Origin of the sequence: Streptomyces sp. CB03238 (assembly GCF_002099185.1) — a bacterium.
Classification (GTDB): Bacteria; Actinomycetota; Actinomycetes; order Streptomycetales; family Streptomycetaceae; genus Streptomyces.
Map to the genome: position 1 here is coordinate 112,570 of NZ_NBCN01000008.1, position 110,672 is coordinate 223,241.

Sequence of the window (110,672 nt, forward strand, 5' to 3'; positions counted from 1 at the left end):
CGCCTCGGCGGCCGCGCCCTCGTCGGCGTACCCGAGGACGGCGAGGGCGCGGGCGGGCGGCGACTCGACGAGCCGTACGGTCGCCTCGGTGAGCACGGCCAGGGTGCCCTCGCTGCCGCAGAAGGCGCGGGCGAGGTCGGTGCCGCGCTCGGGGAGGAGGGCGTCGAGGGCGTAACCGGAGATGCGGCGGGGAAGGCCCGGCGGGAAGCCGGTGCGGAGGGCGGCCAGGTGGTCGCGGACGAGGTCCGCCAACCCGTCCGGCGCGCCCTGCCCGCCGCGCCCGAGGTGCAGCTCGGTGCCGCCGTACGTCACGACCGACAGCCGGTCGACGTTGTCGGCGGTCGTGCCCCACGCCACGGAGTGCGACCCGCACGCGTTGTTGCCGATCATGCCGCCCAGCGTGCAGCGGCTGTGGGTGGACGGGTCGGGCCCGAAGGTCAGCCCGTACGCACGTGCCGCCCCGCGCAGCCGGTCCAGGACCACGCCGGGCTGGACGACGGCCGTGCGCGCCTCGGGGTCCACCGAGACGATGTCCCGCATGTGCCGGGTGAAGTCGAGCACGACGCCGGTGCCGGTCGCCTGCCCGGCGATCGACGTGCCCGCGCCGCGCGGCACGACCGGCACGCCGTGCTCGCGGCACACCGCCAGCGCGGCGGCCACGTCGGCCGCGTCGCGCGGGGCGACGACGCCGACGGGGACGCGCCGGTAGTTGGACGCGTCCATGGTGTGCAGGGCCCGGGCCGCCGCCCCGAAGTCCACCTCGCCGCGCACGGCGTGCCGAAGGGCCCGCGCGATGTCCGCCGTCTCCCGCCGCTGATCACCCATGCGGCCAGGATGCCCCCCGACCGGCCCGGTGGCCTCCCGTCCCTCACTCCTCGCCAAGCCAATCGAAAGAATGCGCACAAGAACTGCCCAAACTGATCGTCAATTCTCTTATAGTGACCCGGAATTGTTCGGGAATTGACGGCTCCAGATGCCCCCACGCCCAGAGGACTGACGATTTGCGCCCCTCCCTCCGGCCGGCCGCGCCGACCCTGCTGATCTCGGCGGCCGTCACCGGCCTCCTGTGCGCGGGAGCGGTGGCCCTCGCTCCCGGCTCCGTGCGGGCCCCGCTGGCGTGGGGCTCGGCCACGGCCGCCGTCCTGCTGACCGCCGCGGTCACCACCGCCGCGTACGCCCTCGACACCGCCCGCCGTCTGCGCGACCGGGCCGCCGCGCTCACCACCGAGGCCGCGCGCCGCGCCGCCGACACCGCCCGGACGGTCGCCGAGGCCCGCGCGGAAGCGGCCCGCGCCAGGACGGAGGCGGACCGCGCCGTCGCCGAAGCCCGCGCGGAAGCCGACCGCGCCGTCGCCGAAGCCCGCGCACAGGCCGACCGCACCGCCGCCGAAGCCCGCGCCGACGCCGAACGGGCCCGCGCGGAGGCCACGCGCAGCGAGACCGACCGGGCCGCCGCCGTGGCCGCCTGCGCCAACGCGGCCGGCCGCATGCAGGCCCTCGCCACCAGCATGCTCGCCGACCTCCGCGAGATGGAACACCGGCACACCGACGAGGACGTCCTCACCGACCTCCTCCACCTCGACCACCGCACCGCCCAGGCCGGCCGCCTCGCCGACTCCATCGCCGTCCTCACCGGCGCCCGCTCCGGCCGCCGCTGGGCCAAGCCGATCGTGATGGAGTCCATCCTGCGCGGCGCGATGGGCCGCATCGGCGGCTACCAGCGCGTACGGCTCCACACCACCAGCGACGCCGCGATCGCCGGGCACGCCGCCGAGGGCGTCATGCACGCGCTCGCCGAACTCCTCGACAACGCCGCGAACTTCTCGCCGCCCACCGCCGAGGTCCATGTGTACGTCGAGGAGGTCCCGGCCGGGCTCGTGGTCACCGTGGAGGACAGCGGCCTGGTCATGAGCGACGTCCAGCTGCGCCGCGCCGAACGTGCCGTCACCGCCGAACGGACCGACCTGACCGGCCTGTCCGGCACCCGCCTGGGTCTGGCCGTCGTCGGCCGCCTGGCCCACAAGCACGGGCTGACCGTGTCCTTCCGCCCCTCGGCCCGCGGCGGCACCGGCGCGCTGGTGATGATCCCGCACGAGCTGATCACCCGCCCCCGCGACACGGCCGCCCCCCACGCCCCCGGCACGACCCCCGCGCCCGGCGCGCCCCGCGACATCCCCGCGCCCCGCGACACCCACGCGCCCCACGACCGCCCGTCGCCCGCCTTCACCGACTCCCCCTCCCCCGCCACCACCCCCGGCGGCCTCCCCAAGCGCCGCCGGGGCCAGACCCTGGCCGCCGCCCACCCCGAAGGCACCCCCGGCGGCACTCCCGAAGGAACTCCCCGCACCACCCCCTCCACCCCCGACCCCGCCTCCCGCACCCGGTCGGCGGCCCGTTTCAGCAGCTTCCGCCACGCGGTACGCACCACCACGGAAGGCACCCCCCGATGACGATCGGCACCACCACCGACGAGAAGCTCAACTGGCTGCTGGAGAACCTGCTCCAGCGCACGCCCGGCGCCCGCCACGCACTCGTGCTGTCCCGGGACGGCCTCAAGCTGTGCCGTACGCCCGAGCTGTCCGTCGACCAGGCCGACCAGCTGGCCGCCATAGCGGCGGGCATCCAGAGCCTGTCGCACGGGGCGTCCATGGAGTTCGGCGACGGGACCGGCGGCGTACGGTCAGCGATGGCCGAGTTCTACGGCGGCATCCTGCTCATCGTCGAGGCCGGCGAGGGCGCCCACCTCGCGGTCGTCGCCGCCGAGGACTCCGACGTCGGCCTGGTCGGGCACAACATGAGCGAGCTCGTCGAGCAGCTCGGCGAGCACCTGCACGCCGAGCCCCGCACACCGTGAGCCCGACAGGCCGGTCCGGGAGCCACCGGGACGAGTCCCCGGACCGGCTGTACACCCTCACCGGTGGCCGCACCCGCTCCGCCCCGGACGCGCCGTTCGACCTGGTGACCCTGGTGGTCGCCGAGTCCGAGCCGGGGCCCGGCATGCAGTCCGAGCACGCCGCGATCCTCCGGATGTGCCGGCGCCCCACCGCGGTCGTCGAGGTGGCGGCCGAACTCGCCCTGCCGGTCGGCATCGTGCGCATCCTGCTCTCCGACCTGCTCGGTACGGGCCGGATCAGCGCCCGCCACCCGCGCGCATCCGCGCACAGCCTTCCCGACCCCGACATTCTGGAGCAGGTGCTCGTTGGACTCCGCAACCTCTGAACGGACACCCCTCACCAGCACCGCCGACAACGGTCTCAAGATCGTCATCGTCGGCGGTTTCGGTGTCGGCAAGACCACCCTCGTACGCTCGGTCAGCGAGATCCGTCCCCTCAACACCGAGGAGACGATGACCCGCGCGGGCGAGGCCGTCGACGACGTCGGCCAGATCCACGCCAAGACGTCCACCACCGTCGCCTTCGACTTCGGCCGCATCACGCTCGACGCGCACAACGTCCTGTACCTCTTCGGCGCCCCCGGCCAGGAACGCTTCTGGTTCCTGTGGGACCGCCTCTTCTCCGGCACCCTCGGCGCGGTCGTCCTCGTCGACACGCGCCGCCTCGCCGACTCCTGGTACGCGATCGACCGCCTGGAGCACCACGGCATGCCGTTCATCGTCGCCTGCAACGACTTCGGCGGCCCGGCCCACACCGAGCGCGAGATCCGCGAGGCGCTCGACCTGGCCGACGACGTACCGCTGGTCGAGTGCGACGCCCGCGACCGCTCGTCGAGCAAGTACGTACTGATCACGCTCGTCACCCACCTCCAACACCTGCACGCCCTCCGGGAGACCAGAACATGACCGCCCCGTTGCCCCTGTCCGGGCCCCGGTTCCAGGCCGAACCCGCCCAGCTGTACCGGGAGCTGAGGCGCGAGCACGGAGCCGTCGCGCCGGTCGTGCTCGACGGGGACGTCCCGGCCTGGCTGGTGCTCGACTACCGGGAGCTGCACCAGGTCACCAGCGACCCGGTGCTCTTCAGCCGCGACTCCGACCTGTGGAACCAGTGGGACCGCATCCCCGACGACTGGCCGCTGCTGCCCATGATCGGCCGCAAGCAGCCGTCGATCCTCTACACGGTCGGCGAACGCCACCGGCAGCGCGCCGGGATGATCGCGACCGCCCTCGAATCGGTCGACCCCTTCAGCCTGCGCCGGTACGCCGAGGAGTACGCGGACGGGCTGATCGACACGTTCTGCGGCACGGGCGAGGCGGAGCTGATCGCCCAGTACGCCATGCTGCTGCCCGTCCGCGTCCTGGTGAAGATCTACGGCGTACCCGACGCGCAAGGCCCTGGGCTCGTCACCGCGCTCAACGACATGATCGACGGCCGGGAGCGGGCGCTGGCCGGCCAGCAGCACCTGGCCGAGTCGATGTTCGGCCTCCTCGCCGCCAAACGGGCCGAGCCGGGCGAGGACGTGGCCTCCCGCATGCTGGCCGACCCGTCCGGGTTCACCGTCGAGGAGATCGCCCAGGACCTGATGGTCATGATGGCGGCCGGGCACCAGCCGACGGCCGACTGGATCGGCAACTCGCTGCGCCTGATGCTGACCGACGACCGGTTCGCGGCCTCCCTGTCCGGCGGCCGGCACAGCGTCGCCGAGGCGATGAACGAGGTGCTGTGGGCCGACACCCCGTCGCAGAACGTGGCCGGGCGGTGGGCGTCGCGCGACACGCACCTGGGCGGGCGGCACATCAAGGCGGGCGACCTGCTCCTGCTGGGCCTGGCCGCCGCCAACGCCGACCCGCAGGTCCACATCGACAACTCCGCCCTCACCGGCGGCAACAGCGCCCACTTCTCCTTCGGGCACGGCGAGCACCGCTGCCCGTTCCCCGCCCAGGAGATCGCCGAGGTCATCGCCCGTACCGGGATCGAGGTGCTGCTGGACCGGCTGCCCGACCTCGACCTCGCCGTACCGGCCGGCTCCCTCACCCGGCGGCCGTCGCCCTGGCTGCGCGGCCTGACCGACCTGCCCGTGACCTTCACCCCGACCCCCGCCCTCGGAGGCACCCCATGACCACTGAGCCCATACATCTGGACCCCTTCGTCACCGACCTCGACGGCGAGAGCGCCCGCCTGCGCGCCGCCGGGCCGCTCGCCCGGGTCGTCCTGCCGGGCGGGGTGCCGGTGTGGGCGGTCACGCACCACGCGGAGGCGCGCGAGCTGCTCACCGACAAGCGGCTCGTGAAGGACATCAACGTGTGGGGCGCCTGGCAGCGCGGCGAGATACCGCCGGACTGGCCGCTGATCGGCCTGGCCAACCCCGGCCGGTCCATGCTGACCGTGGACGGCGAGGACCACCGCCGGATGCGGGCGCTGGTCGCGCAGGCGCTCACCCCGCGCCGGGTGGAGCTGATGCGGGCGCGGATCACCGAGCTGACGGAGGGCCTGCTGGACGGCCTGGCCGCGCACGGGCCGGGCGGGACGGTGGACCTGAAGGCCGCCTTCGCCTATCCCCTGCCCATGTACGTGATCAGCGACCTGATGGGCATCGACCCGGCGGACCACCCGCGCCTGAAGGTGCTGTTCGACAAGTTCTTCTCCACCCAGACGCCGCCGGAGGAGGTCGTGGCGACCCTCGGGGAGCTGGCGGAGATGATGGCGAAGGTGGTGGCCGCCCGCCGCGCCGAGCCGGGCGACGACCTCACCAGCGCGCTGATCGCCGCCTCCGAGAACGGCGACCACCTCACCGACGAGGAGATCGTCTCCACCCTCCAGCTGATGGTGGCGGCGGGCCACGAGACGACGATCTCGCTGATCGTCAACGCCGTCGTCAACCTGTCCGCCCATCCCGAGCAGCTGGCCCTCGTCCGTTCCGGCGAGGCCGGCTGGGACGCGGTGGTGGAGGAGACGCTCCGCTTCTCCACGCCCACCTCGCACGTCCTGATCCGGTTCGCGACCGAGGACGTCCGGGTGGGCGACCGTACCCTCCCGAAGGGGGACGCGCTGATCGTGTCGTACGGGGCGATCGGCCGCGACGAGAAGCAGCACGGCCCGAGCGCGGGCGTCTTCGACATCACCCGCTCGCCCAACCGGCACATCTCCTTCGGCCACGGCCCGCACGTCTGCCCGGGCGCCGCACTGTCCCGCCTGGAGGCGGGCGTCGCCCTGCCCGCGCTGTACGCGCGCTTCCCGGACCTCACGCTCGCCGTGCCCGCCTCCGAGCTCCGCAACAAGCCGGTCGTCACCCAGAACGATCTGTTCGAGCTGCCCGTCCGGCTGCACTGAGCCGCGCTGACGTCTCATTTCCACGTCTCACCCGACGGACACGGCCGTCCGCCGTGTCCGTCAGGGACTAGGCTCCGATCCGTGGCTGAGATCCAGATTCCCGCTGACATCAAGCCCGCCGACGGCCGTTTCGGCGCGGGCCCCTCCAAGGTGCGTACGGAGGCGCTGGACGCCCTGGCCGCCACCGGCACCTCCCTCCTCGGTACGTCCCACCGCCAGGCCCCGGTCAAGAACCTGGTCGGCGAGGTCCGCGCGGGCGTACGCGACCTGTTCTCCCTCCCCGAGGGCTACGAGGTGATCCTCGGCAACGGCGGCTCCACCGCCTTCTGGGACATCGCGACCCACGGGCTGATCGAGAACAAGTCGCAGCACCTGTCCTTCGGCGAGTTCTCCTCCAAGTTCGCCAAGGCGTCGAAGCTGGCCCCGTGGCTGGCCGAGCCGACCGTGATCTCCTCCGACCCGGGCACGCACCCCGAGCCGCGGGCGGAGGCGGGCGTCGACGTGTACGCGTTCACGCACAACGAGACCTCCACCGGTGTCGCCGCGCCCGTCAAGCGCGTCGAGGGCGCCGACGAGGGCGCGCTGGTCCTCGTCGACGCGACCTCCGGCGCGGGCGGCCTGCCGGTCGACATCACCGAGTCGGACGTCTACTACTTCGCCCCGCAGAAGTCGTTCGCCTCCGAGGGCGGCCTGTGGATCGGCGTGTTCTCCCCGGCGGCGCTGGAGCGGGCCGCCCGGATCCACGCCTCGGGCCGTCACGTCCCGGAGTTCTTCTCGCTGCCGACGGCGATCGACAACTCGCTGAAGAACCAGACGTACAACACCCCGGCCCTGTCCACGCTGTTCCTGCTCAACGAGCAGTTGAAGTGGATCAACGGCCAGGGCGGTCTGGACTGGTCGGTGCGCCGCACCGCGACGTCCGCGCGCACCCTGTACGGCTGGGCGGAGGAGTCCAAGTACGCCACGCCGTTCGTCCCGGACCCGGCGAAGCGCTCGCAGGTCATCGGCACGATCGACTTCTCGGACGAGATCGACGCGGCGGCGGTCGCCAAGGTGCTGCGCGCCAACGGCATCGTGGACACCGAGCCGTACCGCAAGCTGGGCCGCAACCAGCTGCGGATCGCGATGTTCCCGGCGATCGACCCGGCGGACGTCGAGGCGCTGACGGCGTGTGTCGACTACGTGATCGAGAAGCTGTAAGCGGCCGGGCTACATAGGTGAAGGGCCCCGACCCGAGAGGTCGGGGCCCTTCCGTATGCGGCCGATAACCGCTCTATCGGGCGCCGTCGCCGGTCCCTACCATCCGAAGCACTCCGGCACACCAGCACCACGGAGCCGGAGGATTGACATGCTCACGACATTTACGGTTGGACCCTCCACTTCGACCGGCAACCGATCGGAGCCCCATGTCCAGAAGACCCCGAGCGCTGCTCACCGGCGCGGCCCTCACCACAGCGGTCGCGTCGACCGTCCTCACGCCGGCCCCCGCCTCGGCGGGCATCGTCGCCCCGCCCGACAAGATCGTGATCGAGATCGCAACCGTCAACGGCTCGGGCTGCCCCCTGGGCACGGCCGCCGTCGCCGTCGCCCCGGACAACACCGCCTTCACCGTGACGTACAGCGACTACCTCGCCCAGGTGGGCGTCGGCGCGGAGCCGACCGACTTCCGCAAGAACTGCCAGCTCAACCTGATCGTGCACGTCCCGCACGGCTTCACCTACGCCGTCGCCAGCGCCGACTACCGCGGGTACGCCAAGCTGGAGGCCGGCGCCACCGCCGTACAGAAGGCGTCCTACTACTTCCAGGGCTCGCCCGACACCGCATCCAGGTCGCACCCGTACCAGGGCCCGTACGACAACAACTGGCAGGCGACCGACCAGACCGACTGGGGCCAGCTCGTCTGGGCGCCCTGCGGCGTGAAGCGGAACTTCAACATCAATACCGAGCTGCGGGTCAGCGCGGGTACCTCCGACCCGACCAAGACCAACAGCTTCATCGCCATGGACTCCACGGACGCCGACATCAAAACGATCTACCGGCTGGCCTGGAAGGAGTGCCCGAAGTAGGCATTTCCCGGTGACCGGGTGGGCCCGCGCCCCCTCCGCGGGCCCACCCTCCTCGTCGTGCGGGCGGCGCCACGGGCCTGGAGCGGAACCTTCCGTGACGCGCGTGCCGGACGAGGTCCGCCGGAAGCTCAACACCCCGCGGGCCGAGCGGGAACACCCGGCGTCCCGGTCGGCCGACACCCTGACCGCACGGGCAATCGATCGCGTCACTGGCTGATCGGTACGGCCCGTCCCGTGACACGCGTGCGATCGTCCCCCGGAGAGACATCGATCAGCAGATCGCTGGGGCGGCCCATGTCCTCGCCCTGCCGGATCGCGATCGTCGTGGGGCCGGTGATCAGGCCCAGCGTGCGGAGGTAGCCGCCGAGCGCCGCAGCCGCCGCTCCGGTGGCCGGGTCCTCCACGACACCGCCCACCGGGAAGGGGTTGCGGGCGTGGAAGCGCGCCGGGGACTCGCGCCACACCAGGTTCACGGTCGTCCAGCCGTGCTGCCGCATCACCGCGGCCAGGGCGTCGAAGTCGTAGTCCAGGTCGGCCAGGCGCTCCCGCGAGGCGGCCGCCAGGACCAGGTGGTCGTTGCCGCCGAAGGCCACGTGCGGGGGCAGGGCGGGATCGAGGTCGGCGGCCGTCCACCCCAAGGACCGCAGCGTCCCGTCCAGTTCGGCGCCGACGGCGGGCCGGCTGCGGGTGGGGACGCTGGTGAGCGTGGCCAGGACCGCGCCCGAGTCGTCGAGACCGGTGGCCACGGGGATCTCGCCCACGGGGGTGTCGAGCAGCAGGTCGCCGGCGCCCAGCCGCTCGGCGAGCGCGACGGACAGGGCGATGGTGGCGTGTCCGCAGAAGGCCACCTCCGCCAGCGGACTGAAGTAGCGGACCTGGAACCGTCGCGCCGCTTCGTCGCGGCGCGTGACGAACGCGGTCTCCGAGTACACGAGGCCGGCGGCGATGGCGAGCATCGCCGCCTCGTCGAGCCCGGAGGCCCCGAGCACGACACCGGCGGGGTTCCCGCCCTCCGGGTCGTCGGTGAAAGCCGAGTAACGGAGGGTCTCGGTCAGCGGGCCGTGGGCTTCGGTGGTGGTCATGGCCCTATGCTGGCGCGCGTCGGACCATCGCGTCCAACGATTGATTCCGATGGTACCGATGCGCACATTGCATATTCTTGGTCGGTGGACACCCGGCTTCTTCACACCTTCACGACCCTCGCCCGGAGCGGCAGCTTCACCTCCGCCGCGGCGGAGCTGCACCTGGCGCAGTCCACGGTCACCGTGCACATCCGCACCCTGGAGCGGGAACTCGGAACCCGGCTCTTCGACCGCCTTCCCACGGGCGCTCTGCTCACCGACTCCGGGCGGCGGCTGCTGGCGGAGGCCGAGACCGTCCTCGACGCCGTGGCGCGCCTGCGGGCCGGCGGCGACGACGGTGACGGGGCCGTACGGGGGCAGGTGACCGTGGGCACTCCCGAGTCGCTGTGCGCCACCCGGCTCCCGGGCGTCATGGTCTCCCTGCGCACCCGCCATCCCGAGGTCGACGTACGCCTCCACGCCGCCGGCACGACGGAGTGCGTCGAGGGCCTGCGGTCCGGACGCCTCGATGTGGCCCTGCTGCTGGAGGAGGAGGCCGGCTTCCCCGATGTGACGGCCGAGCCGGTCGCCCGCGAACCGCTCGCCCTTGTCTGCGCCCCCACGCACCCGTTCGCCGCACGTACGCGAGCCGCCTCCTGGGAAGACCTCGCGGCGGAGAGCTTCTTCCTGCTGGAACAGGGCTGCTCCTACAGCGACGCGCTGGAGCGGCGGCTGCTCACCGTGGCCGGGGCCCGGCCACGGCTGACCCGGTTCGGGAGCGTGGACGCGGCGCGCGGCTGCGTGGCCTCGGGACTCGGCCTCGCCCTGCTGCCCCTGACGACGGTGGAGGAGCACCTGCGCCAGGGACGGCTGGCGCGGGTTCCGGGGCCGGGCTTCGCCGACGTACCCCTCCTCCTGGCCCGGCACAGCAGGCGGTGGGTCTCACCGGCGGCGCAGGCGTTCACACGGGAAGTGGTGCGACACCTCTCCGGCGACGACGGCTGACGACAGCCCGGTGGGACTCCCTTGGCCGGGCATCCGCATCACCATGCCCGGGTCAGCCCCTGGGGCGTCGCGAGCGCCGCCACACCAGTACGAGCACGGCGGCACCGGCCACCACCACGGCGCCCACGGTGGCGTTGCCGCCGCCGTCACCCCCGCCGGCGCCCGGATCCACCGGCGACACCCCGCCCTTGCCGCCCGAACCGGGGGAACCGCTCTTGTCCGGGGCGGGCCGCGACTCCAGAGCTACGCGCACCACCTCGCTGTCCGCCCCCTCGGAACCGAACATCAGCGCCGACCCGTCCACCGTGTACGTCACCGACTCCGCCTGCCGCTGGATCGGCGCGCTCAACCGCCGCTCCCCGCCCGGCCGCCCGTCCTTCCAGGGGTACGCACGGGCGCTGAAGTAGCCGCGCAACACCAGCTCCCCGCCGTCCGGCGAGAACGCCCCGTCCGTGACCCACGGCACCTCGGCGATCCGCCGGAAGACGTTCGGGCCGTCGGCGCTCAGCCGGGCGGGACCTTCGTACAGTCCGCCCCCGTCCTCGTTCTTCGACGCGATGTAGACCCGCCCGGTCTTCGGATGCACCATCAACGCCTCGGCGTTACGCGGCCCGTCGGCGTACGTCACCGTGTACTGGGTGGCCTCCACGGTCCGGTCACGCAGCTGCTCCGGCTCGGGGAAGCGGTAGATCCAGACGTGCTGCCAGGAGCCGTCGAGGTTGTCCCCGATGTCACCCACGTACACATGGCCGTCCGCCCCGACCGAGACCGCCTCCATGTCACGCGGCGTGCCGACCCCGCGCAGGGTGACGGTGGCCACCGTCCTGCCGGTCCGGCCGTCCACGGCGAACACCCGTGGCTCGTCCTGGTCGTTGTGCGTCCAGTAGACGCCCGGGTGGGCGCGGCTCGCCGCGAGGCCGCTCGACTCGGTGATCCGGGGGTCCCCGATCGTGAACCCGCCGTCTTCCGCCATGGCGGGGGCGGCGGCCAGCACCACCACGGCCGAGGCCAGACCCACCGTCGTACGCAACGAAACCATGCCCCCAGTGTCCATGGTCACATCGCACACCAGCGCCCCGGTCCGCGATGATGACCCCCATGCGTTTCATGTTCGTCGGCGACTCCATGACCATCGGACGCGCCGGCGACTACACCTGGCGCTACCGGATGTGGCAGCACCTCGACGCGACCTCCGACGGCCGCCCGTACGAGATCGTCGGCCCCCGCACCGAGCTGTACGACCCGGCCGCCGACGCCCCCGTCTCGCACCAGTACGCCGACCCCGCCTTCCCCGCCGACGCCCGCAGGCACCTCTCCGGCTGGGGCGAGGGCTGGCTGCACATGGCGCCGGTGATCGGTGAGACGGTCGCCGCGACGAAGGCGGACGTGCTGCTGGTGTCCCTGGGGCTGATAGACCTGGGCTTCTACACGGACAGCACGCAGACGACGGGGAACGTACGGGCGTTCATCGCCGGGGCCCGTGGAGGGAACCCGCACATCCGGGCCGTCCTGCTGCCGGTGATCCCGAACATACGCGCCCGCCACGACGCCCCCTTCGCCGCCGAGTGCGCCCGCTTCAACGAGCTGCTGGCCAAGTCCGTCGCCGACCTCGACCAGCCCGGCTCCCCGCTCCTCCTGGCCTCGCCCCCGGAGTCGTACGACATCGACACCGACACCTACGACGGCACCCACCCCGGCCCGTCGGGCGAACACAAACTGGCAGCCGCCTTCGCCACGGCCATGCACCAGGCCTGGGCCCTGGGCGGCCCGTACACGTAGGGCCACCGGTGCGGGCGTCCCGGTAGTGCTGCCGCACGGGCCACCGCCCCGGGGGTGGGCCTGCTGGTCATGCCGGCCGTGGGGGGCCGCCCTCTCTCCGAGTGTGGCCCACACGCCCACCATGACCAGCACGCCCACCCCGAGAGCCTTACCGGGGCGGCACGTTGAGCGCGTGGCCCACCATTTCGTGAAGCAAGTCGGGTTCCACGAAGGGGACCTCCTCGGTGGGGTGGGAGCGCCAGTCCAGTGGCCAGGTCAGCCCGTCGAGCGCGGGGATGCCGACGAACGCGGCGCTGCGCCCGGCTCGGCTCAGGGCCCGCGTACCCGCCGGCCACGCGTGAGCCGCCGCCGTCTGGGGCGGCAGGAGGAAGTACAGGTTCCGCTCACCGGTCAGCTCCCGGACGATAGGCCCGGCCTGGAAGTCGGTGAACTCCATGAGCCGGTAGGCCACTTCCTCTCCGAGGAGTCCCCCGATGCGCACGGCATCAAAGTGGATGCCTGCATGCCGCAGGGCATGCCCGGACGCGGGAATCCAGGACGGAACCCTGTCAAGTGAAATGCGCGGATTCATGCGGCCAGCTTTGCGGTCCCGCTCTACTGTGACCAGCGCCACAAGGCGTTTGTGCAGGACTGTGTACGTGGGGAGGGCGGGCGTGAACATCGGAAACAACGGCAGCCCAGGCGCCGCGAAGGCGTTCGGCAGGCTGCTGCGGTTCTACCGCGAGCGGGCCAAGGTCTCTCAGGAGGCACTGGGCCGGGAGACTGGATACTCCAAGTCCCAAGTAGCCATGATCGAGCGCGGCGAACGCCGCCCGAGGGGCAACTTCGTGAACGTGGCCGATGAGCGGTTGGGTGCACAAGGTGCACTGGTGGAGGTGGCGGAGGAGGTGAAGGCGAGCGGGGTGGCGGCGTGGTTCGAGGACTACTTGGAGGAGGAGGCGCGGGCGGCGGGCCTTCACACGTACGCGAACCATCTGATCCCTGGACTGCTCCAGACCGAACGCTACGTGCGGGCCGTGTACGCGTGCGCCTGCCCGCCATGGGACCCGGACGAGTTGGAGGCGTCGATCGCAGCGCGGCTTGACCGGCAGAAGCTGTTCCACCGGAAGCCCATGCCGCTCATCAGCTTCGTCCTGGAGAAGCCCGCGCTGACCCGGCCCCTTGGAGGTGCAGCGGTCCTCAAGGAGAACCTGCTGCACATCCTCGACATCTCCCGGTTGCTGAACGTAGAGATCCAGGTCGTGCCGGAAGACCGACCCACCCATGCTGGACTCAACGGCCCGTTCACTCTCATCGAGACAGCCAAGCGGCGACAACAACTGGTCTACGTGGAAGGGCAGAGCGGCCGGTACTTCGTCAGCGAGCAGCCTGAACTGGGTGACGTGTTCGCCCGCTATGGCATTCTGCGAGCACAGGCCCTTAGCCCGGACGATTCCGCCAAGTACATTGAAGAGGTGGCACGAAACCTATGAGCACCGGCCTCGATTGGTTCAAGAGCAGCTACAGCGGCGACCAGCAGGGCGACTGCGTCGAGGTCGCCCTCTCCCCCCGCACCGTCCACGTCCGTGACTCCAAGGACACCGCCCGCCCCGGCCTCGCCCTCTCCCCTGCCGCCTGGTCAGCGTTCCTCGTGGAAGACCACCTCCGGGTGCTCGGCGGAGGGGCCGTCCAGTAGAGGCCGCTCCACGCCCTTCAGGTGCAGGTCGAAGAATGCCGTCACGTACGCGCGGGTGATCTCCTGCGACCGTTTGCCCGACAGGGGCTCGTCCGGGGGCAGGAGGCCCAACTGGTCGGCGAGAACGGGCGTGTCGGTGAAGGTGAAGTGGCCCGAGCCGGTGACGTTGATCCAGCGCTTCCAGCCGTCGAGGAGCGGCCAGTCGCGTGCCCAGGTCGTGTCGTCGTCGCCCGTACCGAGCAGCATGAAGGGCCGTCCGCCGAGACCGTCGGTGGGCACCGGGTCGAAGAGCGAGCCGTCCAGGTTGGCCCCGGCGCGTACCCGCTGGTCGCCCGCCATGGTGGAGGCGGCGGAGGCACCGCCGATGGAGTGGCCGGCCATGCCGATCCGCGCGTGGTCGATCAGGCGGGCGTGCCGCCAGGCGGGGTGCCGGTCGGAGAGCAGCCGGTCGAGCAGGAAGGACACGTCCTGGGCGCGCACCTTCGCGACCGCGTTCATGTCCCTCTTCTCGCAGGCGACGCAGGTGAGGAGACGGCCGCCGGGGAACGCCGTGCCCACCGACTCGTAGGCGTGGTCGACGGCGGCGACGACGTACCCCTGGCTGGCGAGTTCCTCGGCGAGCACGGTCAGCGTGGAGCGGTTGACGGTGAACCCGGGCGACAGCACCACGAGCGGGAACGTCCCGCGTACGGGCGTCGCGCCGGGGCGGGAGTTGGTGTGGGTGCCGCTGAGGGTCCCGGCGGAGACCGCGTCGGTGAGTTTCCGGTCCTCGATGAAGGCGCGGGCCTCACCCTCGGTCATGTACGGGGCGGTCCGGCCGCCACCGGGCCGGGCCGGGTAGTACAGGGACACCATCAGCTCGCGTGCCCCGGCCTCCGGGACCCAGGGGTCGGGGCGGTCGGTGTCCACGAGGTGCAGGGTGTCGCGGCCGACGGCGTACGCCCCGGTGGGCGGCGGCAGTTCGAGTCGTACGCGGGCGGTCTCGGCGGCCGGGGAAGCGGCCGTGGCGGGGGGTGCGGCCTGGGCGACGCCCGTGCCGAGCAGGGCGAGGGACAGGCCGAGTAAAGCGGCTGCTGTGCCGCGAGGCAGTGGATGCATACCGGTGAGGCTAGGCAGCGGCCCCTTCCCGGGTCGTCCCCCCACGGCCTGAACGGTGTGGGCCTCTGGACGTACGCCGGTCTCCGCCCGTGGAGGGACCTGTCCCGTAAGGGAGTTGACCCGAAGCGCGGTTGAGGTCCTACGGTCGTCCGCATGACGACGACAACAACTGCACCCGCCCCCGCCGACCCCGCCGCCACCGACGTCGACCTCGCCTCTCAGCCCATCGGTTACTGGAGCGGCGTCGTCCACAAGGCCGTCATCAACCACATCCGCGACGCCATGGCCCGCGCGGACGTCACCCAGCCCCAGTGGTGGACGCTCAACCGGGTCGACGTCGGCGACCACGTCACCCGTGAGGTCATCGCCGCCAGGCTCGCCGACGTCGCGGACACCCCGCACGACGCCTCCCGCGCGGTCGACCACCTGCTCCACCGGGGCTGGCTGCGCCTGGACGACGACCAGCACCTGCACCTCACCGACGAGGGCCGCGCCGCCAAAGCCCGTATCAAGGAGTTGGTGACCGGCCTCCGGGCGGAGATCCATGAGGGCATCAGCGACGACGAGTACGTCACCGCGCTCAAGGTCCTGCGCCGGATGATCACCAACATCGAGGCCGCGAGCGCCAATGAAAGGCCGACACCCGAACTGACGGCCTAGAGTGGTCAGTTCCAACTGATCACCATCCGCACGGGGGAAACGATGGCGTTCGACAGCGAGTGGAAAGAACTGGTGTCATCGGCGAGAGACCAGCAGTCGGCCGGGACCAGGATCAACACGGCCGCCCCCGGCGGTGAGGGGTCGCATGCGCATCGCGACCTGGTGGTGACCCAAGACGATCTCGGTGCCGTGGGTCACGAGGCGTTCATACTGCACGGGCTGCTGCACAAGCATGCCGACATCGCGGGCGCCGGCAGCGACAAGAACGGTTCGGGTTCGACGGCACAGGCGGCCCAGGAACTGTCCTCCCACCATATGGCCATGGGCGGCGAGCTGTTGACAGCGCTGTCGGTGTGGACCTCACAGGTCAAGACCGTGCTTCAGATGTGCGCCCACATATCCAACCACCTGGACTATTCGAAGAAGTCCTACAGGGAGAACGACGTCCAGATCGAGGCTTCCTTCCGCCGCCGTGACGGCTCGGCGGTGCCGGTCTCCGAGATAGCCAAGCTCGTACGCTAGCGAGGGATGAGCAGCAGTGGCGACACTGACGTACACAGACTTGATGACCATGGACCTCGGCAAGCTGAGCACGGCGGTCGGCGACTGGAAAATCATGGCCGGGGAACTGGCGAAGCTGGAGACCGCGGCCAGGGACGGGCTGCTGAAGAAGTCCGAATCAGCGCGGTGGCAGGGTGTCAACGCCACGGTCACCAAGGACTTCGTCCGTAGCACCACGAAGGAGTTCGCGGACCTGCAGGCCGAGGCGGCGAGCATTCACAGCGTCCTCGTCGATGCGCACGCGGAATTGGTGAACCTCCAGAAGCGGGCCAAGGCCCTCACGGAGGAAGCCGCGAGGGGAAGCGAGAAGGATGCCGGCCTTCTGGTGACTGACGCGGGCGACGGCACCGTACGCGTGATGGAAATGATGTGCGCTCCCGAGGGCACCACACAGCGCACCAAGGACCTGATGCAGTGGTACGCCGACACGATCACGGGTGTCATCGCCCACGCCGCGGAGGTGGACGCGGCCGCGACCCGGGCCCTGAAGCGCAGCCACGGGGGTGACCCGCACAACGCCGGACACGCCACGTACACGTCCCTGGACGAGGACCAGCTTCCGCGCGCGATGAATCTGGCCTCGCTGGGCGGCGACGCCGACAGCAAGCAGCGAGCCGAGCTTCAGCGGCTGTGGAAGTCGCTGAGCCCGGACGCTCGGGCGGAGCTGTGGAAGGACCAGAAGGACAACCTCCTGGCGGCCGGACTGCTGACCCCGACGGTGAAGAGGATCGCACCGGATGCGGGGACGGGCAGGCACGGCTCCGCCTCTCCGGGGTTCGGGGACCACATGACCTACGAGAAAGCGGACATGCTCGTCGCGGGAGCCGACACGCTCGGTATGCCCGACGCGGCTCGCAACATGAAGCACTACCTGAACAACTCCGGATCCCCCATGGACCTGCCTGTCGACAAGATGATGTACGACGACCCCCAGTTCAGGACCCTCGTCGAGCAGAACATCGCTGATCACCGGCAGAGGTGGCGCACTCAGGCTCTGGAGGAGTTCGAAAAGTCCGGCGGAAAATCCGTGTCCATTCCTGTGGAGACGGGCAACTACGAGCACAGCTTCGATCCGAACGAACAGGACAACTGGTACTACGCGGTGGGTTCCACCCGCTCGAACGTCACCGGTGTCGTCACCGTGACACCGGGCGCCGACGGCAAGCCTCCCACGGTAGCCCTCGACTACCAGGTCAACGCATGGGACAGGTACAACTGGGACGAAGGCAAGGGCGTCAACATCGGTCCCTTTCAGATCCCGGACGGAGAAATGGGCAAGCTGCACACCAACGGCTTGGCTCAGGAATACGACATGCGCGGCAGTAGCTCGGTCAAGCACTACGAACTCGGGGACGAGGTGAGCGGCCCGCCGCCTGCCCCCGATGAGCCTGGTCGGGACGACGGACGGACCGATCCCGGGCGGGAGAGCATCCAGGGCCCGGGGGTGGGCCTCCGGTGAGCGGTACCGCAGGACACGTGGCGCGGAGCCGGTGGTCGCCGCTGCGCCGGGCACTGGTCATCGCGGGGAGTGCGGTCGCTTCCGCCGTCGCTTTGGTGTTGGTGTTCGCATTGCTCATGGACAAGTGGCTGTCCGACTACGAGGCGGAGAGCTCCCAGTGGAGGGACGGCGCGACGCCGGCCTGGCTCAGTGGCGAAATGGGGGTGCGCATACCCGCGGAAGCATCCGACCGGCGAGCCGGTTATCGCACCAGCTCCCGCTACGACACCGGGATTCTGGCCTTCACCCTGCCGACCGCCGACGCGAACGCATATCTCGACCGCCTGGTGCCGTCGGACGTGACCTTGAACAAGAACCTCCACCCGGAGCCCCAGGGGTACGCCCCAATGGCGGGGTTCGCGCACCTCGGGCTGCCTGAGCCGGAGACCCTCACTACGGGGCTGCGGCGGACCAGTTTCTGTCCGGAGAACGCCCCTACGACCGAGGGCCGCTACCTCGCCTACTGCGTCGCCCTGTTCGCCCACGAGTACAAGTCCGGCAGCACCCGCATCTACATCAGGTCGACCATCGAGCCCGGCCTCTCGCCACCACCCACTACGCCCGCGTGAGCCGGTTCGCGAAGGTCGACATGGTGTAGGTGCCGATGCCCATGACGACCTCCAGGGCGTTGCGTTCCGTGTAGCCGTGGGCGAGGAGGTCGGCGAGGTCCTCGTCCGGCACCTCGCCGGTCGTGGCGTAGACGGCGTTCACGAACCGGCGTACGGCTTCCAGGCGTTCGTCGGGCAGCGCGGTGCCGGCGCGGAGGGCGGCGATGACCTCCGCGCCGGCGCCCAGGGCGCGGAGCTTGCGGACGTGGAGGTCCACGCAGACCTCGCAGCCATTGCGGGTGGCGACCGTCATGATGACCGTTTCGCGGGCGATGGGGTCCAGGGTGGTGCGGTCGAACATGGCCGTGAGGGTCATGAAGCCCTCCAGCAGCTCCGGCGAGGTCGCCATGCGGGCGACGGCGGCCGGGAGCCGGCCGCCCATCCGCCGCGAGACGGCTTCCATCACGGGGTGGGCGGCCGGCGGGGCGGACTCCAGGGTGTGGTCGACGAACACGTGCCACTCCTAAGATGGACAACATGGTTGACGATAAAAAGGTAAACCAGGTTGTCGAACACGGCAAGGGTCATGAGCTGCCCCTGCTCCTCTTCGCCGGGTTCCGCACCCTCATCGACCGCCTCCACGCCGAACTCGCCCGCCAGGGCCACCCGGACGTACGGCCCGCGTACGGCTTCGCCATGCAGGCCGTCGGGACCGGCGGCGCGACCGCCAGCGAGGTGGGGCGGCGGCTCGGCGTGTCCAAGCAGGCGGCCGGCAAGACCGTCGACCGGCTCGTCGCCCTCGGGTACGCCGAGCGCGCCGACGACCCCGCCGACGCCCGCCGCAAGCTCGTCCGCCTCACCCCGCACGGCCTGGACGCGCTCGCCCGCTCGGCCGCGATCTTCGACGAGCTGCACCGCGAATGGGCCCGGGCCCTCGGGTCCGAGCGCCTCGACGACATGGAGGCCGCGCTGCGGACCGTCGTCCCGGCGGAGGCGTTCCGGCTCGACGCGGCGGGGTGGCTGGGCGGGGCGTGACCTCTCACTGAATGGCGAGTTGTCGCCACCGGCATGTCGACCCTTGCCTGCGTATCGTTGATATGCGCGGCTGCATGCGATCACGCGGCAGCGGGGAGGAGCGCCACGATGACCGTCGTAGACGACGACAGGATCCACATGGCCGAGAGCAACGACGAGCGAATTCTGGACGAGATGTTCGAGTCGCTCGAGCGGGGGCCCTTCTCCGAGGGATACCGGATCGATGTCATCGGGGGGGTCGCCTACATGTCGCCGCAGCGCACGGTGCACTGGCGGATCATTCGCAGAATCGTTCGAGCGCTGGAGGACACGTTCGGCATGGATGCCGAAGTGACCTCGGACGTCCGCATCGACTTCCCCGGCCGCCTGAACGGCTTTTGCCCCGATGTCGCGAAGATGCGCGACGGCGCGGTACTGGACAGCCAAGGCCGGTGGCGCTACCAGGACGTCGAGTTCATCGCCGAGGTGATCTCCAAGGAAACCGCCGCGAACGACTACGGCCCCAAGAAGGCCGTCTACGCCGCCGCAGAGGTGCCCGTCTACCTGATCGCTGACCCCTATCAGGGCAGGTGCCACCTCTACACCCAGCCCAAGGGCGACGACTACCTCACGGAGACGACCGTCGCCTTCGGCGTGGACATCGACCTCACCCGCACCCCCCTCGGCCTCACCCTCACCACCGCCGACTTCCCCCGCGACTGACCCGCCCCGCCCGGCGCCCCCTTGCTTCGAGGGCGCTCGAAGGCGTTGGCTGTACGTCCATGAAGTACACGCAGCTCGGACGCACCGGACTCAAGGTCAGCCGACTCGTCCTCGGCACGATGAACTTCGGACCCCAGACCGACGAGCCCGGCAGTCACGCCATCATGAACGCCGCGATCGACGCGGGCATCAACTTCTTCGACACCGCCAACGTGTACGGCTGGGGCGAGAACAAGGGCCGTACGGAGGAGATCATCGGCTCCTGGTTCGCCCGGGGCGGCGACCGGGACAAGGTCGTGCTCGCCACCAAGGTATACGGGAACATGGCGGCCGACGGGAACGTCTGGCCCAACCACGACCGGCTCTCCGCCGTGAACATCCGGCGGGCCGTCGAAGGCAGCCTCAAGCGGCTCAACACCGACTACATCGACCTCTACCAGTTCCACCACATCGACCGGCGCACGCCGTTCGAGGAGATCTGGCAGGCCATCGACGTACTGATCCAGCAGGGGAAGATCCTCTACGCGGGATCGTCGAACTTCCCCGGCTACAAGATCGCCCAGGCGAACGAGATCGCCGGCCGGCGCGGCATGGTCGGGCTCGTCAGCGAGCAGTGCCTCTACAACCTGGCCGAGCGCCGCGCCGAGATGGAGGTCATCCCGGCCGCGCAGGACTACGGCGTCGGCGTCATCCCCTGGTCCCCGCTGCACGGCGGGCTGCTCGGCGGGGTGATCAAGAAGGAGACCGAGGGGGCGCGCCGCACGAGCGGCCGGTCGGCGGACGCCCTCGCCAACACCGACGTACGCCTCCAGATCCAGGCGTACGAGGACCTCCTGGACAAGCACGGGCTCAAGCCCGGCGAGGTGGCCCTGGCCTGGCTGCTGTCCCGGCCGGGGGTGACGGGGCCGATCGTCGGGCCGCGTACCGCCGAGCAGCTCGACTCCGCGCTGCGCGCGGTGGAGCTGGAGCTGTCGGACGAGGTCCTGACGGAGCTGGACGCGATCTTCCCGGGACCGGGGCCGTCCCCGGAGGCTTTCGCCTGGTGAGGCGCCGACAGGCCGGAGCGGCCGCGGCTCGGTCAGCCGACCGCGGCCGCCACGGCGATGATCACGAACATCAGCACGAGTACACCGGCCATGATCCGGTTACGGGTTTTCGGGTCCACCCTTCGAGGTTAACCGGCCCGCCCGAGCGGCCAGGACCCGACCGTCTCGTAACGCGGGCCCCGACCCGCGCCACCGCCGCCGGGGAGGTTGCTGCGTACGAGGGCGAGCTCGGCCACCTCCCAGCGCGTGCCCTCGAAGTCGTGGAGCCGCTCGACGAACGGGCGCAGGTCGGTGGCGTCCGTGCGGCCGCGGGCCACCGTCAGGTGGGCGTGGTAGCGGCGGTGCTCGTCCATCGGGATGCCGGAGCGCCGGGCGGCCGCGTCCGCGCGTTCGGCGAGCAGCCGCATCTCGTCCAGCCCGCCCGCCGCGCCCGCCCACAGGACGCGCCGCCCGAACCGCCCGCCCCCGTGCAGGCGCAGCGGGAACGGCTCGGTGCGGTGCGCGGCGCGGGCGAGCCGGGTACGCAGTTCCGGCACCAGCCCGTCGTCCACCTCGCCCATGAACGCGAGCGTGAAGTGCCAGCCGTCGCGCCCCGTCCAGCGCAGGTCGCCGGCGCCGGGGAGGGCCCTCAACCGGTCGACGACGACGCCGAGTTCGTCGACGGCCACGCGGCTCGGCAGCACGGCAGCGAAAAGCCTCATGACCTGAGTCTGGCATGATCCACGCACCTTGTTCCCGCCTTATTCTCGCCCGATGGAGCGTGTGAGGATCAGGAAGGGCGGGGCGGACGACATCCCCGCGATACTCGGGATGCTGGACAGCGCGGTCGTCTGGCTGAACGCGCGCGGCATCACCGCCCAGTGGGGCACCGAGCCGTGGTCGTCCAAGCCCCGGGCGGTGCGGCGCGTGCACGAGACCGTCACCGAGGGCTCGCCGTGGATCGCCGAGATCGGCGGCGTACCGGCCGGAACGCTGACGCTGACGCCGTACCCGGGGCCTGATGTCGCCCCCGCCGACGAGCCGGAGCTGTACGTGCGGTTCCTGGCCACCGACATCCGGTTCCACGGGCGGGGCGTGGGCGGGGCGCTGTTGGCGCACGCGGTCGAGGAGGCCCGGCGGCGGGGCGTCTCGCTGCTGCGGGTGGACTGCTTCGCCGGCGGCGAGGGGCGGCTCGTGGACTACTACGTACGCCATGGATTCACGCCCACGGATGCCTTCACGGTCGGCGAGTGGCCGGGGCAGGTGCTGGAGCGGCGGGTGTGACGGAAGGGGCCCACCGCTTGCGAGGTGGGCCCCTTCCCGGCCGTTACGCCGCCGTGGCCAGCTGCTCGCGCGGGACGAACCGCACGTGCGGGTGGCCCGGGCGCAGGTCGACCTTCAGGCGCAGCCCGCCCACCCGGGCCAGCACCAGGCCGATCACCACGGCGGCGACCAGCGAGACGGCACCGCCCGTGGCGAAGCCGACGCGGGCGCCGTAGGTGTCGGTGATCCAGCCCAGCAGGGGCGCGCCGACCGGCGTACCGCCGACGAACACCATCATGTAGAGGCTCATCACCCGGCCCCGCATCACCGGGTCGGTGGCGAGCTGGACCGACGAGTTGGCGGTGACGTTGACCGTCAGGCCGAACATGCCGATCGGCACCAGCAGCAGCGCGAACAGCCAGAAGGACGGGGAGAACGCGGCGGCGATCTCCAGGACGCCGAAGGCGACCGCCCCGCCGACCAGGAGCCGCAGCCGGGAGGTGCCGCGCCGGGCGGCGAGCAGGGCGCCGGCGAGGGAGCCGACGGCCATCAGGGTGTTGAGGAAGCCGTACGTACCCGCTCCGGCGTGGAAGACGTCGTCGGAGAACGCGGTCAGCCAGATGGGGAAGTTGAAGCCGAACGTGCCGACGAAGCCGACGAGCGCGATCGGCCAGATCAGCTCGGGGCGGCCGGCGACGTACCGCAGCCCTTCGCGCAGCTGTCCCTTGCCGCGCGGCGCCCGCTCCACCTGGTGCAGCTCGCTGCTGCGCATGAGGAGGAGGGAGGCGAGCGGGGCGAGGAAGGACAGGCCGTTGACCAGGAAGGCGTAGCCGCTGCCGACGGACGCGATCAGGGCGCCCGCGACGGCGGGGCCGATGAGGCGGGCCGACTGGAAGTTGGCCGAGTTCAGGCTGACGGCGTTGCGGACGTGGGCGGGGCCGACCAGTTCGGAGTAGAAGGACTGGCGGGCCGGGTTGTCGACGACCGTGACCATGCCGAGCAGGAACGCGATCAGGTAGACGTGCCAGACCTGGACGTGGCCGGAGAGGGTGAGGACGGCGAGCGCGAGACCGCACAGACCGAGGGCACCCTGGCTGAGCATCAGCAGGTTGCGCTTGGGGTAGCGGTCGGCGATGACACCGCCGTACAGGCCGAAGAGCAGCATCGGCAGGAACTGCAGCGCCGTCGTGATGCCGACGGCGGCGGCGGAGCCCGTGAGGCTGAGGACCAGCCAGTCCTGGGTGATACGGGCCATCCAGGTACCGGTGTTGGAGACGATGGCCCCGGTGAAGAAGAGCCGGTAGTTGCGGACCTTGAGCGAGGAGAAGGTCCGGTTGCCGGTCGTGTCGTGGTGGTTGGGGTTGTGTGCGGGTGCGGAGTCTGCTGCTCCGGGTCCCGTACTCAAAAGGGTCGCCTCCTTGGTGCGTCGTACGTCTTACAGGTGTGCGAGCTTCTCCAGCACGGGTGCGGCAGCACGCAGCTTTGCCCACTCGTCCTCGTCCAAACCTTCGGCGAGGGATGCCAGCCAGGCGTTCCGCTTGCGGCGGGACTCCTCGAGCATGGCCTCGGCCGTCTCGGTCTGGCTGACGACCTTCTGCCGGCGGTCGTCGGGGTGCGGCTCCAGCCGGACCAGGCCCTTGGCTTCGAGCAGCGCCACGATGCGCGTCATCGACGGCGGCTGGACGTGCTCCTTGCGGGCCAGCTCACCGGGGGTGGCGGAACCGCAGCGGGCGAGGGTGCCGAGCACCGACATCTCGGTGGGGCTCAGCGATTCGTCGACGCGCTGGTGCTTGAGGCGTCGGCCCAGCCGCATGACGGCGGAGCGCAAGGCGTTCACGGCGGCTGCGTCAGCGGGGTCGCCGTGGGAGAGGTCAGGCATGTATTTAGCGTAACTCATTACCCAGGCTAAATACCACCCGGTAGGCGGGGAGTGGTACGGGTCACCCGAATGAGTGAGAGGGCGCCGGAAAGTGACGCGGGGGCGGGGTGGGGCGGCGACCCTGGGCGGCATGAGATCGACAGTGCTCAGCCTGCGGATAGACGGAGAGCTGCTCGACCGGGTCCGGCGCCATGCCGCCCGAAGCGGAATGAGCGTCCAGGACTACGTGGTCCGGACGCTGGTCCGCGACGACTTCGACGAACGCTTCGAGGCGGCGGTGGACGAGACGGACCGGTTCTACGGCGCGTAGCCCCGCGCGGGGCGGCCGGGCGGGCTGCCCGGCCCCCTGCCCGGTTTGGCTGTGGCCCCGGCTTCCCGGTGTGGCTGACCGGCCCGGTTGCCCGGTTTGGCTGCGGTCCGGCTGCCCGGTCCGGTTGCCCGGTTTGGTGGCTCGGGCGGTTGCGGCGGCTTGGCGGGCCCGGCGGGCGCACGTTCCTGGTTCGCTTCGGGGCGCGGTGCGGGGCGGCGCCTGCCGGTGGGTGGGGGCGTGGCCCCTCCGGGCTCGTCTCCTCGAGGCCGGCGGCCTTGGGTTACGTCGGATAGGGAGCCCAACGGTCGCCGCCAACCTCTGCGGGGACGACCCTGCACGGCCCCACCCCGGCCGGTGGCCGTCGAACGGTACGTTTCGCTCCCCTGGAAGCGGCCGCGTGGCTCGGGAGGCACGGGGCGGGCCCCGGCGGGCGCGTACGGCCCAGCGCCGGGGCGTGGGCCGCGCCGTCAGGGAATGCGGGGCCCTCACGGGGTGCGGGCCCCGCGCCGTTGGACGGCGCGGGGTGAAGCCGGCGTTACGTGAGGCCCAGCGCCGGCATGGCGTAGTAGAAGGCGAAGACCGCCGAGACGACGTACATCGCCACCGGGACCTCACGGCCGCGACCGGCCGCGAGGCGGAGCACGCTGAAGGCGATGAAGCCGATGCCGATGCCGTTGGTGATCGAGTACGTGAACGGCATCATCACCATCGCCAGGAACGCGGGCACCGCGATGGTGAAGTCGCTCCAGTCGATGTCCTTGACGGACCCCGCCAGGATCAGGAAGCCCACCGCCAGCAGCGCGGGGGTGGCCGCCTGGGAGGGGACCATCGTGGCGATCGGGGTGAGGAAGAGCGCCACCGAGAAGAGCGCGCCCGTGACGACGGACGCCAGGCCCGTACGCGCGCCCTCGCCGACGCCCGCCGTGGACTCCACGAAGCAGGTGGTGGCCGAGGAGGAGCTGGCGCCGCCGGAGGCGACGGCGAGGCCGTCGACCAGGAGCACCTTGTTGATGCCGGGGAAGTTGCCGTCCTTGTCCATCAGCTTGGCCTCGTCGCCGACGCCGAGGATCGTGCCCATCGCGTCGAAGAAGCAGGAGAGGAGAACCGTGAAGACGAACAACGAGCCGGTCAGCAGGCCGACCTTCTCGAAGCCGCCGAAGAGGCTGACCTGCCCGATGAGCCCGAAGTCGGGCGTGGCGACGGGGTTGCCGGGCCACTTCGGGGTGGTCAGGCCCCAGGACGGGATGGTCGCGACCGCGTTGATGACCATCGCGACGATCGTCATGACGACGATCGAGATGAGGATCGCGCCCGGCACCTTGCGGATGATCAGCGCGAGGGTGAGCAGCGCGCCGAGGACGAAGACCAGGACCGGCCAGCCGGTGAGGTGCCCGGTGGCGCCGAGCTGGAGCGGGACGGTGGTGTGGGCGGCGTCCGGGATGCGGGAGACGAAACCGGAGTCGACCAGGCCGATCAGCATGATGAACAGGCCGATGCCGATGGCGATGCCCTTGCGCAGGCCGATGGGTACGGCGTTCATCACCCGCTCGCGCAGGCCCGTCGCCACGAGCAGCATCACCACGAAGCCGGCCAGCACGACCATGCCCATGGCGTCCGCCCACGACATCCGGGGCGCGAGCTGGAGGGCGACGACCGTGTTGACGCCGAGACCGGCCGCCAGGGCGATCGGTACGTTGCCGATGACGCCCATCAGGAGTGTCGAGAAGGCGGCGGTCAGCACGGTGGCGGTGACCAGCTGACCGCTGTCGAGCTGGTGCCCGTACATGTCCTTGGCGCTGCCGAGGATGATCGGGTTCAGCACGATGATGTAGGCCATCGCGAAGAAGGTCGCGAATCCGCCGCGTACCTCTCGGGCGACCGTGGAGCCACGCTCCGAGATCTTGAAGAAGCGGTCCAGGCCGCTGGTCGGCTGCTGGGGGGACGGCGGCTGGGCGCCGGCGTCCATCAGCGCGGTGGCCGAGGAGGGCATGCGAAACCTCATGGTGCGGGTGGGGGCGAGGGCGGTCATGACCGATCACATTTGGCCATTCACACAAAAGGAACGGTCAGACACAAGACGTTTCAGTATGAACGCATCATGCGAAGATCGGTATCTCCGCGCGTAGAACCCCGCCCCGCAAGGGTCCCCGGGGGCCTCCGAGCCCCCCGCCTACACTGTGCGCATGGCGAAGTGGACCCCCAAGCACGAGGCACCCGAACCCCTGGAGGGGCCGGTCGTCGCCACGATCACCGGCGGCACGATCCTCTGGTTCGCCCTCTTCCTGGTGCAGGTCCCCTTCTACGGCTGGTTCGCCGACCGCGACCTCACGTGGTGGGTGTGGACCTGCCTCGCCGGCGGCGGGCTCGGCCTGATCGGTATCTGGTACGTCCGCAGGCGTGACGCCGCGCTCAAGCGGGCGCAGGCGCGGACGCGGACGCGGACGCGGCCCAACGAGCCGCATGAGCCCCCGGACGCCACCCGCCCCTGAGGGTCCCCGCGCTGATCTGATCAGGTAATGAATGGCCGCGCGCTGCGTGTCGGCCCGCCTGCGCCGCACCGCATGCGGCCGATCATGCACCCATGATCATCACCATCGCGGTGGCCTGTGCCGCGCTCATCGTGGGACTCGTGGCCCACTGGTTCACGCGCGGCCGGATCGAGGCCACCGGAACCGAGCCGTTGACAGTGCGGGATTTCATCGCACCCCTCCAGACCCTGACGATCTTCGTCCTCGCGTTCGTGCTCGTCACGGCGTCCACCTCCAACGGCAATGCGGACGAGGCGGTACGCCAAGAGGCCGGTGTGGTGGACCACATGTTCGAGGCGGCCGACTTCGCCCCGCCCGCCCAGCGGCAGCGGCTGCAAGCCGATGTCGTCTGCTACCTGCGCGCCGTACGGTCCGAGGAGTGGCCCGCGATGGCCGACGGCCGGAGCTCGACGGCGCCGAGCGCCTGGAGCACCGACTTCCGTGTCGCGCTCCAGGGCATGAGCGACGCCCCCGCGCTCGGCATGCTGGTATCCGCCGACAAGGACCGCTCGCAGGCTCGTCAGACCCGGCTCGCCGAAGCCACCCCGGCGATTCCCAACCCCGTGTACTACCTGATGCTCGCCGCCCTCGCGATCCTGATCGTCACCCTGGCCCTGTGCCTGCCCCGCAGGAACACGGTCCTGATCTCGGCCGGGCTGGTGGTCCTGACCGGCCTGCTCACCGGGGTGATGCTGGTCATCCGGGACGTCGAACGGCCCTTCAGCGGCGTCATCCAGATCCAGCCAAGCGCCATCACGGCCGTCGAGCACGATGTGACCGAGGACTTCATCGCGGCGTACGGCAAGAACCGCCTCCCCTGCGACGAACAGGGCCGTCCGAAGCGGATCGCCGCCTAGCCGCGCCGCTTGGGGGCCGGTCCTCCGGAGCATGGCCCGCGGTCGCGTTGCACACCGAGCGCCGCGACGGGGGCACCGCCACCCGGGCACGGCACGGGACCGGCCCGTACGGCCACGGGACCATCTGCGTCCTACCGGAGTCGGATCTTTGCGGCGCTCGGCGGGTGAGCCCAGACTTCCGGTCGTACCGTCGAGAACATGACGCAGCGGGCGAAGATCGAGACCGACGGCCCCGACGGCCCCGACGGCGCCGGTCACGGCGGGCCCATCATCGACGCCGGGGCCGAGCTCGACCCCGTCCACCCCGTACCGCCGCCCGTCCGGCACCGGCCCGCCGGGCTGACGGCCGCCGAGGTGGCCGAGCGGGTCGCGCGGGGCGAGGTCAACGACGTACCTGTACGCAGCTCCCGCTCCACCACCGACATCATCCGCGGCAACGTCTTCACCCGCTTCAACGCGATCATCGGCGTCCTGTGGGTGATCATGCTGATCGTCGCGCCGATCCAGGACAGCCTGTTCGGGTTCGTGATCATCGCCAACACCGGCATCGGCATCATCCAGGAGCTGCGCGCCAAGAAGACCCTCGACGGGCTCGCCCTCATCGGCGAGGTCAAGCCCACCGTCCGGCGGGACGGGGTCGCGGCCGAGGTGTCGACGTCGGAGATCGTCCTCGGTGACTGCATCGAACTCGGGCCGGGCGACAAGGCCGTCGTCGACGGGGAGGTCGCCGAGGCCGACAACCTGGAGATCGACGAGTCGCTCCTCACCGGCGAGGCCGACCCGGTCCTGAAGAAGCGCGGCGACCAGATCATGTCCGGCAGCTTCGTCGTCGCGGGCGGCGGGGCGTTCACCGCCACCAAGGTGGGGCGCGAGGCGTACGCGGCGCAGCTCGCCGAAGAGGCGTCCCGCTTCACCCTCGTCAACTCCGAGCTGCGCAACGGCATCTCCACGATCCTCAAGTACGTGACGTGGATGATGGTCCCGACCGCGATCGGGCTCATCATCAGCCAGCTCGTCGTCAAGGAGGTCGACTTCAAGGACTCCGTGGCGCGGACCGTGGGCGGCATCGTGCCGATGATCCCCGAGGGCCTGGTCCTCCTCACCTCCGTCGCCTTCGCCATCGGCGTCATCCGGCTGGGCCGCAAGCAGTGCCTGGTGCAGGAGCTGCCCGCCATCGAAGGGCTCGCCCGCGTCGACGTCGTGTGCCTCGACAAGACCGGCACGCTGACCGAAGGCGGCATGGACGTCACCGAACTGCGGGCCCTGAACGGCTCCGACGAGGCGTACGTACGCACCGTCCTCGGCGCGCTCGGGGAGTCCGACCCGCGCCCCAACGCCTCCCTCCGGGCGATCATCGACGCCTACCCGGACAACGAGCGGTGGCGGTGCACGCAGGCGCTGCCGTTCTCCTCCGCACGCAAGTACAGCGGCGCCACCTTCAACGAGGGCGACGGGCAGACCAGCACCTGGCTGCTGGGCGCCCCCGACGTCCTCCTCCCCGACGGCGACCCCGTCCTCGACGAGATCGAGGACCTCAACCAGCAGGGGCTGCGGGTCCTGCTCCTCGCGAGCGTCACCGGCGAGCTGGACGACCACGAGGTCGCCGCGACCGCCCGCGCCACAGCCCTCGTCGTCCTGGAGCAGCGGCTGCGCCCGGACGCCGCCGACACCCTCGCCTACTTCGCCGACCAGAACGTCGCCGCCAAGGTCATCTCCGGCGACAACGCCGTCTCGGTCGGCGCCGTCGCCGGCAAGCTGGGCCTGCCCGGCGCCGAGCACACCGTCGACGCCCGCCGGCTGCCCGCCGAGCGGGCCGAGATGTCCAAGGCGCTCGACGAGGGCGCCGTCTTCGGGCGCGTCACCCCGCAGCAGAAGCGGAACATGGTCGGCGCGCTCCAGTCCGGTGGGCACACGGTCGCGATGACGGGCGACGGCGTCAATGACGTCCTCGCCCTGAAGGACGCGGACATCGGGGTCAGCATGGGCTCGGGCTCGGAGGCCACGAAGGCTGTGGCGCAGATCGTCCTGCTCAACAACAGCTTCGCCACCCTCCCCTCCGTCGTCGCCGAGGGCCGCCGGGTCATCGGCAACATCACGCGCGTCGCGACCCTCTTCCTCACCAAGACGGTCTACTCCGTGCTGCTGGCGATCCTGGTGGTGTGCAGCGGCATCGAATACCCCTTCCTGCCCCGCCACCTCACCCTGCTGTCCACCCTCACCATCGGCGCGCCCGCCTTCTTCCTGGCCCTCGCGCCCAACAAGGAGCGGGCGAAGCCGAACTTCGTACGGCGGGTGATGCGGTACGCGATCCCGGGCGGGATCGTCGCGGCCGCGGCGACCTTCACCACGTACCTGCTGGCCCGCACCCACTACAGCGGGCCGGACGCGCTGAGCGCCGAGACGAGCGCGGCGACGCTCACGCTGTTCCTGGTGTCGATGTGGGTGCTGGCGATCGTCGCCCGGCCCTACACGTGGTGGCGGATCGCGCTGGTCGCGGTCATGGGCGCGGCGTTCCTGCTCGTACTCGTCGTGCCCTGGCTCCAGGACTTCTTCGCGCTGCGGCTGGTGGGCACGACGATGCCGTGGGCGGCCGTGGCGATCGCGGCGGTGGGTGCGGCGCTCGTGGAGCTGGCGTGGCGGGTGGTGAACCGCAGGTTCCCGGCGTAGGCAAGCCCTGGCGAGCCCCCAGGGCTGAACGGCTGAACCGGTCAGCACATCCGCTCGCGTCACCCCTGCCCGTTCGATTTGTCCCGTACATTCCGGCACGGCAGTGACACGTCGAACTAGGACATAAGGTGTGTGCGCATGACGACGGTGCTCGGCTACCGGAGCGACACGATCGTCGACCTGATGCGGGTCGACGACACCGACTGCGGAGAGGAGTGGCTCAAGAACGCCCTCCAGATGGCGATGCTGGTCGAGCTGGCCACCATCCCCCCGTACTCCTGCGGACTGTGGTCCATCAAGGACCCGCAGAAGGACAAGGACGTCCACCACGCCATCCGCGAGATCATCTTCGACGAGATGTCCCACCTCGGGCTGGTCGGCAACATCCTCAGCGCCATCGGCGGCACGCCCGTCCTCGCCGACCCCGCCACCGTCCCCACCTATCCGGGCGCCCTGCCCGGCGGGGTACGCCCCGAGCTGAAGGTGTACCTCAGCGGGCTGAACAAGGACGCCGCCGACCTGTACTCGCAGATCGAGAAGCCGGACCGCCCGCTCGCCGCCTACGCCGACAAGGAGACGTACACCTCGATCGGCGCCTTCTACGACAAGGTCCGCACGGCCCTGAAAACCAACAAGGCCCTCTTCGACACCGGCCGCGGCGGGCCCCAGATGGAGTTCGACCTGTCGAAGAAGCACGGCGAGGGCAACGCCATCAAACCCATCCGCACCTGGCAGGACGCCGACACCGCGATCGGCATCATCATGGCGCAGGGCGAGGGCACCCACGCCTCACCCGACAATCCCTTCCCCGGCAAGCCCGGCGAGCTGGCCCACTACTACGTCTTCCGCGAGCTGTACCACGGGCGCAAGCTCATCAAGGTCCACGACGGCTCCAAGCCCACCTGGGACTTCAAGGGCCCCGAGATCCCCCTGCCCGCCTCCCACCCCATGGGCCGCGTCCCGGCCGGCGGCTGGGCCGCCGACCAGCAGAACGCCCCCGCCCACGGCGTCGAGGTCATGCTCGACGAGTTCAACGCCCACTACAGCTCGATGCTCCGCTCCCTCCAGGCGACCTGGCGGACGCCGGACAAGCAGCAGCAGACCACCCTCGTCGCCAACGCCATCAAGTCCATGGGCAACATGCGCACCCTGGCGCGCGTCCTCGTCAGGATCCCGCTGCCCGACGGCAAGGGCAGCACCTATGGCCCCGAATACCGCTACGTCCAGCGGGAACCGTAAACGCTCCTCAGTCGAACCAGCGGTCGCGGGCCAGCTCCGCCGTACGGGACGGGTCCTCCAACAGCGCCGCCACCTCGAAACGGCGCGGCCACTGCCCGGCCGCCCACGCCAGCCCCGCCGCCACACCCTCCAGGGTGGCCGCGTGGACGGTGCCGTCCGGGGTGCGGCGCCAGTCCAGTTCGACGCCCCCCGCGCGCAGCTCCTCGTGCTCGACGTACGTCGCGGGCGTACCCGGCCCGAGGAGGGCGTGCACCGACTCCGGTACGTCGTGCTCCTCGCCGTCCGACGTGACCTCCGCCTCGACCTCCTCGCTCAGCCGCCGCACCTGGAGCAGCTCCGCCAGGTCTGCCGCCCGCGCCGGGGCCACCGGCAGCAGCGGCCGTCCCTCGGTGAGGGGCAGCAGGTCGGGCGCGTCCGCGACCAGCGCGTCCGCCGCGTCCACCACCCGCACCTCGCCGTCGACGACCGCGCGCAGCTCGTCGGGGAGGGTGACCTGCTCGGGGTCGAGGTCCGCGAGGGCCGTGTACAGGCCGTGCAGCTGGGCGCCGGTCACCTCCCGCTCCGGGTCGGCGAGGCGGCCCAGCAGCTCGGCGGCACCGCCCGGCTCGTCCAGCAACGCGGCGACGGAGGTGCGTACGCCCAGGGCGCGCAGCACCTGCGCGTCGGCGAAGCCGGTCGTGTCGGCCGGGTCGTACAGGCCCTCCAGCAGCGGGTCCGCCCCGGCGGCGCGCAGCCCGGCCGGGCGGCGGCCGTCCAGCACCGGGTGGTCGCGCAGCCACCAGGCGGTGTACGAGCGGACCGTCTCGGTCGTGCCGTCCGGCAGCAGGACGCGCACCGGCTGGGTCAGCGCGTCGCGCAGCGGCGGCCGGGCGAGCAGCGCCAGCGCCCGGGGCCAGGCGTCGTCGTCGACCAGGTCCAGGTCCCGCACGGCGACGATCTCGGTCGCGACCGGCGGCACCGGCGTCTCGGGCAGCCGGTCCAAAACGTCCTCGCACCACACGTCCACGGCGTCCAGCAGCCCGACGTCGTCCGGCTCGGGGAAGTCTCCGTCGCGGGGCTCCAGTTCGTCCGGGTCCAGGACGACGTCCGTGGCGCGTACGAGGGCGAAGTTCGCGAGCACGCCGCACGCGGCGAGCGGCTGCTCGCCCCAGCGCTCGGCCAACTCGGCGTCTACCAGCGCCAGTTCGTCCTCACCCATGACGGCGGCGAAGTCGCTGCCCGGCAGCACCAGTTCACCGGCCGGGGCAAGCTCCCCGTCCTCGTCGGGCAGCGCGAGCGCACCCAGCCACGGCTCGTCACCCGGCTCCAGACCGGCGTCGCGTACGAGGGTGAGGACGGTGTCCGCCAGCTCGTCGGCGTCCAGCGCGTCCTCGTCCCACATATCACCGGCGTCCAGCGATGCGGCGACGGCGGCCCGCACCTGCGGCGTGGTGAGCACGGCGCGCGGGGTGGCCGGCAGGGCGCCGAGCTTCTCCAGGAGCGGGTGAGCGGCGTCCGGGTGGGCGACCTTCAGGCCCAGCCTCGTCAGGTCGGCCGGCGTGTCCGGCAGCGGCAGCAGGACGTGCCGGGGGCCGGTCGCGGTACGGCCACCGACGAGCGGCACGGGCAGGCCGGTCAGCCGGTCGGGGTCGACGCCCGCCAGCGACTCGTACAGCCGGTGCCACCACTCGGGGGTGCGTTCAGTGCCCGCCAGCCGGTCGATCGCGTCGCCGAGGGGCAGGCGGGCCACACCCAGGGCGCGCAGCTCGGTACGGCGCTCCAGACCGGCGGGCAGCAGCGTCGGCAGGACCTCCGCCAGGACGCGTACGGTGTCGGCGCCCGCGCCCTCGACGACCTCCGCCTCGAACGGGCGCAGCGCCGTCAGCTCCTCCGTGGCCGCCGCCGGCGCCAGGAACGCCACGCGCGGCAGCAGCTCCAGCACGGCGCCCCGGATCTCCCCGTCGAGGACGCCCTTGCCGAGCGGCCCCGGCACCAGGTCGATCGTCCCCGTCGACACGGGTCGCCACTCGGCCAGCAGCTCGGCGTACGCGTCGGCCGCCCGCCGCACCAGGAAGTCGGTGAGCGGACCGGGCGCCGGGTGGCGGCGCGTGGTGTCGAGCGGGAACGTCGCGATGAGCAGCGCCGGGATGCCCAGCGGCTCGTCGGTGGGCGTCGGCGCGTGCACGACCGGTGCGGTACGGGGGTGGACGGGCGCGCCCTCGTCGTCCACGGGCACGGCCCAGGTCACCGCCCAGTGGGGCCGCAGCCGCTCCTCGACGGGCCGGTCCTTGAGCAGCTCGGCGTCGATGCCGCCCTGGTGGGTGACGGTCCGCCACCGCCGCGTCCCACTGTCGCTGTCCTCGATGTGTACGTACGCGTCCTGCTGCGTACGCGTCAGCACGCGCTGCCCACCCGGCGTCTCGACGACGACCTCGGTGAGCCCCGGCAGCGTCAGCAGCAGCGCGTCGTCGATCCCGGCGAGCAGCCGCTCGACCAGGTCCACGGCGGCGGCGTCCCGCAGCGGCAGGATCACCACCGTGTCGTACCCCTCCGGCGCGGTGCCCTCGGCGGGCAGCGGCAACCGCAGCAGCGGTACGTGGCCGTCCCGGCGGCGCAGCTCGTCGCCCAGGCCGAGGCTGGCCTGCGCGGCCTCGGCGGCCATTTCGCGGGCCTCGCGCAGCGACCACCGCACGCCCCCGTGCCGGCCCACGATCGCCGGCTCGTCGCTCACCGCCAGCACCGCGGCGAACCCGACACCGAACCGGCCGACCGCGCCCTCGTGGCCCTCCCGCTTGGCGGACGCGCGCAGCGTGCTCAGCGACTCGACGCCGGTCGCGTCCAGGGGCGCGCCGGTGTTGGCCGCGGCGAGTACGGCGGGGCCGTCGGCGTCGGCGGCGTGCAACGTGAGCCTCAGCCGCCCCGGGACACCCGCGCGGGCAGCGGCGTCGGCGGCGTTCTGGGCCAGCTCGACCACCAGGCGGTCTCGGTACCCGCCAAGCGCCAGGTCCTCCTCGGCGTTGGCGTCCTCCCTGAACCGGGCGGGCCCGGCGCCCCACGCGTCGAGCACCCCACGCCGCAGCCGCGCGGTCCCGAACGGGTCGGCCCCATCGGTCGCCGTCGCCCTCACGCTCACGTCGTGCTCCGCTCTCTTGGACTTGTGCTTGTAGCTACGGGGCCCGAAGGTACCGCGTGACCGAGGCCGACGGTTTTCCCCCACCCCTCCCCCTACGGCCTGGCGGGCGTGGGGGGACCCCCACTCCCCGCAACCGGTGGCTCCGCCCCCGGACCCCAGGGTTGCTGCTGCGGGGGCTGACGCCCCCGCACCCCGGGGTGCGGCAGCTTCGCGCCGCGCAGGTGCGCGGGGCTCGGCTCGGCCGCGAAGGGGGACGCGCAGTGGGTCGTGTTCTGGGCGTAAAACGACTGAGCTTGCGAAGGAGAGCCCAGGACACGACCCACGGAGCGGACCCCAACGGCACGCCCCCGCGCACGGGCAACCCCGCAGGGCGCGGCCCACCGGAGCCGGGCGGAGCCGCCCGTGAGGGCGCCACCGACCGGGGGGAGGGCTAGCTGTGGCCCAGGTCCTCGGAGGCGGCGTCCGGGGACACCGGGGGCACCGAGCCGCTGTCGCGGGCGGGGCGCAGCGGGAACTCGTCGGCGCCCATCGAGTCCAGGACCGGCGGGGCCGGGCGCGGCGGCTTGGGCATGACGGCCGCCTCGGAGTGCCCGCCGCAGCCGTACGTCAACGACACCACGTGCCCGTCCGCCGGCGAGAACTCGTTGGCGCACACGCCGAACGCCTGCTTCAGCGAGCCGCCCAGCGGCATCAGGAACCCGCACGTCACGCACGACGCCGGGGCGGCCTGGGCCATCGGGGTCTTCGCCCCGTAGGACTCCTCCCACCGGTCGGCCGCGACATGCAGCCCGTACCGCGAAAGGACCCGCGCCCGCCGCAGCCCGAGCTCCTCCGCGACGGCCGCGATGGTGCCGCGCGAGGGCGTACGGGTGACGAGGTCGGCGTCCTCGGAGTCGACGAGCTCGGCCATCTCCTCCGAGACGGGGGAGTTCGGCGGCGGCGCGTCCTCGCCGGTGTACCCGGGCTCCAGGCGGAGGTCGTCCTGCTCCGTGGGCAGCAGGTCGCCGGGCCCGAGGTCACCGGGCCGCAGCCGCTCGCTCCACGGCACCCACTCGGGGGCGAGCAGAGCGTCGGGCCCCGGCAACATCACCGTCTCGTCGAGCGTGACGGCCTTCGCGCGGGACGCGCGGGCCACGGTCACCGCCCAGCGCCACCCCCGGTACCCGGGCTCCTGGCACTCGAAGAAGTGCGTGACGACCCGGTCGCCCTCCGCCACGACACCCGTGTGCTCGCCCACCACCCCGGGCGCCGCGGCCTCCTCGGCCGCCTCCCGGGCGAGGTCCACCGCCTCGGCGCACAGGCGGTCGGGGGCGGGGGTACGCGCAGTACGGCTTCGCGTCGTCGCAGCACTCACAGGTCTCGCTCATCTCCTACGCCGTCTCACAGGTGCGCCGGCCGATTCGCGATGTACGGGCGGCGGGCGGAGCGGACCAACGGGCCGCATCGACGTCCGCGCCCGACGTGTCTCGGGCACACCTATCGTCATCCATTCTGCGGGATGCCGAAGAGGCGCGCGGCCGGGAACTTCCGCCGGTGGCGCGCTACGCACGCTACCCCCTCCGCAGCCCGCCGCCCACCTGCCCGCCCCAAGTAGCTCTCATCACGGTTCGCGGAAGGGGCTGCTGGGGCACTATGACGAGGTGGCAGCCGTGAGGTCGTCCGACGATGCCGGGCCGCTCCAGAGGGCGGGCCGGCGGGTGGGCCGTGCTCTGCACCTGCCGTTCACCGGCACGGCGCGCGGTATCCGAAAAGCGACGCACGCCCACGGCGCGGGCGAATCGGGCCTCGGCAAACTGATCGAGCTGCACGCCGTGAACGGCGCCGGCGACGTCATGATCACCGTCGCCCTCGCCTCCACGGTCTTCTTCTCCGTACCGACCGACGAGGCCCGCGGCCGGGTGGCGCTGTACCTCGCCATCACCATGGCCCCGTTCACCCTCCTCGCGCCCGTGATCGGCCCGCTCCTGGACCGCATCCCGCACGGCCGGCGCGCGGCGATGGCGGCCGCGATGGGCACCCGCGTGGTGCTCGCCATCGCCCTGTCGGGCGCGGTCGCCACCGGCGACCTGGAGCTGTATCCGGCGGCGCTCGGCGTACTGGTCGCGTCGAAGGCGTACGGGGTGGTGCGCAGCGCCGTCGTTCCCCGTCTCCTCCCCCACGGCTTCTCCCTGGTGAAGGCGAACTCCCGGGTCACCCTCGCCGGCCTGCTGGCGACGGGCATCGCCGCACCCGCCGGGGTCGGGTTGCAGCAGATCGGGCCGCAGTGGCCGCTGTACGGGGCGTGTGTGCTGTTCGCCGGAGGAACGTTCCTGGCGCTGTCGATGCCGCACAAGGTGGACTCGGCGAAGGGCGAGCGCAAGGCGCACATGCTGACGCACGGCGAGCAGAAGCCGAGCCTCCGCACGGTCGGCCCGTCCGTCCTGCACGGCCTCCAGGCGAACGCCGCGCACCGGGTGCTGTCCGGCTTCCTGATCTTCTTCCTCGCCTTCCTGCTGCGCGAGCATCCGCTGTCGGGGCAGAGCGCGGCGGTGTCGCTGGGCATCGTCGGCGTGGCGGCGGGTGTCGGCAACGCGTGCGGTACGGCGCTGGGCGCACTGCTCAGGTCCCGGGCGCCGGAGCTGATCGTCGCCGCGATGGTGACGCTCGCGATGACGGCGGCGATCGTGGCGGCGGTGTTCTTCGGCGGGGTGGCCGTGGCGGCCCTGGGGGCGGTGGCGGGGCTGTCGCAGGCCCTGTCGAAGCTGTCGCTGGACGCGATGATCCAGCGGGATGTGCCGGAGGTCGTCCGCACCTCCGCCTTCGCCCGCTCGGAGACGCTGCTGCAGATGTCGTGGGTGGTGGGTGGCGCGATCGGCATCGCCCTGCCGCTGAACGGCGCCCTCGGCATGTCGGTCGCGGCGGGGATCCTGGCGCTGGGCGTGGTGGTGACCGTACGGGGCCTGCTGGCGGCGGCGCGGCGCGGCACGCCGCACCCCCGCGTGGCGTGACCCGGGCCGACGTATAGCCTTCGCCCCATGACCGTTGCGTTCTTTTCCGGTAAGGCCCGCCGGGCCGGTGTCGCTCTGGGTGCCGTCTCCGCCGGACTCCTCGTACTCTCCGCATGTGGCACCAAGCCGACCCCGCTCGCGACCGTGACGGTCGGGTCCGACTCGGTCCACACCGAAGCGACCTGCTACAACGACGGCGAAGCGATCAAGGAGTCGCAGATCCAGGCCTGCCTGGAGAAGAAGGCGGAGAAGACCATCACCGTCTCCGCGGACGACCGGATCCGCTTCGGTGTCGACCCGGAGATCGCCGAGAACGGCTGGACGCTGTTCATCGGCGGCCAGCGGGCCGAGCAGGAGCCGTACAAGAAGACGTACCGGACGATCCCGGCCAACGCGTTCCTCTCCAGCCAGACCGGTGAGACGGCGAGCTCGGCGCAGATCAGCATCGTCGAGACGAGCGGCAAGAAGCTGACGGGCATCTGGCACTTCGAGCTGAAGAAGGAATCCTGACCCTGCGCGTCCTGGTCGTGACGGCGGTGGCGGCGGAGTCGGACTCCGTCACCGCCGGCCTCGACGGCTACGCGCCGTCCGCCCCGCGCGTCCTCCGGTCCGGCCACACCGTGACGCCCCTGACCGCGCCCGTGGGACGTCCGGTAGTGGACGTCGTCGCCGGGGGCGTCGGGCCCGCCGCCGCGGCCGTCGCGGCGACCAGCGCGCTCGCCGCGGCACCGTACGCGTACGACCTCGTCGTCTCGGCCGGCATCGGCGGCGGGTTCGACCCGCACGCGCCGCTCGGGACGGTCGTCGTGTCCGACGCGATCGTCGCCGCCGACCTGGGCGCCGACACGCCCGGCGGGTACCTCGCCGTCGAGGAGCTGGGCTTCGGCCGCTCCGTCCACACCCCACCCCCCGGGCTGACCGACCGGATCGCCAAGGCCCTGTACGAGGGCGGGCAGCCGCACGTCGTCGCGCCCGTCCTGACCGTGTCCACGGTCACCGGCACCGCCGCCCGTACCGCCGAGCTGATCGCCCGTCACCCGCGTGCCGGGGCGGAGGCGATGGAGGGGTTCGGGATCGCCGAGGCGGCCGCCGCCCACGGCGTACCCGTCGTCGAGATCCGCGCCGTCTCCAACACCGTCGGCCCGCGCGACCGCGCCGCCTGGCGGATCGGCCAGGCGCTGGACTCGCTGCGGTACGCCTTCCAGCTGCTGAGCACCACCGTCTTCCTGGAGGACCTGTGAGGCCCGTGAGGATCGCGTACTCGCCGTGCCCGAACGACACGTTCGTCTTCCACGCCTGGGCGCACGGCCTCGTGCCGGGCGCGCCGGAGCTGGATGTGACGTTCGCGGACATCGACGTCACGAACGGCATGGCCGAGCGTGGTGAGCTGGACGTCCTCAAGGTGTCGTACGCCGCGCTGCCGTGGGTCCTGGACGAGTACGCCCTCCTGCCGTGCGGCGGCGCGCTGGGCCGTGGCTGCGGCCCGCTGGTCCTGACCCGCGAGCCGGACCTGGACCTGGCGGGGAAGACGGTCGCGGTGCCGAGCGAGCGCTCCACGGCGTACCTGCTGTTCCGCCTCTGGGCGGCGGACGTCGTCCGGGGGGGCGTCGGCGAGGTCGTGGTGATGCCGTTCCACGAGATCATGCCGGCGGTACGGGACGGCAAGGTCGACGCGGGGCTCGTCATCCACGAGGCCCGCTTCACGTACCAGGCCTACGGGCTGCACCGCCTCGCCGACATGGGCGAGCACTGGGAGTCCACGACGGGCCTGCCGATCCCGCTGGGCGCGATCATCGCCAAGCGGTCGCTGGGCGCGGACACGCTGAAGCTGCTCGCCGAGTCGGCGCGCGCGTCGGTCCGCATGGCCTGGGACGACCCGGAGGCGTCACGCCCGTACGTACGCGAACACGCCCAGGAGATGGACCCGGCCGTGGCCGATCAGCACATCGGCCTGTACGTCAACGAATTCACGGCCGACCTCGGCGAGGACGGCTACGCCGCCGTAAGGGGCCTGCTGACGCGTGCGGCGGCCGAGGGGCTGGTGCCGCCCCTCGGCCGGGATGCGCTGTCGTTCCGTACGAGCTAGACGTCCAGCTGGTCCGCCACCGCCCGCAGCAGGCCGGCGATCTTCTTGCCGTGGACCTTGTCGGGGTAGCGGCCGCGCTCCAGCATCGGGGTGATGTTCTCCAGCAGCGTCGTCAGGTCCTGCACGATCGACGCCAGTTCGTCCGGCTTGCGGCGCTGCGCCGCCGCGACCGACGGCGTCGGGTCGAGGACCGTCACCGAAAGCGCCTGGTCACCGCGCTGGCCCGCGACCACGCCGAATTCGACGCGCTGGCCGGGCTTCAGGGCGTCGACTCCGGCAGGGAGCACCGACGAGTGCACGAAGACGTCGCCGCCGTCGTCGCGGGAGAGAAAGCCGAAGCCCTTCTCGCTGTTGAACCACTTGACCTTGCCGGTAGGCACGTCTGTCCTCGTCCTCGTACTCGATAAGAAAACTGGCTCTGGATAGCACTACAGCGGGCCGCGTGGCCCGCCAGGACCAAGGCTAATGGTCCAGGGGCTGGTGACAAGACGTCGCCGGTCTGTTCCTCCGGCCAGGGAACTACCCTGGCCGAATGCATAGTGAAACCCCCGCGAGCAGCGCCGCCCCCGGTGACGGTCTCGTCCGGGCCGGCGGGATCGTCTTCATCGTCGGTGCCGTGGCCACTCTTGTCACCGTGGCACCGCTGTTCCTGGGCACCGATCCGTTCCCGCCGATCGCGTACGCGGTGTGCATGCTCATGGGCGTCGGGTTCTTGATCGCCGGCGTCGGCGTGCTGCGCTCGATCGCCGCCCAGCGGCGTCAGGCCAAGTCGGCCGCCCGGCCCGCCCTGTAGGCGTCCCACCAGGCGGGAAAGGCCGTCAGGTCGGGCAGGACGACATCCGCGCCGGCCGCCCGCAGCTCGTCGGCGTCGCACGGTCCGGTGGGTATGGAGACGGCGAGCGCGCCTGCCGTGCGGGCGCCGCGTACGTCGCCGGTGTGGTCGCCGACGTACACACTCGCGCCGTGTTCGCGCAGCGCGTCCGCCTTGGCCTCGGCCCACAGCCAGCCGATCACCGCGTCGGGTTCGATGCCCAGGTGGGCGAGGTGGAGCTTGGCGTTCGGCTCGTGCTTGGCGGTGACGACGACGGCCCGGCCGCCCGCCGCGCGAACGGCTTGAATCGCATCCTTCGCGCCGGGCATCGCGAGGGTCGGCTCGATGGCGTACGTGGGGTAGATCTCGCGGTAGCGGTCGCCCATCTCCTGGATCCGGTCGGCCGGGAACCAGTGCGCGAGCTCCTGTTCGAGGGGTGGTCCGAGGCGGGTGACGGCGAGGTCGGCGTCGATCCACACGCCCGTTTCGGCGGACAGCGCCCGGTAGGCGGCGTGGATGCCGGGGCGGGAGTCGATCAGGGTCATGTCGAGGTCGAAGCCGACCGTCGGGGCAGAAGCGTGCGAGGCCATGGGGGCCATTGTGCCTGCCGGCCGGTTTCGGCCACCCGCGGTTCGGGCGACCGGGAGCGGGGCCGCGCTCGGAGGGGGACGCGCAGTGGGTCGTGTTCTGGGCGTAGAACGACCGAGCTTGCGAGGGAGAGCCCAGGACACGATCCCCGGAGCGGCCCCAACGGCACGCCCCCCGCGCCGGAACGCCCCCGAGGGTCCCCGCCCGGGCGCGGCAGAGGGGCGCCACGCCCGGGCGGCCACGGGCGTCAAGCGCGGCGGCCACGGGCGTCACGCGCGGCGGGCGCGCCAGAGGAGGTAGAGGGCGGAGGCGAGGGCGGCGGTGCGGAGGGTCCAGGGCCAGGTGCCGGCGAGCGCGGCGCTCATGGCGTCGCCGCCCGGTGGGATCGGGTCGCCCCAGCGGCCGTCGAGGCGGCCCCACAGCCACACCGCGGCGCCCGCGGCGACGGCGCCCGGCAGGCCGAACACCGCAAGCTTCGCCTCCGCGCGGCTGAGCCGGCCCGTGGCGTACGCGAGAAGCCAGCCGCCGCCGAGGGCGAGCCACGAGCCGAGGGCGACGCCGACCACCAGCAGTACGGCGGCGGCCACCAGCATCGGGTGGCCGAGCCGGAGCCGGGGCAGTGGCACCCGTCGGCGCGACGGCGCGGGGGCCGGGGGTGCCTCGGGGGCGTCCTGGGCGGGTTCGGCGGCGGGTTCGGTGGCGGGTTCGGCGGCGGTCTCGTCCGGTTTCGGTGGGGGTTTCAGCATGTCCGGGATCTCCACCCCGCCCCGGAACCCCGGCGGCAGGATGTCCCCGCCGAACGCCCCCGGCCCGCCGAACGCCCCCTCCTGGCCGAACGCGCCCTCCTCGACACGCCACCAGTCCGGCTGCTCCACCGACGCGCCGGCCTCGTCCATGCCCGCGAGGTGCGGGCTCCAGGACTCCGCCGCCGCGGGCGGGACGTCCGGGGCCTCGGGGCGGCGGCGGAACCGCGTACGGGGTGTGCGCTGCACCGGTACGGCGGGGCGCGCCGGACCGCCGCCGCCGGACGCCGCCGCGCCGACCACCTCGTCCGGCGTGCCGAGGGCGGTGAGAATGCCGCGTACCGCCGCCGGGCTGTCGTCCTTGGCGCGCCGGGTGTCGATCTCGGCGCGCAGCGACGACACGAGCCTCATCCGCGTCTGCGAGGGCAGTTGCCGTTGCTGGGCCAGGTCACCGACCCGGCTCAGATAGTCGAAGACCAGCTGGTCGCTCTCGATCCCCACCGTCACGACGTTAGCGCGTGCGCAGGGGCTAACGTGGTCCGGATGGGGACCGGTGAGCTCGATCGGGAGGCGCACGTGGCCGCAGGGACCGAAGGTACGGGCGGTACGGCGGCTCCGCGCACCCTCGCGGAGGCTCTGCGGGCGCGCGGCGACGAGGGCCTGGCCGCGCTGCTGCGTGCCCGCCCCGACCTGCTCGTCCCGGTGCCGAGCGACCTGACGCAGCTGGCGACCCGCGCGGGGACGCGCGCCTCCGTCGTACGGGCGCTGGAGCGGCTGGACCGGTTCACGCTCCAGACGGCCGAGGCGCTCGCGGTGGCGCCGGACCCGGCCCCGTATCCCGTGCTGCTCGGGCTGATGGCCGGCGACGAGGGCGACCCGGAGGTCGAGGCGGCGCTGCCGCGTGCGGTCGGAATCCTGCGCGAGCAGGCGCTGCTGTGGGGCGAGGACGACCGGCTGCGGCTGGTGCGGACGGCCCGCGAGCTGCTGGCCCCGTCGCCGCAGCACCCGTCCCCCACGGGGCTCGGACCGACGGTCGCGGAGGCGACGGCGGGCATGTCGCCGACCCGGCTCCAGGAGATCATCGCGGCGGCCGGGCTGCCGACGACACACGATCCGGTGTCGGCGGTGGCCGCGTTGACGGATCTGTTCACCGACCGGGAGCGGATGGGCGCGCTGCTGGACACGGCGCCGGTGGAGGCGCTGGGGGTGCTGGACCGGCTGGTGTGGGGGCCGCCGTACGGCGAGGTGTCGGCGAACCCGGCGCCACCGGTGCGCTGGCTGCGCGACCGGGGCCTGCTGCTGCCGGCGACGGCGCGCACGGTGGTGCTGCCGCGCGAGGCGGCGCTGCATCTGCGCGCCGGGCGCGCGCACCGGGCGCCCGAGCCGGTGCCGCCCGCCGTCACGCCCGCCCGCGAGTACCGTCCACAGGTTGTGGACAGTACGGCGGCGGGCCAGGCGTACACCGCGCTTGCGACCATCGAGGAGCTGGCCAAGGAGTGGAACGAGGGCGGGCCGGCCGTGCTGCGCGCGGGCGGCATGTCCGTACGGGACCTGAAGCGGACGGCGGCGGCGCTGGACGTGACGGAGCAGGTGGCGGCGTTCTGGCTGGAGGTGGCGTACGGGGCGGGGCTGATCGCGCCGGACGGCGAGGCCGACGAGCGGTACGCGCCGACGCCCGCGTTCGACGAGTGGCTCGGCCTGCCGGCCGCCGAGCGGTGGGCCCGGCTGGCCGGGGCGTGGCTGACCGCGACGCGTACGCCGGGCCTGGTGGGCGCCCAGGACGCCAAGGGGCGCACGCTCGCGGCGCTCGGGCCCGACCTCGACCGGGGCGCCGCGCCGGAGGTGCGCCGCCGGGTGCTGACGCTGCTGGCGGGGCTCCCGGCCGGGGCGTCGCCGGACCCGGACACGCTGCTGGCCCGGCTGCGGTGGGAGCGCCCGCTGCGGAACGGGCGGGGTGCCGTGCAGACGGCGGGCGGCGCGGACCTGCGGGCCCGGCTGGCGAGCTGGACGCTGACGGAGGCGGAGCTGCTGGGCGTGACGGGGCGCGGCGCCCTCGCGGCCCACGGCCGGGCCCTGCTGCCGGGCGCGCCGGCCCCGGGCACGAACCACCCGGTGGCGGACCACCCGGTGACGGGCCACGGCGCGGACCACGCGGTGACGGGCCACCACGTGGCGGGCCACCCGGTGACGGGCCACGGCGCGGACCACCCGGTGGACGGGCACGGTGCGGGCCGCCCGGACAGGGCCGCCGTGCCCGCTCCCGCCGCGCCCGACGCGGAGACGTTCAACGGCCGCCGCCCCGCCCACGCCGCCGTCGCCGCCCACGCGGGCGCCGCCGCGCTCCTCGCGCCGCTGCTGCCCGAGCCGGTCGACCACGTACTGCTCCAGGCGGACCTCACGGCGGTCGCCCCCGGCCCCCTGAAGCGGCCGCTCGCCGACATGCTGGCCGTGGTCGCGGACGTCGAGTCCAAGGGCGGCGCCACCGTGTACCGCTTCACGCCCGGCTCCGTACGCCGCGCCCTGGACGCCGGGCAGGCGGCGGCCGACCTGCACGCCTTCCTGGCGGCACACTCCCGCACGCCCGTTCCGCAGCCGCTCGCGTACCTGATCGACGACGTGGCCCGCCGACACGGCCACCTGCGGGTGGGCGCCGCCTCCGCCTACGTACGCTGCGACGACGACGCCGTGCTCGGCGAGATCCTCGCCGACAAGCGGTCGGCGTCCCTCCGTCTGCGGCGCCTCGCGCCGACCGTGCTGGCCGCCCAGGCCGACCCGGCCACGCTGCTGGAGGGGCTGCGCTCCATGGGGTTCGCCCCGGCGGCCGAGTCGGCGGAGGGCGACGTCCTGATCACCCGGGCGCACGCGTACCGCACCCCGGCGCGCACGGCGCCCGCGCCGGTGCCGGAGGGCCCACCGGAACCGGACGCCACGCTGCTGGGCGCCGCCGTGAAGGCGATCCGCGCCGGGGACCTCGCGTCGACGGTCGTACGCAAGGACGAGCCGGCCGGCGCCGCCACGAACGGCGCACCGCCCCGCACCTCCGCCGCCGAGACCCTCGCCACCGTCCAGGCCGCCGCGATGACCGGCTCGGCGGTCTGGATCGGCTACGTCAACGCCGAGGGCGCCGCCAGCCAGCGCGTCATCGCGCCGGTCCGGGTGGAGGGCGGCTTCGTCACGGCGTACGACCACACCGCCGACGAGGTCCGCACGTACCCGCTGCACCGGATCACGGGCGTCGCGGAACTGGCCGACGCCGACGACCCGACCTGACCCGGCCTGACCCGACCTGACGCGGATCATGCGCCCGAACGGCGGATTTACCGCCCGTGAGTGACCGATACCCCACTCCAGGGGGACGTTCCGCATTCCCCCGGCGCGGCGCGGGCAGCCACGGGGCGTCCCGAACACGCACCACCGGAAAGAGGTCGTCCATGCGTCGAGTCACCACCGTCCTGCTGACCACCGCCGCGTTCCTGTCCGCGTTCACCGCCCAGGCCGCCGCCGTCGGCATCGACCTCGCGAGCGGCATCACCCTCTGACCGCCCGCCCCGCGACGCGACCGGGCCCGCACCGCCACGGACGGTGCGGGCCCGGTCCGCTGCCCCGCAGACGCGAAAGGAACCCGACATGAACCGACGTATCGCCCTCGCCCTGGCAGGCACCGCTCTGCTGTTCACCACCCTCGCCACCCCGGCCACCGCCGCGACGCTTCCGCCGGTCGGTGGCCCGATCAGCGGCCCGCTGACCGACATCCAGATCGAGGGCCCGCTGCTCACAAGTCCGCTGATCTGAACCAGCCCGGCACCTCACCGGTCACGCACGGACGTGACCGGTGAGCAGCATCGCGAAGAAGACGACGCCCCCCATGGCCTCCAGCAGCGACAGGTACGCCGCGGTCAGCACACACCCCATCACCCCGAGCCGGACCCGCGCCTGACGCCCCCGCTGCCACCGGTCGATGAACCAGGTACGCCCCACCATCCCCAGCGGCAGCAGATATCCCGCCCACCACCAGGGCCACGCCCCCTCTTCGCGCAGCGGCGCCGAGAAGACGGCCAGCAGGACGAGCGCGAGCGCCGAGAACCCCAGCGGCGGCACCCACCACCGGTCGTCGTGCGGCGAGTACGGCAAGGGCGCCGGGGGACGGGGCGGCAGGAGGTGCGGCGGGAACGGGTTCGACCGGTTCCGCCTCGCCCGGCTTCGCATCACCCGGTTACGCATCGCGCTGTTTCGCATGCCCCCACCCCACCGCGCCCGCATTCCCGGCCCCAGTGTGCGGCTACTCATTCGCCGCAGCCCGGCTACTTACGCCGCCGATGCGTAACACTGGATGTTTGGCCACACACCGAGGCCGCCAGGAAAGGGTGAGGCGTGAACGGACCACTCATCGTCCAGAGCGACAAGACACTCCTGCTCGAAGTCGACCACGAGCAGGCCGACGCATGCCGGCGCGCCATAGCTCCCTTCGCGGAGCTGGAGCGTGCGCCCGAGCACATCCACACCTACCGGGTCACCCCGCTGGGCCTGTGGAACGCGCGGGCGGCCGGGCATGACGCCGAGCAGGTCGTCGACGCGCTCGTCGAGTTCTCCCGTTACCCCGTGCCGCACGCCCTGCTGGTGGACGTGGCCGAGACGATGGCCCGCTACGGGCGGCTGACGCTGTCCAAGCACCCCACGCACGGGCTGGTCCTGACCACCACCGACCGGCCGGTCCTGGAGGAGATCCTCCGCTCCAAGAAGGTCCAGCCGCTCGTCGGCACGCGCATCGACCCCGACACGGTCGTCGTGCACCCCTCCGAGCGCGGCCAGATCAAGCAGACGCTGCTCAAGCTGGGCTGGCCGGCCGAGGACCTCGCCGGGTACGTGGACGGCGAGGCGCACCGTATCGACCTGGCCGAGGACGGCTGGGCGCTGCGCCCGTACCAGAAGCAGGCCGTCGAGGGCTTCTGGCACGGCGGCTCCGGTGTCGTCGTGCTGCCCTGTGGTGCCGGAAAGACGCTGGTCGGCGCGGGCGCCATGGCGAAGGCCAAGGCGACGACGCTGATCCTGGTGACGAACACCGTCTCCGCCCGGCAGTGGAAGCACGAGCTGGTGAAGCGGACGTCGCTGACCGAGGACGAGATCGGCGAGTACAGCGGCACGAAGAAGGAGATCCGCCCGGTCACCATCGCCACCTACCAGGTGCTGACGACCAAGCGGAAGGGCGTCTACCCGCACCTGGAGCTGTTCGACTCCCGCGACTGGGGCCTGATCGTCTACGACGAGGTGCATCTGCTGCCCGCGCCCGTGTTCAAGTTCACCGCCGATCTTCAGGCGCGGCGGCGGCTGGGGCTGACGGCGACGCTCGTACGTGAGGACGGCCGCGAGTCGGACGTGTTCTCGCTGATCGGTCCGAAGCGGTTCGACGCGCCGTGGAAGGAGATCGAGGCACAGGGCTACATCGCGCCCGCCGACTGCGTCGAGGTCCGCGTCAACCTCACCGACGGCGAGCGGCTCGCGTACGCGACCGCCGAGACGGAGGAGAAGTACCGCTTCTGCGCGACGACCGCGACCAAGCAGAAGGTCGCGGAGGCGCTGGTACGGAGGTTCGCGGGCCAGCAGATCCTGGTGATCGGCCAGTACATCGACCAGCTCGACGAGCTGGGCGAGCACCTGGACGCGCCGGTGATCAAGGGCGAGACGCCCAACGCGCAGCGCGAGAGGCTCTTCGACGCGTTCCGGCAGGGCGAGATCAGCGTGCTGGTGGTGTCGAAGGTGGCGAACTTCTCGATCGACCTGCCGGAGGCGACCGTCGCCATTCAGGTGTCGGGCACCTTCGGGTCACGTCAGGAGGAGGCGCAGCGCCTGGGCCGGGTGCTGCGGCCGAAGGCGGACGGGCACCAGGCGCACTTCTACTCGGTGGTCGCGCGGGACACGATCGACCAGGACTTCGCGGCACACCGCCAGCGGTTCCTGGCCGAGCAGGGGTACGCGTACCGGATCGTCGACGCGGACGAGCTGCTCGCACAGGACGTCGATCCGGATCTCAGCGGCGCCTGACGCCGGCTTCCTCCGCGTACTCGCCGAGGACGACGACCCCGAACGCCGCTTCGGCGAACACCTTGATCGCGCGGAGGGCGTTGCCGAGGCGGTGGGCGGGGTGCCGGGTCGCGCCGAGGGCGGTGGCGCCGGGGGCGTCGTGGAGGGTGGCTGCGGTCATGTCTCCATGATGGTTTCCGTACGTGGGCGGTACATCGGTCCCCAGACCGAACCCTGGTGCCGCCCGCGTACGACTCCAGGCATACGGCATCCCCTACGGGTCGGATATTCGCTCGCCGCTCCCTCGGCGCGTGGCTACAATCGCCGGCCTTGCCCGCCTCCCTCTCGTGGAGCGCCGCCCTCCGGTCGGAAACCGGTCGGCCCCGCCATCACCCGCGTACGACCCCGGAGGCTTCGCCGTGCCCGATCCGCTCTCGTCCGAGCGCGCCCATCTCGCCGCCTCGCGCGCCGCCCTGCGCGCCATGCGGGAGGACGTCCAGGCCCTGGACATCAGGGACGTCACCGCGAACTGGGTCAACGCCGCCGTCCTGTCGGCGCAGATCGAGGAGCGGATCAAGGCGCTCGCCGATCTCTCCCACACGCCGCTGTTCTTCGGGCGGCTGGACTACCTGCACACCACGCAGGAGGGGCAAAGCTTCTACATCGGGCGGCGGCACGTCCATGACGCGGACGGCGACCCGATGGTCGTCGACTGGCGTGCGCCGGTGTCGCAGCCGTTCTACCGGGCCTCGAAGAAGGACCCGCAGGACGTCGCGCTGCGGCGCCGGTTCGGCTACACGGGCGGTGAGCTGACCGCGTACGAGGACGAGCACCTGTCCGACCCGGCGGAGGAGGAGCGGGCTTCCAAGCTGCTCCAGGCGGAGATCGAGCGGCCGCGCGTGGGCCCGATGCGGGACATCGTCGCGACGATCCAGCCGGAGCAGGACGAGATCGTCCGCAGCGGCCTGTCCGGCTCGGTCTGTGTGCAGGGCGGCCCGGGGACGGGCAAGACGGCGGTCGGCCTGCACCGGGTGGCGTACCTGCTGTACGCGCACCGGGAGCGGCTGGCCCGCACCGGCACGCTGGTCATCGGGCCGAACCGGTCCTTCCTCCACTACATCGAGCAAGTTCTTCCGGCGCTCGGCGAGTTGGAGGTCAGGCAGGCGACCGTCGACGACCTGGTCGCGCACGTCGAGGTGCGGGGCGCCGACGACCCGGCGGCGGCCGTGGTCAAGGGCGACGCCCGGATGGCCGAGGTGCTGCGGCGGGCCGTGCGGTCGCACGTCACGCTGCCGACGGAACCCCTGATGGTGGTGCGCGGTTCGCGGCGGTGGCGGGTGCCCGCGTACGAACTGGAGGAGATCGTCGCTGAGTTGCTCGACCGGGACATCCGGTACGGGGCGGCCCGGGACGCCCTTCCACAGCGGATCGCGCACACGGTGCTGGTGCGGATGGAGCAGGCGGGTGAGGCGCCGGACGACCGGGTGCAGGACGCGGTGGCGCGGAACGCGGCGGTGAAGGCGGTGGTCAAGGCGGTGTGGCCGGCCGTCGACCCGGCGAAGCTGGTGCTGCGGCTGCTGTCCGACGCGGAGTTCCTGGCGGAGCACGCGGACGGGCTGCTGGACGAGGAGGAGCGGAAGGCGATCCTGTGGGCGAAGCCGCCGCGCTCGGTGAAGTCCGCGACGTGGTCGGCGGCGGACGCGGTGCTGATCGACGAGGCGTCCGACCTGGTGGAGCGTACGCCGTCGCTGGGCCATGTGGTCCTGGACGAGGCGCAGGACCTGTCGCCGATGCAGTACCGGGCGGTGGGGCGGCGCTGCTCGACCGGCTCGGCGACGGTGCTGGGCGACCTGGCCCAGGGGACGACGCCGTGGGCGACGGCGAGCTGGGCGGAGGCGCTGGCGCACCTGGGCAAGCCGGACGCGGTGGTGGAGGAGCTGACGGCCGGTTTCCGCGTGCCGCGCGAGGTGATCGCGTACGCCTCGCGGCTGCTGCCGCACATGTCGCCGGGACTGGCGGAGGTGCGGTCGGTGCGGGAGTCGCCGGGCTCGCTGGAGGTGCGGCGGGCGGAGGACCTGGCGTCGTCGGTGGTGACGGCGTGCCGTGCGTCGCTCCGGCACGAGGGGTCGATCGGCCTGATCGCGGCGGACGCGCGGATTCCGGTGCTGGCGGAGGCGCTGCGGGAGGCCGGCCTGCCCTGGCTGTCGCCGGGCGAGGAGACGACGGCCGCGTCCCGGCTGACGCTGGTGCCCGCCTCGCTGGCGAAGGGCCTGGAGTACGACTACGTCGTCCTGGACGAGCCGGCGGCGATCGTCGACGGCGAACCGGACGAACGCACCGGCCTCCGGCGGCTGTACGTGGCCCTGACGAGGGCGGTCTCGGGCCTGACGGTCCTGCACGCGGCCCCGCTGCCGGCGCAGCTGGGCTGACGCCCGGCCCGGTTCGGTCCTTCGGGGTCGCCCGTGCGCGGGAGCGCACCGTTGGGGTCCGTTCCGTGGGGGGCCTGGGCTCTCCTTCGCAAGCTCAGTCGTTCTACGCCCAGAACACCCCCCACTGCGCGTCCCCCTTTCGCGGCGGGCCCAGGCCCCGGGAGGTCCCCCCACCGGAGACCCCGGCGCCCGGCACCGCACCACCGGCGTAAGCCCGGGGTCCCGGACTGCTACGCCGCCGGCTTGAAGCCGCGCAGCCGGAGGCTGTTGCCGACCACGAACACCGACGAGAACGCCATGGCCGCACCGGCGATCATCGGGTTGAGGAGCCCGGCGGCGGCGAGGGGCAGGGCGGCGACGTTGTAGGCGAAGGCCCAGAAGAGGTTGCCCTTGATGGTGGCCAGGGTGCGGCGGGAGAGGCGGATGGCGTCGGCGGCGGCGCGCAGGTCGCCGCGTACGAGCGTGAGGTCGCCGGCCTCGATGGCGGCGTCCGTGCCGGTGCCCATGGCCAGGCCCAGGTCGGCCTGGGCGAGCGCGGCCGCGTCGTTGACGCCGTCGCCGACCATGGCGACCGACCGGCCCTCGGCCTGGAGGCGCTTGACCACGTCGACCTTGTCCTCCGGCATGACCTCCGCGTACACCTCGTCGATGCCGACCTCGGCGGCGACGGCGTCGGCGACGGCGCGGTTGTCGCCGGTCAGGAGGATGGGGGTGAGGCCCAGGGCGCGCAGCCGGCGGATCGCCTCGGCGCTGGTGTCCTTGACCGCGTCCGCGACCTCCAGGACCGCGCGGGCCTCGCCGTCCCAGGCGACGGTGATGGCCGTACGGCCGGCGGCCTCGGCCTCGTGCCGGGCGCGCTGGAGTTCGGCGGGCAGTTCGATGGCCCACTCGGACAGCAGCTTCTTCCGGCCGACCAGCACCGCGTGGCCCTCGACGACGCCCTGGACGCCGAGGCCGGCGATGTTGGCGAAGTCCTCGGGGGTGGGGAGGGCGCCGACGCGTTCGGCCGCGCCGGCCGCCACGGCGCGGGCGATGGGGTGCTCGGAGGCGTGCTCCAGGGCGCCCGCCAGGCGCAGCACGTCGGCCTCGTCGGTGCCGTCGGCGGTGTGGACGCCGAGCAGGGTCATGCGGCCGGTGGTGACGGTGCCGGTCTTGTCGAGGACGATGGTGTCGACCTTGCGGGTGGTCTCCAGGACCTCGGGGCCCTTGATGAGGATGCCGAGCTGGGCGCCGCGCCCGGTGCCGACCATGAGGGCGGTCGGGGTGGCGAGGCCGAGGGCGCACGGGCAGGCGATGATCAGTACGGCGACGGCGGCGGTGAACGCGGCGGTCAGCCCGGAGCCGTTGCCGAGCCAGAAGCCGAGCGTGGCGAGCGCGAGGCCGATGACGCCGGGGACGAAGACGGCGGAGATCCGGTCGGCGAGGCGCTGTGCGGCCGCCTTGCCGTTCTGCGCGTCCTCGACGAGCTTGGCCATGCGGGCCAGTTGCGTGTCGGCGCCGACGCGGGTGGCTTCGACGACGAGCCGGCCGCCGGCGTTGAGGGTGGCGCCCGTGACGGGGTCGCCGACGCCGACCTCCACCGGCACGGACTCGCCCGTGAGCATGGAGGCGTCCACGGCGGAGGTGCCCTCGTCGACCGTGCCGTCGGTGGCGATCTTCTCGCCGGGCCGGACCAGGAACCGGTCGCCGACGCGCAGGTCTCCCACCGGGATGCGGGTTTCCCGGTCGCCGCGCAGGACGGTGACGTCCTTCGCGCCGAGTTCGAGGAGCGCCCTCAGCGCCGCGCCCGCCTTGCGCTTGGAGCGGGCCTCGAAGTAGCGGCCGGCCAGGATGAAGGCGGTGACCCCGGCGGCGGCCTCCAGGTAGATGTTCCCGGCGCCGTCGCTGCGGGCGATGGTCAGCTCGAAGGGGTGGGTCATGCCGGGCGTACCGGCCGTACCGAAGAACAGCGCCCACAGCGACCACAGGAACGCCGCCGACGTACCGACCGAGATGAGGGTGTCCATCGTCGCGGCGCCATGGCGCGCGTTGGTCCAGGCGGCGCGGTGGAAGGGCCAGGCGGCGTAGGTGACGACCGGTGCGGCGAGGGTCAGGGAGAGCCACTGCCAGTACTCGATCTGGAGGGCCGGGACCATGGCCATGGCGATGACGGGTACGGAGAGGACGACGGCCGTGATCAGGCGTTGCCGCAGCGGCCGCAGCTCGTCGGGCGGCTGCTCTTCGTGGGCCTCGGGTGCCGGGGGCGCGGGCTCCTCGGCGGTGTAGCCGGTCGCTTCGACGGTGGCGATGAGGTCGGCCACCTGGACGCCGTCGGCGAAGGACACCTTCGCCTTCTCGGTGGCGTAGTTGACGGTCGCGGTGACGCCGTCCATGCGGTTGAGCTTCTTCTCGATACGGGCCGCGCACGAGGCGCAGGTCATGCCGCCGATGGCGAGCTCGACCTCGGCGGCGGGGCCGGGTGTCGTCGTCGTGGGGGTGCTCATGAGTGCTGCTCCTCGAAAATCTATACCCCAACAGGGTATGCCGTCTCGATGGGTCCATGTATACCCCCTGGGGGTATGAACTGCAAGGACTCATCCGCTTGACTTCATACCCCCCGGGGGTACTGTTGGCGCATCGGGAACGAGCCTCTCAAGGAGTCGTCATGAACACCGGAGTGAAGATCACCGCTTTCGCCGCAGCGCTCGCCGCGACCTTCGGGACGGCGTACGGGGTCGGCAAGGGCGTCGGCCCGGTCGTCGCGGCGGAGGAGCGGCCGGCCGCGGGGCACGGCGAGCACGACGCGCCCTCCGTCCCCACCGCACCCGGAGGGCTCCAGGTCTCGGAGGGCGGCCACACGCTCACATTGGAGCCGTCGGCCCTCACCGCCGGGAAGCGGGGCGAGCTGCGGTTCGCCGTCACGGACGCGCACGGGCGGGCCGTCACGGCGTACGAACGTGAGCACGGCAAGGAGCTGCACCTGATCCTCGCCTCGCGGGACCTGACCGTGTACCGGCACCTGCACCCCGTGCGGGGAGCCGACGGCACCTGGTCCACGCCGGTCGAGCTGCCCCAGGCCGGCTCCTACCGGGTGTTCGCCGACTTCACGCCCGCGGGCGGCAGGGCGCTGACGCTCGGGGCGGACCTCGCGGTGTCGGGGACGTACCGCCCGGCAGCACTGCCCGCGCCGAGCCGGGTCGCCGAGGTCGACGGCTACCGCGTGGAGCTCGCCGGGACCCCGGCACCGGGGCGGGCGGGCGAGCTGACCCTGCGCGTCAGCCGGGGCGGGCGGCCGGTCACCGACCTCCAGCCCTACCTGGGCGCGTACGGCCACCTCGTCGCGCTGCGCGCCGGCGACCTCGCCTACCTGCACGTCCACCCGCACGAGGGCCCTGCCGGACCGGAGGTGTCGTTCACGGCGACGGCGCCGAGCGCGGGGGCGTACCGGCTCTTCCTCGACTTCCGGCACGCGGGGAAGGTCCGTACGGCTGCCTTCACGGTGCACGCGCATTAGGCTGGCCATTGGACTAGACCTGTAGCGAATGGAGCCGTCAGTGAGCAACCGTGCAGTCCTGGAGGTGATCGCCCTCGACGCGGAGGACGCGATCGCCGCACAGGCCGGAGGAGCGGACCGCCTCGAACTGGTCACCGACATGGCCGCGGACGGGCTCACCCCGTCCCGCGAGACCTACGGCCGGATCCGCGCCGCCGTGGACATCCCGCTGCGCGTGATGCTGCGCCTGGCCGACGGCTTCTCGGCGGGCGACATCGACGCGCTGGTACGGGTGGCGCGGGCGTTGCGCGAGGAGGGCGCGGACGAGTTCGTCCTCGGCTTCCTCGACGCCGAGGGCCATGTGGACCTGGTCGCCGTCGAGCGGCTGGTCGCCGAGCTGGAGGGCTGCCGCTGGACGTTCCACCGGGCGCTCGACCGGGCGGCCGACCGGGACGCGGCACGCAAGCAGCTCGCCGACCTGCCGGGGCTGGACACGTACCTCACGGCCGGCTCGGCGGCCGGTGTCGACGAGGGCCTGCCGACCCTGCTGGCCGAGGCCGCCGCCGCCCGGCGCGGCGAACCGGGCTACGAGCCGCAGCTCCTGGTCGGCGGCGGCCTCCGCCTGGACCACGTCCCGGCGCTCCTCGCCGGCGGCGTCACCGCCTTCCACATCGGCGGCGCCGCCCGCCCCTCCGGCTGGTCCGCCCCGGTCTCCCCCACCGCCGTCCGCGCCTGGCGCACCGCGATCGACGGCCGGGCGTAGGCGGCCCGGCCCCGGCCCACCACCGCGCGGGCGGCCGGTACGCCCGGCAGGCGACGACCGGCCCGCCGGCCGGTTGCCGCGCCGACAGGCGGTTGCCGCGCCGCCTGGCCGTGGCCGCGCCGCCAGGCGAGCCGCCCGCCCCCGTCTCCCCCACCGCCGTCCGCGCCCGGCGCACGGCGATCGACCACGTCAGCCGAAGAGGACCAGGTCCGCCTCCGTGGCGCCCGCCAGGTCGTAGCGCGTGCCCGTCAGCGGGCGGGCGGCGTAGAGGCGGATCAGGGTCGGCGCCGGGCCCAGGTAGCGGGCCGGGGGGCGTTCACCCGACGCCGCGCCCAGGCGCAGCGGGTCGTCGCGGTCGTCGAGGTCCGCGTGGAGCGGCACCGTGCCGCGCGCCCGGGTGACCGCGGCGAGGAGGTCCAGCGCCGGGGCGAGCCCGGGTCCCGCGTAGGCACCCGGCTCGCCGAGGGCCTCCCGTACGTCGCCCGCGTGCACCCACTCGCCCAGCGCGATGCCGTCCTGCCGCCCGTCCGGCGCCGCCGCGATGGCCGCGCCCGCCTCGGTCATGCCGCGCTCCAGCTCGTCGACGATCGCCAAGTTGGACCGCTCCCCGCGCTCGGCGATGTCCCGGTCGTTGGCCTCGGGGCTGAAGACGCCCTCCTCGAAACGCTTCTCCACCACCCGCGTCAGCGCCGCCGCGCAGTGCGCCAGGACGTGCCGCACCGTCCAGCCGGGACAGCACGTGCGTACGGCGAAGGCCGCGTCGGGCAGGCGGCGCAGCAGCGGGATCAGGGCGTCGCGCTCGGTCCGCAGCAGCAGCCCGGGCAGCTCGGGGTCACGTACATCGGATACGTCACGTAGATCGCTCATGGGCTCCAGCCAACCGTCCACAGCCCGCCCTGGCAACGGGCCGCACCCGGCACAATGACCCCATGGCGCCCCTCCCCGCTCACCCCGCACACGACGACCTCCGCCGCCGCTGGGCGTCGGCCGTACTCATCGCCCGGGACACGGACGACTGCATGCCCTCGCCCTACCGGTACGCCGACGACCTCCTCGCCCGGTGGGCCGAGCCGCAGCGCCGCTACCACACCACCGACCACCTCCTCGCCGTCCTCGACCGTGTCGACGAGCTCGCGGACCACGCGGACGACCCCGATCTCGTACGCCTCGCCGCCTGGTTCCACGACGCCGTGTACCTCCCCGAGCGGTCCACCAACGAGGAGCGCAGCGCCCGCCTCGCCGAGCGGGCCCTGCCCGAGCTGGGCATCGACGCGGCCCGTACGGCGGAGGTCGCCCGCCTGGTCCGGCTCACGCTCACCCACGACCCGGCGGACGGCGACCGCAACGGCGAGGTGCTGTGCGACGCGGACCTGGCGATCCTGGCCGCCGCGCCCGACGCGTACGCCGCGTACGCCGCCGCCGTACGGGAGGAGTACGGCTTCGTGCCGGACGAGGCGTTCCGGGAGGGCCGGGCGGCGGTGCTGCGGCAGCTGCTGGGCCTGCCGTGCCTGTTCCGTACGCCGCACGGGGCCCGGGAGTGGGAGGAGCGGGCCCGCCAGAACCTGACCACGGAGCTGAAGCTGCTGGCCACGGGCACCCCGGGAATGTAAGGCGCACCGACCGCGTTGACCCCTGGCATGCCGTCTTCCGCCGCGCGTGAACGCACCCGCATGCCCCTGGCCGTCTACATCCTCGGCCTGTCCGTCTTCGCGCTCGGCACGAGCGAGTTCATGCTGTCGGGTCTGCTGCCACCGATCGCGGACGACATGAACGTCTCCATCCCAAAGGCCGGGCTGCTCATATCCGCCTTCGCGATCGGCATGGTGATCGGCGCGCCGCTCCTCGCGGTCGCCACGCTGCGGCTGCCGCGCAAGACGACGCTCATCGCGCTGATCAGCACCTTCGGCGTCGGGCAGCTGGTGGGCGCGCTGGCTCCCTCGTACGGGATCCTCTTCGCGTCGCGCGTGGTCAGCGCGCTGGCGTGCGCCGGGTTCTGGGCGGTCGGCGCGGCCGTCGCGATCGCGATGGTGCCGGTCGGGTCGCGTGCCCGCGCGATGGCCGTGATGATCGGCGGGCTGTCGATCGCGAACGTCCTCGGCGTCCCGGCCGGCGCGTTCCTGGGCGAGCACCTGGGCTGGCGGTCCGCGTTCTGGGCCGTCGGCGCCGCCTCGGCGATCGCGCTGGTCGGCGTGGTGACCCTGATCCCGCGCATCCCGCTGCCCGCCGAGAAGCCGCAGCTGCGGCGCGAGCTGACGATCTACCGTGACCGGCAGGTCTGGCTCGCGGTCGCGGTCACCGCCCTCGCGGCGGGCGGCGTCTTCTGCGCGTTCTCCTACCTGGCCCCGCTGCTCACCGACGTGGCCGGCCTCGACGTCGGCTGGGTGCCGACCGTGCTGGCCCTCTTCGGCATCGGCGCGCTGATCGGTACGACGATCGGCGGCCGGGTCGCGGACGCGCACCTGTTCGGGGTGCTGCTCAGCGGCATCACGGCGTCGACGCTGTTCCTGGTGGCGCTCGCGCTCTTCTCGTCCAGCCCCGTCACCACGGTGATGCTCTCCTTCCTCCTCGGCGTCTCGGCGTTCTACACGGCCCCGGCCCTCAACGCCCGCATGTTCAACGTCGCCGGCGCCGCCCCCACCCTGGCGGGCGCCACGACGACGGCCGCCTTCAACCTCGGCAACACCGGCGGGCCGTGGCTCGGCGGCACGGTCATCGACGCGGGCCTCGGCTTCCCCTCCACGGCCTGGGCGGGCGCGGCGATGACCCTCCTGGGCCTCGCGGCGGCAGCCGTGGCCCTGCGCCTGCACACCTCGACGTCCCGCGTGGTGACCGGGTCGGCCGACTCCCTCAGGGAGACGCCCGCCGCTTCGGGCGCCGCAGGCCCGACTCCTTGAGGAGGCGTACGAGTTCCTTGGAGCCGATCTCGACCGCGCCCGCCGCCACCGCGTCCGCGTACCGCTCGGAGGGGACGTCGTAGTGGTCGCCGTCGAAGGCGCGGGGCGGGGCGCCGATGAGGGCGGCGAAGGCGTGGAGCTCGTCGTAGGACACGTCGCTCACCATGTGGGACCACATGCGGCCGTGGCCCGGCCAGTTCGGCGGGTCGATGTAGACCGTCACGTAAGGCCGCCGACCCGTGCCACCACCACGCCCGCCTTACCGCACACCCAGTGCGGGTCGGGGCCCAGCTCCGGTTCCACTTCCAGCGCGTGCGGGTCGCCGGAGGCGCACACCGGGCACAGCGGCCAGCGGCCGTACCGCTCCAGCAGCGCGTCCTGGACGTCCTGGGCGACGAGCCCAGCGACGTACTCCATGCCTTCCGGCCACTGCTCGACCCACCAGCGCCGGTGTGTCACCGCGTCCTCCACGAGCGACACGACCTCCGCCTCGGCGACGTCCCGCGCCTTGAGGTCGGCGAGGACCAGGGCCCGCGCGGCGTGCAGGGCCTGCTCCAGGGGATCCACGGCGTCCATGGAGCCATTGTCACCCCAGGTCGGGAGGGGTTGACGACCCACCGGGCTGAAAATACCTTTCACGTGTGACCGATATGGTGAAGGAAATTTTCAGCAACGGGGCCGTCGGCAGACCGAGCACGGAGCCCGCCCCCGCCGCACCCGGACCCGCCGCATCCGGACCCGCATCCGGACCCGCCGCATCCGGATCCGCACCCGGACCCGCCGCACCCACACCCGCACCCGCCGCCCTCGCCGCCAAGGTGCGCACCCTCGCGCCCTCCATGACCCGCTCCATGCAGCGCGTCGCCGAAGCCGTCGCCTCCGACCCCGCCGGCTGCGCCGCCCTCACGGTCACCGGACTCGCCGAACTCACCGGCACCAGCGAGGCGACCGTCGTCCGCACCGCCCGCCTCCTCGGCTACCTGGGCTACCGCGACCTGCGCCTCGCCCTCGCCGGGCTCGCCGCCCAGCAGCAGTCCGGCCGGGCGCCCTCCGTCACCGCCGACATCGCCGTCGACGACCCGCTCGCGGACGTCGTCGCCAAGCTCGCGTACGACGAGCAGCAGACCCTCGCCGACACCGCCGCCGGCCTCGACACCATCCAGCTCGGCGCCGCCGTCACCGCGCTCGCCGCCGCCCGCCGCACCGACATCTACGGCGTCGGCGCCTCCGGCCTCGTCGCCCAGGACCTCGCTCAGAAGCTGCTGCGCATCGGGCTCATCGCGCACGCCCACAGCGACCCGCACCTCGCCGTCACCAACGCCGTACAGCTCCGCTCCGGCGACGTCGCCATCGCCATCACCCACTCGGGCTCCACCGGCGACGTCATAGAACCGCTGCGCGTCGCGTTCGACCACGGCGCGACGACCGTCGCCATCACCGGCCGCCCCGACGGCCCCGTCTCGCAGTACGCCGACCACATACTCACCACCTCCACGGCCCGCGAGAGCGAACTGCGCCCCGCCGCCATGTCGTCCCGCACCAGCCAACTCCTCGTCGTCGACTGCCTGTTCACCGGCGTCACGCAGCGTACGTACGACACGGCCGCCCCCGCCCTCTCCGCGTCGTACGAGGCCCTCGCGCACCGCCACTCCCCCCGCACCCGCACCCGCTGATCGCCCCACCCGGCCGAAAGAGCACGCCCGCATGAACCCCTCCGAACTGTCCTCCCTCACCACGGAAGCGTTCCGCCCCGAGCTCGCGGACATCGACCGCCTCCCCACCGCCGAGATCGCCCGCCTCATGAACGCCGAGGACCAGTCCGTCCCCGTGGCCGTCGCCACCCAGCTGCCCCGCATCGCCGCCGCCATCGACGCCACCGCCGACCGCATGGCGCGCGGCGGCCGCCTCATCTACGCGGGCGCCGGCACCGCCGGGCGGCTCGGCGTCCTGGACGCCAGCGAATGCCCGCCCACCTTCAACACCGCGCCCACCCAGGTCGTCGGCCTCATCGCGGGCGGCCCGGCGGCCATGCTGGAGGCCGTCGAGGGCGCCGAGGACTCCAAGGACCTCGCGGCCGAGGACCTCACCGCCCTCTCCCTCACGCCCGACGACACGGTCGTCGGCATCTCCGCCTCCGGCCGCACCCCCTACGCCATCGGCGCGGTCGAACACGCCCGTACGCACGGGGCCCTGACGATCGGCCTCGCCTGCAACGCGGGCAGCGCCCTCGCGGCCGCCGCCGAGCACGGCATCGAGGTCGTCGTCGGCCCCGAACTCCTCACCGGCTCCACCCGCCTGAAGGCCGGCACCACCCAGAAGCTGGTCCTCAACATGATCTCGACGATCACGATGATCCGGCTCGGCAAGACGTACGGAAACCTCATGGTGGACGTCCGCGCCTCCAACGAGAAGCTCCGCGCCCGTTCCCGCCGGATCGTCTCCCTCGCCACCGGCGCGTCCGACGCCGACATCGAGGCCGCCCTCACGGCCACGGACGGCGAGGTCAAGCCCGCGATCCTCACCCTCCTGGCGGGCGTCGACCCGGACACGGCGACCCAGCTCCTGACCAAGACGAACGGCCACCTCCGCGCGGCACTCGACCAATAGAAGGGGCCCCACCCGCCCACCGGCGCGCACCCGCCGTACACCGCCCGCCCCCTGGCACCATCCGCGCCATGACCACCCCGACCGACCCCCACCGCACCACCGCCACCGCCCTCCTCCCCCTCGTCGGCGGCGCCGCGAACGTCACCTCCGTCGCCCACTGCATGACCCGCCTCCGCCTCGGCCTCCGCGACCGGAGCCTGGTCCAGGACGCGGACATCCGCGCCCACCCGGCCGTCCTGGGCGTCGTCGAGGACGGCACGACGTACCAGATCGTCCTCGGCCCCGGCACCGTCGCCCGGGTCACGCCCGCGTTCGAAGCCCTGCTCCTCCCGGACCGGGGCGCCGCCATCAAGGCGGCCCAGAAGACAAGGAACGCCACCCCCGGCAAGCTGCTCCTCCGCCGCATCGCCAACATCTTCGTCCCCCTCATCCCCGCCCTCATCGGCTGCGGCATCATCGCCGGCCTCAACGGCCTGCTCCTCAACACCCACCAACTCCCCGCCCTCACCCCCGCCCTCGCCGCCATCGCCTCCGGCTTCATGGCGCTGATCGCCGTGTTCGTCGGCCTCAACACGGCCAAGGAGTTCGGCGGTACGCCGATCCTCGGCGGCGCCGTCGCCGCGATCATCGTGTACGCGGGCGTCGCCAAGGTCGAGGCCTTCGGCCATCAACTCGCCCCCGGCCAGGGCGGCGTCCTCGGCGCCCTGGCCGCCGCCGTACTCGCCGTCCACATCGAGAAGTGGTGCCGCCGCCACGTACCCGAGGCCCTCGACGTCCTCGTCACGCCCACCCTCACCGTGCTCGTCGCCGGCCTGGTCACCGTCTACGGCCTGATGTACGTCGCCGGTGAGGTGTCCTCCGCCATCGGCGTGGCCGCGAACTGGCTGCTCGCGCACGCCGGCGCGGTCGCCGGCTTCGTCCTGGGCGGGCTGTTCCTCCCGCTCGTCATGCTGGGCCTGCACCAGGCCCTGATCCCGATCCACACCACCCTGATCGAGCAGCAGGGCCACACCGTCCTCCTGCCCATCCTGGCGATGGCAGGCGCCGGGCAGGTCGGCGCGGCCGCCGCCGTGTACGTACGCCTCCGCCACCACACCGACCTCCGCCGCACCATCAAGTCCGCGCTCCCCGCCGGGCTGCTCGGCGTGGGCGAGCCGCTCATCTACGGCGTGTCGCTGCCGCTCGGCCGGCCGTTCATCACCGCCTGCGTCGGCGGGGCGTTCGGCGGCGGGTTCGTCGGGCTGTTCAACATGCTCGGCGACACGGTCGGCTCGACGGCGATCGGCCCGTCCGGCTGGGCGCTGTTCCCGCTGCTCCACGGCGGCGGCGACGGCGGCCTGGCCATCACCACCGTCGCCGTCTACGCGGGCGGCCTGCTGACCGGGTACGTCGCCGGGTTCGCCGCCACGTACCTCTTCGGCCTCAGCCGCACCACCCTCACCTCACCGCCTGCTCCTTGATCGTGACCCGCCCCTTCCTGATCACGGCGAGCCGGGGCGCGCGCCGCGCCAGGGCCGTGTCATGGGTGACCATGACGAACGTCAGCCCGTTCTCCTCCCACAGCCCCTCCAGCAGCTCCATGATCTCGTCGCGCATCGACTCGTCGAGGTTGCCGGTCGGCTCGTCCGCCAGCAGCACCGCCGGCCGCTTGACCAGCGCCCGCGCGATCGCCACCCGCTGCTGCTGCCCGCCCGACAGCTCGCCCGGCAGGTGCCCGCGCCGCTCGCCGAGCCCCACCGCCACCAGCGCCTCCGCCGCCCGCTCGCGCCGCTCGGGGGCCCTGAGCCCCAGCGGTACGAGGGCGGTCTCGACGTTCTCCTGGGCGGTGAGCGTCGGCACCAGGTTGAACCCCTGGAACACGAACCCGATCTTCTCCGCCCGTACGCGCGTCAGCCGCGCCTCCGGCAGCGTCGCGAGATCCGTCCCGTCCAGGACGACGCTGCCCTCCGTCGGCCGGTCCAGGCCGCCGAGCATCTGCAGCAGCGTGGACTTGCCGCCGCCCGTCGGGCCCTGGACGACCAGCCGCCCACCGTCCTCGATGATCAGGTCCACCCCGTCCAGGGCCTGGACGGTGTCCTTGCCGCGCCGGTAGCGCTTGGTGACGCCACTGAGCTCGTACATGTGCTGTCAACTCCAGTCATACCAAGAAGGATTTACGCAACGCGGCGCAGCGCGTCCGCCGGCCGCAGCCGCGAGGCGCGCCAGCCGCCGAACCCGCCCGCGACGAGACCGCCCGCGACGGCGAGCGCCACGGCGAGCGCGACGGTGGTGAGCGAGACGGGCGCGGTGAGCGCGATGTCCACGGCGCGTGACGCGGCATCCCGCACCGGCCCGGCGCCGCCGCCACCGCCGGGCCCGACTCCCCCGCCCAGCTCGGCCGTCAGCGTCGGGCCGAACGCCGTGATGGCCCACGCCCCGGCCAGCCCGACCCCGATCCCGAGCGCCCCGCCGATCAGTCCGTGCACCAGCGCCTCGCCGGCCACCTGCCGGGTGACGCGCCCGCTCTTCCACCCGAGCGCCTTGAGGGTGCCGAACTCCCGCACCCGCCTGCTCACCGCCGACGACGTCAGCAGCCCGGCCACGACGAACGCCGCGCCCAGCACGACGATCGACAGCCACTTGCCGACGCCCGACGCCAGGTCGGAGGCGGTCGACAGCGACCCGGACACGGTGTCGGCGAGGTCGGCGGACGTGGTGACGGTCGTCCCCGGAACGTTCTTCTGCACGGCGCCCTTGACGTCCTCGATCCGCTGCGAGTCCGTCGCCCGGACGTACACCGTCGTCACCTTGCCCTTGGCGTCGGCGAGCGTCTGCGCCTCCGCGAGCGGCAGGTAGACGTTGGCGGCGGCGTCCCCACTGTCGGCGGTCGCGATGCCGATGACGCGGTACGCCGTGCCGGAGATGGTCAGCTTCTCCCCGACGGCCAGCCCCTGCTCCTTGGCGTACGCGCTGTCGACGACGGCCACTTTGGCGGACGTCTCGGCCGCCGTGAACGTACGCCCGGCGGTGATCTCCGACGACGTCAGCGGCCCCAGCCCCTGGTGGGCGACGTCGGTCCCGTACACGGTGTACGACTCGACCCCGAAGTCCGCGCCACCGCCGCGCACTTGGTTCCCACCGTCGCCCTGGCCGGGCTGACCGGGCTGGGCGGGCTGACCGGGCTGCACCTCACCGCGCTTGAACTGCCCGTCGACCTTCATCACCCGGGCGTTCAGCCCGCCGACGGCCTCGGCGACCCCGTCCTGCCCGCCGACCTTCGCGACGGTGGCGGCGGCGAGCGTCTCGAACCCCTGCACCATCACGACGTCCTGGCTCTGCTCGCCGTCCCCGCCCTCCTCGGCGTCGAACCGGAACCGGGGCCGCCGCACCGTCTCCCCCTCCCCGGGCGGTGAGGCGGCCTTGGTGACCGTCATGTCGGTCCCCAGCCCGTACAGCGACTCCAGGACCTTGCCCTGGGCCTGACTCATCCCGGCCGTGACCGAGTTGACCACGATGACCAGCGCGATTCCGAGGCCCAGCCCCGAGGCGACGACGAACGCCGCCTTCCGCCGACGGCGCAGCTCGCGCCGGAGATAGGTGAAGAACATGCCGCGAAAGCTATGGAGGCGGCGTGATGGGGGGTTGAGGACCCGGTGAGAGTCGGATGAGAAGCACTGCGCGAGCGATGTCAGAACGGCCCTGCGTGCACATTCCGCTGTTGGAGGTCGACGGCGAAGCGAGACGCGGTCACGAAGTCGTTGTCGTCATGCAGGACAACAAGGCCATGGTGGGCGGCAGTCGCACACACCTGGAGGTCGACAGCCGAAAGCGCTCGGTGGGCACCGCTCTCGGCGGCACGATGCTGAAGCCCGCCGATCCACTGGGCCGCCCCCTTGGGGACGCCGATGTCTTCGTACAGCTCGGAGAACATGGCGCTGTACGCCTCGTACTCCTTGGGGTCTCGCGCGGACCGGAGGAACTCCGCTCGCTGCGGATAGCAGGAGCGGACGTCCCCGTCCGCAACCGTAGACCGCCATGCCATGTGGACATCCTTGTCACGCATCATGCGCCAGAGCGCAGACGAGTCCACCAGGTACCGGCTCAATGGCGGAAGGCCTCCTTGTCCGCGCGATGTGCCTCCTCGGCCCCCTCGATGTCCCACCCCTGAGCGATGTCGAAGTACTTCTCGTACGCGGCGGCGCGCAGCAGCCGCTTGTTGTACTCCTCCAGCGCCGTCGCGACAGCGGCGGTCTTCGTCCGGTGCCCGCCCAGTCGCTTGGCGGTCTCCAGGGCTTCGTCGTCGATGTCGATGTGCGTCAGAGACATGCCGGCCTCCCGATCTGTACATCCTCGGCCCGGATGCTGCACTCCGAGTGTACATACCACGGCCGCTGCCCAGCGAGGAGACCTCTTCACGGCAACCGCCTGCCCCTGTTCAACTCTCGAACGCGTGCCCGCAGCACCTCGCTCGGCGGGGCGGGGCTCAGCGCGTCGGCCGGGCAGTCCCACTCCCGGCCGCCGCCCGGCGGGCGCAGCTGTACGTAGCCCCCGACGTGGCCCATGACCTCGCCGACCCGCCCATCCCGGGAGTCGATCATGTACTGCGGCGCGCTCACCGGCGGGCCTCGTGCAGGACGGCGACCAGCCGCATGGCCGTGTCGATGTTGCAGCGCCCCAGCTCCACCAGCGGAAACGGCGACGCGTCGCTCGCCGCCGACACCGGGTCCACCCGCAGGGACGGCAGAGTCACGCCCACCCTGCCCAGCTCGTCCCGCAACTGGGCCACCACGTTCTCGGCCGCCCGCAGCCGCTCCGCCGCTCGCATCCCCATGACCAGGCACCTCCACGCTGAGTGTTCGGGTTCTGTACACAGAGTGGTCGATTGGCGGCTAGTCTGAACACAACGGCGGCCCAACAACCCCATCTGTGCTAACGGGAGTTGACACATGCCCGGTCCAAAGGATCTAGATCCGTCCTCCTCCCCCAGGGCACTGCTCGGCGCCGAGCTGCGCCATGCCCGCGAAAAGGCCAACTACAGCCAGGACGGCCTGGGCGAGAAGCTCTTCGTGAGCGGCTCGTTCATCGGCCAGCTGGAGGCGGGTACGCGCCGGATGCAGCGGGAGTTCGCGGTCAAGATCGACGCGATACTGGGCACGGACGGCTTCTTCGAGCGCAACTGCGAGGCCGCCAACAAGTCGCGTTACCCGGACCACTTCGCGGAGGCGGCGGAGGCGGAAGCGGTCGCGACATCGATCCGGGAGTACGCGCCGCTGCTGATCCCGGGCGTGCTGCAGACGGAGCGGTACGCGCGGGCGGTGTTCCGCGCGTACCAGCCGACCGCGACGGAAGACGTCATCGACGGCCTGGTGGAGGCCAGGCTCGACCGAGCTCACGTCCTCGACGATCCAACTACGCCCCTGTTTTGGGCAGTTTTGGACGAGGCCGTACTCCGGCGCAAAGTCGGCGGCCCAGCGGTGATGGCGGAGGCGCTCCAGCACATCGCGGAGTTGGATCGCTGCCACCGGGTAATTGTGCAGGTGCTGCCGTTCGAAGCAGGCGCGCACGCATCTCTGGACGGCGGGATCAAGCTGATGGCCTTCGATGACGCACCGCCACTCGCCTACCTTGAAGGCCACGGCACCGGTCAGTTGCAGGACGACCCGGCCAGCGTTAGGCGGCACGAACTGGCCTACGATTTGCTGCGGGCCAGCGCAGTGTCACCGAAAGAATCCCTGGCCCTGATCGAATCAGTGGCGGAGGATTACGCCCATGAAGATCGACACCCTTGAGTGGCGCAAGTCCACGTACAGCGGCGGGGATGGCGGCAACTGCCTCGAAGTTGCCGACGGCCACCCCGACGCCATCCCCGTCCGTGACTCCAAGAACCCCACCGGCCCGAAGCTCGTGTTCCGGGCCGCCGCATGGTCCGCGTTCGTAGCGGACCTCAAGCGATAAGAGCGACAAGCGCGACGAGAGCGAGCCGCGCGGCCCCGGAGCTCAAGCCTCACGCTCCGGGGCCGTAGCGCAGCTCCAGCAGGTGCCGCAGCATCGCGAGGTCCTTGCGGTTGGCGCGGCGTATCGCGGCCGCGAGGATGCGGCTGCCTCCGCCGCCCCGGTTCCGGAGGGTCATCCGGGTGCGGTCGCCCTCGACCCCGTACGGCTCCCAGGTGTAGGTGGTCTCCATGGGCAGCGGCCCCTCGGTCGTGCGCATCACCAGCCGCCGGCCGGGCTCGTACTCGACGATCTCGTACGTGTAGACGAGCCGCCGCCCCAGGAAACGGGCCACGAACGCCACCCGTGCGCCCACCTCCACCTCCGAGGCGGTCTCCCACTCCACCGACACGATGTTCGCGTACCACTCGGGCGCGGTGGAGGGATCGGCGGCGTACGCGGCGACGAGGTCGCACGGGGCGTCGATCACGGTCTCGGTCAGGACGTCGACGGCCATAACCCCAGCGTAGGCCCGGGGCTTAAGTACCGATCGCCGAGCGCTTTTAACAGTGATTGGTACTTAGGGTCTGGTTGATAACCCGCCCACCCACCCGGCGAGTTGTCGCCAATCTGACTATGCGGAGTGGATTTGCCACGTACGGTGATCAGGCTCTAGCGTCCCGGTAAACGAACGGCCCCCGCCCGGTGCAGCAACACCGGCGGGGGCCTGACCAACTAGATCGACAGGACCTCGATCCATGGCTGACAGCCAGCTTAGTGCTGCCCCACACCCCCTCGCCAAGCCCGGTTACGGCAAGCGTTCCGCCCCGGGCCAGAAGCCGCCCACTGCCAGCGACTTCGCCCATCTGCCGCCGCGCGAGCGGAGTATCGCGGGGTACATCGACAGGTTGACGGACGGCGCGGACATCTCCTACAAGACGCTCGCCAAGATCCTGCCGCTCTACGGCCAGCGTGCCGTCAGCACCGCCCTGAACAACCTCGTCGCCGCCGGCCACCTGCGCCGGGGCCAGGAGCAGATCGTCTCGACGTCCGGCACCGAGCACTGGGTGACCCGCACCTGGTGGTCCCGTACCGCGCGGGACGACGACTGGTGGGCGGCGTTCCAGCGGGGTGACGTGCCCGAGGACAAGCCGCCGCGCCGGACCCGCTCCCGGGCCTTCATCCTGCTCGCCGCGCTGGGGCGCGAGGCGCCGATGATGGCGCTGTCCGCCGCCGACTGCGCCGCGCTGGAGCCGCTGGTCAGCGAGTGGTTCGCGCGCGGCGCCGACGAGCGGCACGTCATGCACGCCCTGACGGCCGGCCTGCCGTCGCAGGTCCACCGCCCCTTCGCCCTGGCCCGCACTCGCCTCACCACCAAGATCCCGCCCGAGCGGACCGTGCCGGTCCGACCACCGCGCCGCGTCCTGGAATGCGCCAGGTGCGGCAACCCCGCCCGCCCAGAAGCCCTCCTCGGCGGCGAATGCGCCCCCTGCCGGGGCGAACCCGTCCCCGTGCCCCGCTTCCCCCTCGCCCCCGACCAAGTCCGCGCCCACGCCGCCCAGGCCAGAGCGGCAGCCACCCGCCCACCCGAACGGGCCGGGCACGCTGCACGGGAGAATGCAACACCATGACCTCTGGCCCCACAGAGCGCCCGCAGATGCCCGTCGAGGATTTCGAGGAGCTCGCCCGCAGGGCCCCGGAGACCGTCACGCTCGAATTCATCAACGGGAGGCTGAAGGTCAAGCCCGGGCGGGACGGCGATCACGGAACAATCATCATGTGGCTGCTCCGGCAGTGCATGCAGCAACGCCCCGAGCTCGCGCTCTACCCCGGGCAGGGCCTGCTGGTCGAGCGTTCCCGGCAAGGGCGGGCCAAACCCGACGGCGCGCTCACTCCCCTGGGTTACCTCGCCGGGCACCGTGACGGGGCGGACCCGGCGGGCGTCCTCATGACAGTGGAAGTCACGTCCTTCGACTCCGACACGGACACCGGCACCGACCGCCTGGACCGCAAGGAGAAGGGCGTCGGATACGCCCAGGCAGGCATCCCCGTGTTCCTCCTCATCGACCGCAGCTCCGACAACCTCACCGTCCACAACGAGCCGGAGCACGGGACGTACCAGCGGAACGTCTCCCACAAGTACGGCGACACCGTCCCGCTCCCCGCCCCCGTCAACATCACCCTCAACACGGAGAAGCTCAAGGACTTCGCCCACTGAGGCCCTGGGGTGGGCCGTCCGGTACTGGTCACCGTGCCGGGCCGCCCTCCCTTCCGAGAGTCGCGGGCTCCGGCACCCTGTCAAGGGCGCTTCGCGTCGGCTTCGCCGATGGCCTACGGCCACCCTTGACAGGCCGCCTCCACCCGCGCGTTTTCTCTCGGAGGGCGGCCCCGGGGAGCGGGCATCCGGAGGGCCAGCCGCAAGAGTCGGGCTCGTGGCCGAGGCAGCCCGGCCGGGGCAGGCGCGGCAGAGGAATGGGGCGGCGCTGCCTGGCTAAGCGGCTGGCCGCCGCCTTCCGGTTGCGGTACAGGACCTCGCTCCTGCCGGTGGTGGGTGCGCCCCAGTGCCATGGGGCATCCGGGCCCGGCTCGGCGACTGCGTGCGGGTGAGGGGCCGGGGTTCAGGCACGTGGCTGGGGTGGGATGGTGGCTGGGCCTGGGTGTTGCCCTGTCCGGCCGGGGCACGGCGGGCACCGCGCGGCCAGGACAGCAGGGCCGGGGCGCGGCCTGTCCTCCGACTCGGGCCCGGGGCCACGGCCTTCCGGACAGTAAGGCACGGCCAGGTCGGCCTCCAGAAGGGGCGGCCCCTCCAGTCCCACCCGTATAGGACCACCGGAGTTGTGGGCGGGATGGGACACCCCGTGCCCGGACGCTCGTGGTCGGAAGGTGTCCTACACCGCCCACAACTCCCCGACCCTGGTGCAGATGTGACGGTGGGGCCCGGTGAGGCGTCCTGGTGAGGCAGGCGGGGCCAGAGGGACTTCGAGCCCCGCACACCGCACCCGCAGGACGCCAGACGCCGGCCGTCGTGCCCCGTCACAGGACCAGGTCGGCCCGGTGCCCGGGGCAAGGCCGAGCCCCTCACCTTGAGGAGTTCGGCGGGGGACACCGGTGCCCCGCAAGTGCTGCCTCCTGTCCGGCACAGGCACGGGGCGCGGCCTCCCCGGCCAGCCCCCCGGGGGTGCCGGACACGCCATCTGCCCCACAGGGCGGGCCCCTCCGGCCCCTCCAGTCCCAGCCGTATCGCCCTGCCGGAGTTGTGGGCGGGATCGGACACCCACAGCCCGCACACCACGACGGGAAGGTGTCCCACACCGCACACAACACCCCGAACCCGGCGCTGGCGTGACCAAGAAGACGGGTGAGACCTCCCTGCACGGCAGGCGCGGCCGGTGAGGTGCCCGGGAGCAACCACGGGCAGCAGAGGATTGGACCGGGCCCGTGAGCCAACAGGCCGGGCAACCGGGCACCCCTTCGTCAGGGCAACACCCAGGCCCAGCCCCGCACCCACCCCAGCCACCTGCCTGAACCCCGACCCCTCACCCACCCGCAGCCGCCGAGCCCACCCCGGACGCCCCATGCCACTGGGGCGCACCCACCACCGGCAGGAGCGAGGTCCTGTGCCTCAGCCGAAAGACGAGCCGCAGCCGCTTAGCCCAGCCGCCACCGCCCCACACCGCTGCCGCGCCCCCTCCGGCGCCCGCCACCCGGCCACGAACGGCACCGGCCACGTGCGCCCCCCGAGGGCCCATCCCCCCGGGCCGCCCTCCGAGTGGGAAAAGGCGGGCGGAGGCGGCCGGTCAAGGGTGGGCGAAGCCCATCGCGAAGCGACGCGACCGAAGGGAGCGCCCTTGACGGGGCGCCGGAGCCCGCCACACTCGGAGAGAGGGCGGCCCACACGGCAACCAACACCGGAACGGTCACGCCCAGAGCGCTCACGCCTCCGCGCACTGAACGCCGCGCCCTCGTTGTGCGTCTCAGCGGGTGGCCGAAACCCCCATCGTCCGACGGCCGCCGATGAACGCGTTCAGGAGTCGATCACCGTGTCCACCACCGGAGCCCCCACACCGACGGCCTCCCATGCGACCCCCGTTACCCCCGTTACCCCCGCCACCCGCACCCCCGCCCCCACCCGCGCCTGGCCTCTTATGGCACTCGCCGTCGGGGCGGGTCTCGCCGGAGGGGCCGTGACGTCCTTTGGGCAGACGTACCTCACCGGTGGCTGGCACGCGCTCGTCAACTCGGCCTCCACCTGGGTCACGGTCGCCTTCCTGATCGGCCTCCGGGCCCCCGGGCGCTGGCGGTCGGCGGCCCTGGCCGGACTCCTCTCGCAGGCCGGGCTGGTCGTCGGCTACTACGCGACCTCCGAGCTGCGCGGGTACGCGGCCGGGCTGTCCGCCGTGGTGATCTGGATCGCCGCCGGGCTGGTCGCGGGTCCTGGCTACGGCGCGGCCGGCGCCCTGCTGCGCCACCACCGCCCCGTACTCCGATCGGCGGCCGCCGGGGTGGTCGGGTCGGTCTGGGTCATGGAGGGCCTGCACTTCTTCCGGCTCGCGACGGACGCGAACTCCAACAGCGGGCCCGGCACCACGGCGGCCTGGTGCTACACCGCTGTCGGCGTCCTGCTCCCGCTCGTTCTGGCCCGCTCGCTGCGGGACCGCTGCTACGCCCTGCTGGTGCTGGCCGCCGGCGCGGCGCTCGCCACCGGCGCGGGGCTGCTCATCGACGCCGCGTTCACCCTCTGAGCGGGAGCGGAAACGCCCGAGGGCCGGCCCTCTTACAGAGAGGCCGGCCCTCATCCCCACCGGGCCTATGGCACAGAGCCTCGCTCGACCACCCACTCAGTGGGCTGGCCCGTGATGGCGGCGATGTGGTCGAAGTCCCCGTCGTAATGCAGCACCGTCACCCCGTGCCGCTCAGCAGTGGCCGCGATCAGCAGATCCGGGATGGACGCCTCCCGGTGCATTCCCTTCTCCGCGAGCAGCCCTTGGACCTCGATGGCGCGCGCACCGATCTCGTCCGTGAGCGGAAGCCACTCGAATCCCTTGCGGACCGATCGCCCGGCGGAGTGTTCCATGGCGTTGCGGGCGCTGAAAAGGATCTCCAGGTCGATCACGGCGCACGTGGCCACCAGGCCGCGCTGCACCAGCGGTTGCAGCGTGGCCTTGACCAAGGGGTCTATTGCGCGCGCCCAGGCACTCTTGTCGACCAGGTACCGGGCTACTGCCACGCCTTCGCCATCACTTCCGGGTCGCCGAGGTCGCTGAAGACCCCTTCCTCCAGCATCTCCATGAACCGCTGCCGCTTGGCGGCAGCCACGAACTCGGCCAGCGCACCGTTGATCGTCGCTCGCTTGGTCGTCGTGCCCAGTATCTCGGCGGCCTCGGCGACAAGTGCATCATCCAGGTCGATCATGGTGCGCGACATGGTGGCCTCCAGGCATACGGATCGAGCAAGTCCTTATGCCTAACGGTAGCCGGAAACGCCCGAGGGCGGCACCCCCTGGGAGTAGGGGTGCCGCCCTCGGTTCCGTACGCGTACGTACGACTCCGTACGAAGGACGTGTCCGATCCGCAAGGATCAGAAGTCCATGTCACCGCCCGGCATGCCGCCCGGAGCACCGGCCGCGGCCTTCTCCGGCTTGTCGGCGATGACGGCCTCGGTGGTGAGGAACAGCGCCGCGATGGAGGACGCGTTCTGCAGGGCGGAACGGGTCACCTTGGCGGGGTCGATGATGCCCTCGGCGATCATGTCGACGTACTCGCCGGTCGCGGCGTTCAGGCCGTGGCCGACGGGCAGGTTGCGCACCTTCTCGACGATGACGCCGCCCTCGAGACCACCGTTGACGGCGATCTGCTTCAGCGGGGCCTCGAGGGCCAGGCGCACGATGTTGGCGCCGGTCGCCTCGTCGCCCTCGAGCTCGAGCTTCTCGAAGACCGAGGAGGCCTGGAGCAGGGCCACGCCACCACCGGCGACGATGCCCTCCTCGACGGCGGCCTTGGCGTTGCGCACCGCGTCCTCGATGCGGTGCTTGCGCTCCTTGAGCTCGACCTCGGTGGCGGCACCGGCCTTGATGACGGCCACGCCGCCGGCCAGCTTCGCCAGGCGCTCCTGGAGCTTCTCGCGGTCGTAGTCCGAGTCGGAGTTCTCGATCTCGGCGCGGATCTGGTTGACGCGACCCTGGACCTGGTCGCTGTCACCGGCACCGTCGACGATGGTGGTCTCGTCCTTGGTGATGACGACCTTGCGGGCGCGGCCCAGCAGGTCCAGGCCGGCGTTCTCGAGCTTGAGGCCGACCTCCTCGGAGATGACCTGGCCACCGGTGAGGATGGCGATGTCGTTCAGCATGGCCTTGCGGCGGTCGCCGAAGCCCGGGGCCTTGACGGCGACGGACTTGAAGGTGCCGCGGATCTTGTTGACGACCAGGGTCGACAGGGCCTCGCCCTCGACGTCCTCGGCGATGATCAGCAGCGGCTTGCCGGACTGCATGACCTTCTCCAGCAGCGGGAGCAGGTCCTTCACCGCGGAGATCTTGGAGTTGACGATGAGGATGTACGGGTCGTCGAGCGACGCCTCCATACGCTCCATGTCGGTGGCGAAGTACGCCGAGATGTAGCCCTTGTCGAAGCGCATGCCCTCGGTGAGCTCCAGCTCCAGACCGAAGGTCTGGGACTCCTCGACGGTGATGACGCCTTCCTTGCCGACCTTGTCCATGGCCTCGGCGATGAGCTCGCCGATCTGGGTGTCGGCGGCGGAGATGGAGGCCGTGGAGGCGATCTGCTCCTTGGTCTCGACGTCCTTCGCCTGCTCGAGCAGGGCGCCGGAGACGGCCTCGACGGCGGTCTCGATGCCGCGCTTCAGCGCCATCGGGTTGGCGCCGGCGGCGACGTTGCGCAGGCCCTCGCGGACGAGCGCCTGGGCGAGGACGGTCGCGGTAGTCGTACCGTCACCGGCGACGTCGTCCGTCTTCTTGGCGACTTCCTTGACCAGCTCGGCGCCGATCTTCTCGTACGGGTCCTCGAGCTCGATCTCCTTGGCGATGGATACACCATCGTTGGTGATCGTGGGGGCGCCCCACTTCTTCTCGAGGACGACGTTGCGACCCTTGGGGCCCAGGGTCACCTTGACGGCGTCGGCGAGCTGGTTCATGCCGCGCTCGAGGCCGCGCCGTGCCTCCTCGTCGAACGCGATGATCTTGGCCATGTGAAGTGGTCCTCCCGGACTGGGGTGGATGCTCCGGACCGCGCTGGCGCCCGCGACGGACGGCCTGCCTGCCTGAAGTGGTTCCTTGCCCCACCGGCCTGCAGACCTCACCGACTCGGTCCTTCGTTGTCACTCTCACCTTCAGAGTGCTAACGCCAATGATTAGCACTCGACCCCTGCGAGTGCAAGCGCCTCTCGCATACGAGACAGGGGTCCGGACGCGCGCGAGGGGCCCGCGTCCCCTGGAACGCGAGCCCCTCGGCACTAGCGATGTCGACAGTCGATGGTCGGTCGATCGCGACGCGGCTCTCAGCCGGCGGCGAGCTTGACCATGTCCGCCTGCGGACCCTTCTGGCCCTGCGAGATCTCGAACTCGACTCGCTGACCTTCTTCAAGGGTGCGGTAGCCGTCCATCTGGATCGCGCTGTAGTGGACGAAAACATCCGCACCACCGTCGACCGCGATGAAGCCGTACCCCTTCTCCGCGTTGAACCACTTGACGGTGCCCTGAGCCATGCCTAACTCCCCTATTACTGGCCCTTGCGCAGGACCGCACTTCGCGGACCCGGGTCAGACCTCGCCCCCTGACAGTTCCCCTATGCCTGGCGGCATGGGGAGACCCCAGGAGCGTGCGCCGGAACGCGTCGACCGCCGCTGAATGTATCTGCCCAACTGCCGTCTGCAACAGGTCAATCGGACGAGAATTCCGAGCACGCGTGAACGGAAAATGCGGCTGAATTCGCCAGAATCCTGGGCAAGTCGGGCCCGGCAAAGCGCACAAATGGCGCAATAAGCGGGGCTACTTTGACTTCATCTTGTCGTGACCGGCCGCGTTCTCATATGCGGGTGGCACAGGCAAGGGCGGGGACTTCCCCAACTCTACCGCGCTCAACCATGCAGAATTGCCCCCTCCGCTTGTGAAGCGAAGGGGGCAATTGTCTCCGGAAGTCGGAGGTGATCAGCCGCCGGCGACGGCCGGAATGATCGAGACGCCCGCACCGTCCGGCGTGGCGGTCCCCAGGCCCTGCTCGAAGCGCACGTCGTCGTCGTTGACGTACACGTTCACGAACCGGCGCAGCTTGCCCTGGTCGTCGAGGACGCGGGCCGCGATGCCCGGGTGGTTCTTCTCCAGCGACTCGATGACCTCGGAGAGGGTCGCGCCCTCCGCCGTGACCTCGGCCTGGCCGCCCGTGTACGTGCGGAGGATGGTGGGGATGCGCACGTTGACGCTCATGGTTCGTAATGCCTTTCGGTGCGGGTCGGTCAGGCCAGGCCGGCGTCGCGGAACGCGTCCAGGCTCGGGCGGATCGTCGCGGTCGGGCCGGTGGTCGGCGCGACGGCGTCGAGGGTCTTCAGGCCGTCGCCCGTGTTGAGCACGACCGTCGTCAGGGACGGGTCCAGGGCACCGGCCTCGATCAGCTTCTTCGTCACGCCCACGGTCACCCCGCCCGCTGTCTCGGCGAAGATGCCCTCCGTACGCGCCAGCAGCTTGATCGCGTCGACGACCTGCTCGTCATTGACGTCCTCCACCGCGCCGCCCGTGCGGCGGGCGATGTCCAGGACGTACGGGCCGTCGGCCGGGTTGCCGATGGCGAGCGACTTGGCGATGGTGTTCGGCTTCTGGGGCCGTACGACGTCGTGACCGCCCTTGAAGGCCGTCGACACCGGGGAGCAGCCCTCCGCCTGGGCGCCGAAGATCTTGTACGGCTTGTCCTCGACCAGGCCCAGCTTGATGAGCTCCTGCAGGCCCTTGTCGATCTTCGTCAGCTGCGAGCCGGACGCGATCGGGATGACCAGCTGGTCCGGCAGGCGCCAGCCGAGCTGCTCGCAGATCTCGTACGCGAGGGTCTTGGAGCCCTCCGCGTAGTACGGGCGCAGGTTGACGTTGGTGAAGCCCCAGCCCTCGCCCAGCGGGTCGCCGATGAGCTCCGAGCAGAAGCGGTTGACGTCGTCGTAGTTGCCCTCGATGCCGACGAGGTCACCGCCGTAGATCGCGGCCATGACGACCTTGCCCTGCTCCAGGTCGTGCGGGATGAACACGCAGGAGCGGAAGCCGGCGCGGGCGGCGGCGGCGGCGACGGCACCCGCCAGGTTGCCCGTGGAAGAGCAGGACAGGGTGGTGAAGCCGAAGGCGCGGGCGGCCTCGATGGCCTGGGCGACGACGCGGTCCTTGAAGGAGTGCGTCGGGTTGCCGGAGTCGTCCTTGACGAACAGCTTGCCGGGCTCGACGCCCAGCTCACGTGCCAGGTTGTCGGCCTGGACGAGCTTGGTCCAGCCGGGGTTCAGGTTCGGCTTGTCGGCCACGTCCGCCGGAACGGGGAGCAGCGGCGCGTACCGCCAGATGCTGGCGGGCCCGGCCTCGATCTGCTTGCGCAGGGCCTCGGGGTCACCGCTCGGCAGGTCGTAGGCGATCTCGAGCGGCCCGAAACACAGCTCACAGGCGAAAATGGGACCGAGCTCGAAACGCTCGCCGCATTCACGACAGGAGAGGGCGGAAGCAGGCCCGAGGTCGACGTTCTTGGCGGTGGCGACAGTCTGTACAGCCATGGAGGCGAGGCCCTTTCTCCTCATCTTCCTCATGGCGCGCTTCGCCATGAGACGGATTTGGCACCTTCCCTAGCCGGGGCCTCGCGCAAGATCTGCGAGTGCCGGCTGGAGGGTTGCCGGGGCTTCAACGGGCCGTATCCCTCTGCCCCTCTGGATGAGCTGTATTCGATTGTTCGACTCGTGGACGTGGACCCCCGACATGCATCGGACATCCGCGTTGCTCAAGACTGTAACCGAACCCCCGGACGCTTGAGATGGTCGTCCGATACGCGAGATGGAGATCACGTGCTGGAAGAGGTGGAGCGCTGGCTGGACCGGCGGTCCTGGTCCGTGACGGAGCGACCGCTCGACCAGTTGCTCCCGGCCAAGCGCGGTACGACCGTCAGTGTCGTGCTGCCGGCGCTGAACGAGGAGGCGACGGTCGGCGAGATCGTCACCGTGATCCGCCGCGAGCTGATGTCGGACGCCGCCGCGCTGGTCGACGAGCTGGTCGTGGTGGACTCCGGCTCCACGGACCGTACGGCCGAGGTCGCGGCGGCGGCCGGGGCGCGCGTGGTGCACCGGGACGCGATCCTGCCCCGGATACCCGCCGTGCCGGGCAAGGGCGAGGTGCTGTGGCGCTCGCTCCTGGTGACGAGCGGCGACATCATCTGCTTCGTCGACGCCGACCTGCGTGACTTCTCGGCCGATTTCGTGACCGGAACCGTCGGCCCCCTCCTCACCGACCCGTCCGTCCATCTCGTCAAGGCCATGTACGACCGGCCCCTGGCCGGCTCCCCCGGCCAGGGCGGGCGGGTGACCGAGCTGGTGGCGCGGCCGCTGCTGAACCTGCACTGGCCGCAGCTGGCCGGGTTCGTCCAGCCGCTGGGCGGCGAGTACGCGGCCCGCCGCTCCCTGCTCGAACGGCTGCCCTTCCCCGTCGGGTACGGAGTCGAGCTGGGCCTCCTCGTCGACGCCCTGCACACCGTGGGGCTGGACGCCCTCGCGCAGGTGGACGTGGGCGTGCGCAAGCACCGGCACCAGGACGAGCGGGCGCTGGGCCGGATGGCGGCGGCGATCTACCGGACGGCGCAGCTGCGGCTGTCGCGGGGGCACCTGGTGCGGCCCCGGCTGACACAGTTCGACCGGGCGGAGGAGGGGTTCGTCCCGCGTACCCACCCGGTCGACACCGAGGAGCGGCCGCCGATGGTGGAGGTGGCCGAGTACGCACGGCGCCGCCGGGTGGCGTGAGCGCCGTACGTTTGAGCGTTTCCGCAACGGGCTAGGTTCGTCTCCATGGCAGCCCAGATTCTCGTCGCCTCGAACCGCGGTCCGGTCAGCTACGTGCCACGTGAGGACGGCACGCTCGACGCCCGGCGCGGCGGGGGCGGGCTGGTGTCCGGGCTCTCCGCGATCGGACCGGACGCGGGCGCGCTGTGGGTGTGCGCCGCCCTGAGCGACGGCGACCGGCAGGCCGTACGGCAGGGCGTGGCGGACGAGCCGGGCGTACTGATGCTCGACATCGACGCGCGGGTGCACGCCGAGGCGTACAACGGCATCGCGAACTCGGTGCTGTGGTTCGTGCACCACATGCTGTACCAGACGCCGCTGGAGCCGGTCTTCGACGCGGAGTTCCGCCGCCAGTGGGTGGCGTACCGCCTGTACAACCGGGCGTTCGCCGAGGCCCTGGCCGAGCAGGCCGACGACGGCGCCGTGGTCGTCGTCCAGGACTACCACCTGGCCCTGGTCCCCGGAATGCTCCGCGAGCTGCGCCCCGACCTGCGGATCGGGCACTTCTCGCACACGCCGTGGGCGCCGCCGGAGTACTTCGCGATGCTCCCGGACGACGTCGCCGAGGAGCTGCTGCTGGGCATGCTCGGCGCGGACCGGCTGGGGTTCCTGACGTGGCGGTGGCTGAAGGCCTTCCAGGCGTGCTGCGCGTCCTCCCTCCGGGACATGGACGTGACGACGCACTGGCCCAAGGACCAGCCCCCGAGCGTTCAGCACTGGACGCACGGCCGGCCCCGCCACACCTACCTGGGCGTGCACGGGCTGGGCGCGGACGCGGACTTCCTCCGGGAGCGCTCGCGCCGCGCGGACGTGGACGACCGTATGGCGCTGCTGCGGGAGCAGATCGGTCCCGACCGCAAGACGATCGTCCGCGTCGACCGCACCGAGCTGTCGAAGAACATCGTCCGTGGCCTCCTGGCCTACCGGACGCTGCTGGCCGACCGCCCCGAGTGGCGTGAACGTGTCGTCCACCTCGCCTTCGCGTACCCCTCCCGCCAGGACCTGCCGGTGTACCGGGAGTACACGGCGCAGGTCTCCGAGCTCGCGGACGAGATCAACGCGGAGTACGGGCGGGACGGCTGGACGCCGGTGATCCTCCACGTGGAGGACGACTTCGCCCGCTCCCTCGCCGCGTACCGCCTGGCGGACGTGGCGCTGGTCAACCCGATCCGGGACGGCATGAACCTCGTCGCCAAGGAGGTCCCGGTCGTCTCGGACGCGGGCTGCGCGCTGGTGCTGTCGCGGGAGGCGGGCGCGTACGAGGAGCTGCGCGAGGACGCGATCACGGTGAACCCGTACGACGTGGTGGGCACGGCGGAGGCGCTGCACGAGGCGCTGTCGATGCCGCCGGCCGAGCGCGCGGACCGCGCCAAGCGCCTCGCCGCCGCGTCGACGTCCCTGCCCCCGTCCCGCTGGTTCCTGGACCAGCTGACCGCCCTCCGGACGCCCTGACGGTTCGCCGGCCGGGGTGGGGCCGTGCCCCTCCCCACCGGCCCGCAGACGCCCACCGGCCGGGGTGGGGCCGTGCAGGGTCGCCCCCGCAGAGGTTGGCGGCGACGGGTGGGCTCCCGTTTCCCGTACCCAAGGCCGCCGGCCTCGAGGAGGCGAGCCCGGAGGGGCCACGCCCCCCACCCCCCGGCAGGCCACCGCGCGTGCGGCGGAGGCACCGCGCCCCGGGGCGAACCGGGAACGGTCACCGCCCCGGGTGGAACCGCCACAAGGGCACCGCCCCGGTCCCGTTGTGCCCACCCGTCCCGCCCTGCGGGACGACTGCCCACAACGGGGGGAGGCACCGCCCGCCGGGGCGACTGCCCACAACGGGGTGGGGTGACCGCCCAGCGGAACGACCGCCCACAACGGGGGAGGTGCCGTCCGGCATGGCGACCGCCCGCAACGGGGGGGCGAGGCACCGACCGGCGGGACGGTCACCCACAACGGGGGGCGGAGGGGGCCACACCCCCCGCGCCGTCAGGCGGTCGCGGTGGTGAGGGTGGAGAGGAGGGCGACCACGCCCCGGGGGCCGGGGACCTGGAGGTCGGCGCGCTGGGCGACCTCGGCGACCTCGTCGCTGCCGCTGCAGACCAGCAGGCCGGGCACCCCGTCGGAGCGGAGCTTCTCGACGGCGGCGAAGGCCGGCAGGTCGCCCAGGTCGTCACCCGCGTACACCACCACCTCGGCGCCGACCTCCCGTACGTACTCCGTCAGCGCCACGCCCTTGTCCACGCCCGGGGGGCGCAGTTCCAGGACCATGCGGCCCGGTTCGAGGACCAGGCCGTGCCGGGCCGCGAGGTCGGCGAGCGGGGCGTGCAGGGCGTCGAAGGCGGCCTGCGGGTCGTCCGCGCGCCGGGTGTGGACGGCCACCGCGCGGCCCTTCTCCTCGATCCACGTGCCGCGCCACGCGCCCACCCGGTCCAGGAACCCGGGCAGTTCGGCGCGGACGGCCGCCACGCCGGGGTGCTCGGGGGCGGCCTGGACGGTGCCGGTGACGGCGTCCCATCGTTCGGCGCCGTAGTGGCCGAGGACGACCAGGTGTTCCAGGCCGGGCACTCCGGCGAAGCCGCCGTACCGCACCGCGACGCCCGCCGGGCGGCCGGTGATGACCGCGACGGACGCGACGCGCGGGGCGAGCGCGGCGATGGCGGCGACGGCGCCGGGGTGGGCGCGGGCCTGCTCGGGGTCGTCGACGATGTCGGCGAGGGTGCCGTCGAAGTCGAGGCCGACGACCGCCCGCTCGGGGTGGGCCAGGAAGGCGGCGAGGCCCTCGCGGCCGGCGGGGGTGACGGGACGCGGCAGGGAAGGCGAGGAATCCGGTGGGGTGCCCATGCACGGAAACCTATCCAGGGCCCCGCGACGGCACACCTACCGCCGCGCCTCCCGCGACGCGCGCAGCCGCCGCAGCCGGTTGACGGTGACGGGGTCGTGGGCGAGGGCCCTGGGGTCGTCGAGGAGGGCGTTGAGCAGCTGGTAGTAGCGGGTGGGCGACAGGCCCAGCTGCTCGCGTATGGCGCGTTCCTTGGCGCCGGGGCCGGGCCAGGAGCGCCGTTCCATGGCGAGGACGGCGCGGTCCCGGTCGGTCAGCTCCGGCGGTCGTGGGGAGGCGGTCATATGAGCAACATAGTTACTCGGCGGCTTCCGCGTCGTCGGCGTCCCGCGCGATCGCCGACAGCACGGTGTCCGGGTCGGCGTCCGGCGCGACGGCCTTGCCGATGTTCTTCTTGACGCTCTCGCTCACCTTCGCCCACGAGGTGTTGCCCACCGGGTACAGCTCGGAGGTGGGCAGTTCCTGCAGGAACGGCCACAGGTCCTTGTGCTTGGGGTCGGACCGCATCGCGGTGCTGGCGGTGGTGGTGACGGGGAGGATGTCGTACTGGTCGGAGAAGGCGAGCACGTTCTTGTCCTGGTACACGTAGTCCAGGAACGCGCCGATCTCCTTGCGGTGGCCGTTCTGCTTGAACGCCATCATCCAGTCGGCCACGCCCATCGCCGGCCTGGCTTCGCCGTTGGTGCTCGGCAGCGGGACCTTGCCGACGTCCACGCCGGCCTTCTCGGCGGCTTCCATCAGGGTGGGGTGGCCGTTGAGCATGCCGACGTCACCGCGTACGAAGGCGTCGAAGGCCTCCTGCCGGTCGAGTTCGGCGGGGGCGACGGGGCCGGTGAGCCCGGGTGCGACGAGGTTGTTCCTGAGCCAGGTGAAGGTGGCGACGTTCTCGCTGGAGTTGATCTCGTAGGAGAGGTTGCCGGGGTCGCGGTACCCGCCGCCGCCCGCCAGCATCCACATCATGGTCTCGGCCTGGGACTCCTCGGCGCCGAGCGGCAGCGCGAAGGGGTACGTCACGCCGTCGTCCTTGAGTTTGCGGGCGGCGTCGCGGATGTCGTCCCAGTTCTTCGGCGGCTTGGCGCCGGCCTTCTCGAACAGGCCCTTGTTGTAGAAGAGCAGCCGGGTGCTGGCCGCGAACGGCATGCCGTACTGGACGCGGTCGACCTTGCCGGCCTGGGTGAGGACGGGCAGGAAGTTGGCCTGGGTGGGGATGGGGAGCAGGTCGTCGACCTTGTAGAGCCGGTCGTCGGCGGCGTAGTCCGCGTACGCGCCGATCTGGGCGAGGTCGGGTGCCTGGCCGTTCTTGACCATCTCGGCGACTTCGCGGTCGACGTCCTTCCAGGACTTGACGTCGACGTCGACGGTGATGCCGGGGTGGGACTTCTCGAAGGAGCGGGCCAGTGTGTCCCAGTACTTCTGGGTGGTGTTGGCGTCGTTGCTGCCGTAGTCGGCGGCGACGAGCTTGAGGGTCACGTCCTCGTCCCCGGTGCCGGCTCCGCAGCCGGCCAGCGTCGCCGCCATGCTCAGTGCGGCTATCGCCGCGGTCAGTCCTACGTAGCGGCGCTGCACAACTCTTCCCCACCTGTTGGTTCTTGCCCGGGTGGTGATTTTCCCACAGAAGGGATGAGGTCTACACCACTGGGTATCGCTTCGGCAACGCTTGCCGCGTCGTGGGCGGCCGCGCGCCGCGCGACCCGGCAGGCTCGTACGGCATCCACGTCCCGCCCGGCCGAGTAGGAGCACACCGCGCATGTCTCGTACCGCAGCTGAGATCGCCACCCAGCCCACCTGCTGGCGCCGTGCCGCCGAGGCGGCCGCGTCGTTCGGGGAGGGGTTGCCGCGGCCGGGTGAGCGGGTCGCGGTGACGGGGTGCGGGACGTCGTGGTTCATGGCGATCGCGTACGCGGCGCTGCGGGAGGCGGCGGGGCAGGGCGAGACGGACGCGTACGCGTCGTCGGAGTTCCCGTTCTCGCGCGGGTACGACCGGGTCGTGGCGATCACCCGGTCGGGTACGACGACGGAGGTGCTGGACCTGCTGGGCGTCCTGCGGGGGCGCGGGGTGCCGACGCTGGCGCTGACGGCCGACCCGAAGACGCCGGTGATGGACGCGGCGGACGCGGTGGCGGTGCTGGACTGGGCGGACGAGGAGTCGGTGGTGCAGACCCGGTTCGCGACGACGGCGCTGGCGTTCCTGCGGGCCGCCCTGGGTGACGTACCGGGGGTGAAGCCGGTCGCGGAGGCGGCGGTGGACGCGGAGCTGGCGGTGACGGAGCCGCTGCCGGAGGCGGTGCTGGGGGCGGAGCAGTGGACGTTCCTGGGCCGGGGCTGGACGTACGGGCTGGCGCTGGAGGCGGGGCTGAAGATGCGGGAGGCGGCGGGCGCGTGGACGGAGGCGTACCCCGCGATGGAGTACCGGCACGGCCCGATCTCGATCACCGGTCCGGGGCGGGTGGCGTGGGTGTTCGGGGCGCTGCCGGAGGGGCTGGCGGGCGATGTGGCTCGGGTGGGCGGGACGCTGCACGCGCACGCGTCGGCGGACCCGATGGCGGACCTGGTCCGGGCACAGCGGCTGGCGGTGGCGCTGGCGGAGGGGAAGGGGTACGACCCTGATCGGCCGCGCAACCTGACGCGGAGCGTGATCCTGTCGTCGTGAAACCGTTTTGTATGCAGCGGCAACAATCCACGGAAGTGGACTAGACCTTTCACGGGTTCACGAGCGACACTGTCTCTTGTGAGACACGTCATCGCCCTCGATGTGGGCGGCACCGGGATGAAGGCCGCCCTGGTCGGAGCCGACGGGGCCCTGCTGTACGAGGCGCGCCGGGCGACCGGCCGGGAGCGCGGCCCCGACGCGGTCGTGGAGTCGATCCTCGGCTTCGCCGCCGAGCTGCTCGCCCACGGCCGCGAGCGGTACGGCACCGGTGCCGTCGCCGCCGGTGTCGCCGTGCCCGGCATCGTCGACCCGGACCGGGGCGTCGCGGTGTACGCGGCGAACCTCGGCTGGCGTGACGTACCGCTGCGTGCCCTGCTCGCGGAGCGGCTCGGCGGCCTGCCGGTCGCCCTCGGGCACGACGTCCGCACCGGCGGGCTCGCCGAGGGGCGCGTGGGCGCGGGCAAGGGCGCCGACCGGTTCCTGTTCGTGCCGCTGGGCACCGGCATCGCGGGCGCGATCGGCATCGGCGGCGCCATCGAGGCGGGCGCGCACGGGTACGCGGGCGAGATCGGCCACATCGTGGTGCGCCCCGGCGGCCCCGCGTGCGGCTGCGGGCAGCGCGGCTGCCTGGAGACGCTCGCCTCGGCCTCGGCCGTGTCGAGGGCCTGGGCGGTGGCGAGCGGTGATCCGGAGGCGGACGCGGCGGACTGCGCCAAGGCCGTCGAGTCGGGCGACGAGCGGGCCGTACGGGTGTGGGGGGACGCGGTCGACGCGCTCGCCGACGGGCTGGTCACCGCGCTCACCCTGCTGGACCCCCGCACGCTCATCATCGGTGGCGGTCTCGCCGAGGCCGGGGAAACGTTGTTCACACCCCTTCGGGCGGCCGTCGAGGAGCGCGTGACGTTCCAGAAGCTGCCCGCCATCGTGCCGGCGGCCCTCGGGGACACCGCCGGATGCCTGGGCGCGGGCCTGCTCGCCTGGGACCTACTCGCCAGTTCGGAGGTATCCGCCTGATGGCCGATCTGATGGCCGATCGCAAGGTTCTCGCCGGCGCCCGCGTGGTGCTGCCGACCGGGATCGTGGACAACGGGCGGGTGATCGTCGAGAACGGCCGTATCGCCGAGGTGACCCCTGCGGGGCCCGCCGCACCGGCCGGCCCGGCCCGGCCCACCGCCACGCCCGGCGCCCCCACGCGGCACGCCGCCCCGGGCGCCACCGGCCCGGGCGCCACCGGCCCGGGCGCCACCGGCCGCGCCCCGGCGCATGCCGAGGGCGGCGGCCGAGCCGCGGCCGGTGCCCACGCGGCAGGCGCACCCGGCCGGCCGGCCACATCCGGCACCGGCCCCGCCCAGGCGGCCGCCGAAGGCGGCGCCTCGACCGCCACGGGCGGCCCCCATGCCACAGGCGCACCCGACAGAGCGGGCCTGCCCGGCGGCGCGGCGGGCCCGGCTGGGCGAGCCGAACACGGCGGCGCCCACGAAGGTGTCGTCGACCTGACCGGGTACTGGGTCGTGCCCGGGTTCGTGGACATGCACAACCACGGCGGCGGCGGCGCGTCTTTCACGTCCGGGACCGTGGAGGAGGTCCTCCGGGGCGTCCACACGCACCGGCTGCACGGCACCACGACCGTCGTCGCCTCCACCGTCACCGGTGAGATGGACTTCCTCGCACACCGCGCGGGCGAGCTGTCGGAGCTGGCCGAGCAGGGCGACATCGCGGGCATCCACTTCGAGGGGCCGTTCATCTCGCCGTGCCGCAAGGGCGCCCACAGCGAGGCGCTGCTGCGCGACCCCGACCCGGCCGAGGTGCGCAAGCTGATCGACGCGGCGCGCGGCCACGCCAAGATGGTCACCCTCGCCACCGAGCTGCCCGGCGGCATCGACTCCGTACGCCTGCTGGCCGAGCACGGCGTCATCGCCGCGATCGGGCACACGGACGCCACGTACGAGCAGACGATCGAGGCGATCGACGCGGGCGCCACCGTCGCCACGCACCTCTACAACGCGATGCCGGCCCTCGGCCACCGCGCGCCCGGCCCGATCGCCGCGCTGCTGGAGGACGAGCGGGTCACGGTCGAGCTGATCAACGACGGTACGCACCTGCACCCGGCCGCCCTGGAACTGGCGTTCCATCACGCGGGCGCCGGGCGCGTCGCGTTCATCACGGACGCCATGGACGCGGCGGGCTTCGGCGACGGCGTGTACCACCTCGGCCCGCTGGAGGTGGAGGTCCGCGACGGCGTCGCCCGGCTGGTGGAGGGCGGCTCGATCGCGGGCTCCACGCTCACCCTCGACACCGCGTTCCGGCGGGCCGCGACCATCGACAGGCTGCCCGTCGAGTCGATCGTGCGGGCGGTGTCCGCCAACCCGGCGAAGCTGCTCGGCGTGTACGACAAGGTCGGCTCCCTGGAGCCGGGCAAGGACGCCGATCTGGTGGTCTTGGACGGGGAATTCACCCTGGTGGGCGTCATGCGTAAGGGCGAATGGGTGGTTGAGCCCCAACTGGGCTGATTTCTGATCGAATTACCGCAAGGCGGTTGGGCCAGGGGTCTGGGCCAACCGCCTCCGGTTTGGCATGATCAGGGCCCGAAAGCGCAAGCGAAGACGCCGGCATGTACGACTCGGGGGTGTTACGGGTGATCCTGACGGTCACGCTCAACACCGCGCTCGACATCACCTACCAGGTCGATGCCCTCACCCCCCACGCCTCGCACCGCGTCACCGACGTCGCCGAACGCCCCGGCGGCAAGGGCGTCAACGTCGCCCGCGTCCTCGCCGCACTCGGCCACGACACGGTGGTCACCGGCTTCGCGGGCGGCCCCACCGGCGACGTACTGCGCGCCCTGCTCGCGCCGCTGCCGGTACGCGACGCGCTCGTCCCGGTCGCCGGCACCACGCGCCGCACGGTCGCCGTCGTGGACGCCTCGACCGGCGACACCACCCAGCTCAACGAGCCGGGCCCGACACTCGACCCCGCCGACTGGTCGGCCTTCCTCCACGTGTACCAGGAGCTGGTACGGGACGCCGACGCCGTCGCCCTGTGCGGCAGCCTGCCGCCCGGCATCCACGTCGGCGCGTACGCGGAACTGGTGCGCCGCGCCCGCGCCGCGTCCGTCCCGGTCCTGCTGGACACCAGCGGCGAGCCGCTGCGGAGGGGCATCGCCGCCCGCCCCGACCTGGTCAAGCCCAACGCCGACGAGCTGGCCCGGCTCACCGGCGCCCGGGAGCCGCTGCGCGCCACGCGCGACGCCCGCCGCCGGGGCGCCCACGCCGTGGTCGCCTCGCTCGGCTCGGACGGGCTGCTGGCGGTCACCCCGGACAGCACCTGGCGGGCGGCCCCGCCGGCGCCCGTGAAGGGCAACCCGACCGGCGCGGGCGACTCGGCGGTGGCGGGCCTGCTGGCCGGCCTGGTCGAGGGCGCGGCGTGGCCGGAGCGGCTGGCGCGGGCGGTGGCCCTGTCGGCGGCGACGGTCCTGGCGCCGGCGGCGGGCGAGTTCGACATGACGACGTACCGGGAACTGCTTCCCCGGGTCACGGTGACGGAGCACGCCACGGCCGCTTGACGGACTCAACGGAGGTACCGCACATGCCCCTCGTCCCCACCGGCGAACTGATCGCCCGGGCCAGGTCCGCGCACGGCGCCGTCGCCGCGTTCAACGTCATCACCCTGGAGCACGCCGAGGCGATCGCGGCGGGGGCCGAACGGGTGGGGGAACCCGCGATCCTCCAGATCTCCGAGAACGCCGTGAGGTTCCACGGCGGCGACCTGTCCGCCGTCGCGGCCGCCGCTGCCGCCGTCGCCCGCGCGTCCGCCGCGCCGCTGGGCCTGCACCTGGACCATGTGGTCACCCCGGACCTGCTGCGCGCCGCGCACACCGAGGGCTTCGGCTCCGTGATGTTCGACGCGTCGAAACTCGGTTACGGCGACAACGTCAAGGCGACCGCCGAGGCCGCGCGGTGGGGCCACGAGCGGGGCATGTGGGTCGAGGCCGAGCTGGGCAAGGTCGGCGGCAAGGACGGCGAGCCGCCGCTGGACGCCCACACCCCGGGCGTCCGGACCGACCCGGCGGAGGCCGCCGCGTACGTGGCGGACACCGGCGTCGACGCGCTGGCCGTCGCGGTCGGCTCCACCCACGCGATGACTCGGCGCACCGCGGCCCTGGACCACGCCCTGATCGCCGCCCTGCGCGACGCCGTGCCCGTCCCGCTGGTCCTGCACGGCTCCTCGGGCGTCCCGGACGACGAGCTCCGCGCGGCGATCGCGGCCGGCATGACCAAGATCAACATCGGTACGGCCCTGAACACGGCCTTCACCGGCGCGGTGCGGGCGTTCCTGGACGCCGACCCGGACACCGTGGACCCGCGCAAGTACCTCGCCCCGGCGCGCGAGGCGATGACCGCGACGGTCGCCCACTTCCTCAAGGTCGTGGCCCAGCCAGGGGGCCGGCCGGCCGGGGACTAGCCGGCTCGGGGGCTAGCCGCTGACGTGGCCTTCCTTGAGCCAGACCTGGTCGAGGTAGGCCTCGCACTGGTTGCCCTCTTCGCACGACATCTTCATCGTGTTCACGCCCTTCTTGAGCGTGACCCAGGAGTAGGTCTTGGTCCAGCCCTTCTCCCAGTCGCCCTCCGCCGCGCGGGCGAAGTTGGACATGTTGATCTTGCGCGGCTGCTCGCCGTTGATCGACAGCGAGGTCTCGGCATCCTTGCCGGGCACGCCGTACGTCAGGAACAGCGTGTAGTCGCCGTCCTTCGGCACCTCCACCGTCCAGCTCGCGGAGCCGCCGGTGCCGTTGAACATCACGTACGCGCCGTCGGCGCCCTTCGCGCCCTTGACGTCCTTGCCCAGCGTCGCCGGGCCGCCCAGCTGGAGCGTCGCCGCGTCCTGCTTGGGCAGCTCGACCGGCTCCTCGGCGGGCTGCGAGGGCTTCGCCGTCGGGGATTCCTGTACGGAGGTCGCGGGCGCGGACTGGCCGGCGGTGGGCTCGCCCTTGTCCGAGCCGTTCGTCAGAACGGCGACCGTGATTCCGGTCACCACGACCGCGACGACCGCGATCGCGCCGATCAGCAGGCCCTTGGTGTTGGGGCCGCCACTCCGGCCACCGCCGCCGCGCTGCGGAGGCTGGGCCTGGGGAACCGGGCGGGTCCGGTCGCCGCCGCCACCCGGGTAGGTCTCGGGGGCCGCGTACTGGGGGCTCGGCTGGGCGTACTGCTGCTGGTACTGCTGCTGCGGCACCTGGGCGCCGCCGTACTGCCGCTCGCCGACCGCCCTGACCTGGTTGTACGACGTTCTGGGCACCCCCGGCTGAGCGGCCGGACCCGGGTAGCCGTAGCCGCCGCCCTGGCGCGGCGCCTGCGCGCCCGCCGCCTGTCCGTCCGCGTACAGGTAGCCGAACGGATCGTCGTCCTCGGGCGTGCCCGCGCCGTTGCCGTTATTACCGGCAGCCATCCCTGGTCACTCCTCATCCCTGCTCGCCAGCGGTCACCGACCCGGGCGAGCCTACCCCGAACGGCTCAGCCCGCCCGGCGGTGCACCTTCGAGCGGGAGCGCTTCTCGATGTACATGCGCTGGTCAGCGGAGTTCAGCACCTCTTCGACGGACATTCCGCACTCCGCCCAGCCGATCCCGAAACTGGCCCCCACGCGCACCGCGCGCCCGTCCACCCGGATCGGCGGAATGATCGCGTTGCGGAGGCGTACGGCCAGGTCGGCGGCGTCGGCCGCGCCGAGCCCGTCGGCGAGGACGACGAACTCGTCACCGCCGAGCCGGGCGACGGTGTCCCCGTCCCGCACCCCGACGGTCAGGCGGCGCGCCACCTCGATGAGCACGGCGTCACCGGTGTGGTGCCCGAACCGGTCGTTGATCGACTTGAAGCCGTCCAGGTCGCAGAAGAGGACGGCGAGGCCCTTCGTCCCGTCGTCGACCTCTCTGTCACCGGGGGGCGCGACGGCGTGCACATGGTGGTCGTACGCGCCGCCGTCCGCACTGGCGCCGAAGTCGAACCCGTCGCCCCGGTAGGCGTGCTCGCCGTACTCGTAGTCACCGCTGTCGTAGCTGTCGACCTCGTGCGTCCCGGCCGCCGTCGAGCGGACCGCGTGGGGGCGGGAGCAGAGCCGGGCGCTGAGGCGGGCGCGCAGCTCGGCGCTGTTGGGCAGGCCGGTCAGCGCGTCGTGCGAGGCGCGGTGGGCGAGCTGGAGCTCGTGGCGCTTGCGCTCCTCGATGTCCTCGACGTGGGTGAGGAGGAAGCGGGGCCCGTCGGCGGTGTCGGCGACCACCGAGTTGCGCAGCGACACCCACACGTACGTGCCGTCCCGGCGGGCCAGGCGCAGCTCGGCGCGGCCGCCCTCGGCGGAGGTGCGCAGCAGGGTGCCGATGTCCTCGGGGTGGACGAGGTCGGCGAAGGAGTACCGGCGCATCACGGAGGCGGGGCGGCCCAGCAGCCGGCACAGGGCGTCGTTGGCGCGCAGCAGCCGGCCGTGCTGGTCGCCGCCCATCTCGGCGATGGCCATGCCGGAGGGCGCGTACTCGAAGGCCTGGCGGAACGACTCTTCACTGGCGCGCAGCGCCTGCTGCTCCCGCTCCAGGCGGACCAGGGCGCGCTGCATATTGGCGCGGAGGCGGGCGTTACTGATCGCGATGGCCGCCTGGGAGGCGTACATCTGGAGCGCCTCCTGGCCCCAGGGGCCGGGGCGGCGGCCGTTGCGGGGCCGGTCGACGGAGATGACGCCGAGGAGCTCGCGGCCGCTGCCTGGGGGTCCCCCCGGGTGAGCGGAGCGAGCGCCGGGGGAGTACATGGGGGCGTAGAGGCGGTCGCGGGGGTGCCACTCGTCCTCGAAGCGGGGCTCGGGGCCGTCGGTGTGCCACTGGGGCACGTCGTCCTCTATCAGGACCCAGCCCTCGGTGTGCGGGATGAAGCGCAGCTCGCCCCAGGCCTCGCCCATGCTCAGGCGGCGCTCCCAGGAGGCGCGGGAGCCGACCCGGCCGGTGATGAGGGCTTCGGCGGCGGGGCTGCCGGCGAAGGCGGCGACGACCAGGTCACCGTCGGGACGGACGAGGTTCACACAGGCCAGCTCGTAGCCGAGTCCGGCGGTGACGCCGTCGGCGACGGTCTGCAGCGTGTCGGCCAGACTGCGGGCCGTGTTGAGGTTGGCGACGACCTGATGCAGCTGCCGCAGGGTCGCAAGACGGACGTACGGCTCCGACTCGGTCTCCATTGCTCGCTCTCCCCGAGACCTCGACAGCAACTCCAGGGTTCTCATCGGCGCTCGTGTTGCACTGTCACCGCCACTGAATCACAGCGAGCTGTGCCCCAGGTACACAGGGTCAACAAAACCTGCGCTCTGTGACTCAAGTCACAAAGGATGATGTTGGGTGCGGAAGGCGGCCGAACTGCGGGTGACCGGCCGCTGAACTTCTCGCGAACGCACAGTATGGGGCCACGGCCCGGTGTGGTCCTAGGACCCCGGGCTGGTCCCTTCGCCCGATGCGGGCGCGGCGGGGGCGGCGTTAGCGTTCCCGGTGTGCTGCCGACGACCACCCACCCTCCCGCCCCTGCCGTCCCTCATCCTGAGGGGGTGAGCAACGACGAGTTCCGGGCCGCGATGTCCCGGCTGACCGCCGGTGTGGTGCTGGTGACGGCCCACGACCCGGACGAGGGCCCCCGGGGCGAGGACGTCGGCATGACGGCGACGGCCTTCATGTCCGTGTCCCTGGACCCGCCCCTGGTGCTGGTGAGCCTCCGCAACGGCTCCCGCATGGACGACCTGCTGGCCGAGCAACCGCTGTGGGGCGTCTCGATCCTGTCGGATGGCCAGCGGCAGATCGCGGGCCGGTTCGCGATGAAGGGCCGCGTCAGCGACCGGCTGCTGTTCGCGGACATCACCACCACGCGCGGCGAGGCGAGCGGCGCGCTGCTGGTGGGCGGGTCGCTGGCGACCCTGGAGTGCCGCACGGAACAGCGCGTGGTGGCGGGCGACCACACCCTGGTCATCGCCCGGGTCCTCTCCGTCGCCTTCCCGAGCACCGACGGCGCGCCCCTCACCTACTTCAAGGGCAACTACCGCCACCTCTCCTGAACAGGGCCCGCTGCGCGCCAGACCCCGCCCCCGGCCGTTGTGGGCAGTCGTCCCGCCCACCCCCACCCCCGCCGTTGTGGGCAGCCGCCCCGCCCACCCCCACCCCCGCCGTTGTGGGCAGTCGTCCCGCAGGGCGGGACGGGTGGGCACAACGGCACGGGTGCGGCGCCCTTTCTCGGTGCCCCACGGGGCGGTGCCTGTTCCCGGTGCCCCCCAGGCGTGGTGCCCGAGCGGCGGCCACCGCCCGGTGCGTGGGGGGCGAGGCCCCTCCGGGCTCACCTCCTCGAGGCCGGCGGCCTTGGGCTACGACGGTTGGGAGCCGTTACGGAGCCGCCAACCTCTGCGGGGGCGACCCTGCACGGCCCCACCCCGGCCGGTGGCCGTCTGCGGGACGGTGGGGGACGGGGGCACGGCCCCACCCGCGCCGGAGGGCGGGTGCGGGACGTGGAAAGGGGCACGGCGCCGGACGGCGGGTCCGTCAGGACCAGTCGCGCGACGAGCGGCCCCGCTTCGTCTCGGCGCGCTGCTTCTTCTGCCGGAGGCGCCGTTCATTGATGCCGCGCGGGACCTTCGTCGCGCGCCGCGGCTTCGGCGGCGGGGCCGTCGCCTCGGCCAGCAGGGACGCCAGGCGCACCGCCGCCGTCTCGCGGTTGCGCCACTGCGAGCGGTGCTCGGAGGCTCGTACGGTGAGCACACCGCCCACGAGTCTGGACGCCAGCCGCTCCAGCGCGCGGTCCTTCCAGACCGGCGGCAGCGCCTCCGTACGTGCCAGGTCGAAGCGCAGCTCCACCTGGGAGTCGCTGGTGTTGACGTGCTGCCCGCCCGGCCCGGACGATCTGGAGAAACGCCACATGAGCTCGGCCTCCGGCAGGGAGACCGAACCGCGGATGACATAGGGACCGGACATGTCCTCCATGGTCCCTGTCCGGACACGGTCACGTCACCCCGTTTTCCGTTCATGGAACCAGGTCGGGGTGTGGCACGTTATCCCGTACGACGTACGGACGACGAAAGGGACTTTCCATGGCTGTAAGCCTGTCCAAGGGCGGCAACGTCTCGCTGACCAAGGAGGCGCCGGGTCTGACCGCCGTCACTGTGGGCCTCGGCTGGGACGTCCGTACCACCACGGGTACCGACTTCGACCTCGACGCCTCGGCGATCGGCGTCGACGCCGCAGGCAAGGTCGCCTCGGACGCGCACTTCGTGTTCTTCAACAACAAGTCCACCCCGGACCAGACCATCGTCCACACCGGTGACAACCGCACCGGCGAGGGCGGCGGCGACGACGAGCAGATCAATGTGAACCTGGCGGGCCTGCCGGCCAACGTCGACAAGATCGTCTTCCCGGTCTCCATCTACGACGCGGTCAACCGCTCGCAGAACTTCGGCCAGGTCCGCAACGCCTACATCCGGATCGTCAACCAGGCCGGCGGCGCCGAGATCGCCCGCTACGACCTGAGCGAGGACGCCGCGACCGAGACCGCCATGGTCTTCGGCGAGCTGTACCGCAATGGCGCCGAGTGGAAGTTCCGCGCGGTCGGCCAGGGCTACGCCTCCGGCCTGGAGGGCATCGCCCGCGACTTCGGCGTGAACATCTGACACGCGTAGCACCGTGGCGGCCCCGGCGTCGAACGCCGGGGCCCTACTGTTTCCGCATGATCGTCGAACCGCTGGAGGTCGGCGAGGACGGCGCCCTGCCCGGCCCGCTCCTCACCGAGCTCACCGAGCTGTACGCGTCCAACCGGGAGTTCCAGCAGCTCAGCGGGGACTTCCCGGACCCCGACGACATCCGGTCCGAGCAGGTCGCCGCCTCGCTCGCCGAGGAGCTGTCCCACCCGGACACCGAAGTGCTGCTGGCCCGTTCGGCGGGGCACGTCATCGGTGTGTCGGTGACCCGTTCCCACCACCCCGAGGACCCCGACGACCCCGACCCCTGGATCGGCCTGCTGATGGTGCACGCCCGTGACCACCGGGTGGGCTTCGGCCGCGAGCTGGCGGAGATCGTGGAGAAGCGCTTCCGGGCGCTGGGCAGGCAGGGCGTGAAACTCGCCGTGCTGGAGAACAACGAGAGGGCCATCGCCTTCTGGTCCGCCCTCGGCTACGAGGAGATCGGCCGCCGCCCGGACCGGCGGCGCGGCCGTGACTGCGTCGTCATGCGGAAGGGTCTGTAGGGCGGCCTTCGCCGTACAGATAGGTGTCCCACAACGTGGTGAGGTCCTCGCCCGCTTCCTCTTCCACGTAGCTGACGAAGTCCTCCGTCGAGGCGTTGGCGTGCCGGTGCTCCGCCGCCCAGCCGCGCAGGATGGCGAAGAAGGTGTCGTCGCCGACGGTCTGGCGGATCTTGTGCAGGACCATCGCGCCCCGGCCGTACACGGGCGGTCCCGAGATGTCGGCGGCCGTGGGCGGGTCGGCGGGCGGGAACGCCCAGTTCTCGTCGTCGGCGAACGCCTCGTCGAAGCTCTCCTGGGCGGGCTTGTCCGCGAAGTCCTCGGCGTACAGCCACTCCGCGTAGGTCGCGAAGCTCTCGTTCAGCCACATGTCCCGCCAGGACTCGGGCGAGACGGAGTTGCCGTACCACTGGTGGGCCAGTTCGTGCACGAGTGTGGAGACGTCGAAGGTGTTCTTGTCGAAGAACGGTCTGCTCTGGGTCTCCAGCGCGTACTGGACGTCGATCAGCGGGTCGACGATCGCGCCGGTGGACGCGAAGGGGTAGGGGCCGAATCTCTCTGCTTCCCACGCCAGTAGCTCGGGGATCCTGGCGAGGAGGGGCGGGTTTCCCCGGGCCGCGGTGTGGACGGGGAGGCCGTCCGGGGTGCGGGAGGTCTTCGTCTCGTACCGGCCGATGGCGAGCGTCGCGAGGTAGCTCGCCATCGGTTCGGTGGAGCGCCAGGTGAAGGTGGTGCGGTCGCCGCTGGGCCGGTGGGTCGTCAGTTCGCCGTTGGAGATGGCCTTGAGGCCGTTGGGGACGGTGACGGTGAGGGCGTACGTGGCCTTGTCGGAGGGGTGGTGGTTGCCGGGGAACCAGGCCGTGGAGCCGGTCGGCTCGCCGAGCGCGACCGCCCCGTCGGCGGTCCTCAGCCACCCTTCGCGCGCCCCTTCCGCGTCGGTGATGGTGACCGGCGTACCGGAGTAGCGGATGACCGTACGGAAGGTGTCGCCGCTCTTCAGGTCGGCGCCGGGGCGGAGCGTGACCTCCGTGCCGGAGCGGTGGACGGTGGCGGGCGTGCCGTCGACGGTGGCGCCGTGGACGGTGAGGCCGGTGAGGTCGAGGTTGAAGGCGCTGAGGGTCTGGGTGGCGCGGGCGGTGATGTCGGCGGTGCCGGTGAGGCGGCCGGTGCGCGGCTCGTAGTCGAGGGTCAGGGCGTAGTGGCGTACGTCGTAGCCGCCGTTGCCGAGCTCGGGGAAGTACGGGTCGCCCAGTCCGGCCGCGCCCGGCTCGCCGCCGCCGTCGTCGGTGCAGCCGGTGAGGGCTGTGGCGAGGAGCAGGGCGACGGCGGCGAGGGCTCGGGAGCGGCGTAGGTCCACTCCATGATCGTATGGGCGGGATGGGCGCTTCAGCGGGTGAGCGCGGCCACACCCGCCTGGGCGAACTTCTCGTCCAGGGCGCCGCTGGGCGCACCGGCCACGCCGATGCCGGCGATGGGCGCGCCCTTGGTGGTGACGGGGGCGCCGCCTGCGAGGAACAGGGTGCCGGGGATGTCCTTGAGGTTCGGGGCGGTCTCCAGGCGCTTGGCCAGCTCGGAGGTCGGGGCGTTCCAGGACACGGCGGTGAACGCCTTGCGGATGGCCGACTCGTAGGACTGCGGGCCGGCGCCGTCGCCGCGGAGGGTGACGACGGTGTTGCCGTTGCGGTCGACGACGGCGACCGTGACGCGCTGGTTCTCGGCCTCGGCGGCGTCCAGCGTGGCCTGCGCGGCCCGGGTGGCGGCGTCGATCGTCAGGTGCGTGGACTGCGTCAGGTCGCGGGGGTGGGCGGTGTCGGCGGCGACGGTGGCGGGCGCCTGGGCGGGCTCGGCGGCGTTGGCGGACATGGCGCCGAAGGTGCCGGCGCCGAGCGCGGCGGCGGCGACGGTGCCGGTCAGGAGGCGGGCGCGCAGCGACATCTTGTTCTTGGTGTGCTTCGTCATGTCTTCGATCGTGGGGGCGGAGTGGGGGGTGGTGGGTCAGCCGATCGGTTGATGCCGGGGTGGCCGGGGCGGGTGAGGATGGGACCGGGAAATCCCGTACGAGGAGTGGTGGACGTGGAGCACGACCCCGACGCCCGCTGGCTGGCCCGGGTGATGCACGCCGCGTTCTTCGCGCTGCTGGGTGCCTCGCTGGCGCGGTTCCTGCTGCGGCACCCGTGGCTGGACCTGGGCCCGTGGGTGGTGGCGCTGTCGGCGGCGCTCGCGGTGTTGTACGTGCTCCCGGCCCGGCGTCGGCTGGTGTGGCTGTGCACGGTCGTCGCGGTGTGGGTGGTGCTGGTGGTGCTGGCACCGAGCTTCGCGTGGTGCGCGGTCCCGTTGCTCTACACCGGGCTGCGTACGCTGCCGGCGCGCGCCGCGCTCGTGCTGGTCGCCCTGCTGACGGTGTTCGTCGTGGCCGCCCAGCTCCAGCTGGCGGAGGGGGAGCTGGACCCGAACCTGCTGGTCGCCCCGCCCGCCGTGGCGGCGATCGCCACCGCCGTGTTCGTGCACGCCCAGCGGCAGGCGGAGCGGCTGGCCGCCACCGAGCGCCGCGAGGGCACTCTCGCGGAACGGCAGCGGCTGTCGATGGAGATCCACGACAGTCTCACCCAGGGCCTGTCCAGCCAGCGGATGCTGCTCCAGGCCGCCGACCGGACGTGGGACAGCGACCCGGCGGCGGCCCGCCGCCATGTGCGTACCGCCGCGTCGATCGCCGAGCACAGCCTGGCCGAGGCCCGCCGGTTCGTGCACGACCTGGCGCCCGCCGGCCTCGCCGAGGGCGGCGGCGTGGAGCAGGCGCTGCGCGCCCTGGCCGCCCGCGAGTCGGCCGGGTGCCCGGTCGGCTTCCGGGTCGACGGCCCGCCGGTCGCCCTGCCGGAGCGGGTGCAGTCGGCGCTGCTGCGGATCGCGCAGGGCGCCCTGGCGAACGTGGGCGAGCACGCGCGTGCCACGTCGGCCGCGCTGACTCTCACGTACCTGGACGATCAGGTCGTCCTGGACATCGCCGACGACGGGCGGGGCTTCGAGCCCGGGGCGGCCGTGCCGTCCTCCGGCGTACGCGGCCACGGGCTGCCGGCGATCCGGGCGCGTGCCGAGCAGCTCGGCGGCACCCTGACCGTCGAGTCCGCGCCCGGCGAGGGCACGGTCCTGTCCGTATCGATCCCCCTGGAGACCCCGTGACGGTACGCATCCTGCTGTGCGACGACCACGCCGTCGTACGCGCCGGGCTCCTCGCGCTCCTCGGCAGCGCGCCGGGTATCGAGGTCGTCGGGGAGGCGGGCAGCGGTGAGGAGGCCGTCGCGATGGCCGCCAAGCTGAAGCCGGACGTCGTCCTCATGGACCTCCAGCTGGGCCCCGGTATCGACGGCGTGGAGGCCACGCGCCGTATCGCCTCGCCGGACGTCCGGGTGCTGGTCCTCACCACGTACGACACGGACGCCGACGTCACCCGGGCGATCGGCGCGGGCGCCACCGGCTACCTGCTGAAGGCGGAGCGCCCGGAGGAACTGTTCGCCGCCATCCACGCCGCCGCCGAGGGTCGCACCGCCTTGTCCGCCCCGGTCGCCGTCCGCCGTACGGCCGTCCCCGCGCTCACGGCCCGCGAGCTCGACATCCTGGGCCAGCTCGCGCGCGGCCTGGGCAACCGAGAGATCGCCCGGGCGCTGTTCATCAGCGAGGCGACGGTGAAGACCCATCTGGGCCGCATCTACACCAAGCTGGGCGTCGACACGCGGGCGGGCGCGGTGGCGGTGGCGAAGGAACAGCGCCTGCTGCCGTGACGTGCGGGATCAGAACCCGCTGGTGTCGATCTCAAAGCCGAGGGGGTCGGGCAGGGGGACGGTCTGCGAAGACGTGTACTTCTCCTGACGCGTGTACGAGTCGCCCTCGGGCTTGGAGTACACGAAGATCGCGCCGCCCTCCACCTGCCGGTCGATGAGCAGGTACACGGGGATTCCGGCGCGGGCGTAGCCGAGGATCTTCTTGGCACGGTCGTTGGCGGCGGTGGAGCGGGAGGTGACCTCGCAGACGAGCAGCACCCCGGAGGGATCGTGGTAGTACGCCTCTGGGGCGATGCTGCCCCTCAGCGCGATCACAAAGTCCGGCTCGACGTGTCCGGTCCGGGAGGCGCCGGGGAGGTTGAGACCAATCCCTGTGTAGGTCAGGAGCCGATTGTCAGGCAGCTTGGGGATCACCTGACGGTTCATCTCGGACAGGATCGTCTCATTCTCGCCATTGGGCGGAGGCGTCACGTGAATGTCCCCTTCGATCAATTCCACGCGCCACCCCTCCGGGGCGACCGCATTGAACACGTCGAAGGCCTTTCCCACGTCCAGGCACGGCACCGTCCCGCTGAGTGCCCTCAGCGGGACCCAGTGGTCGGAGTCATCGTCCTCGGCGTGGTACAGCTCGGGACCGGGCTCCGGCTCATCCACCAGACGGGCCCTTCGCCTGTTCCTCTCGTGGTCGTACTCGTACTGCTCGTAGTCGTACTCGTACTCGGGAACGGGCAGCGCCACCGTGGCCTCCTTCGCTCAACGCGACACTGTCAGCGCATGCCCCACCGCCGCTCCGGGATCCCGAGCCCATTCATCAGAACGTGTGCGCGGTGACGTTTCCGCAGGTGGCGTGACACCATCGACCACGTGCTCGACATCGGTTACTCCCTCTCCCGCCGCTTCCCGGACCCGCCGCAGACGGACTACCGCCACGCGGACGTCCACGCGCTGCGGCACGACCTGTTCTGCGGGGATGTGTACGTCGCCGACGCCAAGGCCGACCGTGAGGTGTCCACAGCCTGGGGATGGGTGCCGGTCCTCGACTTCGCGTGGGCGCTGTGCGACATCGTCGAGCGGCTCGACCGCGACCCGCGCGGCAGCCGGTCGGCGCGGCCGCAGTACGCGGAGCTGGACTTCACGGAGTCCACGGACCGGATGCTGTTCGAGCGCCGCTTCGGCTGGGTGGACGTCGAGGCCGACTGGATGCCCGCCGAGGAACCCCCGCTCACGTTCAGCCACGCGGCCCTGCGCCGGGAGGCGCGCGACTTCCTCCACGACCTGATCGCCGACCTCACGGACATGCACGACGGCCTCGCCGACAACCCGGCGATCTGGACCCTCCAGTCCCGCTTCCCGCGCCTGCCCTGACGTCCGCCGCCCTGGATGTCACACCCGGGCCCCCGCTCACCGTCCTCCCTGAGAGAGCACCACGCACCCTCCCGGGAGGAACTCCATGCCCACCCGCATCACCGTCATCGGCGGCGGCTTCGCCGGCCTCACCGCCGCCATCACCGCCGCCGAGGCGGGAGCCAAGGTCACCGTCCACGAGGCCCACCGCACCCTCGGCGGGCGGGCCCGTACCGCCGAAGGCCCGTACCGCACCAACGACGGCCCCCACGCCCTCTACCGCCGCGGCCCGCACTGGTCCTGGCTACGGCAGCGCGGCCTGCTGGGCCCCGTGGCCGCCGTCCCGCCGCGCGAGGCCGCCCGCTTCCGCTTCCACCTGGACGGCGAGCTGCGCCGCACCCCGCCCCTGGGCATGCTGCGGCTGGCGCGCCGCAGGCCCGAACACGCCCCGGTGGACACCGACTTCGCCACCTGGGCATCCTGCCCCGCCGCCCGCGCCGCCGCGCACTACGCGAGCGTCGCGCTGTTCCACCACGACCCCGGCTCCCTCTCCGCCCGCTTCGTGCAGGAACGGCTCCGCCGGGCCACCTCCCTGCCGCCCGAGGCCACCTATCCGCGCGGCGGCTGGGGCGAGGTCATCGACCGGATGGCCGCACACGCCTGGAACCTGGGCGTACGCATCGAGACCTCCGCCCGCGTGGACGCCCTGCCCGGCCGCGACGGCCCCGTCATCGTCGCCACCTCCCTCGACGCCGCCCGCCGTCTGCTGAAGGACCCGAGCCTGACCTGGCCCAGCGGCCGCACCGTCCTGCTCGACCTCGCCCTGCGGTCCCACAAGAAGGATCCGTTCGTGGTCTCCGACCTGGACGCCCCCGGCTGGCTGGAAAGGTTCACCGCCCAGGACGCCTCCCTCGCCCCGGCGGGCGAGACGCTGCTCCAGGGCCAGTTCCCGATCGCCCCGCACGAGTCGAAGGCGGACGGCGTCGCCCACGCCGAGCGCCTGCTCGACCAGGGGTTCCCCGGCTGGCGCGAGCGCACCCTGTGGCGCCGCGAGGCGCTCGCCAACGGCCGTACGGGAGCGGTCGACCACCCGGGCACGACCTGGAGGGACCGGCCGGCCATCGACCGCGGCGACGGCGTCCTCCTGGCGGGCGACCAGGTCGCCGCGCCCGGCGTACTGACGGAGGTGTCGTTCACCAGCGCCATCGGCGCGGCGACGCTCGCGCTCCACGCCGCGCGCCTTGACCTCAAGCACGCTTGAGGTTGAAAGCTCTTCTCCGTACCCCGCAGCAGAGGAGAGCCCACCATGCACGCCATCCGCCTCCACGCCTTCGGCCCCGCCGAGAACCTCACCTACGAGGAGACCCCCGACCCCACCCCGGCCCCCGGCCAGGTCCGCATCGCCGTCACCGCGGCGGGCGTGCACCTCCTCGACACCGCGCTGCGCCAGGGCATGACCGGCCCGTACCCCGCCCCCGTCGAGCTGCCCACCCTCCCCGGCCGCGAGGTCGCCGGCACGGTGGACGCGCTCGGCGAGGGCACCGACCCCGCCTGGCTCGGCAGGCGCGTCGTCGCCCACCTCGGCATGGCCCCCGGGGGCTACGCCGAGCTCGCCGTCGTCGACGCCGCCCGGCTCCACGAGATCCCGCCCGCCCTCGACGACGCCCAGGCCGTCGCCATGATCGGCACCGGCCGCACCACCCTGGGCATCCTGCAGTTCACCGACCTCGGCCCGGACAGCGTCGCCCTGGTCACCGCGGCGGCCGGCGGCATCGGCACCCTCCTCGTCCAGTACGCCAAGAACGCCGGCGCCACCGTCATCGGCCTGGCCGGCGGCCCCGCCAAGGCCGCCCGCGTCCGGGCCAACGGCGCCGGCCTCGCCGTCGACTACACCCTCCCGGACTGGCCGGACCAGGTCCGCGCGTACCTCGGCGACCGGCACGCCACCGTGGTCTTCGACGCCGTCGGCGGCGAAACCGGCCGCGCCGCCGTCGGCCTCCTCGGCAAGGGCGGACAGCACGTCGTCTTCGGCTGGGCGGGCGAGGGCGCGCACGACGGTGAGCCGCTCACCTTCACCGACGACGAGCTCGCCGCCCGCGGCATCACCTCCGTCAACGTCCTGGGCCCGGCCATGCTCCAGAAGGCCGGCGGAGACGTACGCACCCTGGAACTCCGCTCCCTCGCCGATGCCGCCGCCGGCCGCCTCCGCCCCGCCGTCCAGCGCTTCCCGCTCGCCGAAGCGGCCGCCGCCCACCGCGCCCTGGAGACCCGCGCCACGATGGGCAAGGTGGTCCTGGTCCCCTGACCCCGCCGGGTGAACCGGCGTAACGGAACCGGCGCAGTCCCCGCGTGGGGCAAACCCCCGCGGCACGCGGCTCCCGCACCATCCAAGCCCACCCACCAGGAGGCAAGGATGACCACCAGACCGCCCATCACGCTGTACGCACTGGGCGCCCTGTCCGCGCTGCTGCTGTGGACCGTCACCGCCGCCCACGCCACCCCCGCGACCGCCCCGCCGCCGCCCGCCGGCCCCGTCACCCACTGCGCCCCCGGCGGCACCCTCCGCGGCCCGCACGGCCAGTACGCCGACATCGCCCTGTGCGTCACCAACACCGGCACCACCATGACCGTGACGGCCGCCGCCACCTGCCGCCGGGGCACCACCAAAATCCGCCCCGTCTGCCGCACCTCCGGCACCTGGACCGCCCACCGCGCCGACAGCCCCACCGCCGAACCCACCGGCACGCTCGCCGGCCGCGCCGACTACCCGGGCCCCGGCACGTACGACATCGACGCCACCGTCCACGTACGCTCCGAACCGGCCGAGACCGACCTGCGCGGCCACGTACGCGCCACCGTCACCCTCACCGACGCCAGGCCCCGGCCCACCCACCGCATCGACGTCACGGCGAAACCGCACACCCTGAAGCCGGGCACGACCACCACCCTCACCTACACCGTCGCCCGCGTCAGCGACCACGGCGACGGCAGCGCCCGCCTCGGCCTCATCGGGGAGGAGGCCACCGGCATCCGGCTCACCTCGTCCGACCCCCGCTGCGTCAACCCGCTCCCCGGCCGCTACCCCTCCACCACCAGGAGCATGTACGCACTCGACTGCGCCCTCACCGACCTCCAGCCCGGCCGCCCCACGACCGTCACCGTCCGCGCCACCCTCGAGGCCGCCTGCTCCACCATCGTGTCCAAGCTGGGCTACTGGACGCCCAGGGGCCAGGAAAGCACCGGCGGAATGCTCACCGGCCCCACCGTCACCTGCGGCCGCGGCTAGTCACGACCCCAGCTCCACCAGCGCCTCGTCGGTCAGCCGGTACACCGTCCACTCGTCCTGCGGCCGCGCGCCCAGCGACTCGTAGAAGTTGATCGACGGGGTGTTCCAGTTCAGGACGGACCACTCCAGCCGCTCGTACCCGCGCGCCACACAGATCCGCGCCAGCTCCCGCAGCAGCGCCTTCCCGTGCCCGCCGCCGCGCAGCTCGGGCCGCACGTACAGGTCCTCCAGGTAGATGCCGTGCACCCCGCGCCACGTCGAGAAGTTCAGGAACCACAGCGCGAAGCCCGCGACCTCGCCCTCGTCCGTCTCCGCGATGTGCGCGAACGCGGCGGGCCGCTCACCGAACAGCGCCTCCCGGAACTGCTCCTCGCTCGCCCGCACCTCGTCCAGTGCCTTCTCGTACTCGGCGAGCTCACGGACCATCGCGTAAAGGGCGGGTACGTCATCGACAACAGCGCTACGAATCATGACCGCAGCCTAAGCACTACCACCCCAGCAGCATCCGCCCCACCTGCACGCGCTCCCCTTCCAGTACGGTCTCCCCGTCCTCCACGTCCCACAGCGAGTCCTGCAACACCCGCCCCAGCGTCCAGGCCTTCGCCCGCTCCCGGTCCAGCCCGAGGACCTCCGTCATCAGGTCGAACCGCCACAGCACCTCGTCCGGGTCGAACCGGTTGAACAGCGACGGCAGCAGCTCGAAACCCGGATCGCCGGCCAGCGGCTTCGGGTCGATCGCCAGCCACGGCTCCCGGTCCGAGGCCAGGACGTTGTCGAAGTGCAGGTCCCAGTGCAGCAGCCGGTCCCCCGGCTCGCCCGCCACCTCCCGTACCGCCGCCGCGCAGTCCCGCAGCAGCCGCCGGTCGTCCTCCTTCTCCAGCGCCTCCACCGCCTCGGGCACGTCGTCGAGCATCTCCGCCGCGATGTCGCCCAGGCTCCGCATCCCGGCCGGCGCCTCCACGTCCACCAGCCGCGCCATCAGCTCCGCCAGCGTCCGCGTCGCCTCCCGCGCGTCCGGCACGTCCGACAACGACCGCCCCTGTCCCAGCCACTCCAGCAGCAGCGTCCCCGTCCCCGGGTCGTCCGCGAGCAGCCGCACCGCGCCACTGCCGTCCCACGCGCGCAACGCCGACGCCTCGCCCTCGCTCTCCTCGTCCAGCAGCTGCAGCTTCAGCGCGGCACGGGTGCCGTCCTCCGCGACCACCGGCAGCACCAGCGCCGTCCACCCGTGCATCGCGGGCCCGGTCCGCCGCAGCCCCCACTCCTCGAGGAACCGCTCGGCCCGCCCGGGCAGCGCCGCGATGAACGCCCGGCCCTCCTCGCCGTTGATCTCGCTCTGGATCCGCGCCAGCTCCGCCGGAACCTCGATCACTGCCACCCCATCCGATAACGTCCACACCCACCCACTGGCGATGGACCCAAGGAACCACATGAGCACCGTCAACGGCGGCATATCGTTCTGGTACGCACAGGAAGGCACCCCCGCTCCCCGGGAGCCCCTCCCCGGCGACACCACGGCCGACGTCTGCATCATCGGCGGCGGATACACCGGCCTGTGGACCGCGTACTACCTGAAGAAGGCCGTCCCCTTCCTCAACATCATTGTCCTGGAAGGGAAGTTCTGCGGATACGGTGCTTCCGGCCGCAACGGTGGCTGGCTCTACAACGGCATCGCCGGCCGCGACCGCTACGCCAAGGCGCACGGCCACGAGGCCGCCGTACGCCTCCAGCAGGCGATGAACGACACCGTCACCGAAGTCGTCACCACCGCGTCCGACGAGAACATCGACGCCGACATCCACCAGGGCGGTGTCCTCGAAGTGGCCTACACGCCCGCCCAGTTGGCCCGCCTCAAGGCGTTCCACTCCGTCGAGGTCGCCTTCGGCGAGACCGACCGCGAGCTGTACGGCGCCCGCGAGACCGCCGACCGCATCCGCGTCACCGGCGCCGTCGGCTCCACCTGGACCCCGCACGGCGCCCGCATCCACCCGGTCAAACTGGTCAAGGGCCTCGCCGCCACCGTGGAAGCCCTCGGTGTCACCATCCACGAATCGACGCCCGTCACCGAGATCAAGCCCAAGCACGCCATCACCCCGTACGGCACGGTCCGCGCCCCCTACGTCCTGCGCTGCACCGAAGGGTTCACCGCGAGCATCAAGGGCCACAAGCGCACCTGGCTCCCCATGAACTCCTCCATGATCGTCACCGAGCCCCTGCCGCAGGACGTGTGGGACGACCTCGGCTGGACCGGCCGCGAAACCCTCGGCGACATGGCCCACGCCTACATGTACGCCCAGCGCACCGCCGACGACCGCATCGCGCTGGGCGGCCGGGGCATCCCGTACCGCTACGGGTCGAAGACCGACAACGACGGCCGCACCCAGCCCGCCACCATCGACGCCCTCCGCGAGATCCTCATCCGCCTCTTCCCCCGACTCGCCGGCACGCCCATCGCCCACGCCTGGTCCGGCGTCCTCGGCGTCCCCCGCGACTGGTGCGCCACCGTCACCCTCGACCGCTCCACCGGCCTCGGCTGGGCCGGCGGCTACGTCGGCTCCGGCGTCGCCACCGCCAACCTCGCCGCCCGCAGCCTCCGCGACCTGATCCAGCAGGACTCCGGCCAGTCCGGCCCCACCGACCTCACCACCCTCCCCTGGGTCAACCACAAGGTCCGCGCCTGGGAACCCGAACCCTTGCGCTGGCTCGGCGTCCACACCCTCTACGCCGCCTACCGCACCGCCGACCGCCGCGAAGCGGCCATCCACACCCCCACCACCGACCGCCTCGCCACCCTCGCCGACCGCGTCTCCGGCCGCCGCTGAGTACCGCGAAAACGACAAAGGCCCCGGACAGATGTCGTCCGGGGCCTTGCCCATGGAGCCCCCTGTCGGGTTCGAACCGACGACCCCCGCTTTACAAGAGCGGTGCTCTGGCCAGCTGAGCTAAGGAGGCACTGCGCACGAGTGTAACCGGACCCCACCCGGCTCCGGTCGAAAATTTCATCGCCCGCCGACTGCTGACAGACGCCGCCCCGCCGGGTAGCGTCACCCGGAGTTCACTGACGTGGACTAGACCCATCTCTCCCTCTACTCGGATCGTCCGGCACGTTCCTGCCGGTGAAGGGACTGCATCACCATGGCTTCTGTCACGTTCGACAAGGCGACCCGGATCTACCCGGGTGGCACCAAGCCCGCCGTCGACCAGCTCGACATCGAGATCGCCGACGGCGAGTTCCTCGTCCTCGTCGGCCCGTCCGGCTGCGGCAAGTCGACCTCCCTGCGCATGCTCGCGGGTCTGGAGGACGTCAACGGCGGCGCCATCCGGATCGGTGACCGCGACGTCACGCACCTGCCGCCGAAGGACCGGGACATCGCCATGGTGTTCCAGAACTACGCGCTGTACCCGCACATGAGCGTCGCCGACAACATGGGCTTCGCGCTCAAGATCGCCGGCGTGAACAAGGCGGAGATCCGCAAAAAGGTGGAGGAGGCGGCGAAGATCCTCGACCTGACCGAGTACCTGGACCGCAAGCCGAAGGCGCTCTCCGGCGGTCAGCGGCAGCGTGTGGCCATGGGCCGCGCCATCGTGCGTGAGCCGCAGGTGTTCCTCATGGACGAGCCTCTGTCGAACCTCGACGCCAAGCTGCGCGTGTCGACGCGTACGCAGATCGCGAGCCTCCAGCGCCGGCTCGGCATCACCACGGTGTACGTCACGCACGACCAGGTCGAGGCCCTCACCATGGGCGACCGTGTCGCGGTACTGAAGGACGGGCTGCTCCAGCAGGTCGACACGCCGCGCAACATGTACGACCGCCCGGCCAACCTCTTCGTCGCCGGCTTCATCGGCTCCCCCGCCATGAACCTGGTCGAGGTCCCGATCACCGACGGTGGCGTCAAGTTCGGCAACAGCGTCGTCCCGGTGTCCCGCGAGGCGCTGTCCGCCGCGGCCGACAAGGGCGACACGACCGTGACGGTCGGCGTCCGCCCCGAGCACTTCGACGTGGCGGGTGCGGAGAGCGACCAGGGTCTGGCCGTGTCGGTCAACGTCGTCGAGGAGCTCGGCGCCGACGGGTACGTGTACGGCTCCGCGCGCGTCGGCGGCGAGGACAAGGACCTGGTGGTCCGGGTCGGCGGCCGCGCCATCCCGGAGAAGGGCTCCGTGCTGCACGTCGTGCCGCGTCCGGAGGAGATCCACGTGTTCTCGACCTCGACGGGCGAGCGCCTCAGCAACTGACCGGGCAAAACGCCCACGCGGCCCCGCACTTCGGTGCGGGGCCGTCACGCGTAGGGCGCCGGGATGTCGACAAATACCCCGGCACAGGGGTCAATTCGGACCCTGTTCGTCAACGCCTGATTCGAAAAGGAGCATCGAACCATCCCCCGTGGGGGTGACTAAATGTCTCCAAATCATCACTGGCCGCTACGCTCACGTCCGTGACCCACACCGCACGCCGAATCGGCCGCTCTCTCGCCCTCGTCCTGCCCGTCGTCCTGGTGCTCTCCGGAACTCTCGCGGTCACCAGCGTCCCGTGGGCAGGCAGCAGCTCCCAGACCCAGATGCTCACCGCGTCCTCGGAGAACGTCCCGGTACGGGCCAAGCCCCGTGCCCCGCAGGATATTCTCCGCGACAAGCTCCTCGCAGAGCTTCAGGAGGAGGACCCGGGTGTCGCCCTCATGCAGCTCCAGCGTGCAGTGGAGGAACGCCCGTCGCTGGCCAGGCACTGCAGGTCGATCGCCCGCGCGCTCGGCGAGGCCGCCGTCCAGCACTACGGTCCCGTAGTCGCCCAGACGTTCTCCAGGCCCGCGTGCGACACGTCGTACGCCACCGGCGTCGCGCACGCGAGCTGAGGCGTATCACCGCCTCCGAGGTGCGCCTATCGTGCGCGGTATGCACACCTCTCCGACGCAGGCCGTGGTCCTGGCGGGCGGCCAGGGTTCGCGACTGCGCCCGTACACCGACGACCGCCCCAAGCCGATGGTCGAGATCCCGGGAACCGGGATCCCGATCATCGGCCATCAGCTTTCCTGGCTGGCCGCCGAGGGCGTGACCGACGCCGTCGTCTCCTGCGGCCACCTCGCCGAGGTGCTCCAGCGGTGGCTGGCGACGGCCGAACTGCCCCTGCGCGTCACCACCGTTGTGGAGCCCGAGCCACTGGGCCGCGGCGGCGGCCTCAAGTACGCGGCCGCGCGCCTGCCGCACCCCGAAGAGCCGTGGTACGCCACGAACGGTGACATCTGGACCCGTTTCTCGCTGCGCGAGATGGCCGCGTTCCACGCCGAGCGCGATGCCGTCGCGACACTCGCCCTGGCCCGTCCCCGTATCCCCTGGGGGGCCGTCGAGACGGACGCCTTCGGGCACATCACCGACTTCATCGAGTCGCCGCCGTCGCCCTACCTCATCAACGCGGGCGTGTACGTCTTCTCCCCGGCCTTCACGGGCGCGTTGCCCGACCGTGGGGACCACGAGCGCACCACGTTCCCCCGCCTGGCCCGTGAGCGGCGCCTGGCGGGCTTTCCGCTGCCGCAGGGGGCGTACTGGAGGGCGATCGACACCGCGAAGGACCTCCAGGAGGCGGCGAAGGAGCTCGCCGGCTCCTGACCGAGGGCATACGGGAGGGGCGGTCACCGTGGACACGGTGACCGCCCCTCCTCCTGTCGTGTACGTCAGCCGAGCAGGCCGCCGATCGGGTTCCGGTTGCCGCCGGTGGACGAGCCGCCGTCGTTGCCGCCCGAGCCGCTGCCGCCCGTACCGCCGTCGTCGCCACCCTCACCGCCGCCGGTGCTGCCGCCGCTGCCGGTGCCGCCCGTGGAGGTCGGGCCGGAGCTGGAGGACGGCGGGGGCACGGGCTCGGACTGCTCCGGGGGCTGCTGGCCGGTGCCCTGCGAGGCGGTCGGCCGCTCCTCCTCGGTGCGCTCGGCCTCGCTCGCCGTCTGGGACGGGGAGGACGCCTGCTCCTCGGCCGTGGGGCCGGCGGACGCGGACGCCGAGGGCTCGGGGCGGCGGGAGGACTCGCGGGCCGACGGGGACTGCTCGCCCGGCTCCTCGGGGAGCGGCCGGCCGGGCAGGTGGTTGGTCGGGTCGTCGTTCGGGCCGGGGACGGTGACCATCTCGGTGGACCGTACGGCGCCGCCGAGCACCGAGCCGATGAGCAGGGTCAGGCCGACCACGACGGTGGCGACGAGCACGCCGCGCCGCAGTACCCGGCGGCGCAGGTCCCACAGCGCGGAGCGGGGCCCGAGGGTGCGCCACGCCTCGCCGGCGAGGCGTCCGTCGATGGAGTAGACGGGCGCGCCGGCGATGATCAGCGGCGACCAGGCGGCGAGGTAGATGATGTCGGGCGCGTCGTAGACGGGGACGGTCTTCCAGCTGACGGTGAGGATCAGCGCGGCGGACAGCAGGGCGCCGAAGACGGCGGCGACGCGCTGCCAGAGTCCCAGCACGGTGAGGACGCCGACGATGACCTGCGCGAAGGCGACGGTGAGGCCGGCGCCGACGGGGTGGGCGAGTGCGAAGTCGCGCAGCGGTTCGGCGAGGGCCCAGGGGTGGAGGGAGTTGAGCCACTTGACCATGGAGCCGCGTTCGCCGCCGTCGAAGTAGACGGGGTCGCAGAGCTTGCCCATGCCGGCGTAGATGGAGATGAAGCCGAGGAACACGCGCAGCGGCAGCAGGACGACGCCGAGGTTCATCCGGCGGCCGGGGTAGTACGCGTGCCGGTGGGCGGGCCCGGTGTACGCCCCGTCCGAGTAGCGGTCGTCGTCGCGGTCGTCGTCCCGGTCGTCCTCGTGGGAGTCGGCGTACGTGTCCGCGTACGTGTCGGCGTACGCGCCGGGGCGGTGCTCGTCGTCGGGCTGCTCGTCGTAGGCGCCGACCGCGCGGCGCATGGGCGGCAGGAGGGGCGGGGCGACGGGGGTGGGCATGGTGTCGTCGGAGAGGTCGACACGCGGGATGACCTGGGTGGCGCCGGCGTCGAGCGTGTCGACGGCCGTCGATTCCCGCACGGCCTGGAGGAGCCCGGTCGCGCCGGGGTCGCCGGGCGAGGACTTGCCGCTCCACACGACGGGCGCGCGCCGCCGTGCCACCGCGCCGGTGGCGCCGCCGGCGCCGCTCATGGCGGGCACGCGGGCGGTGTCCGCCAACCGGGGCTTGTTCACCGGGGCGAGCTGCACACGGAAACTGGCGTGGTTCACGATGACCTGCGCGGGATCGCAATCCACCTTGACCATGCTCAGCGCAGGCTGATCGTCGAAACCGGGCCGGGGCGTTCTGGTGTCCACACTCATCTAACCGAGTGACGTGGGTTTAGGACACTGCCTTGACGGGTGGGAAATGTCCGAGACCCGTCAAGATCATGACGGGCCCGCGCTCTCGGACACGTGTGCCATCAGGCGCGGCACGAAGCCGCCGACGCGCGTCGCGGGACCGGGGGCTGGGGACACCGGCCCCCGGTACGTCACGCGCGGCGCCGGCCCACCGCGTACAGGACCACACCAGGGCGCCGCTCGGCGGCGGGGACCGCGGCCCCAGGACCGGGAGCTGGGCGTCCGTTCCCACAGACCGTCACGTGCCGGGGCGTGGGGGCGGCAGCCGCCCACGACACCGGGGCTTGGGGTGGTCGGCTCTCATGGACCATCACGCGCCAGGAGGCTGGAGAGCCCCACGGCACCGGCGGCCGGGGCGTCGCTCCACGGACCGGGGGGCGTGGGGGCATCGAGCCACGGCGCCGGGGCGCTGGGCGTCGGCCCCACGGACCGGCACGCTTCAGGGGCCTGAAGGGCGCCCCCACGCACACCGGAGCCTGGGCGGGACGGCTCCCACAGCACCGGCGGCCGGGGCGCGGGGCTTCGAGGACCACGGCGCCGGGGCGCGGGGCGTCCGCCCCCACGGACCGGCACGCACCGGGGGGCGTGGGGGCGGCAGCCCCCGTGGAGGGTTACGCGCGGCGGCGGGACGCCTCGTACAGGACCACACCGGCCGCGACGCCCGCGTTGAGGGATTCGGCGCCGCCCGGCATGGGGATGCGGACGAGGTGGTCGCACGTCTCGCCGACCAGGCGGGACAGGCCCTTGCCCTCGCTGCCGATGACGATGACGACCGGGCCGCCCAGGGCGTCCAGCTCGTGGACCTCGGTGTCGCCGTCGGCGTCGAGGCCGACGACCGTGATGCCGGCCTTCTGGTACGCCTCCAGGGCGCGGGTGAGGTTGGTGGCGCGGGCGACCGGGGTGCGGGCGGCGGTGCCCGCGGCGGTCTTCCAGGCGCCGGCGGTCATACCGGCCGCGCGGCGCTCCGGTACGACCACGCCGTGGCCGCCGAACGCGGAGACGGAGCGGACGACGGCGCCGAGGTTGCGCGGGTCGGTGACGCCGTCGAGGGCGACGATCAGCGGGTCCTCACCGTCGTCGAAGGCGGCCGCGGCGAGGTCCTCGGGGTGGGCGTACTCGTACGGCGGGACCTGGAGGACGAGGCCCTGGTGGTTGAGGCCGTTGGTCATCCGGTCGAGCTCGGCGCGCGGGGCCTCCATGAGGTTGATGCCGCCGCGGTCGGCCGCGAGCTTGAGCGCGTCGCGCACCCGCTCGTCGTTGTCGATGAACTGCTGGACGTACAGCGTCGTCGCGGGTACGCCGTCGCGCAGCGCCTCGAAGACGGGGTTGCGGCCGACGACCATCTCGGACAGGCCCTTGCCGCCGCGCCGGGCGACCTGGCGGCGGTGCGCCTGCTTGGCCTTGGCGTTGGCGACGCGGTTCTTCACATGGCCCTTGCGGGCGGACGCGGGCGGCGTGGGGCCCTTGCCTTCCAGGCCCCGGCGCCGCTGGCCACCGCTGCCGACCGTCGCGCCCTTCTTGTTGGACGTGCGGCGGTTCCTGCGCTGGCTGTTCCCGGCCATGACTTACCTGCTTCGTCGATGATGCGTACGTACGTATATATGAAGTGTGCCAGCGCGGTGCCTACCGCGCGCCGAGCGTCCACCTCGGCCCGTCGGGGCCGTCCTCGATGACGAGCCCGGACTGGCCGAGCTGGTCGCGGATCGCGTCCGCCGTGCTCCAGTCCTTGCGCGCCCGGGCCGCCTCGCGCTGGTCCAGGACCATGCGTACGAGCGAGTCCACGACCCCGTGGAGGTCCTCGGAGCGGTCGGTCTCGCCCGCCCAGTGCGGGTCGAGCGGGTCCAGGCCGAGGACGCCGAGCATGGCACGGACCTCGGCGAGGCGCGCGACGGCGGCTTCCTTGTCGTCGGCGGCCAGCGCGCTGTTGCCCTGCCGGACGGTGGTGTGGATGATCGCGAGCGCCTGCGGGACGCCCAGGTCGTCGTCCATGGCCTCGGCGAAGCCGAGGGGGACATCGGCGGCGGGCTCCACGACGCCGGCCTTCTCGACGACCCGCTGGACGAAGCCCTCGATGCGCGCGAACGCCGACTCGGCCTCGCGCAGGGCCTCCTCGCTGTACT

Annotated in this window: 114 protein-coding genes, 1 tRNA gene and 1 riboswitch (2 of these 116 only partly in view); of the genes, 66 read left to right on the forward strand and 49 right to left on the reverse strand. The window is 72.3% G+C overall.

Annotated elements, in window-relative coordinates; translation table 11 throughout:
- Positions 1-825, reverse strand: partial view of an FAD-binding and (Fe-S)-binding domain-containing protein gene (locus BKD26_RS16450; RefSeq protein ID WP_084898612.1) — the 5' portion only. It extends 2,010 nt beyond the left edge of the window; 825 of the gene's 2,835 nt are visible here — the first part of the coding sequence; the start codon lies at positions 823-825; its stop codon lies off the left edge, out of view.
- A 176-nt stretch (positions 826-1,001) separates the two neighbouring features.
- On the opposite strand from BKD26_RS16450, the gene BKD26_RS16455 reads away from it, so the two are divergent.
- The 8 genes from BKD26_RS16455 to BKD26_RS16490 all read left to right on the forward strand — a co-directional run bounded on the left by BKD26_RS16455 (position 1,002) and on the right by BKD26_RS16490 (position 8,290).
- Complete coding sequence (locus tag BKD26_RS16455) at positions 1,002-2,450, forward strand: ATP-binding protein (protein ID WP_084898614.1); 1,449 nt, start codon at positions 1,002-1,004, stop codon at positions 2,448-2,450.
- A complete protein-coding gene (locus BKD26_RS16460) occupies positions 2,447-2,854 on the forward strand; it encodes a roadblock/LC7 domain-containing protein (protein WP_084898615.1) in 408 nt (135 codons plus the stop codon). Before BKD26_RS16455 ends, BKD26_RS16460 begins: the two co-directional genes overlap by 4 nt.
- Positions 2,851-3,219 (forward strand): DUF742 domain-containing protein, encoded by a 369-nt coding sequence (locus BKD26_RS16465; protein WP_084898617.1) that lies wholly within the window; start codon positions 2,851-2,853, stop codon positions 3,217-3,219. Before BKD26_RS16460 ends, BKD26_RS16465 begins: the two co-directional genes overlap by 4 nt.
- Positions 3,200-3,799 carry an ATP/GTP-binding protein gene (locus BKD26_RS16470; protein WP_084898619.1) on the forward strand — a complete coding sequence of 200 codons (600 nt, stop codon included), beginning with the start codon at positions 3,200-3,202 and terminating at the stop codon, positions 3,797-3,799. The genes BKD26_RS16465 and BKD26_RS16470 overlap by 20 nt, the downstream gene beginning before the upstream one ends.
- Positions 3,796-5,013 (forward strand): cytochrome P450, encoded by a 1,218-nt coding sequence (locus BKD26_RS16475; protein WP_084898620.1) that lies wholly within the window; start codon positions 3,796-3,798, stop codon positions 5,011-5,013. The genes BKD26_RS16470 and BKD26_RS16475 overlap by 4 nt, the downstream gene beginning before the upstream one ends.
- A complete protein-coding gene (locus BKD26_RS16480; protein WP_084898622.1) occupies positions 5,010-6,224 on the forward strand; it encodes a cytochrome P450 in 1,215 nt (404 codons plus the stop codon). The genes BKD26_RS16475 and BKD26_RS16480 overlap by 4 nt, the downstream gene beginning before the upstream one ends.
- Before the next feature lie 81 nt (positions 6,225-6,305).
- Positions 6,306-7,424: a phosphoserine transaminase gene (gene serC / locus BKD26_RS16485; RefSeq protein ID WP_084898624.1), complete on the forward strand. Its 1,119-nt coding sequence runs from the start codon at positions 6,306-6,308 to the stop codon at positions 7,422-7,424.
- Between the two features lie 206 nt (positions 7,425-7,630).
- Positions 7,631-8,290, forward strand: a complete 660-nt coding sequence (locus tag BKD26_RS16490; RefSeq protein ID WP_084898626.1) for a DUF4360 domain-containing protein — start codon at positions 7,631-7,633, stop codon at positions 8,288-8,290.
- Between the two features lie 206 nt (positions 8,291-8,496).
- Here BKD26_RS16490 and BKD26_RS16495 read toward each other — a convergent pair whose 3' ends face one another.
- On the reverse strand, positions 8,497-9,372 hold the full coding sequence (locus tag BKD26_RS16495) for a PhzF family phenazine biosynthesis isomerase (RefSeq protein ID WP_084898628.1): 876 nt from the start codon (positions 9,370-9,372) through the stop codon (positions 8,497-8,499).
- 84 nt (positions 9,373-9,456) lie between these two features.
- On the opposite strand from BKD26_RS16495, the gene BKD26_RS16500 reads away from it, so the two are divergent.
- Positions 9,457-10,356 carry a LysR family transcriptional regulator gene (locus BKD26_RS16500; protein ID WP_084898630.1) on the forward strand — a complete coding sequence of 300 codons (900 nt, stop codon included), beginning with the start codon at positions 9,457-9,459 and terminating at the stop codon, positions 10,354-10,356.
- Between the two features lie 52 nt (positions 10,357-10,408).
- Here the strand turns inward: BKD26_RS16500 and BKD26_RS16505 are convergent, their stop codons facing one another.
- Positions 10,409-11,395: a hypothetical protein gene (locus tag BKD26_RS16505; protein ID WP_107417883.1), complete on the reverse strand. Its 987-nt coding sequence runs from the start codon at positions 11,393-11,395 to the stop codon at positions 10,409-10,411.
- A gap of 59 nt (positions 11,396-11,454) precedes the next feature.
- Here BKD26_RS16505 and BKD26_RS16510 point away from each other — a divergent pair, with 59 nt between their 5' ends.
- Positions 11,455-12,135, forward strand: coding sequence for a GDSL-type esterase/lipase family protein (locus BKD26_RS16510; RefSeq protein WP_084898633.1), 681 nt, complete (start codon positions 11,455-11,457; stop codon positions 12,133-12,135).
- A 148-nt stretch (positions 12,136-12,283) separates the two neighbouring features.
- Here the strand turns inward: BKD26_RS16510 and BKD26_RS16515 are convergent, their stop codons facing one another.
- The gene (locus BKD26_RS16515) at positions 12,284-12,706 is read right to left on the reverse strand and encodes a hypothetical protein (protein WP_084898635.1); all 423 of its coding nucleotides are present in this window, start codon (positions 12,704-12,706) and stop codon (positions 12,284-12,286) included.
- An 82-nt stretch (positions 12,707-12,788) separates the two neighbouring features.
- On the opposite strand from BKD26_RS16515, the gene BKD26_RS16520 reads away from it, so the two are divergent.
- The gene (locus tag BKD26_RS16520) at positions 12,789-13,607 is read left to right on the forward strand and encodes a helix-turn-helix transcriptional regulator (protein ID WP_241518690.1); all 819 of its coding nucleotides are present in this window, start codon (positions 12,789-12,791) and stop codon (positions 13,605-13,607) included.
- Positions 13,604-13,810, forward strand: coding sequence for a DUF397 domain-containing protein (locus BKD26_RS16525; protein WP_084898638.1), 207 nt, complete (start codon positions 13,604-13,606; stop codon positions 13,808-13,810). Before BKD26_RS16520 ends, BKD26_RS16525 begins: the two co-directional genes overlap by 4 nt.
- Here the strand turns inward: BKD26_RS16525 and BKD26_RS16530 are convergent.
- Positions 13,754-14,908 carry an alpha/beta hydrolase gene (locus BKD26_RS16530; protein WP_084898639.1) on the reverse strand — a complete coding sequence of 385 codons (1,155 nt, stop codon included), beginning with the start codon at positions 14,906-14,908 and terminating at the stop codon, positions 13,754-13,756. The two genes, BKD26_RS16525 and BKD26_RS16530, sit on opposite strands and share 57 nt — an antisense overlap.
- A gap of 153 nt (positions 14,909-15,061) precedes the next feature.
- On the opposite strand from BKD26_RS16530, the gene BKD26_RS16535 reads away from it, so the two are divergent.
- Genes BKD26_RS16535 through BKD26_RS16550 form a run of 4 tightly spaced genes read left to right on the forward strand, consistent with a single transcriptional unit; the run spans position 15,062 to position 18,196 of the window.
- Positions 15,062-15,568, forward strand: coding sequence for a MarR family winged helix-turn-helix transcriptional regulator (locus BKD26_RS16535; RefSeq protein ID WP_084898641.1), 507 nt, complete (start codon positions 15,062-15,064; stop codon positions 15,566-15,568).
- A 42-nt stretch (positions 15,569-15,610) separates the two neighbouring features.
- Positions 15,611-16,090, forward strand: coding sequence for a hypothetical protein (locus BKD26_RS16540; RefSeq protein ID WP_084898642.1), 480 nt, complete (start codon positions 15,611-15,613; stop codon positions 16,088-16,090).
- Between the two features lie 43 nt (positions 16,091-16,133).
- On the forward strand, positions 16,134-17,588 hold the full coding sequence (locus BKD26_RS16545) for a hypothetical protein (protein ID WP_084898907.1): 1,455 nt from the start codon (positions 16,134-16,136) through the stop codon (positions 17,586-17,588).
- On the forward strand, positions 17,585-18,196 hold the full coding sequence (locus tag BKD26_RS16550; RefSeq protein ID WP_241518691.1) for a hypothetical protein: 612 nt from the start codon (positions 17,585-17,587) through the stop codon (positions 18,194-18,196). Before BKD26_RS16545 ends, BKD26_RS16550 begins: the two co-directional genes overlap by 4 nt.
- Here BKD26_RS16550 and BKD26_RS16555 read toward each other — a convergent pair.
- Positions 18,183-18,638: a carboxymuconolactone decarboxylase family protein gene (locus tag BKD26_RS16555; RefSeq protein ID WP_206603689.1), complete on the reverse strand. Its 456-nt coding sequence runs from the start codon at positions 18,636-18,638 to the stop codon at positions 18,183-18,185. The two genes, BKD26_RS16550 and BKD26_RS16555, sit on opposite strands and share 14 nt — an antisense overlap.
- A 65-nt stretch (positions 18,639-18,703) precedes the next feature.
- Between BKD26_RS16555 and BKD26_RS16560 the strand changes: the two genes are divergently transcribed.
- The 3 genes from BKD26_RS16560 to BKD26_RS16570 all read left to right on the forward strand — a co-directional run bounded on the left by BKD26_RS16560 (position 18,704) and on the right by BKD26_RS16570 (position 20,958).
- Complete coding sequence (locus tag BKD26_RS16560) at positions 18,704-19,210, forward strand: MarR family winged helix-turn-helix transcriptional regulator (RefSeq protein ID WP_084898646.1); 507 nt, start codon at positions 18,704-18,706, stop codon at positions 19,208-19,210.
- A 108-nt stretch (positions 19,211-19,318) separates the two neighbouring features.
- Positions 19,319-19,912 carry a Uma2 family endonuclease gene (locus tag BKD26_RS16565; RefSeq protein ID WP_084898647.1) on the forward strand — a complete coding sequence of 198 codons (594 nt, stop codon included), beginning with the start codon at positions 19,319-19,321 and terminating at the stop codon, positions 19,910-19,912.
- A 59-nt stretch (positions 19,913-19,971) separates the two neighbouring features.
- On the forward strand, positions 19,972-20,958 hold the full coding sequence (locus BKD26_RS16570) for an aldo/keto reductase (RefSeq protein ID WP_084898649.1): 987 nt from the start codon (positions 19,972-19,974) through the stop codon (positions 20,956-20,958).
- A 128-nt stretch (positions 20,959-21,086) separates the two neighbouring features.
- Here BKD26_RS16570 and thpR read toward each other — a convergent pair whose 3' ends face one another.
- Entirely contained in the window at positions 21,087-21,659 is a 573-nt protein-coding gene (gene thpR / locus BKD26_RS16575) for an RNA 2',3'-cyclic phosphodiesterase (RefSeq protein ID WP_084898651.1), read from the reverse strand.
- A gap of 52 nt (positions 21,660-21,711) precedes the next feature.
- Between thpR and BKD26_RS16580 the strand changes: the two genes are divergently transcribed.
- Entirely contained in the window at positions 21,712-22,221 is a 510-nt protein-coding gene (locus tag BKD26_RS16580) for a GNAT family N-acetyltransferase (RefSeq protein ID WP_084898653.1), read from the forward strand.
- A 43-nt stretch (positions 22,222-22,264) separates the two neighbouring features.
- Here the strand turns inward: BKD26_RS16580 and BKD26_RS16585 are convergent, their stop codons facing one another.
- Both BKD26_RS16585 and BKD26_RS16590 read right to left on the reverse strand, forming a co-directional pair.
- The gene (locus BKD26_RS16585) at positions 22,265-23,605 is read right to left on the reverse strand and encodes an MFS transporter (protein WP_084898655.1); all 1,341 of its coding nucleotides are present in this window, start codon (positions 23,603-23,605) and stop codon (positions 22,265-22,267) included.
- A 30-nt stretch (positions 23,606-23,635) separates the two neighbouring features.
- Complete coding sequence (locus BKD26_RS16590; RefSeq protein WP_073757279.1) at positions 23,636-24,079, reverse strand: MarR family transcriptional regulator; 444 nt, start codon at positions 24,077-24,079, stop codon at positions 23,636-23,638.
- Positions 24,080-24,209: 130 nt separating this feature from the next.
- Between BKD26_RS16590 and BKD26_RS16595 the strand changes: the two genes are divergently transcribed.
- Positions 24,210-24,389 (forward strand): ribbon-helix-helix protein, CopG family, encoded by a 180-nt coding sequence (locus tag BKD26_RS16595; protein WP_084898910.1) that lies wholly within the window; start codon positions 24,210-24,212, stop codon positions 24,387-24,389.
- Between the two features lie 535 nt (positions 24,390-24,924).
- Here the strand turns inward: BKD26_RS16595 and BKD26_RS16600 are convergent.
- The gene (locus tag BKD26_RS16600) at positions 24,925-26,379 is read right to left on the reverse strand and encodes an NCS2 family permease (protein WP_084898656.1); all 1,455 of its coding nucleotides are present in this window, start codon (positions 26,377-26,379) and stop codon (positions 24,925-24,927) included.
- A gap of 193 nt (positions 26,380-26,572) precedes the next feature.
- Here BKD26_RS16600 and BKD26_RS16605 point away from each other — a divergent pair, with 193 nt between their 5' ends.
- The 4 genes from BKD26_RS16605 to BKD26_RS16620 all read left to right on the forward strand — a co-directional run bounded on the left by BKD26_RS16605 (position 26,573) and on the right by BKD26_RS16620 (position 31,680).
- Positions 26,573-26,878: a DUF2530 domain-containing protein gene (locus tag BKD26_RS16605; protein WP_084898658.1), complete on the forward strand. Its 306-nt coding sequence runs from the start codon at positions 26,573-26,575 to the stop codon at positions 26,876-26,878.
- A gap of 92 nt (positions 26,879-26,970) precedes the next feature.
- Positions 26,971-27,774, forward strand: coding sequence for a DUF4239 domain-containing protein (locus tag BKD26_RS16610; protein ID WP_084898660.1), 804 nt, complete (start codon positions 26,971-26,973; stop codon positions 27,772-27,774).
- 198 nt (positions 27,775-27,972) lie between these two features.
- A complete protein-coding gene (locus BKD26_RS16615; protein ID WP_084898662.1) occupies positions 27,973-30,441 on the forward strand; it encodes an HAD-IC family P-type ATPase in 2,469 nt (822 codons plus the stop codon).
- A 138-nt stretch (positions 30,442-30,579) separates the two neighbouring features.
- The gene (locus tag BKD26_RS16620) at positions 30,580-31,680 is read left to right on the forward strand and encodes a ferritin-like protein (protein ID WP_084898663.1); all 1,101 of its coding nucleotides are present in this window, start codon (positions 30,580-30,582) and stop codon (positions 31,678-31,680) included.
- Between the two features lie 7 nt (positions 31,681-31,687).
- On the opposite strand, the gene BKD26_RS16625 is transcribed toward BKD26_RS16620, so the two are convergent.
- Together BKD26_RS16625 and BKD26_RS16630 are read right to left on the reverse strand one after the other, a co-directional pair.
- The gene (locus BKD26_RS16625; RefSeq protein ID WP_084898912.1) at positions 31,688-34,786 is read right to left on the reverse strand and encodes a molecular chaperone Hsp90; all 3,099 of its coding nucleotides are present in this window, start codon (positions 34,784-34,786) and stop codon (positions 31,688-31,690) included.
- Positions 34,787-35,222: 436 nt separating this feature from the next.
- Positions 35,223-36,146: a DUF3027 domain-containing protein gene (locus BKD26_RS16630; RefSeq protein ID WP_084898665.1), complete on the reverse strand. Its 924-nt coding sequence runs from the start codon at positions 36,144-36,146 to the stop codon at positions 35,223-35,225.
- A 286-nt stretch (positions 36,147-36,432) separates the two neighbouring features.
- On the opposite strand from BKD26_RS16630, the gene BKD26_RS16635 reads away from it, so the two are divergent.
- From BKD26_RS16635 to BKD26_RS16650, 4 genes are read left to right on the forward strand one after another with little or no spacing between them, the layout of a single operon-like run.
- A complete protein-coding gene (locus BKD26_RS16635; protein WP_084898667.1) occupies positions 36,433-37,779 on the forward strand; it encodes an MFS transporter in 1,347 nt (448 codons plus the stop codon).
- A 27-nt stretch (positions 37,780-37,806) separates the two neighbouring features.
- A complete protein-coding gene (locus tag BKD26_RS16640) occupies positions 37,807-38,289 on the forward strand; it encodes a DUF2771 domain-containing protein (protein ID WP_084898668.1) in 483 nt (160 codons plus the stop codon).
- A gap of 2 nt (positions 38,290-38,291) precedes the next feature.
- Positions 38,292-39,020 (forward strand): futalosine hydrolase, encoded by a 729-nt coding sequence (locus tag BKD26_RS16645; protein WP_084898670.1) that lies wholly within the window; start codon positions 38,292-38,294, stop codon positions 39,018-39,020.
- 11 nt (positions 39,021-39,031) lie between these two features.
- Entirely contained in the window at positions 39,032-39,865 is an 834-nt protein-coding gene (locus BKD26_RS16650; RefSeq protein ID WP_084898913.1) for a 1,4-dihydroxy-6-naphthoate synthase, read from the forward strand.
- Here BKD26_RS16650 and BKD26_RS42025 read toward each other — a convergent pair.
- Positions 39,862-40,245 (reverse strand): cold-shock protein, encoded by a 384-nt coding sequence (locus BKD26_RS42025; RefSeq protein ID WP_031073201.1) that lies wholly within the window; start codon positions 40,243-40,245, stop codon positions 39,862-39,864. The two genes, BKD26_RS16650 and BKD26_RS42025, sit on opposite strands and share 4 nt — an antisense overlap.
- 152 nt (positions 40,246-40,397) lie before the next feature.
- Between BKD26_RS42025 and BKD26_RS16660 the strand changes: the two genes are divergently transcribed.
- Positions 40,398-40,658, forward strand: coding sequence for a hypothetical protein (locus BKD26_RS16660; RefSeq protein WP_084898672.1), 261 nt, complete (start codon positions 40,398-40,400; stop codon positions 40,656-40,658).
- Here the strand turns inward: BKD26_RS16660 and BKD26_RS16665 are convergent.
- Both BKD26_RS16665 and BKD26_RS16670 read right to left on the reverse strand, forming a co-directional pair.
- On the reverse strand, positions 40,625-41,275 hold the full coding sequence (locus BKD26_RS16665; RefSeq protein ID WP_107417885.1) for a haloacid dehalogenase-like hydrolase: 651 nt from the start codon (positions 41,273-41,275) through the stop codon (positions 40,625-40,627). The genes BKD26_RS16660 and BKD26_RS16665 overlap by 34 nt on opposite strands.
- Positions 41,276-41,533: 258 nt before the next feature.
- On the reverse strand, positions 41,534-42,508 hold the full coding sequence (locus BKD26_RS16670) for a hypothetical protein (RefSeq protein WP_084898916.1): 975 nt from the start codon (positions 42,506-42,508) through the stop codon (positions 41,534-41,536).
- A 42-nt stretch (positions 42,509-42,550) separates the two neighbouring features.
- On the opposite strand from BKD26_RS16670, the gene BKD26_RS16675 reads away from it, so the two are divergent.
- Together BKD26_RS16675 and BKD26_RS40275 are read left to right on the forward strand one after the other, a co-directional pair.
- Positions 42,551-45,277, forward strand: a complete 2,727-nt coding sequence (locus BKD26_RS16675; protein ID WP_084898674.1) for a helicase-associated domain-containing protein — start codon at positions 42,551-42,553, stop codon at positions 45,275-45,277.
- A gap of 357 nt (positions 45,278-45,634) precedes the next feature.
- Positions 45,635-45,799, forward strand: coding sequence for a hypothetical protein (locus BKD26_RS40275; protein WP_179166564.1), 165 nt, complete (start codon positions 45,635-45,637; stop codon positions 45,797-45,799).
- 21 nt (positions 45,800-45,820) lie between these two features.
- On the opposite strand, the gene BKD26_RS16680 is transcribed toward BKD26_RS40275, so the two are convergent.
- Entirely contained in the window at positions 45,821-46,138 is a 318-nt protein-coding gene (locus BKD26_RS16680; protein ID WP_143662662.1) for a hypothetical protein, read from the reverse strand.
- Between the two features lie 240 nt (positions 46,139-46,378).
- On the opposite strand from BKD26_RS16680, the gene BKD26_RS16685 reads away from it, so the two are divergent.
- Entirely contained in the window at positions 46,379-48,046 is a 1,668-nt protein-coding gene (locus BKD26_RS16685) for a DNA repair helicase XPB (protein ID WP_084898678.1), read from the forward strand.
- Here the strand turns inward: BKD26_RS16685 and BKD26_RS40280 are convergent.
- On the reverse strand, positions 48,033-48,206 hold the full coding sequence (locus BKD26_RS40280) for a hypothetical protein (RefSeq protein WP_179166566.1): 174 nt from the start codon (positions 48,204-48,206) through the stop codon (positions 48,033-48,035). The genes BKD26_RS16685 and BKD26_RS40280 overlap by 14 nt on opposite strands.
- A gap of 301 nt (positions 48,207-48,507) precedes the next feature.
- Here BKD26_RS40280 and BKD26_RS16690 point away from each other — a divergent pair, with 301 nt between their 5' ends.
- On the forward strand, positions 48,508-50,454 hold the full coding sequence (locus tag BKD26_RS16690) for an AAA family ATPase (RefSeq protein WP_179166570.1): 1,947 nt from the start codon (positions 48,508-48,510) through the stop codon (positions 50,452-50,454).
- 230 nt (positions 50,455-50,684) lie between these two features.
- Here the strand turns inward: BKD26_RS16690 and BKD26_RS16695 are convergent, their stop codons facing one another.
- Positions 50,685-52,937 (reverse strand): heavy metal translocating P-type ATPase, encoded by a 2,253-nt coding sequence (locus BKD26_RS16695; RefSeq protein ID WP_084898682.1) that lies wholly within the window; start codon positions 52,935-52,937, stop codon positions 50,685-50,687.
- A gap of 161 nt (positions 52,938-53,098) precedes the next feature.
- Here BKD26_RS16695 and BKD26_RS16700 point away from each other — a divergent pair, with 161 nt between their 5' ends.
- Positions 53,099-53,947 (forward strand): hypothetical protein, encoded by an 849-nt coding sequence (locus BKD26_RS16700; protein ID WP_084898684.1) that lies wholly within the window; start codon positions 53,099-53,101, stop codon positions 53,945-53,947.
- A gap of 40 nt (positions 53,948-53,987) precedes the next feature.
- Complete coding sequence (locus BKD26_RS16705; RefSeq protein WP_084898685.1) at positions 53,988-54,689, forward strand: copper homeostasis protein CutC; 702 nt, start codon at positions 53,988-53,990, stop codon at positions 54,687-54,689.
- Between the two features lie 189 nt (positions 54,690-54,878).
- Here the strand turns inward: BKD26_RS16705 and BKD26_RS16710 are convergent, their stop codons facing one another.
- Positions 54,879-55,556 (reverse strand): maleylpyruvate isomerase family mycothiol-dependent enzyme, encoded by a 678-nt coding sequence (locus BKD26_RS16710; RefSeq protein WP_084898687.1) that lies wholly within the window; start codon positions 55,554-55,556, stop codon positions 54,879-54,881.
- Between the two features lie 62 nt (positions 55,557-55,618).
- On the opposite strand from BKD26_RS16710, the gene BKD26_RS16715 reads away from it, so the two are divergent.
- Together BKD26_RS16715 and BKD26_RS16720 are read left to right on the forward strand one after the other, a co-directional pair.
- Positions 55,619-56,299 (forward strand): HD domain-containing protein, encoded by a 681-nt coding sequence (locus tag BKD26_RS16715; protein WP_084898689.1) that lies wholly within the window; start codon positions 55,619-55,621, stop codon positions 56,297-56,299.
- A 60-nt stretch (positions 56,300-56,359) separates the two neighbouring features.
- Positions 56,360-57,583 carry a Cmx/CmrA family chloramphenicol efflux MFS transporter gene (locus BKD26_RS16720; protein WP_084898918.1) on the forward strand — a complete coding sequence of 408 codons (1,224 nt, stop codon included), beginning with the start codon at positions 56,360-56,362 and terminating at the stop codon, positions 57,581-57,583.
- On the opposite strand, the gene BKD26_RS16725 is transcribed toward BKD26_RS16720, so the two are convergent.
- Both BKD26_RS16725 and BKD26_RS16730 read right to left on the reverse strand, forming a co-directional pair.
- Positions 57,537-57,806 carry a DUF4031 domain-containing protein gene (locus BKD26_RS16725; protein WP_084898691.1) on the reverse strand — a complete coding sequence of 90 codons (270 nt, stop codon included), beginning with the start codon at positions 57,804-57,806 and terminating at the stop codon, positions 57,537-57,539. The genes BKD26_RS16720 and BKD26_RS16725 overlap by 47 nt on opposite strands.
- The gene (locus tag BKD26_RS16730; RefSeq protein ID WP_084898693.1) at positions 57,803-58,159 is read right to left on the reverse strand and encodes a hypothetical protein; all 357 of its coding nucleotides are present in this window, start codon (positions 58,157-58,159) and stop codon (positions 57,803-57,805) included. Before BKD26_RS16730 ends, BKD26_RS16725 begins: the two co-directional genes overlap by 4 nt.
- A gap of 74 nt (positions 58,160-58,233) precedes the next feature.
- Between BKD26_RS16730 and BKD26_RS16735 the strand changes: the two genes are divergently transcribed.
- The 3 genes from BKD26_RS16735 (at position 58,234) to BKD26_RS16745 (ending at position 61,650) form a co-directional block, all read left to right on the forward strand.
- Complete coding sequence (locus tag BKD26_RS16735; RefSeq protein WP_084898694.1) at positions 58,234-59,256, forward strand: MurR/RpiR family transcriptional regulator; 1,023 nt, start codon at positions 58,234-58,236, stop codon at positions 59,254-59,256.
- A gap of 31 nt (positions 59,257-59,287) precedes the next feature.
- Positions 59,288-60,190, forward strand: coding sequence for an N-acetylmuramic acid 6-phosphate etherase (gene murQ / locus BKD26_RS16740; RefSeq protein WP_084898697.1), 903 nt, complete (start codon positions 59,288-59,290; stop codon positions 60,188-60,190).
- A gap of 68 nt (positions 60,191-60,258) precedes the next feature.
- Positions 60,259-61,650, forward strand: coding sequence for a PTS transporter subunit EIIC (locus BKD26_RS16745; RefSeq protein ID WP_084898699.1), 1,392 nt, complete (start codon positions 60,259-60,261; stop codon positions 61,648-61,650).
- Here the strand turns inward: BKD26_RS16745 and BKD26_RS16750 are convergent.
- From BKD26_RS16750 to BKD26_RS16775, 6 genes are all read right to left on the reverse strand, one after another.
- Positions 61,628-62,311: an ABC transporter ATP-binding protein gene (locus BKD26_RS16750; RefSeq protein ID WP_084898700.1), complete on the reverse strand. Its 684-nt coding sequence runs from the start codon at positions 62,309-62,311 to the stop codon at positions 61,628-61,630. The genes BKD26_RS16745 and BKD26_RS16750 overlap by 23 nt on opposite strands.
- A gap of 32 nt (positions 62,312-62,343) precedes the next feature.
- The gene (locus BKD26_RS16755) at positions 62,344-63,777 is read right to left on the reverse strand and encodes an ABC transporter permease (protein WP_084898702.1); all 1,434 of its coding nucleotides are present in this window, start codon (positions 63,775-63,777) and stop codon (positions 62,344-62,346) included.
- A gap of 80 nt (positions 63,778-63,857) precedes the next feature.
- Positions 63,858-64,274 (reverse strand): PIN domain-containing protein, encoded by a 417-nt coding sequence (locus tag BKD26_RS16760; RefSeq protein ID WP_084898703.1) that lies wholly within the window; start codon positions 64,272-64,274, stop codon positions 63,858-63,860.
- Positions 64,271-64,495: a type II toxin-antitoxin system VapB family antitoxin gene (locus tag BKD26_RS16765; protein ID WP_084898705.1), complete on the reverse strand. Its 225-nt coding sequence runs from the start codon at positions 64,493-64,495 to the stop codon at positions 64,271-64,273. The genes BKD26_RS16760 and BKD26_RS16765 overlap by 4 nt, the downstream gene beginning before the upstream one ends.
- Before the next feature lie 86 nt (positions 64,496-64,581).
- Entirely contained in the window at positions 64,582-64,767 is a 186-nt protein-coding gene (locus BKD26_RS16770) for a hypothetical protein (RefSeq protein ID WP_084898919.1), read from the reverse strand.
- A 14-nt stretch (positions 64,768-64,781) separates the two neighbouring features.
- Positions 64,782-65,000: a hypothetical protein gene (locus BKD26_RS16775; RefSeq protein WP_073757245.1), complete on the reverse strand. Its 219-nt coding sequence runs from the start codon at positions 64,998-65,000 to the stop codon at positions 64,782-64,784.
- Between the two features lie 115 nt (positions 65,001-65,115).
- Between BKD26_RS16775 and BKD26_RS16780 the strand changes: the two genes are divergently transcribed.
- Positions 65,116-65,958: a helix-turn-helix transcriptional regulator gene (locus BKD26_RS16780; protein WP_084898706.1), complete on the forward strand. Its 843-nt coding sequence runs from the start codon at positions 65,116-65,118 to the stop codon at positions 65,956-65,958.
- A complete protein-coding gene (locus BKD26_RS16785; RefSeq protein ID WP_084898708.1) occupies positions 65,939-66,124 on the forward strand; it encodes a DUF397 domain-containing protein in 186 nt (61 codons plus the stop codon). The genes BKD26_RS16780 and BKD26_RS16785 overlap by 20 nt, the downstream gene beginning before the upstream one ends.
- A 49-nt stretch (positions 66,125-66,173) precedes the next feature.
- Here BKD26_RS16785 and BKD26_RS16790 read toward each other — a convergent pair whose 3' ends face one another.
- Positions 66,174-66,617 carry an SRPBCC family protein gene (locus tag BKD26_RS16790; protein ID WP_084898710.1) on the reverse strand — a complete coding sequence of 148 codons (444 nt, stop codon included), beginning with the start codon at positions 66,615-66,617 and terminating at the stop codon, positions 66,174-66,176.
- 241 nt (positions 66,618-66,858) lie between these two features.
- Between BKD26_RS16790 and BKD26_RS16795 the strand changes: the two genes are divergently transcribed.
- From BKD26_RS16795 to BKD26_RS16805, 3 genes are all read left to right on the forward strand, one after another.
- Entirely contained in the window at positions 66,859-67,731 is an 873-nt protein-coding gene (locus BKD26_RS16795) for a hypothetical protein (RefSeq protein ID WP_084898711.1), read from the forward strand.
- Positions 67,728-68,318: a Uma2 family endonuclease gene (locus tag BKD26_RS16800; RefSeq protein WP_084898713.1), complete on the forward strand. Its 591-nt coding sequence runs from the start codon at positions 67,728-67,730 to the stop codon at positions 68,316-68,318. Before BKD26_RS16795 ends, BKD26_RS16800 begins: the two co-directional genes overlap by 4 nt.
- 1,822 nt (positions 68,319-70,140) lie before the next feature.
- Positions 70,141-70,842 (forward strand): DUF6518 family protein, encoded by a 702-nt coding sequence (locus BKD26_RS16805; protein ID WP_084898715.1) that lies wholly within the window; start codon positions 70,141-70,143, stop codon positions 70,840-70,842.
- 65 nt (positions 70,843-70,907) lie between these two features.
- Here BKD26_RS16805 and BKD26_RS16810 read toward each other — a convergent pair whose 3' ends face one another.
- From BKD26_RS16810 to thrC, 6 genes are all read right to left on the reverse strand, one after another.
- Entirely contained in the window at positions 70,908-71,327 is a 420-nt protein-coding gene (locus BKD26_RS16810) for a PIN domain nuclease (protein WP_084898716.1), read from the reverse strand.
- Positions 71,318-71,524, reverse strand: coding sequence for a type II toxin-antitoxin system VapB family antitoxin (locus BKD26_RS16815; RefSeq protein ID WP_084898717.1), 207 nt, complete (start codon positions 71,522-71,524; stop codon positions 71,318-71,320). The genes BKD26_RS16810 and BKD26_RS16815 overlap by 10 nt, the downstream gene beginning before the upstream one ends.
- A 153-nt stretch (positions 71,525-71,677) precedes the next feature.
- Positions 71,678-73,300, reverse strand: a complete 1,623-nt coding sequence (gene groL / locus BKD26_RS16820) for a chaperonin GroEL (protein WP_084898719.1) — start codon at positions 73,298-73,300, stop codon at positions 71,678-71,680.
- Positions 73,301-73,609: 309 nt separating this feature from the next.
- Positions 73,610-73,816, reverse strand: coding sequence for a cold-shock protein (locus tag BKD26_RS16825; RefSeq protein ID WP_008743607.1), 207 nt, complete (start codon positions 73,814-73,816; stop codon positions 73,610-73,612).
- Positions 73,817-74,258: 442 nt separating this feature from the next.
- Positions 74,259-74,534 (reverse strand): ubiquitin-like small modifier protein 1, encoded by a 276-nt coding sequence (locus BKD26_RS16830; protein ID WP_073757237.1) that lies wholly within the window; start codon positions 74,532-74,534, stop codon positions 74,259-74,261.
- 29 nt (positions 74,535-74,563) lie between these two features.
- Complete coding sequence (gene thrC, locus BKD26_RS16835) at positions 74,564-75,847, reverse strand: threonine synthase (RefSeq protein ID WP_084898720.1); 1,284 nt, start codon at positions 75,845-75,847, stop codon at positions 74,564-74,566.
- Between the two features lie 17 nt (positions 75,848-75,864).
- Positions 75,865-76,008: riboswitch (SAM riboswitch) on the reverse strand.
- A 124-nt stretch (positions 76,009-76,132) separates the two neighbouring features.
- On the opposite strand from thrC, the gene BKD26_RS16840 reads away from it, so the two are divergent.
- Together BKD26_RS16840 and BKD26_RS16845 are read left to right on the forward strand one after the other, a co-directional pair.
- Entirely contained in the window at positions 76,133-77,077 is a 945-nt protein-coding gene (locus BKD26_RS16840; RefSeq protein ID WP_084898722.1) for a glucosyl-3-phosphoglycerate synthase, read from the forward strand.
- A gap of 45 nt (positions 77,078-77,122) precedes the next feature.
- Complete coding sequence (locus BKD26_RS16845) at positions 77,123-78,568, forward strand: trehalose-6-phosphate synthase (protein WP_084898724.1); 1,446 nt, start codon at positions 77,123-77,125, stop codon at positions 78,566-78,568.
- 516 nt (positions 78,569-79,084) lie between these two features.
- Here the strand turns inward: BKD26_RS16845 and otsB are convergent.
- Genes otsB through BKD26_RS16860 form a run of 3 tightly spaced genes read right to left on the reverse strand, consistent with a single transcriptional unit; the run spans position 79,085 to position 81,455 of the window.
- Positions 79,085-79,939 (reverse strand): trehalose-phosphatase, encoded by an 855-nt coding sequence (gene otsB / locus BKD26_RS16850; protein ID WP_084898725.1) that lies wholly within the window; start codon positions 79,937-79,939, stop codon positions 79,085-79,087.
- Between the two features lie 36 nt (positions 79,940-79,975).
- Positions 79,976-80,221, reverse strand: coding sequence for a DUF3263 domain-containing protein (locus tag BKD26_RS16855; protein ID WP_084898727.1), 246 nt, complete (start codon positions 80,219-80,221; stop codon positions 79,976-79,978).
- 13 nt (positions 80,222-80,234) lie between these two features.
- On the reverse strand, positions 80,235-81,455 hold the full coding sequence (locus BKD26_RS16860; protein WP_084898729.1) for an extracellular solute-binding protein: 1,221 nt from the start codon (positions 81,453-81,455) through the stop codon (positions 80,235-80,237).
- 229 nt (positions 81,456-81,684) lie between these two features.
- On the opposite strand from BKD26_RS16860, the gene BKD26_RS16865 reads away from it, so the two are divergent.
- The 5 genes from BKD26_RS16865 (at position 81,685) to BKD26_RS16885 (ending at position 87,048) form a co-directional block, all read left to right on the forward strand.
- Positions 81,685-82,587: an SIS domain-containing protein gene (locus BKD26_RS16865; protein WP_084898730.1), complete on the forward strand. Its 903-nt coding sequence runs from the start codon at positions 81,685-81,687 to the stop codon at positions 82,585-82,587.
- Positions 82,588-82,665: 78 nt separating this feature from the next.
- On the forward strand, positions 82,666-83,601 hold the full coding sequence (locus BKD26_RS16870; RefSeq protein WP_084898732.1) for an ROK family protein: 936 nt from the start codon (positions 82,666-82,668) through the stop codon (positions 83,599-83,601).
- Complete coding sequence (nagA, locus tag BKD26_RS16875; protein WP_241518692.1) at positions 83,601-85,097, forward strand: N-acetylglucosamine-6-phosphate deacetylase; 1,497 nt, start codon at positions 83,601-83,603, stop codon at positions 85,095-85,097. Before BKD26_RS16870 ends, nagA begins: the two co-directional genes overlap by 1 nt.
- A gap of 125 nt (positions 85,098-85,222) precedes the next feature.
- Positions 85,223-86,149, forward strand: a complete 927-nt coding sequence (locus BKD26_RS16880) for a 1-phosphofructokinase family hexose kinase (protein WP_084898923.1) — start codon at positions 85,223-85,225, stop codon at positions 86,147-86,149.
- Positions 86,150-86,172: 23 nt separating this feature from the next.
- Positions 86,173-87,048, forward strand: coding sequence for a class II fructose-bisphosphate aldolase (locus BKD26_RS16885; RefSeq protein WP_084898734.1), 876 nt, complete (start codon positions 86,173-86,175; stop codon positions 87,046-87,048).
- Positions 87,049-87,060: 12 nt separating this feature from the next.
- Here BKD26_RS16885 and BKD26_RS16890 read toward each other — a convergent pair whose 3' ends face one another.
- Both BKD26_RS16890 and cdgB read right to left on the reverse strand, forming a co-directional pair.
- The gene (locus tag BKD26_RS16890) at positions 87,061-88,032 is read right to left on the reverse strand and encodes a carbohydrate-binding protein (RefSeq protein ID WP_084898736.1); all 972 of its coding nucleotides are present in this window, start codon (positions 88,030-88,032) and stop codon (positions 87,061-87,063) included.
- Between the two features lie 65 nt (positions 88,033-88,097).
- Positions 88,098-89,798 (reverse strand): diguanylate cyclase CdgB, encoded by a 1,701-nt coding sequence (cdgB, locus tag BKD26_RS16895; protein ID WP_084898738.1) that lies wholly within the window; start codon positions 89,796-89,798, stop codon positions 88,098-88,100.
- A gap of 306 nt (positions 89,799-90,104) precedes the next feature.
- Between cdgB and BKD26_RS16900 the strand changes: the two genes are divergently transcribed.
- Positions 90,105-90,659 carry a flavin reductase family protein gene (locus BKD26_RS16900; RefSeq protein ID WP_241518693.1) on the forward strand — a complete coding sequence of 185 codons (555 nt, stop codon included), beginning with the start codon at positions 90,105-90,107 and terminating at the stop codon, positions 90,657-90,659.
- Positions 90,660-91,137: 478 nt separating this feature from the next.
- Here the strand turns inward: BKD26_RS16900 and arfB are convergent, their stop codons facing one another.
- Positions 91,138-91,575 carry an alternative ribosome rescue aminoacyl-tRNA hydrolase ArfB gene (gene arfB, locus BKD26_RS16905; protein ID WP_084898742.1) on the reverse strand — a complete coding sequence of 146 codons (438 nt, stop codon included), beginning with the start codon at positions 91,573-91,575 and terminating at the stop codon, positions 91,138-91,140.
- 107 nt (positions 91,576-91,682) lie between these two features.
- Here arfB and BKD26_RS16910 point away from each other — a divergent pair, with 107 nt between their 5' ends.
- Together BKD26_RS16910 and BKD26_RS16915 are read left to right on the forward strand one after the other, a co-directional pair.
- Complete coding sequence (locus BKD26_RS16910; RefSeq protein WP_073757222.1) at positions 91,683-92,258, forward strand: TerD family protein; 576 nt, start codon at positions 91,683-91,685, stop codon at positions 92,256-92,258.
- 56 nt (positions 92,259-92,314) lie between these two features.
- Positions 92,315-92,830 carry a GNAT family N-acetyltransferase gene (locus BKD26_RS16915; protein WP_084898744.1) on the forward strand — a complete coding sequence of 172 codons (516 nt, stop codon included), beginning with the start codon at positions 92,315-92,317 and terminating at the stop codon, positions 92,828-92,830.
- Here BKD26_RS16915 and BKD26_RS16920 read toward each other — a convergent pair.
- Positions 92,811-94,145: a M1 family metallopeptidase gene (locus tag BKD26_RS16920; protein WP_241518704.1), complete on the reverse strand. Its 1,335-nt coding sequence runs from the start codon at positions 94,143-94,145 to the stop codon at positions 92,811-92,813. The genes BKD26_RS16915 and BKD26_RS16920 overlap by 20 nt on opposite strands.
- Positions 94,146-94,213: 68 nt before the next feature.
- Positions 94,214-94,786, reverse strand: a complete 573-nt coding sequence (locus BKD26_RS16925; RefSeq protein WP_084898748.1) for a heme-binding protein — start codon at positions 94,784-94,786, stop codon at positions 94,214-94,216.
- Between the two features lie 78 nt (positions 94,787-94,864).
- Between BKD26_RS16925 and BKD26_RS16930 the strand changes: the two genes are divergently transcribed.
- Positions 94,865-96,004 (forward strand): sensor histidine kinase, encoded by a 1,140-nt coding sequence (locus BKD26_RS16930; RefSeq protein ID WP_241518694.1) that lies wholly within the window; start codon positions 94,865-94,867, stop codon positions 96,002-96,004.
- On the forward strand, positions 96,001-96,603 hold the full coding sequence (locus BKD26_RS16935) for a response regulator transcription factor (protein ID WP_084898752.1): 603 nt from the start codon (positions 96,001-96,003) through the stop codon (positions 96,601-96,603). The genes BKD26_RS16930 and BKD26_RS16935 overlap by 4 nt, the downstream gene beginning before the upstream one ends.
- Before the next feature lie 9 nt (positions 96,604-96,612).
- On the opposite strand, the gene BKD26_RS16940 is transcribed toward BKD26_RS16935, so the two are convergent.
- The gene (locus tag BKD26_RS16940; RefSeq protein WP_084898754.1) at positions 96,613-97,341 is read right to left on the reverse strand and encodes a Uma2 family endonuclease; all 729 of its coding nucleotides are present in this window, start codon (positions 97,339-97,341) and stop codon (positions 96,613-96,615) included.
- 126 nt (positions 97,342-97,467) lie between these two features.
- On the opposite strand from BKD26_RS16940, the gene BKD26_RS16945 reads away from it, so the two are divergent.
- The 4 genes from BKD26_RS16945 to BKD26_RS16960 all read left to right on the forward strand — a co-directional run bounded on the left by BKD26_RS16945 (position 97,468) and on the right by BKD26_RS16960 (position 101,233).
- Complete coding sequence (locus BKD26_RS16945) at positions 97,468-97,968, forward strand: hypothetical protein (RefSeq protein WP_084898755.1); 501 nt, start codon at positions 97,468-97,470, stop codon at positions 97,966-97,968.
- 85 nt (positions 97,969-98,053) lie between these two features.
- Entirely contained in the window at positions 98,054-99,208 is a 1,155-nt protein-coding gene (locus BKD26_RS16950) for an NAD(P)-binding protein (protein ID WP_084898757.1), read from the forward strand.
- A 45-nt stretch (positions 99,209-99,253) separates the two neighbouring features.
- The gene (locus BKD26_RS16955; protein WP_084898759.1) at positions 99,254-100,252 is read left to right on the forward strand and encodes a zinc-binding dehydrogenase; all 999 of its coding nucleotides are present in this window, start codon (positions 99,254-99,256) and stop codon (positions 100,250-100,252) included.
- A gap of 108 nt (positions 100,253-100,360) precedes the next feature.
- Positions 100,361-101,233, forward strand: coding sequence for a hypothetical protein (locus tag BKD26_RS16960; protein WP_084898760.1), 873 nt, complete (start codon positions 100,361-100,363; stop codon positions 101,231-101,233).
- On the opposite strand, the gene BKD26_RS16965 is transcribed toward BKD26_RS16960, so the two are convergent.
- Entirely contained in the window at positions 101,234-101,704 is a 471-nt protein-coding gene (locus BKD26_RS16965) for a GNAT family N-acetyltransferase (protein WP_084898762.1), read from the reverse strand.
- Between the two features lie 16 nt (positions 101,705-101,720).
- Entirely contained in the window at positions 101,721-102,605 is an 885-nt protein-coding gene (locus BKD26_RS16970) for an aminoglycoside phosphotransferase family protein (protein ID WP_241518695.1), read from the reverse strand.
- Positions 102,606-102,663: 58 nt separating this feature from the next.
- On the opposite strand from BKD26_RS16970, the gene BKD26_RS16975 reads away from it, so the two are divergent.
- Positions 102,664-104,055, forward strand: a complete 1,392-nt coding sequence (locus tag BKD26_RS16975; protein ID WP_084898764.1) for an FAD-dependent oxidoreductase — start codon at positions 102,664-102,666, stop codon at positions 104,053-104,055.
- A 53-nt stretch (positions 104,056-104,108) separates the two neighbouring features.
- Here the strand turns inward: BKD26_RS16975 and BKD26_RS16980 are convergent.
- Positions 104,109-104,185: transfer RNA gene (locus BKD26_RS16980), tRNA-Thr, on the reverse strand.
- A gap of 183 nt (positions 104,186-104,368) precedes the next feature.
- Between BKD26_RS16980 and ugpC the strand changes: the two genes are divergently transcribed.
- The 3 genes from ugpC (at position 104,369) to BKD26_RS16995 (ending at position 106,831) form a co-directional block, all read left to right on the forward strand.
- Entirely contained in the window at positions 104,369-105,466 is a 1,098-nt protein-coding gene (gene ugpC, locus BKD26_RS16985) for a sn-glycerol-3-phosphate ABC transporter ATP-binding protein UgpC (protein ID WP_084898766.1), read from the forward strand.
- 200 nt (positions 105,467-105,666) lie between these two features.
- Positions 105,667-106,080, forward strand: coding sequence for a hypothetical protein (locus tag BKD26_RS16990; protein WP_084898767.1), 414 nt, complete (start codon positions 105,667-105,669; stop codon positions 106,078-106,080).
- Positions 106,081-106,120: 40 nt separating this feature from the next.
- Positions 106,121-106,831, forward strand: a complete 711-nt coding sequence (locus tag BKD26_RS16995; protein WP_084898769.1) for a nucleotidyltransferase family protein — start codon at positions 106,121-106,123, stop codon at positions 106,829-106,831.
- 65 nt (positions 106,832-106,896) lie between these two features.
- On the opposite strand, the gene BKD26_RS17000 is transcribed toward BKD26_RS16995, so the two are convergent.
- From BKD26_RS17000 to cysS, 3 genes are all read right to left on the reverse strand, one after another.
- Positions 106,897-108,513, reverse strand: coding sequence for a DoxX family protein (locus BKD26_RS17000; RefSeq protein WP_084898771.1), 1,617 nt, complete (start codon positions 108,511-108,513; stop codon positions 106,897-106,899).
- A 650-nt stretch (positions 108,514-109,163) separates the two neighbouring features.
- Positions 109,164-110,114: a 23S rRNA (guanosine(2251)-2'-O)-methyltransferase RlmB gene (gene rlmB / locus BKD26_RS17010; RefSeq protein WP_073757202.1), complete on the reverse strand. Its 951-nt coding sequence runs from the start codon at positions 110,112-110,114 to the stop codon at positions 109,164-109,166.
- A 61-nt stretch (positions 110,115-110,175) separates the two neighbouring features.
- Positions 110,176-110,672 carry the 3' end of a cysteine--tRNA ligase gene (cysS, locus tag BKD26_RS17015; RefSeq protein ID WP_084898775.1) on the reverse strand. 901 nt of this gene lie beyond the right edge of the window, so 497 of the gene's 1,398 nt are visible here — the last part of the coding sequence; the start codon falls outside the window, past its right edge; its stop codon occupies positions 110,176-110,178.

Coding starts and splice junctions, on each gene's coding strand:
- BKD26_RS16495 (WP_084898628.1), bottom strand. CDS start 9,372: ATGACCACCACCGAAGCCCACGGCCCGCTGACCGAGACCCTCCGTTAC.
- BKD26_RS16555 (WP_206603689.1), bottom strand. CDS start 18,638: ATGGAAGCCGTCTCGCGGCGGATGGGCGGCCGGCTCCCGGCCGCCGTC.
- BKD26_RS16610 (WP_084898660.1), top strand. CDS start 26,971: ATGATCATCACCATCGCGGTGGCCTGTGCCGCGCTCATCGTGGGACTC.
- BKD26_RS16540 (WP_084898642.1), top strand. CDS start 15,611: ATGGCGTTCGACAGCGAGTGGAAAGAACTGGTGTCATCGGCGAGAGAC.
- BKD26_RS16755 (WP_084898702.1), bottom strand. CDS start 63,777: ATGTTCTTCACCTATCTCCGGCGCGAGCTGCGCCGTCGGCGGAAGGCG.
- BKD26_RS16620 (WP_084898663.1), top strand. CDS start 30,580: ATGACGACGGTGCTCGGCTACCGGAGCGACACGATCGTCGACCTGATG.
- BKD26_RS16720 (WP_084898918.1), top strand. CDS start 56,360: ATGCCCCTGGCCGTCTACATCCTCGGCCTGTCCGTCTTCGCGCTCGGC.
- BKD26_RS16865 (WP_084898730.1), top strand. CDS start 81,685: ATGTCTCGTACCGCAGCTGAGATCGCCACCCAGCCCACCTGCTGGCGC.
- BKD26_RS16780 (WP_084898706.1), top strand. CDS start 65,116: ATGCCCGGTCCAAAGGATCTAGATCCGTCCTCCTCCCCCAGGGCACTG.
- BKD26_RS16640 (WP_084898668.1), top strand. CDS start 37,807: ATGACCGTTGCGTTCTTTTCCGGTAAGGCCCGCCGGGCCGGTGTCGCT.
- BKD26_RS16515 (WP_084898635.1), bottom strand. CDS start 12,706: ATGAATCCGCGCATTTCACTTGACAGGGTTCCGTCCTGGATTCCCGCG.
- BKD26_RS16560 (WP_084898646.1), top strand. CDS start 18,704: ATGGACAACATGGTTGACGATAAAAAGGTAAACCAGGTTGTCGAACAC.
- nagA (WP_241518692.1), top strand. CDS start 83,601: ATGGCCGATCTGATGGCCGATCGCAAGGTTCTCGCCGGCGCCCGCGTG.
- BKD26_RS16690 (WP_179166570.1), top strand. CDS start 48,508: ATGCGGGAGGACGTCCAGGCCCTGGACATCAGGGACGTCACCGCGAAC.
- BKD26_RS16490 (WP_084898626.1), top strand. CDS start 7,631: ATGTCCAGAAGACCCCGAGCGCTGCTCACCGGCGCGGCCCTCACCACA.
- BKD26_RS16700 (WP_084898684.1), top strand. CDS start 53,099: ATGAACACCGGAGTGAAGATCACCGCTTTCGCCGCAGCGCTCGCCGCG.
- BKD26_RS17000 (WP_084898771.1), bottom strand. CDS start 108,513: ATGAGTGTGGACACCAGAACGCCCCGGCCCGGTTTCGACGATCAGCCT.
- BKD26_RS16890 (WP_084898736.1), bottom strand. CDS start 88,032: ATGGCTGCCGGTAATAACGGCAACGGCGCGGGCACGCCCGAGGACGAC.
- BKD26_RS16745 (WP_084898699.1), top strand. CDS start 60,259: ATGACCACCCCGACCGACCCCCACCGCACCACCGCCACCGCCCTCCTC.
- BKD26_RS16565 (WP_084898647.1), top strand. CDS start 19,319: ATGACCGTCGTAGACGACGACAGGATCCACATGGCCGAGAGCAACGAC.
- BKD26_RS16590 (WP_073757279.1), bottom strand. CDS start 24,079: ATGCCTGACCTCTCCCACGGCGACCCCGCTGACGCAGCCGCCGTGAAC.
- BKD26_RS16535 (WP_084898641.1), top strand. CDS start 15,062: ATGACGACGACAACAACTGCACCCGCCCCCGCCGACCCCGCCGCCACC.
- BKD26_RS16975 (WP_084898764.1), top strand. CDS start 102,664: ATGAGCACCGTCAACGGCGGCATATCGTTCTGGTACGCACAGGAAGGC.
- ugpC (WP_084898766.1), top strand. CDS start 104,369: ATGGCTTCTGTCACGTTCGACAAGGCGACCCGGATCTACCCGGGTGGC.
- BKD26_RS16770 (WP_084898919.1), bottom strand. CDS start 64,767: ATGATCGACTCCCGGGATGGGCGGGTCGGCGAGGTCATGGGCCACGTC.
- BKD26_RS16715 (WP_084898689.1), top strand. CDS start 55,619: ATGGCGCCCCTCCCCGCTCACCCCGCACACGACGACCTCCGCCGCCGC.
- thrC (WP_084898720.1), bottom strand. CDS start 75,847: ATGGCTGTACAGACTGTCGCCACCGCCAAGAACGTCGACCTCGGGCCT.
- BKD26_RS16695 (WP_084898682.1), bottom strand. CDS start 52,937: ATGAGCACCCCCACGACGACGACACCCGGCCCCGCCGCCGAGGTCGAG.
- BKD26_RS40275 (WP_179166564.1), top strand. CDS start 45,635: ATGAACCGACGTATCGCCCTCGCCCTGGCAGGCACCGCTCTGCTGTTC.
- BKD26_RS16505 (WP_107417883.1), bottom strand. CDS start 11,395: ATGGTTTCGTTGCGTACGACGGTGGGTCTGGCCTCGGCCGTGGTGGTG.
- BKD26_RS16825 (WP_008743607.1), bottom strand. CDS start 73,816: ATGGCTCAGGGCACCGTCAAGTGGTTCAACGCGGAGAAGGGGTACGGC.
- BKD26_RS16910 (WP_073757222.1), top strand. CDS start 91,683: ATGGCTGTAAGCCTGTCCAAGGGCGGCAACGTCTCGCTGACCAAGGAG.
- BKD26_RS16665 (WP_107417885.1), bottom strand. CDS start 41,275: ATGGCCCCCATGGCCTCGCACGCTTCTGCCCCGACGGTCGGCTTCGAC.
- BKD26_RS16675 (WP_084898674.1), top strand. CDS start 42,551: ATGGGGACCGGTGAGCTCGATCGGGAGGCGCACGTGGCCGCAGGGACC.
- BKD26_RS16525 (WP_084898638.1), top strand. CDS start 13,604: ATGAGCACCGGCCTCGATTGGTTCAAGAGCAGCTACAGCGGCGACCAG.
- BKD26_RS16855 (WP_084898727.1), bottom strand. CDS start 80,221: ATGACCGCCTCCCCACGACCGCCGGAGCTGACCGACCGGGACCGCGCC.
- BKD26_RS16860 (WP_084898729.1), bottom strand. CDS start 81,455: ATGGCGGCGACGCTGGCCGGCTGCGGAGCCGGCACCGGGGACGAGGAC.
- BKD26_RS16530 (WP_084898639.1), bottom strand. CDS start 14,908: ATGCATCCACTGCCTCGCGGCACAGCAGCCGCTTTACTCGGCCTGTCC.
- BKD26_RS16600 (WP_084898656.1), bottom strand. CDS start 26,379: ATGCCCTCCTCGGCCACCGCGCTGATGGACGCCGGCGCCCAGCCGCCG.
- BKD26_RS16510 (WP_084898633.1), top strand. CDS start 11,455: ATGCGTTTCATGTTCGTCGGCGACTCCATGACCATCGGACGCGCCGGC.
- BKD26_RS16595 (WP_084898910.1), top strand. CDS start 24,210: ATGAGATCGACAGTGCTCAGCCTGCGGATAGACGGAGAGCTGCTCGAC.
- BKD26_RS16815 (WP_084898717.1), bottom strand. CDS start 71,524: ATGTCGCGCACCATGATCGACCTGGATGATGCACTTGTCGCCGAGGCC.
- BKD26_RS16480 (WP_084898622.1), top strand. CDS start 5,010: ATGACCACTGAGCCCATACATCTGGACCCCTTCGTCACCGACCTCGAC.
- BKD26_RS16460 (WP_084898615.1), top strand. CDS start 2,447: ATGACGATCGGCACCACCACCGACGAGAAGCTCAACTGGCTGCTGGAG.
- BKD26_RS16885 (WP_084898734.1), top strand. CDS start 86,173: ATGCCCCTCGTCCCCACCGGCGAACTGATCGCCCGGGCCAGGTCCGCG.
- BKD26_RS16995 (WP_084898769.1), top strand. CDS start 106,121: ATGCACACCTCTCCGACGCAGGCCGTGGTCCTGGCGGGCGGCCAGGGT.
- BKD26_RS16475 (WP_084898620.1), top strand. CDS start 3,796: ATGACCGCCCCGTTGCCCCTGTCCGGGCCCCGGTTCCAGGCCGAACCC.
- BKD26_RS16785 (WP_084898708.1), top strand. CDS start 65,939: ATGAAGATCGACACCCTTGAGTGGCGCAAGTCCACGTACAGCGGCGGG.
- BKD26_RS16795 (WP_084898711.1), top strand. CDS start 66,859: ATGGCTGACAGCCAGCTTAGTGCTGCCCCACACCCCCTCGCCAAGCCC.
- BKD26_RS16735 (WP_084898694.1), top strand. CDS start 58,234: ATGGTGAAGGAAATTTTCAGCAACGGGGCCGTCGGCAGACCGAGCACG.
- BKD26_RS16615 (WP_084898662.1), top strand. CDS start 27,973: ATGACGCAGCGGGCGAAGATCGAGACCGACGGCCCCGACGGCCCCGAC.
- thpR (WP_084898651.1), bottom strand. CDS start 21,659: ATGAGGCTTTTCGCTGCCGTGCTGCCGAGCCGCGTGGCCGTCGACGAA.
- BKD26_RS16570 (WP_084898649.1), top strand. CDS start 19,972: ATGAAGTACACGCAGCTCGGACGCACCGGACTCAAGGTCAGCCGACTC.
- BKD26_RS16955 (WP_084898759.1), top strand. CDS start 99,254: ATGCACGCCATCCGCCTCCACGCCTTCGGCCCCGCCGAGAACCTCACC.
- BKD26_RS16710 (WP_084898687.1), bottom strand. CDS start 55,556: ATGAGCGATCTACGTGACGTATCCGATGTACGTGACCCCGAGCTGCCC.
- BKD26_RS16580 (WP_084898653.1), top strand. CDS start 21,712: ATGGAGCGTGTGAGGATCAGGAAGGGCGGGGCGGACGACATCCCCGCG.
- BKD26_RS16930 (WP_241518694.1), top strand. CDS start 94,865: ATGGGACCGGGAAATCCCGTACGAGGAGTGGTGGACGTGGAGCACGAC.
- BKD26_RS16965 (WP_084898762.1), bottom strand. CDS start 101,704: ATGATTCGTAGCGCTGTTGTCGATGACGTACCCGCCCTTTACGCGATG.
- BKD26_RS16765 (WP_084898705.1), bottom strand. CDS start 64,495: ATGTCTCTGACGCACATCGACATCGACGACGAAGCCCTGGAGACCGCC.
- BKD26_RS16605 (WP_084898658.1), top strand. CDS start 26,573: ATGGCGAAGTGGACCCCCAAGCACGAGGCACCCGAACCCCTGGAGGGG.
- BKD26_RS16950 (WP_084898757.1), top strand. CDS start 98,054: ATGCCCACCCGCATCACCGTCATCGGCGGCGGCTTCGCCGGCCTCACC.
- BKD26_RS16775 (WP_073757245.1), bottom strand. CDS start 65,000: ATGGGGATGCGAGCGGCGGAGCGGCTGCGGGCGGCCGAGAACGTGGTG.
- BKD26_RS16800 (WP_084898713.1), top strand. CDS start 67,728: ATGACCTCTGGCCCCACAGAGCGCCCGCAGATGCCCGTCGAGGATTTC.
- BKD26_RS16925 (WP_084898748.1), bottom strand. CDS start 94,786: ATGACGAAGCACACCAAGAACAAGATGTCGCTGCGCGCCCGCCTCCTG.
- BKD26_RS16830 (WP_073757237.1), bottom strand. CDS start 74,534: ATGAGCGTCAACGTGCGCATCCCCACCATCCTCCGCACGTACACGGGC.
- murQ (WP_084898697.1), top strand. CDS start 59,288: ATGAACCCCTCCGAACTGTCCTCCCTCACCACGGAAGCGTTCCGCCCC.
- cdgB (WP_084898738.1), bottom strand. CDS start 89,798: ATGGAGACCGAGTCGGAGCCGTACGTCCGTCTTGCGACCCTGCGGCAG.
- BKD26_RS16790 (WP_084898710.1), bottom strand. CDS start 66,617: ATGGCCGTCGACGTCCTGACCGAGACCGTGATCGACGCCCCGTGCGAC.
- groL (WP_084898719.1), bottom strand. CDS start 73,300: ATGGCCAAGATCATCGCGTTCGACGAGGAGGCACGGCGCGGCCTCGAG.
- BKD26_RS16750 (WP_084898700.1), bottom strand. CDS start 62,311: ATGTACGAGCTCAGTGGCGTCACCAAGCGCTACCGGCGCGGCAAGGAC.
- arfB (WP_084898742.1), bottom strand. CDS start 91,575: ATGGAGGACATGTCCGGTCCCTATGTCATCCGCGGTTCGGTCTCCCTG.
- BKD26_RS16730 (WP_084898693.1), bottom strand. CDS start 58,159: ATGGACGCCGTGGATCCCCTGGAGCAGGCCCTGCACGCCGCGCGGGCC.
- BKD26_RS16915 (WP_084898744.1), top strand. CDS start 92,315: ATGATCGTCGAACCGCTGGAGGTCGGCGAGGACGGCGCCCTGCCCGGC.
- otsB (WP_084898725.1), bottom strand. CDS start 79,939: ATGGGCACCCCACCGGATTCCTCGCCTTCCCTGCCGCGTCCCGTCACC.
- BKD26_RS16845 (WP_084898724.1), top strand. CDS start 77,123: ATGGCAGCCCAGATTCTCGTCGCCTCGAACCGCGGTCCGGTCAGCTAC.
- rlmB (WP_073757202.1), bottom strand. CDS start 110,114: ATGGCCGGGAACAGCCAGCGCAGGAACCGCCGCACGTCCAACAAGAAG.
- BKD26_RS16660 (WP_084898672.1), top strand. CDS start 40,398: ATGCATAGTGAAACCCCCGCGAGCAGCGCCGCCCCCGGTGACGGTCTC.
- BKD26_RS16960 (WP_084898760.1), top strand. CDS start 100,361: ATGACCACCAGACCGCCCATCACGCTGTACGCACTGGGCGCCCTGTCC.
- BKD26_RS16545 (WP_084898907.1), top strand. CDS start 16,134: ATGACCATGGACCTCGGCAAGCTGAGCACGGCGGTCGGCGACTGGAAA.
- BKD26_RS40280 (WP_179166566.1), bottom strand. CDS start 48,206: ATGACCGCAGCCACCCTCCACGACGCCCCCGGCGCCACCGCCCTCGGC.